General features: G+C 60.5%; 94 protein-coding genes and 23 pseudogenes (1 of these 117 only partly in view). 50 read left to right on the top strand and 67 right to left on the bottom strand.

The annotated features are described in order from the left end of the window. Window positions 1–503, top strand: a pseudogene (locus Atro_RS21925) (LysR substrate-binding domain-containing protein); the annotation flags it as partial. Here Atro_RS21925 and Atro_RS21930 read toward each other — a convergent pair. Together Atro_RS21930 and Atro_RS21935 are read right to left on the bottom strand one after the other, a co-directional pair. Then, entirely contained in the window at window positions 401–781 is a 381-nt protein-coding gene (locus Atro_RS21930; protein ID WP_497928011.1) for a DUF2274 domain-containing protein, read from the bottom strand. The pseudogene Atro_RS21925 and the gene Atro_RS21930 sit on opposite strands and share 103 nt — an antisense overlap. Further along, window positions 764–1073 (bottom strand): annotated as a pseudogene (locus Atro_RS21935) (TraB/TrbI/VirB10 family type IV secretion system protein); the annotation flags it as partial. The pseudogene Atro_RS21935 and the gene Atro_RS21930, both read right to left, overlap by 18 nt. Window positions 1074–1734: 661 nt before the next feature. On the opposite strand from Atro_RS21935, the gene Atro_RS21940 reads away from it, so the two are divergent. Beyond that, window positions 1735–1974, top strand: coding sequence for a hypothetical protein (locus tag Atro_RS21940; RefSeq protein ID WP_497927877.1), 240 nt, complete (start codon window positions 1735–1737; stop codon window positions 1972–1974). A gap of 9 nt (window positions 1975–1983) precedes the next feature. On the opposite strand, the gene Atro_RS21945 is transcribed toward Atro_RS21940, so the two are convergent. From Atro_RS21945 to Atro_RS21965, 5 genes are all read right to left on the bottom strand, one after another. Next, a protein-coding gene (locus tag Atro_RS21945) for an IS5 family transposase (protein WP_497928009.1) occupies window positions 1984–2746 on the bottom strand; the annotation gives its coding sequence in 2 pieces (ribosomal slippage) (window positions 1984–2452 and window positions 2451–2746; 765 coding nt in all). Further along, complete coding sequence (locus Atro_RS21950; RefSeq protein ID WP_497928010.1) at window positions 2740–3570, bottom strand: Fic family protein; 831 nt, start codon at window positions 3568–3570, stop codon at window positions 2740–2742. The genes Atro_RS21945 and Atro_RS21950 overlap by 7 nt, the downstream gene beginning before the upstream one ends. Continuing rightward, entirely contained in the window at window positions 3465–3935 is a 471-nt protein-coding gene (locus tag Atro_RS21955; RefSeq protein WP_497927878.1) for a hypothetical protein, read from the bottom strand. Before Atro_RS21955 ends, Atro_RS21950 begins: the two co-directional genes overlap by 106 nt. A gap of 224 nt (window positions 3936–4159) precedes the next feature. Beyond that, window positions 4160–4648: a hypothetical protein gene (locus Atro_RS21960; protein ID WP_497927879.1), complete on the bottom strand. Its 489-nt coding sequence runs from the start codon at window positions 4646–4648 to the stop codon at window positions 4160–4162. A 205-nt stretch (window positions 4649–4853) separates the two neighbouring features. Next, window positions 4854–5756: a LysR family transcriptional regulator gene (locus tag Atro_RS21965; RefSeq protein ID WP_089170125.1), complete on the bottom strand. Its 903-nt coding sequence runs from the start codon at window positions 5754–5756 to the stop codon at window positions 4854–4856. A gap of 376 nt (window positions 5757–6132) precedes the next feature. On the opposite strand from Atro_RS21965, the gene Atro_RS21970 reads away from it, so the two are divergent. From Atro_RS21970 to Atro_RS22000, 7 genes and pseudogenes are all read left to right on the top strand, one after another. Then, on the top strand, window positions 6133–7473 hold the full coding sequence (locus Atro_RS21970; protein WP_497927880.1) for a dicarboxylate/amino acid:cation symporter: 1341 nt from the start codon (window positions 6133–6135) through the stop codon (window positions 7471–7473). 97 nt (window positions 7474–7570) lie between these two features. Continuing rightward, entirely contained in the window at window positions 7571–8398 is an 828-nt protein-coding gene (locus Atro_RS21975) for an HTD2 family dehydratase (protein ID WP_089170124.1), read from the top strand. A gap of 127 nt (window positions 8399–8525) precedes the next feature. Next, window positions 8526–9728, top strand: a complete 1203-nt coding sequence (locus Atro_RS21980) for a CaiB/BaiF CoA transferase family protein (RefSeq protein ID WP_497927881.1) — start codon at window positions 8526–8528, stop codon at window positions 9726–9728. Window positions 9729–9742: 14 nt separating this feature from the next. Then, entirely contained in the window at window positions 9743–10567 is an 825-nt protein-coding gene (locus tag Atro_RS21985; protein WP_497927891.1) for an HpcH/HpaI aldolase/citrate lyase family protein, read from the top strand. Window positions 10568–10853: 286 nt separating this feature from the next. Next, on the top strand, window positions 10854–11231 hold the full coding sequence (locus tag Atro_RS21990; RefSeq protein WP_497927882.1) for a VOC family protein: 378 nt from the start codon (window positions 10854–10856) through the stop codon (window positions 11229–11231). Window positions 11232–11580: 349 nt separating this feature from the next. After that, window positions 11581–12030 (top strand): Xre family toxin-antitoxin system antitoxin, encoded by a 450-nt coding sequence (locus tag Atro_RS21995; RefSeq protein WP_089169991.1) that lies wholly within the window; start codon window positions 11581–11583, stop codon window positions 12028–12030. After that, a pseudogene (locus tag Atro_RS22000) lies at window positions 12027–12440 on the top strand (RES family NAD+ phosphorylase); the annotation flags it as partial. The gene Atro_RS21995 and the pseudogene Atro_RS22000, both read left to right, overlap by 4 nt. Window positions 12441–12775: 335 nt before the next feature. Here Atro_RS22000 and Atro_RS22005 read toward each other — a convergent pair. Together Atro_RS22005 and Atro_RS22010 are read right to left on the bottom strand one after the other, a co-directional pair. Continuing rightward, window positions 12776–12862, bottom strand: a pseudogene (locus tag Atro_RS22005) (transposase); the annotation flags it as partial. Between the two features lie 57 nt (window positions 12863–12919). Beyond that, a complete protein-coding gene (locus Atro_RS22010) occupies window positions 12920–13852 on the bottom strand; it encodes a transporter (RefSeq protein WP_497927885.1) in 933 nt (310 codons plus the stop codon). A 244-nt stretch (window positions 13853–14096) separates the two neighbouring features. On the opposite strand from Atro_RS22010, the gene Atro_RS22015 reads away from it, so the two are divergent. Further along, window positions 14097–16004, top strand: coding sequence for a sigma-54-dependent Fis family transcriptional regulator (locus Atro_RS22015; RefSeq protein ID WP_497927886.1), 1908 nt, complete (start codon window positions 14097–14099; stop codon window positions 16002–16004). A gap of 195 nt (window positions 16005–16199) precedes the next feature. On the opposite strand, the gene yiaY is transcribed toward Atro_RS22015, so the two are convergent. Beyond that, complete coding sequence (gene yiaY, locus Atro_RS22020; protein ID WP_497927887.1) at window positions 16200–17348, bottom strand: L-threonine dehydrogenase; 1149 nt, start codon at window positions 17346–17348, stop codon at window positions 16200–16202. A gap of 221 nt (window positions 17349–17569) precedes the next feature. Next, complete coding sequence (gene exaC / locus Atro_RS22025; protein WP_497927448.1) at window positions 17570–19090, bottom strand: acetaldehyde dehydrogenase ExaC; 1521 nt, start codon at window positions 19088–19090, stop codon at window positions 17570–17572. Window positions 19091–19438: 348 nt separating this feature from the next. Here exaC and Atro_RS22030 point away from each other — a divergent pair, with 348 nt between their 5' ends. The 3 genes from Atro_RS22030 to Atro_RS22040 all read left to right on the top strand — a co-directional run bounded on the left by Atro_RS22030 (window position 19439) and on the right by Atro_RS22040 (window position 20493). Next, a complete protein-coding gene (locus tag Atro_RS22030) occupies window positions 19439–19690 on the top strand; it encodes a type II toxin-antitoxin system Phd/YefM family antitoxin (protein ID WP_497927888.1) in 252 nt (83 codons plus the stop codon). After that, a complete protein-coding gene (locus Atro_RS22035; protein WP_497927889.1) occupies window positions 19690–20115 on the top strand; it encodes a type II toxin-antitoxin system VapC family toxin in 426 nt (141 codons plus the stop codon). Before Atro_RS22030 ends, Atro_RS22035 begins: the two co-directional genes overlap by 1 nt. 207 nt (window positions 20116–20322) lie before the next feature. Then, window positions 20323–20493, top strand: coding sequence for a hypothetical protein (locus Atro_RS22040; RefSeq protein ID WP_497927890.1), 171 nt, complete (start codon window positions 20323–20325; stop codon window positions 20491–20493). 226 nt (window positions 20494–20719) lie between these two features. On the opposite strand, the gene Atro_RS22045 is transcribed toward Atro_RS22040, so the two are convergent. Continuing rightward, window positions 20720–21781: an RNA-guided endonuclease InsQ/TnpB family protein gene (locus tag Atro_RS22045; RefSeq protein WP_497927892.1), complete on the bottom strand. Its 1062-nt coding sequence runs from the start codon at window positions 21779–21781 to the stop codon at window positions 20720–20722. Window positions 21782–21802: 21 nt separating this feature from the next. Here Atro_RS22045 and tnpA (Atro_RS22050) point away from each other — a divergent pair, with 21 nt between their 5' ends. After that, the gene (gene tnpA / locus Atro_RS22050; RefSeq protein WP_497927893.1) at window positions 21803–22219 is read left to right on the top strand and encodes an IS200/IS605 family transposase; all 417 of its coding nucleotides are present in this window, start codon (window positions 21803–21805) and stop codon (window positions 22217–22219) included. Between the two features lie 224 nt (window positions 22220–22443). On the opposite strand, the gene Atro_RS22055 is transcribed toward tnpA (Atro_RS22050), so the two are convergent. Beyond that, window positions 22444–23343, bottom strand: a complete 900-nt coding sequence (locus Atro_RS22055) for a LysR substrate-binding domain-containing protein (protein ID WP_497927894.1) — start codon at window positions 23341–23343, stop codon at window positions 22444–22446. 108 nt (window positions 23344–23451) lie between these two features. Here Atro_RS22055 and Atro_RS22060 point away from each other — a divergent pair, with 108 nt between their 5' ends. Further along, window positions 23452–24198: an SDR family oxidoreductase gene (locus tag Atro_RS22060; protein ID WP_497927895.1), complete on the top strand. Its 747-nt coding sequence runs from the start codon at window positions 23452–23454 to the stop codon at window positions 24196–24198. Window positions 24199–24314: 116 nt separating this feature from the next. Here Atro_RS22060 and Atro_RS22065 read toward each other — a convergent pair whose 3' ends face one another. Next, window positions 24315–25526 carry an RNA-guided endonuclease InsQ/TnpB family protein gene (locus Atro_RS22065; protein WP_497927896.1) on the bottom strand — a complete coding sequence of 404 codons (1212 nt, stop codon included), beginning with the start codon at window positions 25524–25526 and terminating at the stop codon, window positions 24315–24317. 23 nt (window positions 25527–25549) lie between these two features. Here Atro_RS22065 and tnpA (Atro_RS22070) point away from each other — a divergent pair, with 23 nt between their 5' ends. After that, complete coding sequence (gene tnpA / locus Atro_RS22070) at window positions 25550–25966, top strand: IS200/IS605 family transposase (protein WP_497927897.1); 417 nt, start codon at window positions 25550–25552, stop codon at window positions 25964–25966. Between the two features lie 107 nt (window positions 25967–26073). On the opposite strand, the gene Atro_RS22075 is transcribed toward tnpA (Atro_RS22070), so the two are convergent. Then, on the bottom strand, window positions 26074–26304 hold the full coding sequence (locus tag Atro_RS22075; protein ID WP_497927898.1) for a hypothetical protein: 231 nt from the start codon (window positions 26302–26304) through the stop codon (window positions 26074–26076). Window positions 26305–26623: 319 nt separating this feature from the next. On the opposite strand from Atro_RS22075, the gene Atro_RS22080 reads away from it, so the two are divergent. The 3 genes from Atro_RS22080 to Atro_RS22090 all read left to right on the top strand — a co-directional run bounded on the left by Atro_RS22080 (window position 26624) and on the right by Atro_RS22090 (window position 28200). After that, on the top strand, window positions 26624–27142 hold the full coding sequence (locus tag Atro_RS22080) for a DUF2867 domain-containing protein (RefSeq protein ID WP_497927899.1): 519 nt from the start codon (window positions 26624–26626) through the stop codon (window positions 27140–27142). 18 nt (window positions 27143–27160) lie between these two features. After that, on the top strand, window positions 27161–27784 hold the full coding sequence (locus Atro_RS22085; protein WP_497927900.1) for a hypothetical protein: 624 nt from the start codon (window positions 27161–27163) through the stop codon (window positions 27782–27784). Between the two features lie 143 nt (window positions 27785–27927). Then, complete coding sequence (locus Atro_RS22090) at window positions 27928–28200, top strand: HU family DNA-binding protein (RefSeq protein WP_497927901.1); 273 nt, start codon at window positions 27928–27930, stop codon at window positions 28198–28200. Between the two features lie 333 nt (window positions 28201–28533). On the opposite strand, the gene Atro_RS22095 is transcribed toward Atro_RS22090, so the two are convergent. Further along, entirely contained in the window at window positions 28534–29748 is a 1215-nt protein-coding gene (locus Atro_RS22095) for a YbfB/YjiJ family MFS transporter (RefSeq protein WP_497927902.1), read from the bottom strand. Between the two features lie 138 nt (window positions 29749–29886). On the opposite strand from Atro_RS22095, the gene Atro_RS22100 reads away from it, so the two are divergent. Further along, window positions 29887–30759 (top strand): LysR family transcriptional regulator, encoded by an 873-nt coding sequence (locus Atro_RS22100; RefSeq protein WP_497927903.1) that lies wholly within the window; start codon window positions 29887–29889, stop codon window positions 30757–30759. A gap of 413 nt (window positions 30760–31172) precedes the next feature. Next, entirely contained in the window at window positions 31173–31445 is a 273-nt protein-coding gene (locus tag Atro_RS22105; RefSeq protein WP_090625515.1) for an HU family DNA-binding protein, read from the top strand. A gap of 147 nt (window positions 31446–31592) precedes the next feature. Here Atro_RS22105 and Atro_RS22110 read toward each other — a convergent pair whose 3' ends face one another. The 3 genes from Atro_RS22110 to Atro_RS22120 form a co-directional block, all read right to left on the bottom strand. After that, a complete protein-coding gene (locus Atro_RS22110; RefSeq protein WP_497927904.1) occupies window positions 31593–33449 on the bottom strand; it encodes a vWA domain-containing protein in 1857 nt (618 codons plus the stop codon). 187 nt (window positions 33450–33636) lie between these two features. After that, the gene (locus tag Atro_RS22115) at window positions 33637–34173 is read right to left on the bottom strand and encodes an RNA polymerase sigma factor (RefSeq protein WP_497927905.1); all 537 of its coding nucleotides are present in this window, start codon (window positions 34171–34173) and stop codon (window positions 33637–33639) included. 718 nt (window positions 34174–34891) lie between these two features. Next, window positions 34892–35620: a DNA-binding protein gene (locus Atro_RS22120; RefSeq protein ID WP_497927906.1), complete on the bottom strand. Its 729-nt coding sequence runs from the start codon at window positions 35618–35620 to the stop codon at window positions 34892–34894. A 358-nt stretch (window positions 35621–35978) separates the two neighbouring features. Between Atro_RS22120 and Atro_RS22125 the strand changes: the two genes are divergently transcribed. Beyond that, window positions 35979–36551: a GNAT family N-acetyltransferase gene (locus Atro_RS22125; RefSeq protein ID WP_497928012.1), complete on the top strand. Its 573-nt coding sequence runs from the start codon at window positions 35979–35981 to the stop codon at window positions 36549–36551. On the opposite strand, the pseudogene pdxR reads toward Atro_RS22125, so the two are convergent. Continuing rightward, window positions 36544–38030 (bottom strand): annotated as a pseudogene (gene pdxR, locus Atro_RS22130) (MocR-like pyridoxine biosynthesis transcription factor PdxR). The gene Atro_RS22125 and the pseudogene pdxR sit on opposite strands and share 8 nt — an antisense overlap. A gap of 86 nt (window positions 38031–38116) precedes the next feature. On the opposite strand from pdxR, the gene Atro_RS22135 reads away from it, so the two are divergent. Beyond that, window positions 38117–38749 carry an FMN-binding negative transcriptional regulator gene (locus Atro_RS22135; protein WP_497927907.1) on the top strand — a complete coding sequence of 211 codons (633 nt, stop codon included), beginning with the start codon at window positions 38117–38119 and terminating at the stop codon, window positions 38747–38749. 22 nt (window positions 38750–38771) lie between these two features. Then, window positions 38772–39449, top strand: a complete 678-nt coding sequence (locus tag Atro_RS22140) for a GNAT family N-acetyltransferase (protein WP_497928013.1) — start codon at window positions 38772–38774, stop codon at window positions 39447–39449. Window positions 39450–39503: 54 nt separating this feature from the next. On the opposite strand, the gene Atro_RS22145 is transcribed toward Atro_RS22140, so the two are convergent. The 10 genes and pseudogenes from Atro_RS22145 to Atro_RS22190 all read right to left on the bottom strand — a co-directional run bounded on the left by Atro_RS22145 (window position 39504) and on the right by Atro_RS22190 (window position 49909). After that, window positions 39504–39857, bottom strand: coding sequence for a hypothetical protein (locus Atro_RS22145; protein ID WP_497927908.1), 354 nt, complete (start codon window positions 39855–39857; stop codon window positions 39504–39506). Between the two features lie 157 nt (window positions 39858–40014). After that, window positions 40015–41238 carry a tyrosine-type recombinase/integrase gene (locus tag Atro_RS22150; protein WP_497927909.1) on the bottom strand — a complete coding sequence of 408 codons (1224 nt, stop codon included), beginning with the start codon at window positions 41236–41238 and terminating at the stop codon, window positions 40015–40017. Window positions 41239–41516: 278 nt separating this feature from the next. Continuing rightward, a complete protein-coding gene (locus tag Atro_RS22155; RefSeq protein WP_497927910.1) occupies window positions 41517–41999 on the bottom strand; it encodes a helix-turn-helix domain-containing protein in 483 nt (160 codons plus the stop codon). A 67-nt stretch (window positions 42000–42066) separates the two neighbouring features. After that, on the bottom strand, window positions 42067–42849 hold the full coding sequence (locus Atro_RS22160) for a metallophosphoesterase (RefSeq protein ID WP_497927911.1): 783 nt from the start codon (window positions 42847–42849) through the stop codon (window positions 42067–42069). Window positions 42850–43087: 238 nt separating this feature from the next. Further along, a complete protein-coding gene (locus Atro_RS22165) occupies window positions 43088–44371 on the bottom strand; it encodes a hypothetical protein (protein WP_497928019.1) in 1284 nt (427 codons plus the stop codon). Window positions 44372–44395: 24 nt separating this feature from the next. Next, window positions 44396–45261, bottom strand: a pseudogene (locus Atro_RS22170) (KAP family P-loop NTPase fold protein); the annotation flags it as partial. 292 nt (window positions 45262–45553) lie between these two features. Beyond that, window positions 45554–47557, bottom strand: coding sequence for a hypothetical protein (locus Atro_RS22175; RefSeq protein WP_497927912.1), 2004 nt, complete (start codon window positions 47555–47557; stop codon window positions 45554–45556). 862 nt (window positions 47558–48419) lie between these two features. Further along, window positions 48420–48674, bottom strand: a complete 255-nt coding sequence (locus Atro_RS22180; protein ID WP_198868165.1) for a hypothetical protein — start codon at window positions 48672–48674, stop codon at window positions 48420–48422. 168 nt (window positions 48675–48842) lie between these two features. Continuing rightward, window positions 48843–49427 carry a hypothetical protein gene (locus Atro_RS22185; protein WP_497927913.1) on the bottom strand — a complete coding sequence of 195 codons (585 nt, stop codon included), beginning with the start codon at window positions 49425–49427 and terminating at the stop codon, window positions 48843–48845. A gap of 5 nt (window positions 49428–49432) precedes the next feature. Continuing rightward, window positions 49433–49909, bottom strand: coding sequence for a hypothetical protein (locus Atro_RS22190; RefSeq protein ID WP_497927914.1), 477 nt, complete (start codon window positions 49907–49909; stop codon window positions 49433–49435). A gap of 340 nt (window positions 49910–50249) precedes the next feature. Here Atro_RS22190 and Atro_RS22195 point away from each other — a divergent pair. Together Atro_RS22195 and Atro_RS22200 are read left to right on the top strand one after the other, a co-directional pair. Continuing rightward, window positions 50250–51385 (top strand): IS630 family transposase gene (locus tag Atro_RS22195; RefSeq protein ID WP_497927915.1). Its coding sequence is split into 2 segments (ribosomal slippage): window positions 50250–50679 and window positions 50679–51385, totalling 1137 coding nucleotides; the frame shifts between segments, so codons are not numbered across the junction. A 307-nt stretch (window positions 51386–51692) separates the two neighbouring features. Then, window positions 51693–52430, top strand: coding sequence for a hypothetical protein (locus tag Atro_RS22200; protein WP_497927916.1), 738 nt, complete (start codon window positions 51693–51695; stop codon window positions 52428–52430). A gap of 165 nt (window positions 52431–52595) precedes the next feature. On the opposite strand, the gene Atro_RS22205 is transcribed toward Atro_RS22200, so the two are convergent. Further along, window positions 52596–53627 carry a hypothetical protein gene (locus tag Atro_RS22205; protein WP_497927917.1) on the bottom strand — a complete coding sequence of 344 codons (1032 nt, stop codon included), beginning with the start codon at window positions 53625–53627 and terminating at the stop codon, window positions 52596–52598. A 106-nt stretch (window positions 53628–53733) separates the two neighbouring features. Continuing rightward, the gene (locus Atro_RS22210; protein WP_497927918.1) at window positions 53734–54549 is read right to left on the bottom strand and encodes an IS5 family transposase; all 816 of its coding nucleotides are present in this window, start codon (window positions 54547–54549) and stop codon (window positions 53734–53736) included. A 326-nt stretch (window positions 54550–54875) separates the two neighbouring features. On the opposite strand from Atro_RS22210, the gene Atro_RS22215 reads away from it, so the two are divergent. Both Atro_RS22215 and Atro_RS22220 read left to right on the top strand, forming a co-directional pair. Further along, entirely contained in the window at window positions 54876–55046 is a 171-nt protein-coding gene (locus tag Atro_RS22215; protein ID WP_497927919.1) for a hypothetical protein, read from the top strand. A gap of 42 nt (window positions 55047–55088) precedes the next feature. After that, window positions 55089–55487 carry a type II toxin-antitoxin system YafO family toxin gene (locus tag Atro_RS22220; protein WP_497927920.1) on the top strand — a complete coding sequence of 133 codons (399 nt, stop codon included), beginning with the start codon at window positions 55089–55091 and terminating at the stop codon, window positions 55485–55487. A 305-nt stretch (window positions 55488–55792) separates the two neighbouring features. Here the strand turns inward: Atro_RS22220 and Atro_RS22225 are convergent, their stop codons facing one another. From Atro_RS22225 to Atro_RS22240, 4 genes and pseudogenes are all read right to left on the bottom strand, one after another. Then, window positions 55793–56191, bottom strand: coding sequence for a type II toxin-antitoxin system VapC family toxin (locus Atro_RS22225; RefSeq protein WP_091014386.1), 399 nt, complete (start codon window positions 56189–56191; stop codon window positions 55793–55795). A 14-nt stretch (window positions 56192–56205) separates the two neighbouring features. Continuing rightward, complete coding sequence (gene vapB / locus Atro_RS22230; RefSeq protein WP_040107521.1) at window positions 56206–56436, bottom strand: type II toxin-antitoxin system VapB family antitoxin; 231 nt, start codon at window positions 56434–56436, stop codon at window positions 56206–56208. Between the two features lie 177 nt (window positions 56437–56613). Next, window positions 56614–57696 (bottom strand): DNA methyltransferase family protein, encoded by a 1083-nt coding sequence (locus Atro_RS22235; RefSeq protein ID WP_497927921.1) that lies wholly within the window; start codon window positions 57694–57696, stop codon window positions 56614–56616. Window positions 57697–57724: 28 nt separating this feature from the next. After that, window positions 57725–58411 (bottom strand): annotated as a pseudogene (locus Atro_RS22240) (DUF4942 domain-containing protein); the annotation flags it as partial. A 74-nt stretch (window positions 58412–58485) separates the two neighbouring features. Here Atro_RS22240 and Atro_RS22245 point away from each other — a divergent pair. Beyond that, window positions 58486–59087 (top strand): annotated as a pseudogene (locus tag Atro_RS22245) (O-methyltransferase). Between the two features lie 56 nt (window positions 59088–59143). Here the strand turns inward: Atro_RS22245 and Atro_RS22250 are convergent. Further along, window positions 59144–59566: a hypothetical protein gene (locus Atro_RS22250; RefSeq protein ID WP_497927922.1), complete on the bottom strand. Its 423-nt coding sequence runs from the start codon at window positions 59564–59566 to the stop codon at window positions 59144–59146. A gap of 26 nt (window positions 59567–59592) precedes the next feature. Between Atro_RS22250 and Atro_RS22255 the strand changes: the two genes are divergently transcribed. Continuing rightward, the gene (locus Atro_RS22255; protein ID WP_497927923.1) at window positions 59593–60162 is read left to right on the top strand and encodes a hypothetical protein; all 570 of its coding nucleotides are present in this window, start codon (window positions 59593–59595) and stop codon (window positions 60160–60162) included. Window positions 60163–60237: 75 nt separating this feature from the next. Here Atro_RS22255 and Atro_RS22260 read toward each other — a convergent pair whose 3' ends face one another. The 5 genes from Atro_RS22260 to Atro_RS22280 form a co-directional block, all read right to left on the bottom strand. Further along, window positions 60238–61002 carry a PRTRC system ThiF family protein gene (locus Atro_RS22260; RefSeq protein ID WP_497927924.1) on the bottom strand — a complete coding sequence of 255 codons (765 nt, stop codon included), beginning with the start codon at window positions 61000–61002 and terminating at the stop codon, window positions 60238–60240. Further along, on the bottom strand, window positions 60999–61712 hold the full coding sequence (locus tag Atro_RS22265) for a hypothetical protein (RefSeq protein WP_497927925.1): 714 nt from the start codon (window positions 61710–61712) through the stop codon (window positions 60999–61001). Before Atro_RS22265 ends, Atro_RS22260 begins: the two co-directional genes overlap by 4 nt. Window positions 61713–61874: 162 nt before the next feature. Further along, window positions 61875–63137 (bottom strand): hypothetical protein, encoded by a 1263-nt coding sequence (locus Atro_RS22270; RefSeq protein WP_497927926.1) that lies wholly within the window; start codon window positions 63135–63137, stop codon window positions 61875–61877. A 105-nt stretch (window positions 63138–63242) separates the two neighbouring features. Next, a complete protein-coding gene (locus tag Atro_RS22275) occupies window positions 63243–63953 on the bottom strand; it encodes a hypothetical protein (RefSeq protein ID WP_497927927.1) in 711 nt (236 codons plus the stop codon). Continuing rightward, window positions 63950–65737, bottom strand: a complete 1788-nt coding sequence (locus tag Atro_RS22280; RefSeq protein WP_497927928.1) for a PRTRC system ParB family protein — start codon at window positions 65735–65737, stop codon at window positions 63950–63952. The genes Atro_RS22275 and Atro_RS22280 overlap by 4 nt, the downstream gene beginning before the upstream one ends. 428 nt (window positions 65738–66165) lie before the next feature. Between Atro_RS22280 and Atro_RS22285 the strand changes: the two are divergent. Then, a pseudogene (locus tag Atro_RS22285) lies at window positions 66166–67129 on the top strand (S49 family peptidase). A gap of 289 nt (window positions 67130–67418) precedes the next feature. Next, a complete protein-coding gene (locus Atro_RS22290; RefSeq protein ID WP_497927929.1) occupies window positions 67419–67553 on the top strand; it encodes a hypothetical protein in 135 nt (44 codons plus the stop codon). 112 nt (window positions 67554–67665) lie between these two features. Here Atro_RS22290 and Atro_RS22295 read toward each other — a convergent pair whose 3' ends face one another. Together Atro_RS22295 and Atro_RS22300 are read right to left on the bottom strand one after the other, a co-directional pair. Beyond that, entirely contained in the window at window positions 67666–68331 is a 666-nt protein-coding gene (locus tag Atro_RS22295) for an RES family NAD+ phosphorylase (protein WP_497927930.1), read from the bottom strand. Beyond that, window positions 68324–68998, bottom strand: coding sequence for a hypothetical protein (locus Atro_RS22300; protein WP_497927931.1), 675 nt, complete (start codon window positions 68996–68998; stop codon window positions 68324–68326). Before Atro_RS22300 ends, Atro_RS22295 begins: the two co-directional genes overlap by 8 nt. Window positions 68999–69515: 517 nt before the next feature. Between Atro_RS22300 and Atro_RS22305 the strand changes: the two genes are divergently transcribed. Then, window positions 69516–70829: an IS4 family transposase gene (locus Atro_RS22305; protein WP_497928014.1), complete on the top strand. Its 1314-nt coding sequence runs from the start codon at window positions 69516–69518 to the stop codon at window positions 70827–70829. Window positions 70830–70851: 22 nt separating this feature from the next. Here the strand turns inward: Atro_RS22305 and Atro_RS22310 are convergent. Both Atro_RS22310 and Atro_RS22315 read right to left on the bottom strand, forming a co-directional pair. Continuing rightward, window positions 70852–71291 (bottom strand): annotated as a pseudogene (locus Atro_RS22310) (transposase); the annotation flags it as partial. 227 nt (window positions 71292–71518) lie between these two features. Then, complete coding sequence (locus tag Atro_RS22315) at window positions 71519–72703, bottom strand: YncE family protein (RefSeq protein WP_497927932.1); 1185 nt, start codon at window positions 72701–72703, stop codon at window positions 71519–71521. A gap of 76 nt (window positions 72704–72779) precedes the next feature. On the opposite strand from Atro_RS22315, the gene Atro_RS22320 reads away from it, so the two are divergent. After that, window positions 72780–72905 (top strand): hypothetical protein, encoded by a 126-nt coding sequence (locus Atro_RS22320; protein WP_497927933.1) that lies wholly within the window; start codon window positions 72780–72782, stop codon window positions 72903–72905. 44 nt (window positions 72906–72949) lie between these two features. On the opposite strand, the gene Atro_RS22325 is transcribed toward Atro_RS22320, so the two are convergent. From Atro_RS22325 to Atro_RS22380, 12 genes and pseudogenes are all read right to left on the bottom strand, one after another. Beyond that, window positions 72950–73177, bottom strand: coding sequence for a hypothetical protein (locus Atro_RS22325; RefSeq protein ID WP_497927934.1), 228 nt, complete (start codon window positions 73175–73177; stop codon window positions 72950–72952). 31 nt (window positions 73178–73208) lie between these two features. After that, window positions 73209–74141, bottom strand: coding sequence for a substrate-binding domain-containing protein (locus Atro_RS22330; protein ID WP_497927935.1), 933 nt, complete (start codon window positions 74139–74141; stop codon window positions 73209–73211). A gap of 1243 nt (window positions 74142–75384) precedes the next feature. Then, window positions 75385–78480 (bottom strand): type I restriction endonuclease subunit R, encoded by a 3096-nt coding sequence (locus Atro_RS22335; RefSeq protein ID WP_497927936.1) that lies wholly within the window; start codon window positions 78478–78480, stop codon window positions 75385–75387. After that, window positions 78467–79797, bottom strand: a pseudogene (locus Atro_RS22340) (restriction endonuclease subunit S). Before Atro_RS22340 ends, Atro_RS22335 begins: the two are co-directional and overlap by 14 nt. Window positions 79798–79965: 168 nt before the next feature. After that, window positions 79966–80520, bottom strand: a pseudogene (locus tag Atro_RS22345) (NADAR family anti-phage protein); the annotation flags it as partial. After that, entirely contained in the window at window positions 80520–81026 is a 507-nt protein-coding gene (locus Atro_RS22350; protein ID WP_497928015.1) for a phosphoribosyltransferase-like protein, read from the bottom strand. The gene Atro_RS22350 and the pseudogene Atro_RS22345, both read right to left, overlap by 1 nt. 29 nt (window positions 81027–81055) lie before the next feature. Beyond that, window positions 81056–81562, bottom strand: a pseudogene (locus Atro_RS22355) (phosphoribosyltransferase-like protein); the annotation flags it as partial. Beyond that, the gene (locus tag Atro_RS22360) at window positions 81559–83940 is read right to left on the bottom strand and encodes a type I restriction-modification system subunit M (protein WP_497927937.1); all 2382 of its coding nucleotides are present in this window, start codon (window positions 83938–83940) and stop codon (window positions 81559–81561) included. The gene Atro_RS22360 and the pseudogene Atro_RS22355, both read right to left, overlap by 4 nt. A gap of 34 nt (window positions 83941–83974) precedes the next feature. Next, on the bottom strand, window positions 83975–85741 hold the full coding sequence (locus Atro_RS22365; protein WP_497927938.1) for an N-6 DNA methylase: 1767 nt from the start codon (window positions 85739–85741) through the stop codon (window positions 83975–83977). Between the two features lie 30 nt (window positions 85742–85771). After that, complete coding sequence (locus Atro_RS22370; RefSeq protein ID WP_497927939.1) at window positions 85772–86026, bottom strand: DUF4258 domain-containing protein; 255 nt, start codon at window positions 86024–86026, stop codon at window positions 85772–85774. A gap of 148 nt (window positions 86027–86174) precedes the next feature. Further along, window positions 86175–86525: a histone-like nucleoid-structuring protein, MvaT/MvaU family gene (locus Atro_RS22375; protein WP_497928016.1), complete on the bottom strand. Its 351-nt coding sequence runs from the start codon at window positions 86523–86525 to the stop codon at window positions 86175–86177. Then, window positions 86511–86963: pseudogene (locus tag Atro_RS22380) on the bottom strand (IS4 family transposase); the annotation flags it as partial. The gene Atro_RS22375 and the pseudogene Atro_RS22380, both read right to left, overlap by 15 nt. A gap of 260 nt (window positions 86964–87223) precedes the next feature. Between Atro_RS22380 and Atro_RS22385 the strand changes: the two are divergent. Next, window positions 87224–88228 (top strand): hypothetical protein, encoded by a 1005-nt coding sequence (locus Atro_RS22385; protein ID WP_497927940.1) that lies wholly within the window; start codon window positions 87224–87226, stop codon window positions 88226–88228. 142 nt (window positions 88229–88370) lie between these two features. Here Atro_RS22385 and Atro_RS22390 read toward each other — a convergent pair whose 3' ends face one another. Beyond that, window positions 88371–88712 carry a hypothetical protein gene (locus Atro_RS22390; RefSeq protein ID WP_497927941.1) on the bottom strand — a complete coding sequence of 114 codons (342 nt, stop codon included), beginning with the start codon at window positions 88710–88712 and terminating at the stop codon, window positions 88371–88373. 437 nt (window positions 88713–89149) lie between these two features. Here Atro_RS22390 and Atro_RS22395 point away from each other — a divergent pair. Both Atro_RS22395 and Atro_RS22400 read left to right on the top strand, forming a co-directional pair. After that, a pseudogene (locus Atro_RS22395) lies at window positions 89150–90126 on the top strand (tyrosine-type recombinase/integrase). A 96-nt stretch (window positions 90127–90222) separates the two neighbouring features. Further along, window positions 90223–91771, top strand: a pseudogene (locus Atro_RS22400) (ATP-binding protein). 35 nt (window positions 91772–91806) lie between these two features. On the opposite strand, the pseudogene Atro_RS22405 reads toward Atro_RS22400, so the two are convergent. Next, window positions 91807–94173 (bottom strand): annotated as a pseudogene (locus tag Atro_RS22405) (TOTE conflict system archaeo-eukaryotic primase domain-containing protein). Further along, window positions 94166–94711, bottom strand: coding sequence for a hypothetical protein (locus Atro_RS22410; protein WP_497927942.1), 546 nt, complete (start codon window positions 94709–94711; stop codon window positions 94166–94168). Before Atro_RS22410 ends, Atro_RS22405 begins: the two are co-directional and overlap by 8 nt. Window positions 94712–94858: 147 nt before the next feature. On the opposite strand from Atro_RS22410, the pseudogene Atro_RS22415 reads away from it, so the two are divergent. Continuing rightward, window positions 94859–95132 (top strand): annotated as a pseudogene (locus Atro_RS22415) (tyrosine-type recombinase/integrase); the annotation flags it as partial. An 8-nt stretch (window positions 95133–95140) separates the two neighbouring features. On the opposite strand, the gene Atro_RS22420 reads toward Atro_RS22415, so the two are convergent. Continuing rightward, a complete protein-coding gene (locus Atro_RS22420; protein ID WP_497927943.1) occupies window positions 95141–95560 on the bottom strand; it encodes a DUF2442 domain-containing protein in 420 nt (139 codons plus the stop codon). Between the two features lie 374 nt (window positions 95561–95934). Here Atro_RS22420 and Atro_RS22425 point away from each other — a divergent pair. The 6 genes and pseudogenes from Atro_RS22425 to Atro_RS22450 form a co-directional block, all read left to right on the top strand. Next, window positions 95935–96186 (top strand): annotated as a pseudogene (locus tag Atro_RS22425) (tyrosine-type recombinase/integrase); the annotation flags it as partial. Between the two features lie 318 nt (window positions 96187–96504). Further along, entirely contained in the window at window positions 96505–97779 is a 1275-nt protein-coding gene (locus Atro_RS22430; protein WP_497928017.1) for an ATP-binding protein, read from the top strand. A 13-nt stretch (window positions 97780–97792) separates the two neighbouring features. Then, window positions 97793–97991, top strand: a pseudogene (locus Atro_RS22435) (tyrosine-type recombinase/integrase); the annotation flags it as partial. Window positions 97992–98362: 371 nt separating this feature from the next. Continuing rightward, on the top strand, window positions 98363–98791 hold the full coding sequence (locus Atro_RS22440) for a DoxX family protein (protein WP_497927944.1): 429 nt from the start codon (window positions 98363–98365) through the stop codon (window positions 98789–98791). Window positions 98792–98839: 48 nt separating this feature from the next. Beyond that, window positions 98840–99568 carry a pirin family protein gene (locus Atro_RS22445; RefSeq protein ID WP_497927945.1) on the top strand — a complete coding sequence of 243 codons (729 nt, stop codon included), beginning with the start codon at window positions 98840–98842 and terminating at the stop codon, window positions 99566–99568. A gap of 90 nt (window positions 99569–99658) precedes the next feature. After that, window positions 99659–100615 (top strand): quinone oxidoreductase family protein, encoded by a 957-nt coding sequence (locus Atro_RS22450; protein WP_497927946.1) that lies wholly within the window; start codon window positions 99659–99661, stop codon window positions 100613–100615. A gap of 690 nt (window positions 100616–101305) precedes the next feature. Here Atro_RS22450 and Atro_RS22455 read toward each other — a convergent pair. The 5 genes and pseudogenes from Atro_RS22455 to Atro_RS22475 form a co-directional block, all read right to left on the bottom strand. Continuing rightward, on the bottom strand, window positions 101306–102121 hold the full coding sequence (locus Atro_RS22455; RefSeq protein WP_497927947.1) for an IS5 family transposase: 816 nt from the start codon (window positions 102119–102121) through the stop codon (window positions 101306–101308). 73 nt (window positions 102122–102194) lie between these two features. Continuing rightward, window positions 102195–103741 (bottom strand): annotated as a pseudogene (locus Atro_RS22460) (ATP-binding protein). After that, a pseudogene (locus tag Atro_RS22465) lies at window positions 103698–104367 on the bottom strand (RNA-guided endonuclease InsQ/TnpB family protein); the annotation flags it as partial. The pseudogenes Atro_RS22465 and Atro_RS22460, both read right to left, overlap by 44 nt. A 70-nt stretch (window positions 104368–104437) precedes the next feature. Continuing rightward, entirely contained in the window at window positions 104438–105460 is a 1023-nt protein-coding gene (locus tag Atro_RS22470) for a zinc-dependent alcohol dehydrogenase family protein (protein ID WP_497927948.1), read from the bottom strand. 221 nt (window positions 105461–105681) lie between these two features. Then, window positions 105682–106824: an RNA-guided endonuclease InsQ/TnpB family protein gene (locus tag Atro_RS22475; protein WP_497927949.1), complete on the bottom strand. Its 1143-nt coding sequence runs from the start codon at window positions 106822–106824 to the stop codon at window positions 105682–105684. A gap of 131 nt (window positions 106825–106955) precedes the next feature. On the opposite strand from Atro_RS22475, the gene Atro_RS22480 reads away from it, so the two are divergent. From Atro_RS22480 to Atro_RS22505, 6 genes and pseudogenes are all read left to right on the top strand, one after another. Beyond that, the gene (locus tag Atro_RS22480) at window positions 106956–107900 is read left to right on the top strand and encodes a LysR family transcriptional regulator (protein ID WP_497927950.1); all 945 of its coding nucleotides are present in this window, start codon (window positions 106956–106958) and stop codon (window positions 107898–107900) included. Between the two features lie 87 nt (window positions 107901–107987). Continuing rightward, on the top strand, window positions 107988–109226 hold the full coding sequence (locus Atro_RS22485; protein ID WP_497927951.1) for an efflux RND transporter periplasmic adaptor subunit: 1239 nt from the start codon (window positions 107988–107990) through the stop codon (window positions 109224–109226). Continuing rightward, window positions 109223–112396 carry an efflux RND transporter permease subunit gene (locus tag Atro_RS22490; RefSeq protein WP_497927952.1) on the top strand — a complete coding sequence of 1058 codons (3174 nt, stop codon included), beginning with the start codon at window positions 109223–109225 and terminating at the stop codon, window positions 112394–112396. The genes Atro_RS22485 and Atro_RS22490 overlap by 4 nt, the downstream gene beginning before the upstream one ends. 394 nt (window positions 112397–112790) lie before the next feature. Then, window positions 112791–113207: a helix-turn-helix domain-containing protein gene (locus Atro_RS22495; RefSeq protein ID WP_497927953.1), complete on the top strand. Its 417-nt coding sequence runs from the start codon at window positions 112791–112793 to the stop codon at window positions 113205–113207. A 123-nt stretch (window positions 113208–113330) separates the two neighbouring features. Beyond that, on the top strand, window positions 113331–113789 hold the full coding sequence (locus Atro_RS22500; RefSeq protein ID WP_497927954.1) for a transposase: 459 nt from the start codon (window positions 113331–113333) through the stop codon (window positions 113787–113789). Between the two features lie 236 nt (window positions 113790–114025). After that, window positions 114026–114510, top strand: a pseudogene (locus Atro_RS22505) (IS630 family transposase) (it continues 612 nt past the right edge of the window).

Below are 114510 nucleotides of genomic sequence, written 5' to 3' on the forward strand. Positions count from 1 at the left end.
TTGAAGGTTGGCATCACCGCCGACCTGCTGCGCCAGCAGGAGCGTGGCCGCCTGGATCTGGTGTTCGGCAAGCAATGCAGCCGGGTCGAAGCAGCGGCACGCTGCTGTGGGAAGAACCGCTGGTCTGGGGCGTTCGCAGCCGATCAGCCGCTGCCGGCGGAGAGCCGCTGCCGCTAGCGGTCTTCCCCGAGCCGTGCGTTCTATCGGAATCGGCGGTCACGGCGCTGAGCCAGACGGATCGCACCTGGCGCATCGTCTTCGAGAGCAGCAGCATGGCCGGCTGCCTGTCGGCGGCGCGAGCGGGTTTCGCCACCACGGTCATCGCCGACAGCCAGCGCGGCGAAGGCTTGCGCGTGCTGAGCCGCGAAGATGGCCTGCCCGAACTGCCGGCGGCGCGCTTCTACGCTTTCGCCGGCAAGGACAGTCCGGCCAGCGCGGCACTGATCGAGGCGGCCCGGCGCGCCGGCCAGAGCCGATTCACTCCGCGCGGGCTGCGGGACTGATCAGCGCTGAGGCTGCTTTCGCGGATCGCCCAGAAGCCGTAGCTCCCACGACGAAAACCCCGATCCCCAGCGATGAACGCCTCCAGCATGTGCGGGATCAGCGCCACGGCATCGACCGCCTCGCCATACGCCTGCGCGTGCAGCGCGGCGTAGCGGTCGAGGTCGGCTTTCAGGCTGGCCGGGCAGGCGAAGGTCAGCTTGACGTTTTCGGTCTTGGCAGCGGCCCCAGCCGCAGTTTCTTGGTTGTACTCATCGTGAAGTCCCCGGTTGAAGAACAGCGGCTGGTACGGCCGCAGCACCAAGTCGCGGTTGACGATGATCCTCACCGGCAGGCCGGGCCGTTCGGTCAAGGTGGGCTGGATGTTGAGGTTGCGCCGAGTGACCTCCTGGCCGACCTGGTTCACTGTGTCTTGCAAGCTGTCGCGTCCGGCGATGATGACGCGATCGCCATCTTGTCGATTCTCCGGCGCGGCCAGCTCGGCGCCGATACCCAGCAGCGGTCAGCGCCGCACCGGCAAAGATGCGATCCCAATGCCAGTCCACATCGTCTTCCAGCCCGGCACACCCCGAAGAATCCCCTGCGACAAGGTATCCCTTTCAAGCGCAAGCCAGGCCTCGGTCGCTACAACGTCACCCGTGCAGAGTGGAAGGCGGCCTATCGCGCTGCACGGATCGCCATCGCCAAAGGAGCAGAACCGGACCCCACAACCGATGGGGTGCTCTGGAGAGCGCAGCTGGTTGTTGCCTTCGAGCGCAACGGACATGGTGATCGCCTGGAGCTGCCGGCCAGCGTCAAGCTGGCAGCGAAGCGGCTGATCGATGAGATTGTTGGCGCAGCGTGACCCGTTCGATCAGTCTGGCTTCCGAGAGTTGAACGTGAGGAGATCCGCATGGCTCGTCCGCTTTCCATCATCCTGTGTGACGCCTTCGACCGCTCGGCGAGGGACGTTTTCGAGGCTCCGCAGGCGCATGGGCATTATGGTCTTCCAGCCCCAACCACATGGGATAACTGGGTGTACTGGTGGCGTGGTTTCGCCGCAGGTCTAGCCGGCGACGCCGACTCCATGCCCCTGCTCGCCCGACTGGTGGCCCGGTTGCGCCGAATCGGGGGCTCGAAGCCAGGAGCGGCTTCGAACTTGGCGCCCGGGACCGGCTCACGGATAATGGCCCTCCTCAAGGCAGCCGCAACGGATATTCCCGCTTGGATACACAGCAGCGTCTCGAAGCCGAAATGCGCGAAGCCCTGGGGCTTGCACCCGCTAAACCCGCGCCCGCCAAACCCAAACAGCGTCCCTCCTACATCCAGGTAGAGCTGAGCGTTCGCAAGCCCAGCGGCGGCCCCACCTTTCGCTTCGAGCACAAATCACGCTCGCTCAGCACGCTGGAGGCCCAGCTCGAAGCCGAAAAGATCGTGCGCAAGAAGGGCTGGGAAGTCTGGGCCGTGCTGGATGTGCGCCAGGTTTCCGAATAAGAGCCGCTATCAAAACCTCGCTAATTGTCTGATGCAAATTACGCAACACCCCAGACATAACAAGGCCAGATGAATATCCAGCCGCCGTTCGAAGCGCGTTCGTAGCTTGCCCATGGCCGCCAGCCAGGCGTGGGTCCGCTCGACGACCCAGCGGTGCCGACCGAGCCGTTCCTTGCTCTCGATACCTTTGCGTGCAATGCGGGACTGGATGCCCCGTTGGCGCAGGTGCTCGCGACAGCGTCGGCAGTCGTAAGCCTTATCAGCATGCAGCTTGGTCGGCCAGCGTAGCGGCCGGCCGCGCTTGCCCCGGATGGCAGGCAGGGCATCGACCAGTGACTCGAACACGATGGAGTCATGGCGGTTGGCTCCGGTGACACACAGCGCCAGCGGAGTACCGCTCCTGTCAGGGATCAGGTGGCGTTTGCTGCCGAGTTTGCCTCGATCTGTCGGGTTGGGGCCTGTTTCCGAACCCCCGGGGGCTGGCGACGCAGGCACCATCAATACTGGCTCGGCTCAGGTCGAGCTTGTCCGCCTGTCGCAGCTCGTTCAGCAGCCATTGATGCAACTGCTGCCAGACGCCAGCCTCCTGCCAGTCCCGCAACCTGCGCCAGCAGGTCATGCCACTGCCACAGCCCATCTCCTGGGGCAGGTCTTCCCAGGGAATGCCCGTGCTCAGTACGAACACGATGCCGTTGAGAGCGCGCCGATCATCTAAGCCTGAAGCCCGGGCACCCCGAGAATCCCAAGTCGAGGGGCAGAGGGCATCTACAATGCCGGCCCAAGCCTCTGGTGCAAGTCAGGGAAAAGCTGCTGCGCGAACCATACCGGCAGAGCGGGGAAAATCTCCCTCGCTTTGGGCGTAGGGCTGTCGACCAGCCCCAGTTCGACGAGTTTCCTGAGCTGATCGGTCGCCGTCCGCTCGCCAAGGCCGGTGAAAACCTTGAAGTCGGCTCGGCCGACCTTGCCCTGGGTGAGCAGGACATGCAGCGCACGGGCGACCTCCGGCTTGACTCCCGCCGAGCTGATCCGGGGTTCCCAGGCGAAAATCTTCTCCAGGCGTTCGCGCATCTGGCCGACCCGCATCGCGGCCTCTATGTAGCGCATCTGGTCGAGGCAAGTGTCCAACATGAAACCCACGAACTCGAACAGGCCGGCTTGGGTGAGCTGGCCTCGCCCATCCAGATCGCCCCGGCGCGGCTGATCGGCATTGGCGAGACGGGCGTAATACTGCTCCTGCCGGCGGGCCAGGCCGCGGGAGAGCGACCATAGCGGCGAGGAGAGATTCAGCTTGTGCAACTGGAGATGCGTCAGGAGGCGCACCACGCGCCCGTTGCCGTCGGCGAAGGGGTGAACCCATGCCAGCCGGTGGTGATACGCCATGGCCGCCAGGAGGCGTGTGCGAGCGTCCGCCGGGCTGCCATAGACCTGCTGCATCCGGTTGAGCATCGGCGTGACCGCCGCCCAGGCCGGAGCTGCATGCTGGCCGACCATCACATCCCGCTCGGTGGCATCGCGCAGTTGGCCGGGGACGAGGCGGTCACCATCGGCAAGGCGTAGCTGTTCCTCGGTGGCCGACTCGAACAGCCGGCGGTGTATTCGAGCTGCGAAACTGGGGAGAAAAACTCTCTCCACGGTACTGTGCTGTGCCGTGAGATGGCGCGTTCGAATGCCTCCTGTGCTCCGATGTGTGCCACCGCCAGCTCCGTCAGCTCTTTGCGACTGCGCTTTGGCGCGTGAGGCGCCAGGCTGACCGGCTCGGTGAATTGGCCCTCGATCAGGTTGCTGTAGAAGCTGCTGGTCACCCGCAGCAGGCCACCCACGCAGGTAGTGGTCTCGGGAGGAAGCATCCCTGCCAGCTTGCCCGCCTGGTAAGGAAGCTGCTCGGCCATGCTCAGGATCTCGGACGGAAAATCGGACGGCAGCAGCGGCTCAAGCCAATGCGTCCCGGTCACCAGCTGCATGATATGGCACCTCGTTTGCGGATATTTTTGCAGAAATTAAAAAGCTCTAAAAGACTTATAATTTAAGCATTTATCTACAAATAATGGGTCGGAAGATTACTGCTGTATGCGGAAATTATTGCGGATATTTCTACGGAATTTAGGCCCTCTCGTTGAGGGAGATACCTTCCTGGCAGGACAGGCGGCTCCGGGCCGTCGCAGCAGGTAGAGCGTGGGAGGTCTGCTCATCGCCCGCGCCTTTTGCGCCGGCCATGCCAAGGCCTGAATAGATCGGCATCCGGGCCTGGTGCAAACTCTGGCTCCGGGCGCACCGGCAGTACCGGCGTAATGGCTGACTCGATGTCCTGGTAGGAGAAGAACTCGTAGGCGAGGCCCACCAGCCCGTCCGCGTCGGCGGCCAGCGGGGCTCCGTCCTCGTCGAGAATGGGTACGTCGGAGAAAATGCCGCCGCCGTTCATGTGCGGGGCCTCGCGGCATATCCAGCCGTGCTCGGCCTGTGATTGCCCTTCGGCCTCCCAGCGAATCCGCAGCGAAAATCTCCCTTCGGGAAGTTCGAGCACGGCATCGAGCGTGCCGTGGGCGAAGTCGCGGAAAGGATGGCCCTCGGCGCGAGAGCGCAGGACATGGGCGGTGAAGTGCGGCTGGCGCAGGCAGGCAGCTTCAAGTCTTTCGCTGGCTATGGCCTGGGTGAGTTGGTCGAGGGTGATGGTCATGGGCGCCTCCGCCTTCGTGTTTGCGGCCCAGACTACGCCCGGGGCGCAGCAACCTAAGCGGGCCACTGCGGGGCGCACGATAGGGATTTCGCCGGTACTGCAGGGTTAGGGTTAATACTGGCGCTGAGTGCTCCATGATCCCAGGGACGAACTCGAGCATGTTGGCAGGGGTAAAGCTACCCAGGCATTTTCGCTGGCGGCACCGTTACGGAGCCGCCAACGGCTTCTCCAGGATCACGTTCACGAGGGTGCGGATGAAACTCGGCAGTGCCTCTAGATCACGCACGAGAATGCTGCGCTCGCGCAGCACCCAGGGTTCATCCAACTCGACCACCGCCAGTTGCATAGTGCGCTGGTGGCGCAGCGCCGCGGACTCCGGGAGGATGCCGATGCCCACTCCTGCCTCGATCATCCGGCACATGGCCTCGAAGCCATAGACCTGAATACGTAGGCTGAAGCTGTTGCCAAGTAGTTCGACCTTCTCGCGCAGGAAGTACTGTAGGGTGGCGCCTTCATGCAGGCCGATGTGCGGGTACTCCAAGGTGTCGGCCAGCTTGACACTGCCGCGCCGGGACAGCGGATGGTCGCGTGGAGTGGCCAACACCAGGCGGTCGGTGCTGAAGCGCAGCACCTGCAGACCTTGGGTCTGCACTGGGCCAGCGATGATCCCAAGGTCGGTCGAGCCGTCCAGTACTCCGCGCACGATGTCGCGGGCTAGACGTCGCTCCTGCAGATCGACCGTCACCCCAGGCCGTTCGACGAGGTAGCCGGCGAGGATTTCCGGGAGAAATTCAGTGACTGCCGTGGTATTGGCGAAGATGCGCACATGTCCAGCAGCCTCGCTGCCGTAGTCGGTGAACTCGCTCTTCATGTACTCCACCTGGCGCAGAATCCTTCGCGCATGTTGCAACAGCAGATTGCCGGCAGGCGTCAACTCGACGCCCCGACTGTCGCGGTAGAGCAGGCGGCTGCCGAGCTCCTCTTCCAGATGTTTGATCCGCGTGCTGGCCGCCGCCGGGGAGATGAACGCCTTACGCGCGCCCTGGGTCAGGCTGGGCGACTCAGCTATATGCGCGAACAGACGTAGGTCGGCCAGATCGAAATGCATGGCGGTGTTCTCTCTGTATGGCGTTAAGCAAATCCGAACGCCTCCTTCCAGAAATCCAGATTCACAGATCGCCCCCCGCTTGGCAATCATGCAATCAACAACAACAAAGCACGGAAAATTGCCGATGAAACACCTCGATTCTTCCTCGCCGACAGCCTGTACCTCAGACATCCGTACGCTCTTGACCGGCGTTCGTGAACTAGTCGCACCGCCGCGTCCTTAGCGCCGCAGAAGGGACGTCGCTCCCCGACGAGCCGCGGGCTCACTGAGCTCGATCTTCTTCCCTCACACAACAGGATTCCCGTGCGCCGCCGTCAGGCTGCGTGCCGTGGAGGCTTTTTTCCGCCGCAAGCGCGGCACCACCTGGGTAATAACAATGACAATCAAGAAGTTAGGGCGCACCCTTTACATTCAGGTAGTAATCGCCATCGTGCTGGGTGTTGCGATTGGCTACTTCTGGCCACAAACCGGTATCGAACTCAAGCCGCTGGGCGATGCTTTCATCAAGCTGATCAAGATGATCATCGGCCCGATCATCTTCTGTACCCTGGTTTCCGGCATCACCAGCATGCAGGACGTCAAGCGGGTCGGCCGGGTCGGCGGCAAGGCCCTGCTGTACTTCGAGCTGGTTTCCACTGTGGCATTGTTTATCGGCCTGTTGGCGGCACACCTGCTGCGTCCCGGCGAGGGCTTCAACGTCGACGTGCATAGCCTGGATGCCAGCGCTATCTCTGGCTATGTCAACCAGGCAGCGCATGGTGAAGGGTTCGTTGGCTTCCTGATGCACACGATACCCAGTACCTTCTTCGATGCTTTCGCCAAGGGCGAGGTCCTGCCGATCCTGATGGTCTCGGTGTTGTTCGGTATCGCCCTGCTGCTGATCGGCGAACCTGCCCGACCACTGATCGAGCTGATCAATCAGGCGTCCGAAGTATTTTTCCGCATCGTCGGCATGATCAGCCGGGTGGCACCGCTCGGTGCGCTGGGAGCCATCGCCTTCACCGTCGGCAAGTACGGCCTGGGTTCGCTGGTGCCTCTGCTCAAGTTGATCGGCACCTTCTACTTCACCGCCTTCCTCTTCGTCGCCTGTGTGCTCGGCAGCATTGCCCGGCAGGCCGGGTTCAGCATCTTCCGTCTATTGGGTTACCTCAAGGCCGAATTGCTGATCGTACTGGGCACCAGCTCCTCGGAGTCGGCACTGCCGCAACTGATGAAAAAACTGGAAGACGTCGGTTGTTCGAAAGGCGTGGTCGGCATCGTGGTACCCACCGGCTACACCTTCAACCTGGACGGCACCAACATCTACATGACCCTGGCGGTGCTGTTCCTGGCCCAGGCCTGCAACATTCCGCTGACCCTGGAACAGCAACTGACCCTGCTGGTGGTGACGATGCTCACCTCCAAGGGAGCGGCTGCGGTGGTCGGGGCCGGCTTCGTCGCTTTGGCCGCGAGCCTGGCCACGGTGCCGACGGTGCCCGTCGAAGCCATGGTGCTGATCCTGGGCGTAGACCGCTTCATGGCCGAATGCCGAGGACTGACCAACTTCATCGGCAATGCGGTGGCGGGAGTGGTGGTGGCCGCCTGGGAAGGCGAGCTGGACCGCTCACGGATGGGGCCGATCGCCCTGAGGCGCGACCGCCACTCACCGGCACCGACCAATGAGACCGAGCTTACCCGGAACACCGGACAGAACGGGTCAGAGGCCACTCGGCGTTAAGTCAATCAGAACGCATCCATACAGAACCTCGGATTCCAGATCTGCCATCGCTGGCGATCGTGCATACAAAAAGCGACATCTCTACGGAGTACTACCCATGAGTCAGATCGACCTTTCTACCTGGATCGGCCGCAGTGAAGAGATCCATGACCAGTTGAGCCTCAATCTGGTCAAACGCATCGCCGCAACCCTCGGCACACAGACGCCAGCCAGTGGCGAGCCGCTACCGCCCTTGTGGCAGTGGGCGTTCTTCCAAGAGCCGCTGCCCGAAGTTGGCCTCGGTACGGACGGCCATCCGGCACGCGGCGGCTTCTTGCCGCCAGCGGACAACCGCAACCGTATGTGGGCCGGCGGCCGCTTCGAGTTCTTTGCGCCGCTGCGGGTTGGCAGCGAGGCCACCTGCGTGTCGACCATCGCCCAGGTCGAGGAGAAGGTCGGCAAGACTGGCGCCCTGTTGTTCGTCACCGTGCGTCATGACTACCTGCAGGACGGCCGCCTAGCCGTGCGTGAGGAGCAGGACATCGTTTATCGCGAGCCCAGCCCGCCGAAGACCCGCAACGACGAGGCGGTGCCGCCGGGTGACTGGCGCGAGGCGGTCGAGCCGACCTCCACCTTGCTGTTCCGCTATTCGGCAGTGACCTTCAACGGCCATCGCATTCACTACGACTGGCCCTACGTGACCGGCACCGAGGGCTATGCCGGTCTGGTGGTGCACGGTCCGCTGATCGCCACCCTGGTGCTGGGCGCCTTCTGCCGTGCCAATCCTGCCGCGCGCCTACGGCGCTTCGCCTATCGCGGCCTGCGCCCGCTGATCGCGCCGGACGCCTTCGAGATCGGCGGGCGTATCGTCGCGCCGGGGCACGCCGAGCTCTGGGCCGGCAACGCCAACGGTATCGCCCAGAAGGGCGAGGTCTACTTCGACTGAGGGCCGGCTCCTGCGGGAGCCCTGCGATGTCGCGGCGCTCGACATGGGCGCCGCTCTCCACCAACCCGATCCTGTCCTGTGCGGCCGAGCACCCGCTCGCTGCCGCTCGCCTCTTGAGGAATCCGCTATGACAACCGCACCATCGTCCCGCCCGCTCGACGGCATCACTGTGGTCAGTCTCGAACACGCCATCGCCGCGCCCTTCTGCACCCGCCAGCTAGCCGACCTCGGCGCACGGGTGATCAAGATCGAACGCCCCGGCACCGGCGACTTTGCCCGTGGCTACGACGAGCGGGTCAAGGGCCTGGCCTCGCACTTCGTGTGGACCAACCGCTCCAAGGAAAGCCTGAGCCTCGACCTCAAGCAGAACGAGGCCGGGGAGATCCTCGACGCCCTGCTGGGCAAGGCCGACGTGCTGGTGCAGAACCTCGCGCCGGGCGCCGCGGCACGTCTGGGGCTGTCCTTCGAGGCGTTGCACGAACACTTTCCGCGGCTGATCGTTTGCGACATCTCCGGCTACGGCGAGGGCGGCCCCTACCAGGACAAGAAGGCCTACGACCTGCTGATCCAGAGCGAGGGCGGCTTCCTGTCGATCACCGGTGGGGCCGGTGACGACGAGATGGCCAAGGCCGGCTGCTCGATCGCCGACATCGCCGCTGGCATGTATGCCTATAGCAACATCCTCTCCGCCCTGCTACTGCGCGAAAGAACAGGCGAGGGCAGCCACATCGACCTGTCGATGCTGGAAAGCCTGGTGGAGTGGATGGGCTATCCGTTGTACTACGCCTTCGACGGTGCCACGCCGCCGCCGCGTGCCGGGGCGGCGCACGCCACCATCTACCCCTACGGCCCATTTCCGGTGGGTGACGGTGGCACCGTGATGCTCGGCCTGCAGAACGAGCGCGAGTGGCGGCTGTTCTGCGACAAGGTGCTCAGGCGCCCGGAGCTGGCGGACGACGAACGCTTCGACGGTAACTCTAAGCGTTCGGCTCAGCGCGAGATGCTGCGCGCGATCATCCTCGACTGTTTCGCCGCGCTGAGCACCGAAGAGGTCATCGCCCGGCTGGAGGCCGCACCCATCGCCAACGCCCGGGTCAACGACATGCAGGGTGTCTGGGAGCATCCGCAGCTCCAGGCGCGCCAGCGCTGGAGCGAGGTCGGCAGCCCGAGCGGCGTGCTGCCCGCCCTGCTGCCGCCTGGGCGCAACAGCGCCTTCACCCCGCGCATGGCGCCGATCCCGGCGCTGGGCGAGCACAGCGAGGCGCTGCTCAGCGAACTAGGCTACGCCCCGGCCGAGGTCGCCCGCCTGCGCGACGCCAGCGTGATCTGAGGGGAGATGCGCATATGAACCAAGCGATCATTCGCAGTGCCCTATTCGTTCCCGCCAGCCGTCCCGAGCGCATTCCCAAAGCGCTGGTCAGCGGTGCCGATGCGGTTATCGTCGACCTTGAAGATGCCGTCGAGGAGACGCTCAAAGAACAGGCACGGGCCAACCTGGCTGCCTTCCTCGCCGCCCATCCCGAGGCACGGCTACTGGTACGGGTAAACGCTGCCGGGCATCCCGGCCACGCGGCCGACCTCGAACTCTGTGCTCGCCAGCCGGGGGTCTGTGGCGTACTGCTACCGAAGGCAGAAAGCGCTGAGCAAGTGGTGCGAGCTGCAGTCACTGGCAAGCCGATCTGGCCAATCATAGAGAGCGTGCGCGGCTTGCTCGCGCTGCCGGAAATCGCAGCCGTCAAGGGGATCGAGCGGTTGTCTTTCGGTGCCCTCGACCTCGGTCTGGACATCGGCTTGGCCAATGGTAGCGCTGCTGCCGGTCGCCTGCTCGACCAGGCGCGCTACGCTATTCTGCTGGCCAGCCGTGATGCCGGGCTGGCTCCCCCCTTGGACAGTGTGTTTCCGTCTATCCAAGATCTTGACGGACTTCGACAAGCCGCTCGCGACGCCCGCGATATGGGCTTCGGCGGTCTGCTATGCATCCATCCCGTACAAGTGCAGGTAGTACACGCGACTCTGATGCCAAGTGCCAGCGAGTTGGACTGGGCGCAGCGCGTGTTGAGCGTCGGTAACGGCAGCGGGGTATTCGTGGTAGACGGAGAGATGGTCGATGCGCCGGTACTCGGCCGCGCCCGTCGCTTGCTAGAGCAAGCAGGTCAGATATCCGCCTGAAAAACGCGCTGCCGCTGCGGCGGCAGCGCGTGACACAGTGTTTCACAAAGCAATAACCAGAGAGGGAGTCCCCTATTCATGAAGATTGGGCCCTCATTTATGCACTACATCTCACTAATCGTCGCCAGTCCGATTCAAGCCGCTGAAGCGGTTAAGTATCCAGAACATAAGGAACGCCAAGTCATAGCGGTTCCGCGATCGCGGCACCTTCATCTTGCACGTGGAAGACGAGCATCGTCACCGCTGACTATTCCCCCGGCCTGCGCCATCTCCTAGGAGCCCTCTGATGATCAACCGTCTCGACCACTTGGTACTGACTTCCTCAGATCCGGATGCCACCACGCACTTCTATACCCGGGTGCTCGGCATGCGCCTGGAAACCTTCGGCAACGACCGCATCGCGTTCCGCTTTGGCAACCAGAAGATCAACCTGCACGTGCGTGGCCACGAATTCGAACCCAAGGCCCACCTGCCGGTACCGGGAGCCCTAGACCTGTGCTTCATCGCTGAGATGAAGCTGGCGGAGGTGATCGCCCATCTGCAGAGGCAGAACTGGCCGATTGTGGAAGGGCCAGTTCAGCGCACCGGCACTACTGGGCCGATTCGTTCGGTGTACATTCGTGACCCCGACTTCAACCTCATTGAAATATCCGAATACCTGTGAGACGGAGAAGTGTCCATCGCGAGCGTCGTCTTCCTTGACAGCGACGAGGGAGCGGGGCGGCCTCTACTATCGGGACACCCCGCACGAACGGCACACGGCGATCAGCTCGTTCGCCCTGGTCGGCGATGGCGCGGATGGGGACGAGGAGGACTGTGGCTGGCAAGTGGTATCGGCGCGGGGGCAGGCTGAACCGATAGGCGAGCGCCAGCCCGATCAACCCTGAGAGACGCCTGCTGGCGCCTATTTTCAGCGGGGAAAATCGCCTCAGATGGTATGGCAGATGGAGCTGTTGTCCTGATCGGTAAATGCCGGATACAATCCGGTAAACGCCGAATAGGAGGCTGCCCCCATGCTTGCTGAAGTCCTGCGTGACCATGGCTACACCGCATATCGGGCGCGTCTTCAAAGCCTGCTGGACATCCCGGAGTCGGCAACCGACTTCGAGATCCACACCCGGATCACCAAGGGCTTTCCTGCGACCCGCCTGGTGCAGCTGACCGAGGCCGGGGTGGTCACGCCGCTGGAGCGCGATCAGATCATCCCCCTGCGAACCCTCAAGAGCCGCATCGAGCGGGATCAGCCGTTGACCGTGGAGGAAAGCGACCGGTTTTTTCGCGCTGCCCACATCACGGCAATGGCCGAGGCCGTCTTCGGTGACCGCGAGAAGGCCAAACGCTGGCTCTCCAAGCCCAAGGAGCGGTTTTCCGGCCTGACGCCCATGCAGATGCTCACCACCCAGCAGGGCACCAGCCAGGTGGAGGAAATGCTGCTGCAAATCGTCGAAGGCCTGGCCCTGTGATTCTGTGGCGGATCAGCGCCTACGCCGACCTCAGCGGAATCGGCGGCCTGCGTGCCAGTGGCCGCTGGCACCACCTTGGCAGGCCGGTCGTTTACGCGGCGGACAGTCCGGCCGGTGCGATGCTGGAGGGGCTGGTCCACCTGGAAATCGACCCCGAGGACTTCCCCACAACGCTCCAGTTGATCCGCATCCAGCTTCCGGACCCGGTTTCGCGGGCCGAGCTTCCGCCGCTGCCGGAGCACTGGAAGTCCGATCCGGAAGTCACGCGCGCCATCGGGGATCACCTCCTGGATGGGCGAAGCGCTCTACTGCTCCCAGTGCCGAGCGCCATCATTCCCTGCACGACCAACTACCTGTTCAACCCGGTGCATCCAGAGGCCAGCGGGGCGAGCATTCACGTAGAAAAATTCCCCTCGATTCCCGTCTCCTTTGACCGAGGCCCTATGAGCAACCATCTGCAAGTCCTGCGCGAGCACCTACGCTGGCTCGAAGATCAGCCTGCCGACTACAGCAACGGCATCCTCGGAAAGGCCGCCCTGGTGACGATGGTCACCGAGGCACTGGAGCCCGTCGAAGCGTTGGAGCGCGCCGCCGAGCTTGTGACCCGGTATACCTTGTCCAGCGAGGCTTGGGTCAGCCCAGTACCGGCCCGGGCGCTGGAGGTCTTGATCCGATGCGCGGCAAACCTCGCCCTTCAGGGGGGGGAAGGATAGCGCGGACGGCGTAGCCGTCCTCGGGTTTGCCCTCAATGAGGCGTCTGTTGCTGCTCGATGTACTGGCGGACGACTTCGATGGGCGCACCGCCGCAGCTGCCGGCGAAATAGCTCGGGGTTCAGCGCATGCTAAAACTTACCCAAAGCCATCATGGAGAGAATAATAATCCAGTGGCTCAAAATAGCTGTAGAAGCCTTAGGCTTATACGTCCATCTTCCTTAAAGCCATTATCAACTAAAATATCTGAACCAAGATTTATCATCAGCTGCGTGCTTGGCGAAACGAAGAAAGAGGTTCCAACAGTATACCTAAGGGTATCAGGTTCGTCGTTCATGCTCACGCCATCGATTTTACTCTCGCCTCCCCAGAGTTTCGATAGACTAGCACGAACATCAAATGTACCGGTAAGGTGGTAGCGTAGAAAAATCTGACCCTGGTATAGGGCATCCTGCCTTTTTGTAACACCACCGCTTCCATAGTCATCGTTCTTGCCGAAGAGAGTTACATCGCCAACTAAGTCGAGGCTCACTTTGTCGCTCAGGGCGGTAGCATAGCCAGCCTGCAAAGCAAATTTCCAGCGATTCTCACCAAGGTTGATCGCTCGGTCTCTTTCATAACTACCGGTAGGTACATAGAGGAAAGGGGTTATACCGAAATAGCGTTGTCTAACTGGATCATTTAATGGCCAGACAGTGGCAGCCAGGATTAAGTCACCAATACCACTATCACTACCAAGGCTTTTCGTTTCACCATTAGCCCGCATACTGCCGAATGGCAATAGAAATTGAGGATCGACAATATACTTGCCAAGTTGCATATAGTGCACAACGCGCAGGATGCCTATGTCGGAGTCTAGCCCGGCAGCACTGGACTGCTTATGCCCATCGACATAAAGCTTATTGCGCTCTGCATGCTGATAGTACAGCAAACCTATAGTACTACCATCAGGGAGCGGCGCATAATCACCGGCCTCAACATCCACAGCCGCGACGCCGCAAGAAAATGCAGCCGACAAGCAAAATAATGAAACATGCAAGGTGTATATAATATATGGCTGACGCAAAAGCGAGGAATCGCTATTGCCGGCCAGCTTAACAAACCAGCTCATCAATATTACCTTATTGTTTTTGTTTGCGGTCTACACTGTAACTCTTGAAAATCAAGAAAAATCATCTTATACAAAGCACACTACATGCCAAAAAATAAAAATATAATAAATTCATTAGGTTGCAGAAAGTTATGTCGTTACCACAGATCACAAAAGCAGTATTTCTGCATCCTTGTCTCAATTTGATACAATCACTTGACCCGGACCCAGTACAAACTTGATACACACCTATTAGACGCATGCCATGAACAAATCCAATAACACAGCAGCGACCGCTTTTGCCCTACCCGCCGACCTAGCACAGTACAACTCATTAGTTGCCCGATCTTGGAATCGTTCGCGTGACTATGGGCTGTCTCCGGCCGATAGGCTTTTATTCGATGCCCCATTGGTAGCTAGTGGTGACGAGATACTCGAGTGCAACCGTCTACTGCTTGAATACGCAACTCCAGAAATGCAACAACTGCACTCCGCCCTAGCCATGCAGGATTGGATGCTTGCCTGTATAGACCCGCAAGGAGTGGTGCTAAGTACCTTCAGTGATCGCAATCAAACCACACGAGAACTCAACCAAATATTTCGCATCGGTGTTCAGATGTCAGAGCAAAATGTTGGCAGCACCGCTCCCAGCTGCGCTTTAGTAGAACAAGTACCAGTTGTCTTCTCTGGCACTGAGCATTACTTAGAAGAGGCTCGGCAGTTCTCGTGCTTAGCCACGCCGATCTTCGGCCTCGACGGCAGACTCACCGGAGTTCTGAACCTCAGCAGTAAACAAAGCGTACCTTCGCTCTATATATTTGAATCTTTAATACTTACTACCCGCACCATCGAGAACCGTCTATTCACGCAACTTGATGACGTGTTATTGGTACACTTGCATCACCGCCCGGAAATTCTCGCTACACCGTTGGAGGGACTGTTAGCCTTCGATCTGTCCGGCAAGCTGCGCAACGCCAACCGTATCGCCAGAGAGGTGTTGCAGCTTGGTAGCAACCTAGCTGGACTGGATTTCGCTGATCTGTTCGAGCTACCGTTCGCTCATGTTGTTCGTTATCGTCATCATGACCTCGGTAAGCCGCTGCATCTGCGCAGCCACCTTGGCAGTAAACTGTACTCCTACATAACCATTAGTTCGACTAAGTATCCGAAGTCGAAGCCAAGGCCTGCGACGGCGCAACTCACCAAGCCGCCACTACCATCGACACCTTCCCCCTGCCTACAGGATCCAGCTGTACAAGCAGCTCTCAGCCGTGGGCACAAGGCCTTTGCGCATGACATACCAGTGTTGATCAATGGCGAAACAGGTGTCGGCAAGGAAGTTTTCGCCCGGCTGCTGCATGATGGCAGCAATCGGATGGGCGAGCCCTTCGTGGCAATCAACTGCTCGTCCATACCGGCCAGCCTGATCGAATCTGAACTGTTCGGCTATGTCGAAGGTGCTTTTACCGGCAGTCGCAAAGGTGGTGCTACAGGAAAAATCGAGCAAGCACATAAAGGCACCCTCTTTCTTGACGAGATTGGTGACATGCCTCTTGAACTGCAGGGCCGCCTACTGCGCGTTCTGCAGGAGCGCAGCTTGACTCGTCTAGGCAGCAACCAGGTAATTCAAGTGGACTTCGCATTGATCTGCGCCACCCACCGTGACCTCAAGCAGCTCTGCACCATCCAGAAGTTCCGCGAAGACCTCTACTACCGTATCAATGGATTGCGCGTGACCCTGCCGGCTCTACGCCAGCGTCAGGACTTGGCAATACTGATTGAGCATCTGCTACGAGTAGAAACTACGGCACGCCAACCACTCAGATTGAGCATGGCGGCGCAGCAGGCGCTACTGGCCTATCACTGGCCAGGTAATATTCGCCAGCTCTATCAAGTGCTGCGTTTGGCGGCGGCGTTGGCAGAGGACGAATGGGAAATCGACCTGAAGCATCTGCCAGAGGAAATATGGGAAGGTCACGAAAGCAAGATCGAACGCTTGGCCAAGATCGATACACCACAGCTGCATGCAGGAAGGACTCTGCAAGCCTCCGGACTATGCGCGATCAGATCGGCCTTAGAGGCAACCGGCGGTAATATTTCGGCTGCCGCGCGCAGTCTTGGCATCGCACGGGCAACTCTGTATCGAAAACTGAAGAAGCTGGAACAAAGCTAATAGCCCCTTATCAGAATAGAAGGCACGAAAGGCCCGCTTGGGCGGGCCTGCCAGGGCAAGGAGCGGTGTGCAAAGAAAAGCGAAAAAGTTGCTCCCCGCCACCAGAGGGGTAGGCCATGGCGGGGAGCACAGTGACGGTGACGCTGGGAGCCCGGGCCGGCCAGCGGGGCAGCCGGCCCGGGCGATCCGCAGGCCTTAGAAGGCGTTGCGGAAGATTTCTTCGATCTGCTGCTGGTCGGCCGGGCGCGGGTTGGTCAGGCCGCAGGCGTCCTTCAGGGCGTTGGCGGCGAGGACCGGGATATCGTCGGCCTTGGCGCCCAGCTCCTTCAGACCGCCCGGGATGCCGATGTCCTTGGACAGGGTGCGGACCGCGGTCAGGGCCGCCTGGGCGCCCTGCTCGGCGCTCAGGCCCTGGACGTCGACGCCCATGGCCTTGGCCACGTCGCGCAGACGCTCCGGGCAGACACTGGCGTTGAAGCTTTCCACGTGCGGCAGCAGGACCGCGTTGCAGACGCCGTGCGGCAGGTCGTAGAAGCCACCCAGCTGGTGTGCCATGGCGTGTACGTAGCCCAGCGAGGCGTTGTTGAAGGCCATGCCGGCGAGGAACTGGGCGTAGGCCATGTTCTCGCGGGCGGTCATGTCGCCGCCGTTGGCCACGGCGTTGCGCAGGTTGGCGGCGATCAGCTCGACGGCCTTCAGGGCGCAGGCGTCGGTGATCGGGGTGGCGGCGGTGGAGACATAGGCCTCGACCGCGTGGGTCAGGGCGTCCATGCCGGTGGCGGCGGTCAGGCCCTTGGGCATGGCGGCCATCAGCGAGGGGTCGTTGACCGACAGCAGCGGGGTGACGTTGCGGTCGGCGATGACCATTTTCACGTGGCGGGCTTCGTCGGTGATGACACAGAAGCGGGTCATCTCGCTGGCGGTGCCGGCGGTGGTGTTGATGGCGACCAGCGGCAGCTGCGGGCGGACCGAGCGGTCGATGCCCTCGTATTCGCTGATGTGCCCGCCGTTGGCGGCGCACAGGGCGATGCCCTTGGCGCAGTCGTGCGGCGAGCCGCCGCCCAGGGAGATGACGAAGTCGCAGCCGCTGCTCTTGAGCAGGGTCAGGCCGTTTTCGACGTTGCTGACGGTGGGGTTCGGCTTGGCACCGTCATACAGAACGGAAGCGATATCCTGCTGGGCCAGCAACTGGGAAACCCTGTCGGCCACGCCGGCTTTCGCCAGGCCGGCGTCGGTGACGATCAGCGCCTTGCGGAAGCCATGGTTCTTGATCGCGCCCATGGCCTCGTCGAGGCTGCCGATGCCCATCATGTTCACTGCAGGGATGAAGAAGGTGCTGCTCATGAGGATTTCCTCTCTATTGTTGTCTTGTTTTTAAAGCGACCTTGCACACCAGGCGGCCGCGCCGGACCTTCCCGATGCCCGCGCGGGTCGCGCACGCGGGCACCGATGGGAAGGTACGTCCGTCGGCCAGGCTTTACCGTGATTCGGGCGAGGGTTCGCCCTGACCGTCTCGATTCAGTCCCGTCCCCGGCCCGTGGAGGGCTGGGGACGGGGGCAGTGCATCAGAAGAAGCCCAGCGGGTTGATGTCGTAGCTGACCAGCAGGTTCTTGGTCTGCTGGTAGTGGTCGAGCATCATCTTGTGGGTTTCGCGGCCGACACCGGACTTCTTGTAGCCACCGAAGGCGGCGTGCGCCGGGTACAGGTGGTAGCAGTTGGTCCATACGCGGCCGGCCTGGATGCCGCGGCCCATGCGGTAGGCGCGGTTGATGTCGCGGGTCCAGACGCCGGCGCCCAGGCCGAACTCGGTGTCGTTGGCGATGGCCAGGGCCTCGGCTTCGGTCTTGAAGGTGGTGACGCCGACCACCGGGCCGAAGATCTCTTCCTGGAACACGCGCATCTTGTTGTGGCCCTTGAGCAGGGTCGGCTGGATGTAGTAGCCGCTGGCCAGGCTGCCCTCGAGCTTCTCGGCGGCGCCGCCGGTCAGTACCTCGGCGCCCTCGCTGCGGGCGATCTCCAGGTAGGAGAGGATCTTCTCGAACTGCTGGCCGGAGGCCTGGGCGCCGACCATGGTCTCGGTGTCCAGCGGGTGGCCGCGCTTGATCTGGCCGACCTTCTTCATCACGACCTTCATGAAGTCGTCGTAGATGGATTCCTGGATCAGCGCGCGCGACGGGCAGGTGCACACCTCGCCCTGGTTGAAGAAGGCCAGCACCAGGCCTTCGGCGGCCTTCTCGATGAAGGCCGGCTCGGCCTGCATGATGTCCTCGAAGAAGATGTTCGGCGACTTGCCGCCCAGCTCGACGGTGCTCGGGATGATGTTGTCGGCGGCGCACTTGAGGATGTGCGCGCCCACCGGGGTGGAGCCGGTGAAGGCGATCTTGGCGATGCGCTTGCTGGTCGCCAGCGCCTCGCCGGCCTCGCGGCCGAAGCCGTGGACGACGTTCAGCACGCCGGGCGGCAGCAGGTCGCCGATCAGCTCGAGCAGCACGGTGATCGACAGCGGCGTCTGCTCGGCGGGCTTGAGCACGATGCAGTTGCCGGTGGCCAGGGCCGGGGCCAGTTTCCAGGCGGCCATCAGCAGCGGGAAGTTCCACGGGATGATCTGGCCGACCACGCCCAGCGGCTCGTGGAAGTGATAGGCGACGGTGTTCTCGTTGATCTCGCCGACGCTGCCTTCCTGGGCGCGGATGCAGCCGGCGTAGTAGCGGAAGTGGTCGGCGGACAGCGGCACGTCGGCGTTCAGGGTCTCGCGGACCGGCTTGCCGTTGTCCCAGGTTTCGGTGACGGCCAGCACTTCCAGGTTCTGCTCGATGCGGTCGGCGATCTTCAGCAGGATGGCGGCGCGTTCCTGCACCGAGGTGCGGCCCCAGGCGGCGGTAGCGGCGTGGGCGGCATCCAGTGCCTTCTCGATGTCCTCGGCGGTGGAGCGGGGGAATTCGGCGAATTCCTCGCCGGTGACCGGCGAGCTGTTGGTGAAGTACTGACCTTTCACCGGGGGCACGAACTGGCCGCCGATATAGTTGCCGTAGCGAACCTTGTAGGAAACGATGGCGCCTTCACTGCCAGGATGGGCATACCGCATGGAGGATTCTCCTGATTCTTGTGGTTCTTGGATTTTCTGGGGAGTGCGCAAGAGCACGTCTGCGAATGGATAGTGCAGAAGGTGTGCCAATGTGCCGCAACCCCACTGGCTGTGCGGGTTCGCCGCAGTTTGTCGGGGCCGGAGCGGGGTGCTCTGTGACAGGCTTAAAACAGGGGCGAGACACCTAGGGCGAGACACTTGTGTCTCAAAAGCTTGCAGTGATACTCGAAGCCGGACGTTGATCCCCAGAAAGTCCGCCTCGCCTCCAAGGTCTCGCTATTGGTGTGGGCTTGCTGGTCGCCAATAATGTAGTAACATGCCTACATTGGCGTATTGGAGGATCAGACTATGCCGACGACTCTTTCTAGCCGGGAGTTCAACCACGATACCAGCCGGGCAAAGAAGGCCGCGCTGAGCGGGCCTGTGTTCATCACAGATCGAGGGAAACCGGCTCACGTTCTGCTGTGTATCGAAGAATACCAGCGACTGACCGGCAGCCAACCCAGCATCCTCGACATCCTGGCAATGCCGGTGGAAGAGGAAGTGGAGTTTGAAGTCCCTCGTGCCACTATCAAGACGAGGCCGGTGGATTTTTCTTGATGTTCTTGCTCGATACCAATGTTGTCTCCGAGCTGCGCAAGGCCAAGCAGGGCAAGGCCGATACCGGTGTTGTTGCTTGGGCGCAAAGCGTTCAGGTCGGAGAGTTGTACCTGTCGGCCATCTCCGTGATGGAGTTGGAAACCGGAGTATTGCTGCGTGAACGCAAAGATGCAGCTCAAGGGGCGCTTCTGCGATCGTGGCTCGATCAGCACGTTCTTCCTGGCTTTGCCGGACGCATTCTGGCAGTGGATACCGCCGTGGCTCTCCGGTGCGCGAGGCTGCATGTGCCTGATCACAAGAGCGAGCGCGATGCGCTTATTGCTGCGACGGCGCTCGTTCATGGCATGACAATCGTGACCCGGAACGTGGCGGATTTTGAGTCGACCGGCGTTTTAATTCTCAACCCTTGGAACCAGCAGTCATGAATCCTGCTCGAGCGGCTACGCTGGCTCGAAACACAGCCCGACGACTACCACATCGGCCCCCTCGACAAAGCGGCCCTGCTAACGATGACTACCGAAGCCCTGGAGTCTGTAAAAACGTTCGAGCGCGCCGCCGAGCTTGTGACTCGGTATACCTTGTCCGGTGAGGCGTGGGTTAGCCCGATACCGGCCCGGGCGCTGGAGGTCTTGATGCAACTCATCGACCTGGGAGTACGGGCCGAGGTTGGCTCGGAGGCAGCAGGCTTGGCCCTCGATGCCGAAGATCTGGCGCTGCGATCCTTTGAGGATGCGCTGGAGTTGGGCGAGGAGCGCTTGGCGGAAGCCTGGGAGGCGGATGGCGCCCCTGACGAGAATGAGTGAGGCGGGTGCCGGCCAATTGGCCTTTAGAAACGCAGGAGAGGATTTCTTTCTCATCCCAAGCTGGCAGCGAGGCGGCCGGTGCAGCGTGACCGGCCTGATCACGGTTAAGCATCGAAGCATTTATGTGTTCTGACAGAGCCAGACCCAGCCGATATTTTCTGCCTCGATTCGCCAGGGCGCAGTATCTTCAGCCTCCTTTGCGATACGTTTTGACATCCTCCCCGCGCTAAAGGACGGGGATTCCCACTGCTGGACGGCCATGCCCGACCGCGAGAATGTTCCTGGCCGCGTTCACATCGCGGTCGTGAGTGACACCACACTCACTGCAAGTCCACTCCCTTACTCCAAGTCCTACGATACCTTTCGGCCTCAAATCGGGCAGACAGCCACAATTCGAACAGGCTTGGGAGGTGTAGCGCTCGTCGACCACCCTGAAGACGATGCCTGCGTGAGCGCACTTGTATTCCAGCATCGTTTTCAATTGGCCCCAGCCGGCATCGAGCACCGACTTGGCCATCTTGGTCTTCGCGAGTTTCGTGGGCGATACATCCCCCACGTGGATTTCGCCGTACCGGTTTACCAGTTGCCGGCTGAACTTGTGCAAGGCGTCCTTGCGGCGGTTGGCGATCTTGGCATGAATCGCTCGGGTGCGCTGCTTGTTGCGGCTGTGCTGGGCAATCGCCAGCTTGGGCTCCAGGTCGCGGTAGAACCGGCCGTTCTCCAGCTTCAAGCCGTCGCTACAGGTCGCCACGTCCTTGAGGCCGAGGTCGATACCGACTGCTCCCTGCCCCGGTGAAAGTTCGGTTTCAACTTCCACGGCGACGTTGAAGTACCAGCGGCCGCGTGCATCCTCGCTGAAACTGCCCGAGCGAAAGCTGTACTGGCTCAGGCCGTAGCTGTCCCAGACCTTGAAGTAGTGACCGCTGTGACAGACTTGCCCGCTCTTCCATTGAGCGGCGCCTGACTTGAAGGGAATCCAGCCCAGCGAGCGACGGACACCGCCCGATTTGCGCCAGTTGAGCCGGGCCTTGCGGAACTGCAGGCGGCGCGTGGCGTACTCCCGCGACACCTCTTGCAGCGTCTGAGAATGGAGCCCCAGCTCTTTGCTGGAGCCTTTGGTGTAGCGGTCCATGTCGTAGGCAGACAGAAACAGACCGCGCTCCCGAATGGCTCGGGAGCTGAGTTCGTTCAGATAGTTCCAGACGAAGTTCACGCTGCGGGCCATCTGCCGAAGCAGCGGCGCGTGCTTGTCTCGAACGCGAACTTTGAAGGTCTTGGTCTGCTTCATGCGCTCTACTATACTTGGTCTATGAAAGAGAATACAGCAATCCGTACAGGTAGACACTGCATCTTCGAGCTTCATGCTCATTTGGTCTTCGTGACCAAATACAGAGGGCGCTTATTTTCGTCCGCACACCTCGAAACACTGGAAACCCTGTTCTGCAAGGTATGCCATGACTTCGAGGCCGAGCTTCAGGAGTTCAATGGGGAGGCCGACCATGTTCATCTGCTGGTGACATACCCGCCGAAAATGGCTCTCTCGAAGCTGGTGAACAGCTTGAAGGGCGCGTCCAGCCGCCGAATGAAACAGCTACACCCTGAGCTGGTCGCGCCGGCATACCGGAGCAATGCCTTGTGGAGCCCCAGCTATTTCGCCGGCAGCGTGGGCGGCGCATCTCTTTCGGTGGTCAAGCAATACATCGAGCAGCAGACAAGGCCGCTATAGGGAGGCTTTGCCTCCCGTGCTATTCATCCCCGCACTAAAAGTACGGGGCTTTCCGCGCATTTCGGTAAACGCCGTGACATGGCCGCAGCCAGATTTCGCCGGCCGGCGAGCAAGCAGAAGGAGCATCAGGAAGCCCGCCGCTGGGTTTCCCCCTACGAGCTGGTGATGGTCGACGAATTCCAGGATGTTTCTCGGGCCCGCGCGCGGCTGACGCGGGCGTTGGTTCAGTTATCTTCTGCAGCAAATGTGTTGCTTGCCCATTCGATAAACGCACGCAACCGAGGGGACGGCAGCCGGGTACGCGCATACACAATATTGACCGGGCTGGGCAATGGCGGAAAGAGTTCTAGCAATGGGATAAGCTTGCCAGCAGCAAAGTAGCCGTCTAGCCGGTAGCGCGGAGCCTGGATGATGCCGAAGCCGGCAAACGCAGCACCGACATAGGAATCCGCACCGCTGACCCGCACGCGCGTGGGCAAGGTGACGTGGCGAACGCGCCCTTCGTGCTGGAACTCCAGCGGCAGCAACGCACCGATGGCGGTGGATTTGAAGCCGACCATCACGTGGCCGTCCCCCTGGAGGGCGTCGATGTCCGTCGGTGTGCCGTGCCGTTTGCAGTAGTCCGGCGAGGCCGCCGTGGCCTCGGCCAGCAGCGTCAGGCGACGTGCGATTAGGTCGCTGTCGCGCAACTTGCCTACGCGGACGGCGCAGTCCACGCCTTCGCGCACCAGGTCGACATAGCGATCGCCTTCGCTGACGTCCAGCTCGATGTCCGGATAGGCGTCCAGGAACGCGGGAAGCCGAGGAAACAGCAGGAGGCGCGCCAGCGTGCCGTGCACCTCGATACGCAACGGCCCGCGTGGGCGCGTATCGCGGAAGGCGCCTTCGGCATCCTCCATATCGGCAATCAGACGCAGGCAGCGGCCGTAGAAGACCTCGCCTTCCAGCGTGGGTGTGACTTGGCGCGTGGTCCGCTGCAGCAGCCGCACGCCCAGGCGTGATTCCAGCGCCTTGATGGCATCAGTGACCGTCGCCCGTGGCAGCGCCAAGTCGTCCGCAGCCTGGGTGAAGCTGCGGCGCTCCACGATCCTGGCGAAGACCCGCATGGCGTCGAAGCGGTCCATTGTCCGGATTTCCGAATGGTGTTCGCGGATTCTGCCAGATTATCCGAGTGTCACAAATGGATAAGGTCTCTCCGCCGCCAATCCGGCGGTCCACTCGAGACCTCCCTCATGAACACGCAAACGCATTCCCGTCCGGTCGCCATCGTCACTGGCGGCTCGCGCGGCATCGGCGCCGCCATCTCCGAACGCCTGACCGTCGATGGCTACGCAGTGGTCATCAACTACGCCGGCCGGCGCGACGACGCCGTGGCCTTGGCGAGCCGCCTCGTTGCCCAAGGCGGCGAGGCCATCGCCCTACAGGCCGACGTCAGCGATCCGGTCGCGATGCAGCGGCTGTTCGACGCCACCGAGGCCCGCTACGGCGGTGTCGACGTGCTAGTCAACAATGCCGGTGTTATGGACTTGGCGCCGGTCGCCCAGGTCGACGATGCCGCCTTCGACCGACTGGTCGCCATCAACCTCAAGGGCAGCTTCAACGGCATGCGTGAGGCAGCGCATCGCCTGCGTAGCGGCGGCCGCATCATCAACTTCTCCTCCAGCGTGATCGGCTTGCGCCTGGAAACCTACGGCGCGTACTCGGCCACCAAGGCGGCGGTGGAAGCGCTCACCACTGTGCTGTCCCGCGAGTTGCGTGGGCGCTCGATCACTGTCAACGCCGTGGCGCCGGGCCCCACCGCCACCGACCTGTTTCTAGAGGGCAAGTCGCCCGAACTCATCGAACGGATGGCCAAAATGAACCCGCTCGAACGTCTGGGCACGCCGACCGACATCGCCGCGGTCGTGTCCTTCCTTGCCGGCCCGCAGGGCGGCTGGATCAATGGCCAAGTCATCCGCGCCAACGGCGGCATGGTCTGAAACTCGCCGTACGGTCGAAGGCATCAGCCAGGGAGCCATGCGAAATTGACATCCTCCCCTCCCTCTCGCTGACGCTCGTCGCCCAAGGGCGGAAAGGAAGGGGACTCCTACCGTGTTCAGCCCGGCAGGGCTGACTCACCTCGGCGGGTTCCTGCTGCTGGCGGCCTGACCGCACCGCTCACTTCACAGGCTAACCGGGCGTGTCCCGCCCTTAGCACATTGATGGCGCCGACCACATCGGCGTTTTCCTCGAAGCTGCACTCGACGCAGGCGAACCGCTCCTGCGTGCGGCGGTTGTCCGCCGACACATGCCCGCAGGCTGGACAGGTGCGACTGGTGTTCCGTGGCGGCACTGCCACCAGATGGCCACCGTTCCACGCCAGCTTGTAGTCCAGCTGGCGGCGGAACTCGAACCAGCCCTGGTCCAGAATCGCTCGGTTGAGCCCTGACTTGGCCCGCACCTGTTTGCCCGGTGTCTCGGCGGTGCCTGCTGCCGATCTGGACAGGTTGCGTACCTGCAAGCCCTCGACGAACACGAGCGCGTGGTTTTGGCTGATCGCGGTCGAGGTCTTGTGCAGGTAGTCGCGGCGGGCGTTGCCGATGCGGGCGTGAATCCGCTGGACACGGGCTTTCGCCTGCTTCCAGTTGCTGCTGAATTGGGTCTTGCGGCTCATGGCCTGCTGCGCCTTGCGCAGCGCGGCCTCATGGCGCTTGAAGCTGTTGAGCGGCGCGTAGAACGTGCCATCGCTCAAGGCGGCGAAGCGGGCGATGCCCAGGTCGATACCGACGGCGCCACCCTGCGACACGGGGATTTCCACCTCGCGGCGGGTCTGTACGCTGACAAACCACCTGCCGCCACTCAGGCTGACCGTGACGTTGCGCAACTCGCCCAGCGCTTGCCGGCTGTTGCGGTAGCGCAGCCAGCCCAGCTTGGGCAGGAAGATCCGGCCGTTGGCCTGATCCAGCTTGATCTGCTTGGGGTCGGGATAGCGGAAGCTGTCGCGCTGGCCCTTGCGCTTGAAGCGCGGAAAGTCGGCGCGCTGCTCGAAGAAGTTTTTGTAGGCTTTTTCGAGGTCTTTGAGGGCGTGTTGCAGGGGGTGGACGGGCGCTTCTTTCAGCCAGCTCGTTTTCGCGCTGTTGCGCCAGGCGGTGAGCTGTTTGGCCATTGCCACATAGCCGATGTACTGGCCACCGGCCTCCCGATTGGCCTGCTGCAACGCCAGCGCCTGGTTGAAGACGAACCGGCACGAGCCCGCGAAGCGGCGCATCTGGCGCTGCTGTTCGCCGGTCGGCATCAGTTCGTATTTGAAGGCCTGGAGTCGCTGCATGGCCGGAACTATACTTTTGGTCTATGAGCCTAAAAAGCGATATTAGACGCGGTAGACACTGCGTCTTCCTGATGCATGTCCACTTGGTCTTCGTGACAAAATATCGGCGCGAAGTCTTCAGCAAAGACATTCTCGATGACCTGCATGGCATCTTCGCCAGCGTTTGCGCCGACTTCGAGGCGGAACTGGTGGGGTTTGATGGCGAGGATGACCATGTGCATCTGCTGGTGAACTATCCGCCGAAGGTGGCCATCTCCAGCCTTGTGAACAGCCTGAAAGGCGTCTCCAGTCGCATGATCCACAGAAAAAACTACCCCAGCATCCGCAAGAAGCTGTGGGGTGGTGCGCTCTGGTCACCGAGCTATTTCGCCGGCAGCTGCGGCGGTGCGCCCATCGAAGTCGTCCGCCAGTACATCGAGCAGCAGCAGACGCCTCATTGAAGGCAAACCCGAGGACGGCTACGCCGTCCGCGCTATCCTTCCCCGCCCTGAAGGGCGAGGTTTGCCGCGCATCGGATCAATACTTCAATACATCTATATGTAAGCACTTAAGTGCTTAACTCTGAAACAGGTATCCCTTCGCGACCGAGGATAGCGACAATCTCGTTCAACTGGTCCGCACCCCACTCTGGCGACTGGCCCAGCACCGCGGCGATGTCTTCGAGTGCAGCTTTGTAGTGTTCGCGCCTTGTGGCCACCTGAGCGGCAGGCTGGGCGGGCGCTGCCTGCTCGCCTAAGTCGTCGACTAGCTTCTCAAGCTCGATCAATGCATCAGCCACCAGGCTCTGCACAGGGCGGTGGTTTCGTGGGTCATTGGCTCTTCTCCTTCGGCTTGCTCGCCGGTTGTTAAACATGGCGTTTGGTGCTGCCCAGCATTCGGTTTGGCCGTGTGTGCAGGTCAAAGCCAAGCTATCGCTGGATGAAGGAATCCCAAGCGGTGACGAGTGTTGGCGATGGTGCGGCTAGTCGATGATGTCGTGAACTCTAACGTATTGAAGTACCGAAGCAAGGAAGTGCTTGCTTTGATGCGTTGAAGCATCTCCAATCTGGTGCATCCTAATCCTGCGCTCAGGATTGCGTTGCTTCAGGAGGTATCGCTTGGCCGTCGCGTCACCTACTCGGACTCTGCGCCCGCTACCCGAACTTGACTACTATGACAGCAGGTCAATGCTGCTCCCTATTCCAATCACCCCACTCGAGGCTTGGAATCTTATGACGGCCGAACCGAGACCGCTCATGCGTCTGGCTTTCCGGGGGAGGGACGCGATCTCCTCGCTGTTTGGCGTAAAGCAGATCGGCGGGTTTTCCGGCAGGCGGCGGGAGACGGTATGTGTGGGTGATCGGCTGGATTTTTTCTTGGTGGAATACAGCGCCCCAGACATGCTGATCCTGACCGAACGGGACAGGCATCTCGATGTCATGATCTGTCTTTCTACATCGGATCGCCAAATCGCTGTCACGGCGTCGGTCGTCACCCATAACGCCTTCGGGCGCATCTACATGCTGCCAGTCGGGCTGGCACACAGATTAATCGTTGGGAACGATCTTAGGCGATTGAAACGAGAACTGGAGAAGATTGTGGCAGTCTCCACGAACGGGCGGATACCCGGCGCTTGAGCGGAAAGTTGGAGTCAAGTGCTGTTGTCCACAAGGCCTCCAAAGATCGACTTATTTCCACACGGCTGGTGCATCCGCCGTGCCGACGGCACGATTGCGACCATTCAGAAAATCCGAAACCTCGGATTGGACGCCTCCTTCAAGATCGCGCAGGAGCGAGCCGTCAGGATGGATTTGTCGGCGCCTCCGTGCCTGAATAGGAAAAAAGCGACTCTTGTTCGCTTGCCAAAGGCGCAGGTCACACTGCGCCACCGATTCCGTGGCGGAGACAAGCCGACAGCCGAGCAATGGCGAATCTTTCTCTCTTTCCAGCTTCCGATCTGCACGAAGGGAACTGGTGCCGCCCGCCGGCACCGCTGGATGAAAGTGCCGATCGGTAATCTGCACGAGCTGTCGCCGGCGCGGATTGCAACTGCCTGGCGCAGGGTCTACGCGGGATGGGCATGGGCAACAAGCCTGAAGGACGAACACACCACGGAAGAAATCTACCGGATGCCGTTACCGGAAAATCTGGAGGATTTTCTCCTTCTCATTTCTTTGCCACCGCCGCCGAGTATCCCTGAGCTCTGGGAGCGTGTTGGTTTCGATCCCGCTACCGGGCGGGACATGGCCGCTCGCCAGAAGGAACACTTCTCGGCATAAGAGAAGATTGGGTGCTGGCACCCATCCAGGGGCAACTCATCCCCTGATTGCATCGGTCGACTCGTTCCTCGCCTGCACGTCTGCAAGAAGGCGCGCTCTTGTCCGGTTATACTCGCGGGCCAATTTCCTAACTGGACTGACCAATGAACAAAGCTGACCTGATCGCCGCCGTTGCCGCCTCTGCGGACCTCCCGAAAACGACCGCCACCGCAGTGCTGGATGCCTTTACCGCGACTATCACCAGCACCCTGCAGCAGGGCGAGAATGTCGCCCTGGTTGGTTTCGGCACCTTCGAGGTGAAGGAGCGCGCCGCCCGCGAAGGTCGCAACCCGCAGACCGGGGCCGCGATCCAGATCGCTGCCGCCAAGCTGCCGGGCTTCAAGCCAGGCAAGGGCCTGAAAGACGCCCTGAACTGACTCCCTGCCGGCATAACCCTGCATTGAGTGCTGGCGCCCAACCGGGACATCCATCCCTGGATGGGAAGGGCGGGCTTGAACAGAAAGGGCCAGGCGGGCGAGAAAGGTCGGTTACCACTCTGGCTGCGACCTCATGATATTGAAGTGTTGAAGCGCTCACGCGTTGAAGTAATGAAGCATTGAAGCCAATGCGTATTGAAGCATTCATGTGGCCCGATAAACCGAGCCGATATTTTTCGGCTCGATTCGGTAGGGGCGAGCACCGGTGCACCATTGGCTCCGGACTGACTTGGAAACAAGGGCGAGGCCGGAAAACGGCGGCAGAACGCCCTCCTATGCCTCCGGTGCCACGTCGGCTCCAGTGGAGGGGCGGAATATTTCCTTGAACACCAGCAGCAGATCCAAGGCAAGGGCCAGGCCAATGGCGCCCATGGCGACGGAGAACAGCAGCGCGTAATGGCCGTGGCTGGCGGAGAACAGCGCCGAATAGGCGTAGCCGGCCAGGGCCTGGAAGCTCGCGAAGGACACGGTGGCACGGCTCCAGGTGGCGTTCTGCTGGTGGTGGTCGGCAACCAGCTGGTGTACGCGGGCTAGCGCCAGCGGCACTATGCCGGGCGGAAACGATCCGATCACCAGCGCCGCGACGGCCAGCAGGCGCAGGTCGGCGACCGTCACCAGTACCGCGAGAGCAGCGGCCTGGGCCAGCAGCACCAGGCGGATCGCCGAGCGCGCGCCCCAGCGGTCGGCCAGGAAACCGTACACCACCGGCCCGACGATGGCGCCCACCCCGTACAGCGTCCAGATCAGCGCGCCGCTGTGGCTGCCGGCGCCGAGGCCACGGCTGACGTAGTCGACCAGGAACATCATCGGCGCCACCAGCCCGGCGGCCATCAGCGCGTATTGGGCGAACAGCACGTAGATGCCCGTCGAGCCGCGTACGGCGGATGCGCTCGAGCTGGCCGGCGCATGCGGGTTCTCCCGAGGCCAGCCGAACCAGCTGGTGGCGGTCAGCAGCAGCGCTACCCCGCCCAGGCCCAGCCAGGCCTGCAACAGGCCGAAGGAGAGCAGGAACGGCACCAGGCTGCCCGAGCCGGCGATGCCCAGGCCGACGCCGAGGAAGATCGCGCCGCTGGCCAGGCCGCGACGGTTCGGCGCGACATGCGGCAGGATGGTGCTTGCCGCAAGCACCATGATCACCCCGCCGGCGATGCCGGACAGCAGGCGCCAACCGAAGAACCAGGCCATGGACAGCGGTATGGCGCAGGCGAGGAACGACAGGGCCACCAGCACCATCATGGCGCGCAGCACGCCGGTGCTCGACCAGCGGGCGGCGAGCGGCCGTCCTCCCAATGCTCCGATGAGGTAGCCGGCGAGATTGGCCGCCCCCAGGTAGGCCACCACCGATGGCGAGAACCAGTGCGCTTCGATCAGCGCGGACATCAGGGGGGTATAGGCGAAGCGGGCAAGGCCGATGCCGACCAGGCTGGCGCACAGGCCGGCCCAGATCGGCAGCCATGGGAGGTGCGGTTGGCCGTGAGGCTGGAGCATTCGGCATTCATGATGACCCCTTGCGTCTGTCGAGAAGCGCAGTCAGTGGCGATAGGGGAGCATAAGGGCGCTGATTGCTGAAATAATGCAGCGATTTCAATTGCCATACATGCAAATTTGCATCACCGAGGACTCCTCATGAACTGGGACGATGCACGGATCTTTCTCGCCCTGTGTCGCGAGCAGACCCTGCGGGGCGCGGCCCGGGTGCTGGGTGTCGACCAGGCCACCGTCGGGCGCCGCCTGGCCTCTCTGGAGCACGCCCTGGGTGCCACCCTGTTCCTGCGCACCTCCCGCGGCTACAGCCTGACGGCCGCTGGCGAAGTGGCGATGGCCGCAGCGCTGAACATGGAGTCCTCGGCCGCCGAGCTGCAGCGGCAGATCCTCGGCATGGACGACCGCATGAGCGGCGTGGTGCGGGTCACCACCACCGACTCGTTCGCCATCGATGTCGTCATCCCGGCGATCGCCCGCCTGCACCAGGCGCAGCCCGGCATCGAGGTGCAACTGCAGGCTTCGACCCAGTTGCTCAATCTGAGCAAGCGCGAGGCGGACATCGCGGTGCGCACCCTCAAGCCGGAGAACCCCGATCTGATCGTGCGCCGCGTCGCGCGCTGGAGCAGCGCCATCTTCGCCTCGGCGGCCTACGTGCAGGCCCACGGTGTACCCGAGCCCGGCACGGCGTTCGCCGGGCATGACCTGGTGCTCTATCAACCGTATCTGGACAGCGGCAAGGAGGTGACGCTGGGGTCCGAACCGATCACCCATGGCCGCATCGCCATGACCTGCACTTCCGGCCTGCTGGTGCGCCGCGCACTGATCAACGGTCTGGGCATCGGCGAGGTCCCGCTACCGTTCGGCGAGGCCGACGGTCTGGTGCGTCTGTGGCCCACACGCGCATGCCCGCCCTATGACATCTGGCTGGTGACCCACAAGGACGTGCGCCACACCGCCCGGGTCCGAGTGGTCATCGACGCCATCGCCGAGGCATTCGCTGCAGTATCCGGCTGAGCCTTCGTCACCCGGCTGCCAGCTATACCGGATCGAGGCAGAAAATATCGGCTGGGTTTATCGGGATGCCCTGAACCAGTGGGGGAACTTCGAGCTGCGCGGCCGTGCCGTTGTCTTCGGCCAGGTTCCCCGTCAGGACAAATACGGCGCCATTGATTTCGCCCTGGATTTACTTGGGCACAAAGGCGCTGCTCCGCTCGATCTGGTCGGGTTCGCCACGAGAACACGAGAGCAGCGACTCGCCTATGCGACCCAGCACTGGATCGCGGCTGCGAGGCTGCATTGAGCGCTGGCCGGCCGATCCAGGGGCGGCTCATCCCCTTGGATGGGAGGGCTGCTCGTTTGCACGTCTGCAAGAAGGCGCGCTCCTGTCCGGTTATACTCGCGGGCCGAATTCCAACCTGGATTGAATAATGAACAAAGCTGATCTGATCGCCGCCGTTGCTGCCTCTGCGGATCTGCCAAAAACGACTGCCACCGCGGTAGTGGACGCCTTCACCGCTGCTATCACCAGCACCTTGCAACAGGGCGAGAATGTCGCTCTGGTTGGTTTCGGCACCTTCGAGGTGAAGGAGCGCGCCGCCCGCGAAGGCCGCAACCCGCAGACCGGTGCCGCGATCCAGATCGCTGCCGCCAAGCTGCCGGGCTTCAAGCCGGGCAAGGGCCTGAAAGACGCCCTGAACTGACTCCCTGCCGGCATAACCCTGCATGAGCACTGGCGCCCATCCGGGGTCAACCATCCCTGGATGGGAAGAACAGGCCTGAACAGAGAAGGGCCGGCCTGGCGAGAAAGGTGGGTTACCACGCTTTTCGAATGAGCGGCGGCATTTTCCTCACTTCATAGCAGCCGCCACCTCAGCCTTCCTCACCAACTGCACGAACTCGCTGCGATAGCCATAGAGGTCTTCGCCCTTGTTGCTGTTGGCCAGTTTGATAGCATCCTGGTAGCTCCAGTTGCCGCTGTACTGGCCGCCCTTCAGCAGTTCGGCGAAGCCGGCCACCGCCGTGGCGAAGGCGGTTTCGCGGGCCATTCTCGCCGACAGTTCACCGCCATCGACTGGGATCGGGGTGGTGATCAGGCGCGAGCTGCTTTCTTCCGGCAGTTTGTAGCGGATCTTCAGGAAGCCGTATTCACGGGCGTGGCCCTCGGCGGCCGGCTGCTGCGGCTGGTAGCGCGAAGGTTCGAACAGGCCGCTGACGGCACCGGCCGGGGTGATTTCGTAGATGGCGGTGACGCGGTGGCCGGCGCCGATATCGCCGGCGTCCACCTTATCGTTGTTGAAGTCTTCCTGCTTGAGGGCGCGGGTTTCGTAGCCGAGCAGGCGGTATTCGCTGACGGTCTGTGGGTTGAACTCCAGTTGCAGCTTCACATCCTTGGCGATGGGAAACAGGGTGGAGCTGGCTTCGTCCACCAGTAGCTTCTGCGCTTCGCCCAGAGTGTCGATGTAGGCAGCCACGCCGTTGCCGTTCTGCGCCAGCGCCTGCATCAGTTGGTCGTGGTAGTTGCCCTGGCCGAAGCCGAGCACCGACAAGTAGATGCCTTCGTCACGCTGGCGCTCGATGAAGCCCTGCAGCTCCGCGTTGCTGGTGATGCCGACGTTGAAGTCACCGTCGGTGGCGAGGATCACCCGGTTCACCGCGTCCTTTTTGAAGCTGGAGCGGGCCAGTTGGTAGGCCAGCTGGATGCCTTCGCCACCGGCGGTGGAGCCGCCGGCACTGAGGCGGTCGAGGGCGGCGAGGATCTTCTGCTTCTCGCTGGCCGGGGTGGGCTCCAGCACGGTACCGGCCGCGCCGGCGTAGACGACGATTGAGACGGTATCGCTTGGCTGTAGCTGGCTGAGTAGCAGTCCCATGGACTGCTTGATCAGCGGCAGCTTGTCCGGGCTGTTCATCGAGCCAGAGACATCCAGCAGGAACACCAGGTTGCTGGCCGGGTGCTGCGCGCGCGGCAGTTCATAACCACGGATGCCGATGTGCAGCAGCTTGTTGCCCGGCTTCCACGGCGAGTTGGTCACCGTCACCGTGGCTTTGAATGGGGTTTCCCGGCTGTCCGGCAATGGGTAGTCGTAGTCGAAGTAGTTGAGCATCTCCTCGAGCCGCACGGCGTCCTTCTGCGGCAGCACGCCTTGGTTGAGCTGGCGGCGCACGAAGCTGTAGGAGGCGGTGTCCACATCCACCGAGAAGGTGGAGACCGGCTCGGTGGCGACGCTCTTCACCGGGCTGGAATCGACCGCCTCGAAGCGGTCGTGGCCGACTTCCTGATACTGGGCAGGCGGCGACACTTCCGCCAGCACTGGCGCCGAGGACGGCGGTGCGGCAGCCACCATCTTGCGGCTGGCCTGCGGCGCAGATGGTCTAGGCTGGGCGGTTGTCGGAGTCGGTGCGCTGGCTACGCTGCCCATTTCCTGGCTGACGGAGTCGGCCATGGCCTGGCCCTTCGCCGGCCCGGCCACGGCTTCGCGTTCGGCTGCGGCATTCTCTGCCTGACGCTTTGCCAACTGCGCCTGCTGATTGTGCCGGGCTTCCTCGGGCGGTGCCGGCTTCGGTGCGGGCCCTTCACTGGCGACTGGCAGCACCGAACGCGGCTCGAACGGCGGGTTGCCGATTTTCATCACCACGGATACCGCCAGTACCACCACGGCGGCGCTGGCTGCGCCACCCATCAGCCACTGTCGTTTCGACATGTTCATCCTGCTTCTCCCGTTTCCGTCCAGCGGGTTGCTGGACGGGGTGGGACGCAGCGGTGTGACATTTCCTTGGGGCACTTGTGCATTTTTTCCAGCGAAGGCCGCCAGCGCAGCCTGACGGGCTCTGGCACGGGCCTCTTCGCCGGGTTCAATTCTGTCCACCCCTTCGAACAGAGATTTCAGATCGTCATCAGTCATGACCATTCTCCTGCATGGCAGCAGAGGCCAGCCTCTTGCGAATTTCATGGAGACGCCAAGAGATGGTGGACTCCTTCACGCCGAGCAGTTCGGCCGCTTCGCGGTGGCTCAGGCCTTCGCCGGCCACCAGTACCAGGGTGTCGCGGTAGCCGCTGCCCATGGCATCCACCTCGTCGAGTACCTGACGCAGATAGACCCGGGATTCATCTGCTGAGTCTGCCACCGCTTCGCCGCAGTCCTCGTCCAGCGTGTCTGCGCGGTGGCGCGACTGCTGGCGATGCCAGTCGCGGGCGCAGTTGAGCACCAGCGCATACAGCCAGCTGCTGAAGGCCGACTCGAAGCGATAGCTGGCGATCGAGTGTGCCAGCTTGATGCAGGCCTGCTGGGCCACATCCTCGGCGTCCTGACGCTGGCCGGTGTATTTCATGGCGAAGCGGAAAATGCTGGCGTAGCAACTGTCCACCACCTTGGCAAAGGCTGCAGCGTCACCCGCGCGTGCTTTCTCCAGTGTCTGTCTGTCCGGCGACATCGCCGCTTCCTGCTGATTGATCTGTAGGTTGGACGCTGGCCGCGCTGAATTCCTTGGCCGGGAATCGGCGGTTATCGCTCAGCACCATTGGATCTGGGGACAGCAGACTAGCAATTATCGGCCGGGGCGGGATGGCACTGTGTCATGGCTTTGGAGGCGGTTGGGGGATCATGGAGGAGCTTTTCTTATCGGCTTGTTGGTCGGCCAGGCTCATCGGGCAGTCCTTCTGACTGCCGCGGATTATTGCCGCCGGCATTCCTTGGCCGGGAATCGGCGGTTATCGCTCAGCACCATTGGATCTGGGGACAGCAGACTAGCAATTATCGGCCGGGGCGGGATGGCACTGTGTCATGGCTTTGGAGGCGGTTGGGGGATCATGGAGGAGCTTTTCTTATCGGCTTGTTGGTCGGCCAGGCTCATCGGGCAGTCCTTCTGACTGCCGCGGATTATTGCCGCCGGCAAGAGCCGGCTTGCAAGGAATCGCTGGCGCCTCACGCGGTCTGCTCGAAGCAGCGCTTGTGGTACCCGTTGCCGGCGACCAGCAGGCGCTCGCACGCGGCCGAGGCCGGGGATATTGTCGCCCTCGACGTAATGGCGGACGGGCAGAGTGCTTCCAAACGCGGCATGCCCACCCAGAAGATCCTGGGCCCGGGTGGAGGCTTTGGCCATTGCCCAGCGTCCGGCTCCCCTGGAGCCGCCTGCCGATCCATTTTCCTTCTCACGTACTCGTCGCTCCACCTTTGCCGGAAGGTTTGGAGGGTTTGGCGGGCTTCAATGCCGCCAGCAGGGCGTCGTTCTGCGCTCTGAGGGTGTCCAGTTCGCCACGCATCCGGGCCGCCTCCTCGCCCCTGGCATGAGCCTTCGCCAGCTCGTCCCGCAGCTGCTTCAGCTCGGCGGTGTGCTGCTCACTGGCCATTCGGGCCGCCTGTTCGGCGGTGTTCAGACGCTCCCGGAGCTGGGCCAGCTCGACAGCCTGGCTCTGGTGTTGCGCAAGCCCCTCCGTCAGCTGCGCCTGGGTCGCCGCCAGCTCGCCCTTTACGCCGTCCAACTGATACTCCAGGTCCTCGACGGTCTGCGCCGCGTCGGCCAGCTCCCGCTCGGCCTGTTCGCGCTGCTCGCCGGCGGCCCGGACCACCTCGCCCACGCGCCGTTCGGCCGCCTTCACCGCCTTGTCGTTCAGCTCGACCGCCAGGGCTGCCAGGCGCTCGGTCAGCGCCCGGGTGACGGCCGCCAGTTCCTCGGCCACCTCCACCGGCAGTTCGGCCACCGGCTCGGCCTTGGCGGCTGACGAGCGGGTCAGGTGGTCATCCCAGACCTGTTTCAGCCGGGTGGGGTTGCCGCCGCCGACTCGTTGCCGCAGGGCGAAGCCCGTGACGTTGCGGCCGGCGGCCTGCAGGGCTTCGCCGGCCTGGACGATCTCTTCGAGGGTGTATTCGGCGGGGCGCATGGGGGTCGATTTCCAATCGGCTGAGGATGAACTCAGCATAGCGAATAACAAAACAAATAAATAAACAAATTAAAGACGGAAATCGGCCGGTCCTACGCCGGCACCTGGCCCTTGATTTGCCGGCGGCGCTCGGTGATCACGTCGCGGACAGCGACAGCTCGGCTTGGCCGGCGCCAAGGCTCACCCGGTGTGTTTGTACTACATGAGTTCGTTCTGCAGCCGGCGGCATCGCGCAGGCTATCTGGATTGCCTTATCTGAAGTGGAGATAGGAATACACGATGGATGCCTCTGGTTATGGGCTTTTTCGGCGGTTTTCGTGTTAGAAAAGCCTTCGTAATCCATGCGGATAGGAGGGGGATAGAGTTGATGGAAACAGCACGAATACTGATTAGGCCGTTGTCATTGGATGACGTTTCTGCGCTGACGGAAATTCTTAGCGATCAGGAGGTTATGAAGCACTCCGTGCGCGGGGTTTGTGACGAGGCGGCCACTCGAAGGTTCGTAGAATGGTGCTTGGACTGCTACGAGTCACATGGCGTAGGTCCATGGGCTCTTATCGAAAAGGAATCGTCCACTCTCATCGGATTCTGCGGGGTAGGGCCGGAGCGCGTAGGAAATGCGGAGGAGATCAATCTCGGATATCGGCTTGCACGGCGGTACTGGGGGATCGGCATTGCCACGGAGGCAGCGTGCGCTACTCTCGCCTATGCGTTTGGAACTAAAGCGTTCCGGTCGGTGGTGGCAATTATCGAACCTGAGCACATTGCCTCACTGCGAGTCGCTGAGAAGGCCGGTTTTCATGATTTCCAGGAGATGGTGTTTCATGGAAAGCCTGTGCGCGTGTATCGCATGACCCAGGACGAGTGGAGTGAGCTGCAAGGCATGCCCCTCCAGCCGATGTCAGGGTACGACGCGGCCCTCCTCAACTGAGCACCTGCTGATTGGCTCCCCAAGCCTGGCGCAGCATCTGCAAAGCTTTGGCAATATCGGGCTCTGGCACGGAGGCAAAGCCCAGTACCAAGCCGGCCCGATCATCCAACGGCGTTTCGCTGTCGGCTAACCAATAATTGCTCAAGCCGTTCAACTCCACCCCTACCTGGTTCGCAGCGGTGATCAGTGCGCGCTCTCGTACCAAGCTATCGACCCGTACGCAGAGATGCAGGCCGGCATTCACAGCCGGCACTGGCGCACAGCCGGGGACGTCCTCAGGCCAGCCGGCCAACAGCGCATCGCGGCGACTGCGTGCGGCGCGGCGCATGGTACGAATATGTCGCTGGAAATGCCCGGCGGCGATGAATTCGGCCATCACTGCCTGGGTGCCGATTTCCGAATGACGCATATCCAGGGCACGGCGGCGGGCAAAGAGTGGTGCTAAGGCCGGAGGTAACACGAGATAGCCCAAGCGCAGCGCAGGAAAAGCAATCTTGCAGAAGGTGCCAACGTAGAGCACTCGGCCTTGGCGGTCGAGAGCAGCCAATGGGGCTAAGGGGGTGCCGCTGTAGCGGTACTCCCCGTCGTAGTCATCCTCGACTATCCAGCTGTCGTGACGCTCTGCCCAGTCCAGCAGTTCCAGGCGCCGTGCCAGGGACAGGGTGACTCCCGTGGGGTATTGGTGTGAAGGAGTGACATAGGCTAGGCGACAGCTACCGACCTGCGCCAAAGCCGCAGTATCCAATCCCTCGGCATCCACTGCGATGCCTTTCAGCTGTGCGCCAGCCATAGCGAAAGCATGCCCGGCCGCGCGGTAACCGGATTCTCGATAGCCACCTGATCGCCTGGTTCTACAAGCAATTGGGCACATAGGCTGATGGCCTGCTGGGCCCCGCAAGTCACGACTATCTGTGCCGGGTCGCAGTGCAGGCCACGGCTGTTGCGCAGGTAGGCGGCGATCAGCTCCCGCAGTTGCGGATCCCCGGCTGGGTCTCCGTAGCCCAAGCGCGCTGGTGAGGGCTTGCGCCAGAAGCGTGCCGACAGCCGCGCCCAAATCTCGAAAGGAAACAGGTCGAGGGCTGGAATCCCTACGCGGAAGGCCTTGGGCGCCCCCTCCGCAGGCGCGGGAAGATGGTGCACCTGCAGGCGTTTCAGGGCCTTGCTCGGTGTGGGACTGGGAGCCTGGATAGGAGCCGTGCGAATCACGCTGACCAGTTCAACGACATAGGTGCCGTCACCGATACGGCCTTCTACATAGCCCTCAGCATACAGCTGGTCGAAGGCGCGGGTTACCGTGTTGCGTGAAATACCCAGCAGATGCGAAAGATCGCGGCTTGCCGGTAGCCGGGTGCCGCTCGGCAGACGGCCATCGAGAATGCGCTCGCGCAGGGCCTGGTACAGCTGACGTGCCAGACCGCCGCTAGGATCAAGCTGGATACCGGAGAGATCGACTGGCAACGGCGGGAAGGCGGCATAGATTGGACCTATCAAAGTCACAGTAAATGGATCTTACAACAGGCCAATATCCTGTCTAGCATGGCTCCATGCTTGCCAGGAGAACCAGCATGTACCTGCCCGCCGCCTTCCGCCAGGATGACCTCACTGAGTTGCATCGACAGATCACTAACAGCCGACTCGCCACGCTGGTCAGCCATGGCCCGGGTGGCCTGCAGGCCAGCCACTTACCGCTGCTGCTGGTCGCCGACGAAGGCAAGTACGGCACGCTCTACGGCCACTTTGCCAAGGCCAATCCGCACTGGTGCGACTTGGCTACAGGCAGCGAGGCGCTGGTGATCTTCAATGGCCCGGACGCCTACATCAGCCCGTCGTGGTATCCGAGCAAGGCCGAGCACGGCAAGGCGGTGCCGACCTGGAACTACATCGCTGTGCACGCGCAGGGCCAGCCTGAAGTGTTCGACGATCCTGAGCGGCTGCGGCGGCTAGTCGGCCGTCTCAGCGATCACCACGAAGCTGGCCGCCCGCATCCCTGGACAATCGATGACGCCCCGCGCGACTACCTGGACCACAGGCTCCGCGCCATCGTCGGTTTCGCCCTGCCGATCCAGCGCCTGGAGGGTAAGTGGAAACTCAGCCAGAACCGCCCTGATGTCGACCGCCGGGGAGTATGGAAAGAACTAGGCGCCAGCTCTGACGAGCATGCTCGTGAACTGGCTCGACACATGGCTATCGATCACTGAACAACACGACAATATCGCTATGATTCAAGAGCCCCAACTCGACTGGCAAGCCGCGCGCGCCCCTTCCCGTGCACCGTTGAGTGGCCTGTACGTGAGGCTAGAACCCTTGGATGTCGAACGCCATGGTGGAGACCTGTGGCAGGCTCTGCAGGGGCCGAACTCCGACCTATTGCTGTGGCGCTACCTGCCCTACGGTCCCTTTCCCGAGCGCGTGTCCTTCGGCGCCTGGCTATCGACCAGCCAAGCCAGTGTCGATCCGCTGTTCTTCAGCGTCATCGACCTTGCCAGCCAGCATGCCATGGGGCTACTCAGTTTCCTGCGCATCGCCCCCAAGGATGGCAGTATCGAGATCGGCCATGTCGCTTTCGGTCAGGCTATGCAACGTACTCCAGGCTCCACCGAGGCGATCTGGCTGTTGGCTCGCCTCGCCATGGAAGAGCTGGGTTATCGACGCCTGGAATGGAAGTGCAACGCACTCAATACCCGCTCCATGCGAGCAGCCAGGCGTTTAGGTTTCGTCTACGAAGGGCTGTTTCGCCAGCACATGGTGGTCAAGGGGCGCAACCGTGATACGGCCTGGTTTTCCATCCTCGACAAAGAATGGCCACGCTGCCGAAATGCTTTCGAGCGTTGGTTGGCCCCCGACAACTTCGATGCCAAGGGCCGACAGAAGCGGTGTCTGGAAGATCTGCGTGAATGAGAACAGCCTTGGATGGCCGGCCGACACTGTGCTAGCCCGGTGGCGGGGTGTCCGTCACCGGTCGGTCGTCAGGGGCACTTCCCCCAGTACGCACCAGGCGATTTCGTCGTGATCGCTGCTCAGGCGGCCGATGATTGCGCTTTCCCACTCGTCCGGATCGGGAGTGCGCAGGCCATCCTCGTTGGTGAGGCGCAGCACGCACCCATCCGGCAGGATCAGGTCCAGCGCCCTGCAGTCACCGCCGGTCCAGACCTCCTCGAAGCCGTAGACAGCAACAGGATCCACCTCGTAGCCGCCGCAGGGGGAGAGGTAGGGGTTGCGAATTTCGACACCCTGGTGAAAAAACGCCAGCAGGGTGGGATCGTAGGGGGCCTTATCGTTCAGGCCGGATTCGCTGATCAGGTACATGGTTTCGCTCCTCGTGAGTGGCAGCCACTTGCTGCAGGCCTTCAGGCTGGCATGGTCACGGGAGAACCCAAATCGGGCGCGGCGGCCCGGGCGCGATGGGCGGGTAGGCCGGTGGCGCTCGAGCAGTGGAGCCTGCTGCCGGCGGGAAAGATTGTCCTCACTCGCCGCCGGCGGGCTCCGATACCGACAGTGCCTTGAACACCACCTCGCGTTCGAAGGTGCCCAGGAAGGCCGACCACTCCTCCATCAGCGCCCGGCGCTTGTCCAGCAGGTCGCCACGGTTGTAGGCCGCCTCCACCTTGCTCTCCAGCGTGTGTGCCAGCGCCATCTCGCAGACCTCGCGCGGATGGTTGGTCTGCTCGGCGGCCCAGGTCCGGAAGGTCGAGCGAAAGCCATGGGGCACGCAATTCTCGGCCCCGGCGGCATCGAGCACGCGGCGCAGGGCGTTGCCCGGGAGGGGGCCGCTGCGTCGGGCATTGAGGAAAACAAACTCCCGGTGATTTCCCTCTACCTGATCCAGAACCTCGAGCATGGCCTCGGTGAGCGGTACCCGGTGAGCACGCTTGGCCTTCATCCGCTGCGCCGGGATGGTCCAGATCCGGGCCTCCCGATCGAACTCCTCCCAGCGGGCGCCGCACACTTCGCCGCTGCGGGTCGCCGTGAGGATCAGCAGTTCACAGGCACGGGCGGCCGGGTTCGCCATCCGGTCGAGTTTGTGCAGCAGCGCCGGTACCTGCTCGGCCGGCAGGGCGGGGAAGGGCAGGGTGCTGCGCTTGTGACGCGGCAGGAGCTTGTCGAGGTGTCCGCGCCAGCGCGCCGGGTTTTCCCCCGTGCGCAGCTGGCGGGCCTTGGCGGCATCGAGGATCAGCTCGATGCGGTTGCGCACCCGGGTGGCGGTGACCGGCACCGTCGACCAGAGCGGGATCAGGACCTCCAGCACCTGGTCGGTGTCGACCTGCTCCACCGGCAGCTCGCCGATCCGGGGATAGACATGGGTGTTCAGGCTGTTGCGCCACTGTACGGCATGCCGTGGGCTCCAGGACGGGGCGTGGGTGCGCAGGAACAGCTCGGCCTCGGTCTTGAAGGTCGTGCCCTTGCGCCGCTTCGCCCGCGCCTCGTGCTGCAACTGGTGACGCTTGCCGAGCGGGTCGATGCCTTGGGCCAATTCCAGGCGCGCTTTATCCGCGGCCAGTCGGGCATCGCGCAGCGAGACCGCCGGGAAGGAACCCAGGCCCATGTCGCGGCGGTCACTCTGGAAGCTGTAGCGGAACACCCAGCTTTTCGTCCCGCCGGCGGTGACTTTCAGGAACAGGCCCCGGCCATCCTGGTAGGTGCCGGGGGCGGTGGTTTCCTTGACGAGCTTCGGTGTCAGTTTGCTCATGATGATTCAACCGGGCTGGTGGGCGATGGCAATCGGTGGAGAACAGGTTTGCAGGGGGGAATTATTGGTGGCTGGCGCAGATCCAGCCGCACTGTACGCAGATATTTTCCTCGTACAAATCACCTATAGGCCGTATAAATTGGGGATTCTATCAGTCACCTGCAGGACAGTCCCACAGCTTCCCCCACGGTGGGATTCCCCCATCGGGGCCGGCCTGCTGCTGGCACGAGCCAGGCACCCAACCAGGAGAAGGAGCCGGTTCACGCCGGCCTCTTCGGTCAATGGGGCGAGCGCTTGCCGAGGGCTCGGCCGATGCGAAACGCCACCCAGGCCCAGTACTCGAGCACCGTGTCATCCTCGCCGATCGAGAACGCCCAGGTCGTTTTCTTGAACAGCGGGTGCTCGTTTTTTCCGGCCTGACAATACTTTTCTTCCAACTGTTCGGCACTCAGATTGGCCTCTTCCAAGTACGGGGTAATTAACTCGGCCTCGCTCGGAAGTTTCTTTTCACCGATGCGAAAGGCGAGCCAGGCCGGATTGACTTGGATAAAGCGGGCAATCTTTTCGATATCGGAGAGAATGGGCTGAGTCGATCCATTGGCATAGTCAGCGAGCACTGGCTCGGGAATACCCGTACCTATCGAAACATCCTGTCGGGTATAGCCAGAACCATAAAGACAGGCCTTCAGCCGATGGGCGAAACCTAGGCTGGCGCAATTATCGATAAGGATTGGATTCACTTTAAGGCCCTCGCTATCCATGGCGAGTCTTACTTTCAGGGGCTGAAGGAAAAACCCAAGTTATCTATTTGGACAGCCCCCGAAGTAACTATCGAATTTCAAAAAACCTTTTCTTTGTTGCGAACTTTCTCGGCAGAAAAGATCGCCTCCGATCCGCCGATCTCGACCAGGGTGAGCCGTCCGCCCTCGAAGCAGCCGCCCGTGTCCAGGTAACGCACATTGCCCAGGTCCAGCACCTCGTCGACGACGGCGTGCCCGACATAGACCCGCTCGATGCCGGCGATGGGGCGGGTATCGGCGTCGTCGTACCGCTTCCTGCGCCATAGGCCTCCTTGACGTGGTGGTCGCGATAGGAGTCGCCCAGCTCGCCTTCCAGCGCCTCCACGAAGCGTTTCCAACTCGAGCAGGTGCATTCGGCATGTACCACGCCGTAGCGCTCGCCGGAACGCCCGGCAACCTCAATAGCCACGGGCAGCTCGTTCAGAAAACCGCCCAGGAAGGGGCGAAGCTCCTCGCTTAACTTGTAGAACCACTCTCCGCCATGCTGGCGGTGGCCGGCCGGCTCCTCGAACAGGCCGGCCTCCACGCACCACTGGTCATGGTTGCCGCGAACGGCCTTGAACCAGGGCTTCAAAAGCCACCAGGCGACACGGTGGGACTCCGGCCCCCGGTCCACCAGATCGCCCACGGAAAATAGCCGGTCGGTTTGCTCGTTGAAGCCGGCCTTTTCCAGCAGGCGCTCCAGGAGAGAAAATTCCCCGTGGATGTTGCCCACGGCAAAGTCCCGGCCCTTCTGGTTGGGACCGTACTGGACGAACAGGCGGTTGGCGGAGGTGTGGACCGGTGTCAGGTGGCTGGATGCGTTGCTCATTGCGGGATCTCCGTTTGATGGATGGCTTCAGCCTCTCACCACTGCCGGAAATCCCAAGCGGCCTAAAAACCAAACGGCCGCAGCAGACCATCATTCCAGGCGGAAAAAATTTCCTTGGCTTGCACATGTAGGAAGACAATAAAGTTTTATCCTGAGTCGAGCGAGAGGACGTGCGCACTGACGAGGTGCCGCGTCCCCAACCGCCCTGCCGCAACAGGCAGAAACCGGCCAAAAGCGGTCAATCCTTATCGATATCAAAAGAGTCTGGGTTCTTGCCTAGGGATAGCAGTTCGCATTCGTGTACGAATTGCTTCGCGGCTGACTCGTATGGCTCGGCGACACCGCCTGCGTCCAGCAGCGCCTTTGCCCGCTCAGCCAACGCGACTACATCACCGTATGGTTCAAAGTTCTTTGGTGCCACGCGCAGCTGAAAGTGCCATCCGTAGTCTCCACCACCTTGCGTCCGCACCTCAGATGACTCAGCAGCAATCAATTTAAGGAATCCCTCGTCGCTTATTGCCGCCCTTTGCCACCAAGTGGCGACCCCGGGTGGATCACCCCATTGCATCCATCCATGCAACAGCGCAGCAAGCGAAGGATGATCTATGAAGCTCACTTCTGCCGAAAGTTGAGTTACACGACGCACCCAAGCAGACTTCAAAACCCTTATCTCATCCGCGCTTACGAGCGATTCCCCCCCTGCGTTCGCTGACTCTTCAACCTCCTCAGCCAAGGTGCGGAGTAAATATTGGCTACATCGAACAGCGTGCCCCTGACTGATAGCCTTTAAGAGGAGTTGACATCGCTGCGCAGCATCTATCTTTTTTAGCAAGTGATAAGCGATTCGGCATGCTCGAGACTCATTGCCAAAGTCAAAGTCGCTACGCAGTCGGTCTGATTTAAGATTTAATTTATCGCCGACATCAAGCAGTACCCCAATAATAGAGTTGGCGCTGGTAACGTTGATGTCGTCCTCCACGTGATCCATTATACGTTCTAAAAGAGCGCGAACTTTCGAGATCCCATTCCCATTTTTAATCGCCGCCGCCGACTGCAGCGCAGCGGAAAAGGCTGCTGAGTCATGAACTCCCAAAAGCAACGTATCCATGTCGGAGCGACTGATCGCTTCCGATGGAAGCGATAACCTGAAGTACGCAGGAAAAATGTCAGGAGAACAAACTCTTAAGCTCCTCCGCCACATACCGGACATGTCTCCGCTGCAGTACGTGTTTGACCACACCGCTTCCAGGCGTGGAAAGAGCCTTTCAAGCATTTCTTTGGTCGATGCGCGCAAAGGGTCGGGAACGTCTTTCAGCCAGCCTTCGTGGAAGGCTGTTTCACGTGCCCTCTCTTCAGTTTCGAGATGACCGATGTGCCCTACAAATTTCTCAGGCGACATACGGATCGAGTCGTATACTCCAGGCAAAAAAACGCGAAGCGATTCAATGGCGATGAAATCGACAGGGTTCACCTCACTGACAACAGCCGGATATGTGACGCTTAATGCATTAGTCAGTCGCACGACGTCTCGTGGAACTACGAAAAGAGGGGCAAGTCCGGAGTAGAAGATGTTGGTCCAATGCATGCTGTCGAAACGGCCGTCAGGTGTTTGCGACATAACAGCGTCAAGTTTTGTGAACAGCGCTTGACGTAGGGAAGTACGGTCAACTCGCGGCAACTCGAATGGAACCTGGATGATCTTTTCTAGGTAGCGCTCACCAGGCAAGCCAGTTTGTTCACTTATCGCCCTAGCAGCTACTTCACGATCAAAAGCGAGCAGGTAAGTTACAAAGGGAAGTTGGCCAGCGCCTTGATGACCGTGAAGAGCTGGCGAACCTCTTCAGGGGCTAAGCGGTCAATGTCATCGATAATGATTAAAATTCGTTTCTTTTGCTCAAGCAATAGCTTCGACAAGATATCCTTTAGCGCTGGGACATCCTTGGGCTTGCGGCCTGCCATGCTAGAGCCGCCTCGCAGGAAACCGCCAAGCCAGCCCTGACCAGTGACTGCGCCAACCACGTCACCCACTCCGCCCAGTGCTTCTGAGAACTCAGAAAGCTTGTCACCGAAGGCGCGAAACTTTTCATACTTCTGAGGAAGCACTGCTTGGAGCTGGCCCAAGAATGCTTTGGCAAGATGTTCCTGACCGGAAAACCACCAGGGATTGAACTGCACTATGATTGGACGGTCCTGCTCTGGGCATGTCTCAAGCTCATGCTGTACATAAGCTAGCACTGTGGATTTTCCTGCCCCCCAAGGACCGTATAAGGCCAACACAATGCCATCGCTGTGTTGATAGCCCTTGATAGCATTGGCTAGCGTTCGAGCGAATGGTGCATGACCGAACAGGTCCTGAGAGGGTTCGATGGATGGCTGATCAGCTAAAAGCACTGAAGAATACTCCGTCATCATTCAGATGAATCTCTACCCTTGGGATTAGGATGTAGCAGGCTCAGTATGGAACAGTATTAACCCATCCGTTCCAAACACTATGTTTACCACACTTGTCCGAAGGGTTGCATTGAAGCTGTAGCTAGCAGCTAATGTCCTCTTTGGGTCGGACTGAGCCGGACATCACCGGCACAGAGCGACCCAAAGCGGTCATTGCTCTGTTAACCGTCACTCGCTATTGTTTTGAATGCCATTCTTCTGGGCACAGGTTATCGGGTGTTCTAAAAGTAGCTGGGTTATATACGCTATCTGCTCATGAAAAAGTCACAGGGCGATTCAGATAACTAGGTGGCCTCTCGAATATAGACAAGTCTATCTTTTTGGGCCTGGCATACGCATCATCGCGCATCCAGCTTTCAATATAGTCAGGAATTAGCTGTGGCAATGGTACCCCTTCTTTGCTCATATTCTTGAGAAGGACTTTGCAAAGTCGCTTGACTTTTTCAGAGCTGTCATTATCCTGAATTTCAGTAAGAAATTGTTTGTGTATAATATGTACGTATTTTCTTTTGTGCTGGGTGATGGTTAAGTCGCAGAATTCGGCTGACATGAAGTCGAGATCGAATGGGTTCGCGTAATAAGCTTCGGGGTCGTCCATGACTAATCTCTGCCGGTACATCACTAACATCCTATGATAGTCGCGAATAATGCGTTCCAGTGTTTTGTCTGAAGGTTTAGTTTTACCTTCTGCCGCTATTAGCGACGGCAGTCGTAATGCAAAGAAATCAAAGTCAGCTCCGGTAAAGTAGCTAAGCGAATCATTGATGTGCTCTGCCGAAAGCTGGCTAAAAATCAGTCGTTTCGCTATGTTGTCCCGATCATTCAAATTGAGCGAGAGAAGATAGTTCTCACCAAGATTGAGTGAGACGAAATCTACGAGCATTGAGCTGTTCAATGTCACTACAACTCCATCAGTTCCGATGACAAACATGCTTTTCTCATCGTGCCTCTTGACATAAGTATTGAGATTAAACTCATGATAAGTTGCCGATCTGGATGGGGATGCAGAAAGTGCTTCTAAAAATATAGCTATTGAATTCTGGTTGTGGTGAGCGCTTGCTCCGTAAATGAAAAGCTTGTGCAATCGCTTTAATTCGAATAAGTGGATGCCGCCTGTATGAACTACCGATGACTTCAAAAAGCGTTGCATGCATTTGAGGAAGTGATCAGTTCTTTTGCAAAGGTCATATTGCAAGAGGACATAAAAGCATTCATACGCATTCTGTGATATTTGACAAGCGTTGAAATCTAATGGCGATCCTGATTTTGCGATCCTGGAATGATAAAGTGCTTGCTGTTGAAAGGACGATTCCTTTGTTATGACATGGTCGTTTAAGTAAGCTATTATCTTTGAGAGATCGGAGCGACTCAGGGATAATGCTACTTGATCCAAAGATGCGAGCCTTTTTTCGCGCCACTCGTCATGAGGTTGACCTTTCTTTGGTATGGTTCTCGTAATCGTAAATTCAGGTGTAAGCCGTTTCAGCTTCTCGTAGTTAGGTTGGCCGTTATGCCATATCTTGCTTAATTTGTAATGCTCGCCAGAGCTGCGCTCAACCGACTCTGCCATCATTAGCGAGATGGTGTCAGCATGGGAAAATGGTTTTCCGTTGTTACCGGTCCACGGTTGAGTCCAAGAAGGAAATGCAGACCTTATTTCATTGCCTCGCAACTGAATTTGAATCCTCATCGCAGTCATTGGATGGTCAATGTTTGCATAACCCACGATGTGATAGTCTTGATCAGGCGAAGTCGGCTCCAGTGAATTCTCTTTGTCAATATTTCGAAGTGCTTGATCTATGGCATCAAGAATCTCGGGCTGTCCAAAGTTTTTGGGGAACAAAGTCTTCCACAAATAACCAGATTTATAGTAAGTCTCAGGTAGTAGGGTTATGTCGGCTGCCTTGCTTGAAAATAGTTGCCTGGGCAGTTTGACTGTAAGTACTTTGTTTTGAAGTTCTCGAATATAGAACCAGTCTTCATTCGCTTCTGGATCATAAGCATCCAGAGATGTAATTCTTGGGTGTTGTTTTAATAGTTTAATGAGTGCGGAGTAGGTGTGCAATCCGCCAGATATCACATTGGTTACAGCGGGTTTTCCACCACCAGCTGGTCGGTCAATCCTAGGGGTGAAGTCGCCCTCAACAATATGTCGAAATGCTCTCGGGTGAAGTGTATAAGCCCCATTTGCTCCGAGATTTATTGGGTTTTCCATAAGCTGTCCATTAGCATTCGAAAAGTAATGTAATGCTTTCACTTGAATTTTATCTGAAAACTTGCCTGGCGGCTAATTTGATCTTTCATATTTCCGGTGGATAAGCGGAAAAAAGGGGCAGATTTATTTCTCCTGAACTAAACATCCGCTTCTGGCCGCTTGTTGCCTGACGTGACCGGCAGGTTTGGGTCGCTTCCGGTCACAAGTGGCGAATTCGATCCAGTAGCCAAGCATTGGGATGATTCTTTATTTTCACTGCGAGGCTACTTTCAGCAGGATTAGGCCTGTTCAAGATGAAACTTTAGCTGAACTGGAAAGCAAAAAGCCGCCAGAAATAGCGGCTTTCAGTGGTGGATTAAGATGAAACTTTATTGTCATCCCACAGTAGTGCCGTCCGCTTGAACATTGTTAAATGACAGAGGCGACTGATACACGATTGCCAATTTCGATCCAGTAATCTCCATCATGATTTATAAGATTGCCGCCTTCATGCAGGAAGTCCTCAGAGAAACTTCGAATCTTCCTGGGAGAACCATGCGGTGTCGCTGGAACACAGATTATCAAATAGGAATTGGCCCACCCCGGATCATTTGCACATGTCGCAGTCGCTCGGCGTAACCAGGGTTTTTTGCGCTGGGTTTATCACCGTACTTCTCTAGGTGTGTGAGTTGTATATAACTATGCCCGTTTAGTTCCATCGTGCGATCATCCCATACGCGAAGGAATACCTTCCCATCGGAAAATCGGACTGCTCCCCAAGACCACCGAACATTTTTCAATGGTGCCTTCAGCGCGGCAAAGAACTTTGATATCACCATAGCACAAGTCTCTATGTGTCATCTAACGTTGGAATTGTGGGACGCGCGACTTTTCGCGCGTCCCACACGAATGACTTGTTATATGTTTATGCTTTTTCAATTTGATAGAGTAATTCTACTAAGTCTGTTGCATTGACATTGTCCCACCGCAGGTAACTATCTAGTGAGCTGGTGCCTGAATCAGCACCCAAAACACTTTGACAGATTGATTGATGATCGCCAGACGCCGCAACCCAAACAACGCCACTTTGCTGACAAAAATATGTTGATCCTTTCAATCCATCCTTTTGGATTCGTTTTTTCCAAGTATCCACATTTTGCGTTGTTATTGTTAATGGCATAATTTTCTCCAAAAATATAACGATTAAGCTAACAGGCGAGCAAAAGCCTGGCTTTTGCGAATCCAGTGAGCAAAGCGAACGATTGTGAGGTTTAAAGGTATCCAGAGGATTAATTACAATTCAAGGCGATATTGTTATGTTTTAAAATATTATCTACATAGCGTGTAGTTATAGGTCATTGCATATTTCTATTTTATCTCCATCGTTTAGAGTTTTTGAGCGAATAGTGAATTTAAAAAGATGTTTTTCACCAGTTCTGAAGCTTTCGAGCGCCTGAACAAACTCATCTTTATCAATAAAATCCTGGCCAAATCTTGGTCCAAAGAAAGTCTCATGAGCCTCTGCTCCTCCTGCAGGCACAACAAATGGGGTAGCCGTCCGCTCTTGGGAAATTTGAACCCCTTTGCTACCGATAGGTTGGGCTGTCGAGACAAATTTATCCCAAATGTAAGTATATTTCTTGTTTGCAAGATCAAACGATATACTTTCTTCAGTGACTACGGCGTTATTCCCTTGCTGACCACTATTGACATAAACAACTGTTGATGTCAATGCCAGATAGAGCTTGTTTGGATCATCAGGAACTGCATACATATAGACAACTACTTGCCTAGGCTTTGCAAGCGTTACCTCTGGGCCTCGAACCAAATTAAATAATTGATATAGAATGCCAGCCATGGATAGCAATAATGCCGTAATGGCAACAATGTCAGTTTTCCTTTCAATCTCCAAGCAGAGAAACTTTATTGACATTTTTATTAATCCTGTAGCTTTATTGACTTATCTTGCTCACTGAAGCGGAATACGTAGCGCTTGCTGAGGTGACATCCCTGTTCTGATGAAAAATATCCTTTAATGTCATGGTAAATAAGCTTCTCTCCATCACCAGGGTCACTGTCGAACTTCAGTGAAATCACTGGACTACGATTTCGGTCTTCATCTTTTTTGGGGATGAGTTCAAAACTATGAGCATAGTGTTCACCTGGCTTTAGGTTATAATAAGCCCAATTATTTTTTTCGGCCTTGATATCATACGAAACATCAAAAGGCGCCTCATTTATCAGGCATATGTTAGCCTTTTCTCCCTCATAATGTGATGGGATGCTTTCTACAGCATTCTTCTCCACGCCTCTAAAGTAATCAGGAATATCAATATCGTAATATTTTTCGGCTTTAGCGTTATCGAATACACTAACCAAAAGACCCTGCATACATATTAAGGCAAACGTTGCCATTATAAGTCTCATTAGCATGCCCATAAAACGAACCTTATCGACACTAAGAGGAGGAGGCTCAATAAATTTAGCCTACCCTTCTAAAGTACAAGAGGTGAACGAGCTATTTAGACGGGATGCCGGTCGCGTACGGGGGCCGGCGTTGTAGGACTCACCGCAAAGCTCCTGCTAGTGGCCTGTTTGGTTAATTCGTTTATCTATTTGATATATTAGGAAGCCTGCCGGCCGGCGCGACAGCATGGCCTCGCCGCATGCAAACCTACATTATAAATAAACGAACTACTCGGACAGTCCACTAGTGTTATGACACAGCTAAATCTGCGTCATGCATAATGTCGGCATGGAACATTACAGAATCATCCTCAGTCCTCAAGAAAGAGCGCGGTTGCAAGAGCTGACAAGCAAAGGCAGGACCGCGGCAAGCCAAGTCATCAACGCCCTGATCCTGCTGGCCTGCGACCGCTCGCAAGACCAGGGGCCGCACAAGACCAGTGCACAGATCGCCCAGATGCTGGGCGTGAGCCAACGCAAGATCGACAACCTCAAGCGGCGTTGCGTGCAGGAGGGTCTGGAGTCGGTGCTGGTGAGAAAGAAACCCCGGCGCGAATACGCCCGCAAGATCGACGGCGAACTCGAGGCACGCCTGATCGCCCTGAGCTGCGGACCTGCTCCCGAAGGCCATGCGCGCTGGACGCTCAAGCTGCTGGCCGAGCGTGCGGTGGAGTTGGAATATGTGGACTCGCTGTCGTCGGAGACGGTGCGGCGTGCCCTAAAAAAAACGAACTCAAGCCCTGGCTCAAGGTAGGCTGGGTCATCCCGCCGAAGGCCAGCGGGGAATTCGTGGCGGCCATGGAGCAGGTGCTGGATGTCTACAGCCGCCCCCATGACCCAGCCCATCCTGTGGTCTGCATGGACGAAACGCCGCGGCAACTGATCCGCCAGGTGCGCGAGCCCCTCGAGGCGGTACCGGGGCATCCCGGGCGCGAGGACTACGAGTACGAGCGCGCTGGCACCTGCAACGTCTTCGTGGCCTGTGAGCCGCTGGCCGGCCGGCGCATCGCCAAGGTCACCGAGTACAAGAAAAGGCAGGACTGGGCGCTGTTCCTGCAGGACATCGCCCAAGCCTGGTCCGGGGCCGAGCGCATCACGCTGGTGATGGACAACCTCAACACCCACAGTGCCGCCTCGCTGTACGAGACCTTTATGCCCGAGCAGGCCAAGGCCCTGAGAGATCGCTTCGAGTTCGTCTACACCCCCAAGCATGGCAGTTGGCTGAACATGGCCGAAATCGAGATCAACGTACTCGTCGGCCAGTGCCTGGACAGGCGCATCGACTCCCTCGAGCGGATGCGCAAGGAGGTCGCCGCATGGCTGCAACGCCGCAACCAGCTCGATGCCAAGATCAACTGGCAGTTCACCACCCAGGATGCGAGGGTCAAGCTACGCAGCCTATATCCGCAGATTGAAGTGTGTTGAGACACTAGGGCCTGTTGACGTTTTGGCGTGAGCCGCGTTGCCGCATGAGCTCGGTCAGGCCACAGCGGGTTAGAGCGAGTGGCCGCTTATGGGTCGCTCTGTGCCGGTGGCGTCCGGCTCAGTCAGCCCCGTAGCAGCCGGTCAGGGCGCCTACGAAACAAGGGGCGATTCAGGTGGCTTCAATGGAGCACGAGCTTGATGATGGCTCGCTGCTCGAAGGCCGGTTCGCCTGAGCCTACCCGTAGTCACAACGCAACCTGCTACTCTCCCGGCCGCACCTCCAATGAGCAGGCCGGGAGCCTTTGAGATGAGTTTCATCCCTAGCTGTGATAATGAAGAAGATGCAATCAAATCTCTCGCGAAAATCTACGCTGTACCAGATAAAGAAATTGAAAGAATCCTTACGCACCCTGATGTAGTCGAAATAGCGAAAAGTGATACGGAGCTTTTATCGCCCTACTTCCCTTTTGTCATTAGCATGCTATTGAAGTCACATCCCCGATACGAGCTAACGCATGCCGCTTACTATCATTCGACGAGCTACGACGGCTGTCCCTCGTGGTTTGACGAGGGATTGCTTGGCTCGTCAGCCGGTATCGGGTGCTTTATCGAAAAGATCTCGGGGTTGATTCCAGAAGAGAAAAGAGAGGCCGTAGTCCAGGAAAGCCGCAGGATAGTAGCTTTTCGAAGTGAGCTTGAAGGCTCAACGGCAAAGGGCACGGGGCCCTACGCTTGGAACACCTTAGCTGCGGCAAGTTCGAGTGAGAACGGCATTCGTTATCAGGTGCCAGAGGCCATTCAAGATCTCTGGGGACGTAGCCTTGTGGGGCGTGGCGACTTAATCGACCTCAGCGGGATCATTCGAGAAAAGCTGAAGCCAGTCGTAGTGAAGTTCAAAGGCGCAACAACAGACCTCAACACCTATTGCTCTGTACTTTGGGGCTACCTCCTTTCTGAGAATGGAGAAACCCATCTTACGCATACCTTTGTAGGGGACGGAGTAGGTATACCGAGAGAGAGCATCCTCGCCATCATAGACGTGTAGGGTTGCAGAGAGATGGACGACACGTTTTGGCCGCTTATTACCAGACATGACCGGCAGGTTTGGGTCGCTCTGTGCCGGTGGTGTCCGGCTCAGTCCGGCCAGAAGCGGTCATTTTGACGTGCCTGGAAAAGTGGGAGCGAGTTATCGAAACCAGCCACTACCGCATTATCTAATATGAGGCTCATACTCATCGTTGTAGTGTGCGTATTCGGCGCACCTGTCGCAGAGTGTTCCGTTTTCTGCTTCGTATCCTTCTAGCAAATGGTCGCAACCCGAGCATCTTGGTACACGGTACTGATATGCGCATAGGTGGCAGGAGCCATCTTGCAGATCGAACATGATATGTCCACAGGCATCGCACTCGACAATGACTGGTTCCTCGTCGAATGGATTTTCTTTCGCAAGTTTTAACTCCTCTTCAAGGAGCTTGATTAACGAGTCGGAGTTGTTACACGCGATACAGCGGTAGCGGAATTCGGAGTCATCGTATCGCCAACCTTCCTGTATGTCATCGCGGTGCGGCTCCAGCAGAGGAGAGCCACAATCTGCACACTGACACGTTTTGAAAAGATCAAGTGTAACGTCCAAAAGTCCCAAGGCCCGCCACTTGGCCCATGCCTCATCAAGGTTTCTTCTGAAGAACGCATGGTTTTGGAGCATTACTTCCCATGTCTCTCCCAGCAATGTTGCCGGATTTTCTTCGATCTCATTTGTAATGAAGTCCATCAACAGAGGGAATAGGTCAAGGAGAAATTTATTAATATCCTCAACGGGATGTTTCGGGTGGAGATGTTCTAAATCGTTACGGCACCTTTGGAGGCTTCTCACTATCGCCCAGTCAGTGCTTATTCCCAATCCATTGAAGTACTGTTCAATGGTGGCAGTATCTATTGTATTGTTGCGCTCAAACTCAGGTTTCCACTCGATAGCACCCTCGGTTGTTGTGTATGGTTTGAACTTGTGTGGCTTATATATGAGGCTTGCTGCATGCTCAGATGATCGTGCTAGCGTGGCGATTTTGTACTTAAAGAGCAGCAGGACTCCAGCGAACAAATTTCGAGCGGCAGAAATTGCACGTATTGGATTCCCGTTTGCCGACGTACTAAGTTGATAATCTTCTACTCCAAGTTGGATGGAGTGTACTGCATTCGTCAATACCTTATTGATATCGAGGGTTTGCGAAACTTTCCCTGCCATACATCCATCCTATGCCACGCAGTTATCGTAAGTCGCTAATCTACATCAAACTCAATAAGTACAACAGGTACTCCTAGAGCCTGTTATTAACCCGTTCGTTTCTTGATCAGCCGGGTGTTGCCAAGGCCTTGAGAGCAGTCGGCAACATCAGGCAAACAAAGGCTATGAAGTGAAAGCCCGCCAGCGTCGAGGCCAGGCGCTCGTAGCCCCGACTCAGTCTTCGAAAGCGGGCCATCCAGCCGAAGCTGCGCTCGACCACCCAGCGCCGGGGCAGCAGGATGAAGCCCTTCTTCGCTTCCGTGTGCTTGATCACTTCCAGCTGGATGCCATGCGCCTCTGCCTGTCGGGCCGCCGACTCGCCGCTGTAGCCCTGGTCGGCGAAGGCAACCTCCACCGCCTCACCGGTCACCCGCTGCACCTGCTCGGCGAGGGCGGCCACCTGGGCGCGGTCCTGTTCGTTGGCGGGCGTCACCCGCAGGGCGAGCAACTGCCCCAGCGTATCCACGGCCATATGCACCTTCGAGCCCTTGCGGCGTTTGGCCCCGTCATAGCCGGCCCGTGCGCCGCTTTCCGGCGTCGACTGCAGGGTGCGGCTGTCGAGGATCACGGCGCTGGGCTGAGCCTTGCGCTTGTCCGCCACCCGGATCAACTCGCGCACATCATGCAGCAGTTCCTCGAAGACGCCGGCCTCGATCCAGCGTCGGGTCTGCTGATACACCACCTGCCACGGCGGCAGATCATGCGGCATCTGCCGCCAGAGCAGGCCGCCGCGGACGATGTAGCGCAGGGCATTGAAGACCTCGCGCAGGCTGTGGACGCGATGGGCGGAGGATTCGGGCATCAGCGCCAGATAGGGCGCCACGAAGGCCCACTCCTCATCGCTGACATCGGTGGGGTAGGGTTTTCGGGTTGTCGTCTGCATAACTGCAAACGATAACCAAAGCAGTGGTTAATAACAGGCTCTAGGCGAGTCCTGACAGGCAGGGGAATCGCTACCTCCCAAGGGAGAAATGGCAGACGCTACGAATAATGATGCCGGGCCAAGATGGAATTCAGAGACTGGCGACGGACTCCCGCGAGCGTACGGGACGCGCGGCCCTGCGGGACGGCTGGGCATTTTCAGGCGCCGCCTCAGTACCAATGCCCAACGCCAAGCACCGACCTAGGTCCTTCGTCGTGAGCTCATTGATCAAAAATGAGTCAGAGCGTAGTATTGCTAGCACGAACCCCTATAAGGAGGGATTCACCATGATGCAATTTATTGGAACGCGTGTAACGTCGACCTCCGAGACTAAGCCCAAGCGCCGGGTTAAAAAGCAGGAGCGTAATCCTCTGGTGGTGGTGCAAGAGGCTGCGCGCGCAGGGGACGCCCAGTTCCAGTATTACGTCGAGACCGGGAAGCTCCCGGCCTCTAAGTGAGACGGTGTGCCGGTCGCGCGCGTCTTCGTGACGAATAACTTCATGCAATTGCCTAACTGGCATGACCTCTACGTCGATTTCTATAACCTCAAGGTGTGCGGTGATCATCCAGAATATTGGGGGCGCGATGCCTCTCTCTGGCAAAAGCCGCTGGGACACGTGCAGCTAACGGATAGTTCCATCGTCCTGGCACGGTGGAGCTCAATCAGCGACCCTTTCTACCGTACTGTCAAAGAATCGGAAGCCGACCACGATAGGTGGCTGCTCTACGCTCATGACGACGTCGAGAATCGCTTCCTCATGCTTTCAGTGTTCGGTCCAAACGCTCACAAACACCCGGAATTTCAGGGCTACGTGCGGACGTTGCAAAAGGACATCGTTAACCCATGGCTTTGCGGCCAGCTGCACGGCTTCGAGCCTCCAGAGGACTACGAGCCCTGACCCGTAACTGTCGGTCGTCACCCTTCGTTCCTGCTATTCCCCTCAGCACGCCGAGGTTATCGTGCCCGGTACCGGCCGCGCCTGCGGTCACCGCAAACGGATATGCCAGTGAGCAGCAAACCATACCCAGCCCTAGCCCTAGCCGCCGCCCTGATCTGCGGCACCAACATAACTCTGTGAGCGGCAGCAATTGGCCGATTCTGTTGAAAAAGTCGCGTCTGACGGTTTCGAGGCATCCTACGTCCGGAATGGGTCGTTCTAAGCCGGTCGAGGCGCGATTTCGCAATAGCTGAGCGGAGCGGCGTCTAAACCCAGTCCTCATGTACAAGGCCAGGTACACGGCCAAACTCACGAACATTGTTTGTCACTAGCGTGCAGCCGGAGGCTATCGCATGACCTGCGATAGCCGTGTCATTGTGGCCGATTGGCGTGCCCGCCTTGGTCAGCGCTTGCATGACTTCAACGGTCGCATCTACGGCGCGTTGATCCCACGGCAACACGGCATCTAGCCGCTTCACGAATTCATCGACCAGCGTTTTATGCCTGGCTGAGGCTTTCTTGCCGATCTGGCCATAACGCATTTCGGCGTAGGTGACGGCAGAAATAACGATTCGATTGCCTTGGCTAACCTCTGCCGCCAGCCGTTGTAAAACCGACTCCGGGAGTTCCCGCATGATGAACGAGCAAATGCAGGTATCGAGCATGTAGGTCGTCGCAGTCACAGATTGAACCTGCCTTCATCACCGACAACAGTCGGGCGCTCTTGTAGAAAGTCGGCATCGGCTTTCGGCACGCCAGCTAGGGACTGCCACGTTGGCCGTACCGGACGAAGCGTGATTACGTCACCTTCGCGCGTAATCTCCAGCTCCCCGACGCCTTCATAGGCCATGTCGTTCGGCAGTCGAATCGCCTGATTCTTGCCGTTCCTGAAAATAGAGACGGTACGCATACTCACCTCCTCAAACATATGTTGGACATATGCAATGTAGCAACAGATCAAAGCATATGCAAGACATATGCTTTGTGTGGGTGGAACGGGAGCCGCTGGTGGCTGCCTGGAACTCTCTGCCAGAGACCAACCGAGCCATACCCGCAAGCCCGGCGCAGTCACGGAAAACCGGGCGTCCTACAGGCCAAGGCCCATCTGCACGTCTTTCGGCTTGGCTTTCGTGGCCTTCAGCAGCAGGACGCTGATCGAGGTGCCGGCGAAGGCGTTGTCGATGGGCGCGGAGAACTCCAGATCGAAGCCCGGCAGCAGCTCTGCCGCCTGCTGGCGGGCGCTCAGCGGCAGGACCGCGCCGAGACGGCCGCCCGCCTCGACCAGGGCGCCGGCGTGGCGCAGGTGCGCCTGCCAGCGACCTTCGCTGTATGGGGGATTGCAGGCGATCACGTCGAATAGGGTGCCGGGATTCCAGGCGAGAAAATCTCCCTCGATCGCGGTATGGCCTTTCTCACGCAGGATCATGCTGTGCAGCGGGCTGACCTCGACGCACAGCGTGCGGTCCTTCGGCAGCAGGTCGGCGATGCCGCCCTGGCCGGCTTGCGGTTCGAGGCAGGTTTCGGTCGGCTGGATGTCGAGCCACTGCACCAGGCGTTCGGCGACCGGGGCCGGGGTGGGATAGAACTGGTGCGACTTGGCGTCCGGGAGCTGGCCGCTCACGGCCACTTCCTTGACGACTTGCTCCGGGTTGTAGTCGAACTGCCAGTAGCGCAGGTTCTTGTGCTTGCCGCCGTTGCACGCAACGCCGCCCAAGGCCTCCAGCACTCCGCTTACCTCGTCGAGCAGGTGCTTGGACAGCTCGGCCGAGCCGTAGCGCACGCAGAGCGTGTTGGGCACGAATTTGCGGTCGTACTCGCGGCGGAAGCTGGTGGACGGTTCAAGAGTGAAATACGGCTCCATGGCGGCGAGGACGCCGGCCGCCGCATTGGAAATCGGCCGGTCAAAGAGGGCCTTGTTCTTGAAGCCGCAGGCCTTCGAACGCTTGGGCCAGGTGCGGGCGCTCTCCGGGATGGCCATGGGGTGCAGGAAGGCGAGGATGCCGTTCAGACGCCAGGCCAGGTCGGGATGCACCTCCAGATGCGCGGTGCCCACCTTGTAGGCACGCACGCGCAGGCTGCCGCAATCGGCCTCGATCCATTCGCCCCGGTGGGCCTTGGCCAGGTTGAGCAGACGGGTCGTCGTGTCGCGCTTGGGCTCGTCTCGCCCCATGAAACTTCGCGATGACCAGCCGCAGGTCGTGGATGTAGCCCTCACGGTCATGATCGGTGGTCCCGAAATCCGTATAGATATGGCTCAGAATCATGCGCTTGGCGAAGCCTTCGGGCGTGTTGGTAACGTGCGAGCGCGAGAGGTTGCGAAAGATGCCGTCGACCCGCTCGGCGAGGAATTCCGCCCGCCGGGCCATCAGCCCCTGGATCGTGGCGCGCAGGTTGTCGAGGCTGAACTCGGGCATGTCCAGCTCGGGATTTTTGCCCCGCTGGTAGCCGCGCTGGCGCCAGGCGTTCAAGCACTCATGCCACTGGTTGCGGCGGGCCTGTGGCATGTGCTCCTGCAGGTCGGTCAGGCTGAGCGCCCGGCTCCAGAACGTCGCGGTAAGGTCGTTCAGGGCACCATCGAGGTTGAAAATCTCGTTGAAGGAGCTGGTGTGGCGCAGCATGGCGCTGTGGCCGTAGGGGTCGGAGCTGTTGCCGGAGAAGAAATAGCCCATCACGCCGGATACCTTCTCCTCGGTGACGATGCCGTGGACCTCGGTGATTCGGGCCTTCAGCCGTTGAAACTCGTTGACAAGCTGGGTGAGGGCGTCGAACTGTACCGGCGCGAAAAACTGGTCGACCACATCGCCGAGGATGGGCTGGGAGTTGTTGCGGTCTTGCTCGAAAAGTTGCATGGGACAAGCCTCCTGGGTATGTCCCCACGCTCGCATGGCTTCGATCAATCCCAAGCCGGCAAAGACAATCCCGGCACAGGCTTTATCCTTGAATAACACCGGAGAAAATAATGAATAACACCTTGGAAGCCTTAAAAACGAACTTGGAAAGATTCGGTGAAGAAAACGATCACGCCACCACTGAGCGTTCCAGGCGCATGTTGAATATCACCCGCGATACAGGGGAATTTTTATCGCTGCTGGTGAGAGCAACGGCGGCGCGCAGCATTCTGGAGATAGGTACTTCAAATGGCTATTCAACGCTCTGGCTTGCCCAGGCAGCCAAGGCAACAGGCGGCGTAGTGACAACGGTTGAATATGCCGAGTACAAATTTAAGCTGGCGCTGGAGAACTTTTCGGCCTCAGGTCTCTCAGGGGCCATCCAGCCTGTTCTTGACGATGCAGGGCGTTTCCTGCAATCGCTTCACGACGCTTCACAGGATTTTATTTTCCTCGACTCCGAGCGTATTGAATACATCGGTTGGTGGCCTGACCTGAAAAGAGTCCTCCGCCCGGTGGATTGATCGTGGTGGATAATGCGTTGTCCCACGAAGAAGAAATGGCTCCTTTCGTTGCCCTGGTACGCTCGGATGGTGACTTTGAAATCTCCCTCGTTCCCGTTGGGAAAGGGGAGTTTCTTGCCGTCAAAGCATCTTCGGTAGAAAGAGTTTGATTTCATACCGGCGGCCAGTCGTTGAGTGCCGCCGGTAACTGTGCCAAGGGAAACTTTCAGTCGATAACGAGCGGCTTGGCCTCGTCCCAATGATCGGGCGGGATGGCTTCGGTGGATATAGCCACCCGCATCCCCAGCGTCGGACTATTGCGCTTGAGCAAGAATGCGGCAGCGCCGGCACACATGGCCTCCGCATCCGAGGAAAAATTCCCCTTCTTGTTCAAGAGCGCATATTCCCTGAAGTGGCGAATTCTTTGACACTGCCGCGTCGAGAAATCGTGCGCCAACAGATCGGCAATCATTTTCTCCAACTCCTTGGGAGGAATTATATTCTGCCGAGTCTTGAGCAGTGGGCATTCGATACAAGGAACTTTCAGGCGGAAGTGCGAGGCCAGCAGATTATCCCCGGCCCTTTCATCCTCCGCCTGCGGTAGTTCGAGTGCAAACTGCTCGCTCGGGGCGTCTTTTTTCTCCGTCATTTCGGCCTCCTGGTTTGGCCCAAGGTATGTTCACCTCGATGCTGGCCCCCGTTTGGGAAAACCCAAATCCCAACTTTCTGCTGAGCGTTGGGCATCCAGCCAAGCGGCTTCCCAGCCAGGAGAGGTGTATTGCGCTGGGGATCGGCGCGACGGCGAGAGGGGAAGTCCGCGCCTTCTGGTTGGGAAGGAGGCATTTCTGCCACTACGCTGTTTTGAGCCAGCAGGGCGCTGAGAAAGGGGGAGATGCCTGCAAAATCGAGGCTTCTACGCCGATCCCTTATGGGAAAAGTGACAGCGCGACGAGGTGCCGGTCACGATCAGCGGCTGGGCATAGGCACTGGCGGTGGTATGCGCTGGACCAGCATGCCGCTCGCCAGCTAGTCCGTTTCCGACGCGACGAACTCACTATCGCCGTCGAAAAAGGTTTCGGGCAAGGCATGGGGAGCCTCGATCCGGGTGGCCAACCGCTCGGCGAAAGCCTCGGCCTCGGGTTGGCAGCGGAAGTGCAGCGGCCGGTCAGCTTCACCTGTCAGACGGTTTCGTTGTTTCTTACTACTTCTTTCATGTCGATATTCATGGATTTGATGGCCAATTAAGTGGAAAAAGATTTTATTATTACAACATTTCCCCTGTTCCGGCCTGCATCAAAGGTCCAATTGACCGCTCTGGCGCTAGGGCGGCGGGAAGCTGGCGGCCATCTGTTCGCCGGTTTCGAGGCTGATCGACAGGCAGTGTTTCGCCGTGCGCCCATGGCGCAGCAGCTCCCACACGATGCCCATGCCCGCCGTGGTGACGGCGCGATTGATCAGGCAGTCCTGCGTGCCCAGCGACTCGGCGGCCGAGCAGGACTTGCGTGGATCGTCCTTGAGGCTGGCCAGCTCCGAGTAAACGTCGATCACGCACGGATAGCGCTCCCGGTGGCGGGGGCTGAGCGCGCCGAACACCGCTTGACCATGCCGGTGCCCGTTGCCCAGGTCGAGCCACATGCAGGACGGCTTGAAATAGTCGTCGTAGTGGGCGAGCGCCCGTCTGGCCGAGGGCAGGTCCACCGCCGTGATGATGAGGTCGGCACGGGCGATGGCCTTTTCGGTTTCCGGGCCGGGGAAGCGATAGGGCAGGCCGGTCCACTCCAGCCCGAGCATGAGGTTGTAGCGGTTGGCCAGTGCCACCGCCTTGTACTGGCCCAGATCGCAGGGCCAGAAGCGCTGGCGGACCAGATTCGGTTCCCGCACCACGGCATCGTCGATGATCGTGACGTTCAGGCCCTTGGGGTGGCCGAGGCTGATAAGGGCATGATGAAAGCTGGCCAGACAGTCCACCACCTCGCTGCCGTTGCCCCCGGCGCCGATCACCACCAGATGCACCGCATCGCTCATCCAGCGCTCCGGCGCCTCGAACCAGACTTCCTGTGGGGCCAGCAGGGCCTGAGCGCTCATGGGCGGCCTCCTGCGCGGATCAGGTCGGCCAGCGTGTACTGCTCGCCGTTGCGGGCCTTGGCCGGCAGCAGGCGGCTGGCCGGAAAGGTGCGGGCCTGTTCCTCATGCAGCTTCGCCATGAACGCCTCGTAGGCCGCTTGGCTGCCGACGCCCTTCAACGGCGGGGTATCGCCCAAATGCGTGGCGCGGGCCTCGACGGCGAAGCCCTCGCAGGCGGCCCGGTCCTCGTCGCGCCCGCGAAACTCCTCCTGTCTCACATTGCCGCCGCACATGGTCCCGCTGGTGTTGATATTGCCCAGCGGCGCGATCCAGAGTTTCGTCTCGGGCGTGGGGCGGGCACGCCCCTTGGCGGCGAACACGCGCAGCGGCTGGCCCTCGAACTTGGCGTAGATCAGCAGGGGCAGCGGCACGCGGTAATCCGCCTCGCGGAAATGCACCTCGGCCTGTTGGGGTGGGGTGAACCAGACCATGTTGAAGCCGGAGCCGTCGCGGGCCAGCACCTGATCGGGGACGAAGGCGATGGACTCCTTGTTCCCGCTGAGGATTTCCACGATGGCCGTCTTGTCCTGCTGGTTGAACAGGCGACCGGCGCCCAGCATAAAACCGGCCTCCGGGGCGGGAACGATCTTGTGACTGGTCACTTCGACCGTGCCGCTTTTTTCGTTGCGATGCAGCAGCAGGGCGATGGACTCGGTATTAATGCCCAACATGGGTAATTCCTTCCAATGAAGTTTCGATCCGTTTGATGAGGCGGTAGGCTTCGTGAATGGCATCAACAATAGGAATGGCCATATCCAACAAAACGCCCGGTTCGGCCAAGATCGTGATATGGGGGCCGCCGATGTTTTGATATAAGTGGTTTATATCATCGTCTACCAAATCCCCAAGCGCGCCGAAGTTATCGCAGGGAAAGACGAACAGGCCGCCGAACAGTGCAATGCCTTCTTCGGGGAGGATTGTTCCTCGACAATCATTTCCTTCTGCGACTCGTATATATCTTCCAGTCGCTTTCCCGCTGCCCGGAACTTGGCGGCGGCGCTGAACGCCTCCGCGAGCACGGCATAGACGCCGGCATGTTCGGGGTAGGTCCGGGCCTGTCCCTGCATGAGTTCTATCTGGAACTGGCAGGTGGCCTCGAATTCTTGGAAATAGCCGTTGGCGGCAATATTGAATAGGCGCTGGTACTGTTCGACTTCGGAGAGTATATCGACCAGACGGTCGAAGGATTCCGAGCCGGGAATAATTTCCTGTGGATCGTCCTCACCGAGGATATAGGGCTCGAAGTCCCATTTTGTACGGTCGCATTTCGAGAGAATATTATAAATCTCGTCCCGGTCTTTTCCCTCGATCAAGGGTTTGAAGTGGCTCCACATATCGTCGAGGTAATACAGATAGCGGTTGCTCAGGTCGAACATGGTCTGCGGATCGTGGAATGCGGCAATGCACTCGGAAATGGCAAACAGCGCATGGATGACGGCGATTCGCAGGGCGTGCGAGGCGGGCGCCTCGTCCGTGGGGAGATTCAGGCACAGGTGTTCGGCGTCGTGGCAGTAGATCGACAACCCGTTGGTGTAGAGCGCTGCGCCGTAACCCGGCGGCAGGCGGTCGTCGATGGCTTGCAGGGTGTCCAGCGCCAGCGACTGGATGCCGCGCTCGCCCTCGTCGATCAGGCGCAGGGCTTGGTTGGGTTCCAGCAGGTCGGCCCGCAGGGCTTCCTCGACGATCAGCACCAGCGTATCGAGGTCCGGCAGGCTGTCAGGGCGCTCGTCGATCCGGCGCAGCCGGCGCTTGGCCGCCTTGGTGAAGGCCCGGCGCCGGACTTTCACCGAGGCGCCGAAGCGCAGGATCGCCTCGTCGATGGCCTGCTCCATCTGGACCCGCGTGCCGTGCCCGGCCAGTTGTTCCAGCGTGGCGTCGCTGACCAGCCCGGACAGCGCGCAGCCGAGCAGGAACTCGGCGCGGGCCGGCAGTTCGCTTTCCCTGAGCCGGTAGCGGCGCTCGATCACCGCATCCCGGTAGGCCCGCATCCCTGCCGTGGGGTTCGGCAGGGCGAACAGCGTCGTCAGCGGGGCAGCGGAGGTCGCTGGGAATCGGTAGGCAGCGGGTTGCCACTGGGCTTGGAGGCGAGTTCCCATAGTGCTTTGGCCTGTTCCGGGTCGAGTGCGTAGTGGGAGGTGTTCATCGGGTCGGTGAGGGGGCGGGCGTTGCCGCCCGCCCATGCCCGTAGCCGTGCGATGGCTTCATCCCTTGTCGCCATAGTTGGCCTCCTTGATCTGGTAGACATGCTTGTCGCCTTCGAGCACCGGCTCGATCACCTTGGCCCCCAGCATCCGGGGAACAGGCGGGCGTAGTGGCGCAGCACCTCTGCCGGGGTCATGTCGGGGCTGGGATCGTCGAGGTCGCGGCCCCCGAAGCGGAAAACGCGGCTGAGGGTGATGACGGTCGCGGTCATGGTTCGATCCTCCCTTAGAACGCATCGCCAATGGACAGGGGTTGCGGCGCGGGAGCCGGGGCGTCGTCAGGGCGCTCGGGGCGGCAGGCTCGGCCTGTTCATCGGCCTCGGCAGGCTTCGGCGGCGTGCTGGCTGCCTTGGCGGCGCTGCTCTTGGCCTGCGCCTTGAGCTGGCGCAGCGCGTCCAGGACCTCGTTGCCCTCGTCCAGCCGCTCGCGCATCTGGCCGAGCTTGCCGGCCAGCGCCGCCTCCACCGCCTCCGGGGTGCCGACCACCACCAGCGGACGGGCCATCAGGGCGTAGACCTTGGCCACCTCGGGCGTGGCATCGTTGGGCACCTGTCCCACGTCAGCGGTGAGAATCAGGCGGATGTTTCCGTCTCCGGCGCCCACGGCTTCGATGAACAGGCGTTTTCCCGGTTCGGCGCCGGCTACGGCGTTGGCGATGGCAGAGAAAAAGACATGGGGATTCCTCCTTGGATTGTGGGGTGGGGCGATCAAGCCGCTTCGGATGCTTCGGCTTGGGTGGATGGGGCAGCGTCGGCGCCTTTGGGAGCGGCGGGTTTGAGGAAGGCCGGCAGATGCCCCTGCCACGAAAAGCCCTCCAGCGGCGCCAGCAGGGTCTGCGCGAGTTCCTTCACCTTGCTGGCGCCGACCATCTTCTTGAATGCGCCCTTGCCGTGTGCCGCCTCGTAGGCGCGGTCGAAGCCGGCAGCGGCGCATTCGGCCAGCAGTTCGTCCTTGGTCAGCAGGTTCAGGTACTCGGCGTCCACGGCGAACACCTCGCGGGGGTCGAGGCGGTGGCGACCGATCACCTCGGCGGCCAGCATCGCCGCTTCGCTGTGGTCGAAGTCGTCCTGGGCGACGGTGCGGCACAGCGCCAAGGCGGAGAGTTGCGCCAGCAGCGCCAGCAGCTTGGCTTCGTCGAGCCGGGCCAGATCGGCAATCCATGCCACCCGCGCCTTGGCCGTGGCGGGCCGCTCGGGAACGCCTGCTGCCTTGAGGATTTTGTCGGTCAGTCCCGGCGCCACGTCCCTGCCAATGTCCTGCACCACGCTGGAGATGGCTTGGGCATAGCCGTAGGCGGCATGGGACACCATGAAGCGGTGTGCCAGTTGGACCTGGGCTTTGTGGGCCACCTTGCGCAGTGCCGTGCGCAGGGTGCGTGGCTTGCTCGGGCCTTTCGCCGGCTGGCCAGCCGGTGCCCCAGCAGTGGCCGTTCCCTGAGCGGGCGCCGGGGTCGCCTGTGCGGCAGCCTTAACCGCCGCTTGATACTTGCCGACCATTTCGCCGTGGCAGGTCGGGTTGAAGCAGTAGCGGCCTGTGACCCCGCCTTCCTCGCCGTTGCGGGTGCTGACGACCGCGCCGTAGCTGGCGCAGGAGCGGCAGGCCGCCGCCTGCTCATGGCCCACGCCCTTGGCCCCGTCCGTGACGATGGTCTGGTATCCCTCGGCGGGCAGCTCGTCGGAGCGATAGACCACGCCGTGCTCGGCCTTGGCGTCGGCCAGACACTGCTCCAGATGCGCGGCGACCTTCGCGTTCCAGCAGGTCAGGTTCTGGCACTGGCCATTGCCCACGCTGGTGTCGAACAGGTCGGCAAACGCCGATGAATTGTGAGCGCAGCCGGTGCAGCCGCCGGTGTCGAACCGCGCCTGATCGAGGCGGCGGGTCAGTTTGAGCAGCCGCTCTCGCGCCTCGGCAATGCTCATGCCCTGCTCGACGATCTTGGCGACCACCATGTTCTGATCGGCGTGGCCCAGCGGACAGAGCAGTTCGGCGTGGCCCAGCTTGATCTGGCCGGCCACCAGCGCCTGCGCGACGGCCTCGCTGGCATGGGTGAGCAGGATGCGCGCATTGAGTTTGGTGCGGCTCCAGCCGAGCAGGCGCATGACCTCCTCATGGTCGTTGGCGGTCTGGCGCAGCAGCTCGGCCGCCGCGTTGGCCTCCTCGATGGGGGTCATGTCGGCGCGCTGGATGTTCTCTACCGCTGCCGCGATGCGTGCCTGCTCGTCGCTCATGGCGCGCACCAGCGCCGGGATCAGGTCGATGGCGCAGTCGGTCGCCGCCTGCCAGCGGGTTTCCCCGGCGACGATTTCGAAGTCATGTTCGGGATCGCCCTGAATGGGGCGCACCAGAATCGGCTGGAGAATGCCCTGCGCCATGACGCTCTGCTTGAAGTGCGCGTAGCGCTCGGGGTTGCGCCCCTTGCGCGGGTTGTTGGGATTGCGGCGAATACGGGAAACCGGCAGGTGTTTAATATCGGTAGTATCATGAGTTGCAGACATAGTGGGTTCCGAGGCATTGGCTTAACGTGTAGAGGCAGCCTCTCATGCACTTGAAAGAACCCAAGCCCATATCGGCAACTTTATTGGCAACTTTTTAAGGCGCAGTCGAGACAGCATTAAATAGTTGTCACTGATGGGTTAGTTGGGTTTTCAGGCGAAAAGATAATTTCGAGTTGGCCGGAAAACATATTTTCTGAGCGTGGCCAGACCTTTTCGCCCGGGTGTCGAGCGCACCATCTTGCCCTGGTTGGGAATTTGGCCCAGCCCACAGGCGTCTCAGTCAAGCCAGGGGGATTTTCTCTCAGGGACAAGTCCGTTGGCCGGCAGGGCATGGGAGCTGGAGGCACGCGGCGCTCCTTTGGCGCGGAGCCGACTGGCTACACTTACGCACCGACTTCACCAACTTTTATGGTTGAACAGGACGTGGTATGGACGATAAAGAATTAGGGAGCATCCTCAAGGAGCTGATGAGCGAAAACTTGCAGGAGCGGAAAAGGACCCGTCGCTGGGAATTTTCTTCAAGTGCCTGGGTTTTACTTATCTGGCCGGCACATTGGCGGTTTTCACCTTGTATGACCCGAAAGACAAAGCCGACAAGTACGACAGTTATACCGGTCTGGTAACGGTGCGCGGCGAAATCAAGGACGATGAAAATACCGGGTATCTGACGATAAACGAGACCTTGCGCAAGGCCTTCGAGGACGAAAGAACCAAGGGCGTGATCGTGTCCATCAACAGCCCGGGGGAAGTCCGGTGCAGTCGCATCAGATCTACCGGGAAATGCAGCGCCTGCAGAAAAAGTATCCGGAGAAGCCGCTGTATGCCGTGGTCGGCGATCTGGCGGCCTCGGGCGGCTACTTCATTGCCGCCGGAGCCAAAGCCATCTACGCCGACGAGACGAGCCTGGTGGGGTCCATCGGTGTGACCTCTGCCGGTTTCGGGTTCGTGGGCGCAATGGAAAAGCTCGGCGTGGAGCGGCGCAACTACACGTCCGGCGAACACAAGAGCCTGCTCGATCCCTATAGCCCGCAGAAGCCCGACGAGGTGGAACTCTGGAACGCCCAACTGCAACGGACCCATGAGCAGTTCATCGAGGCGGTGAAGAACGGCCGGGGCGAGCGCCTGAAGGCGGACACCCCGAATCTGTTCAGCGGTTTCCTCTGGAACGCCACGGAGGCCAAGGCCATTGGCTTGATCGACGAGTTCGGCTCGATCGAGACGGTGGCACGCGACGTCATTCAGGCCGAGCACCTGAAGGAATTCAACGAGGAGCCCAATCCCTTGGCGCGTCTGGCCGATCGACTCGGGGCTTCGATCGGCGCCGGCCTTGCCAGTGGAGCCATGCAACGCGTGCAGGAGGCCTTCAATAGCCAAAAGGTGCTCGGCAATTAAGGTACCTGCCTAGGCATCTCGCTGAGATCCTTTCCGCCCTCTCGTCCTATCGCTGGATGCGTAGCTGTGCCGTGGCACGCGCGGGGAGAAAGTTGGAGAGGCGCGGCCAGGCCTATCGGGTGGTTGCGGTGCTGCAGCGGCGCCAGCACTGAGCACTGACAGCCTGTAATGAACTAACCAGGAAAGAAGATGATAACGCTCGATGACGTGGCTGCTCGGTCCAGCCGCTTCGCCATGCACCTGGCGCGCCTGCGCGACGGCCGGCAGCCGAATTGGGAGGTGCTGAAGGTTGTCCGGGGCTGATCGCACCACGGTGTTCTACGTGATGCAGCGCGAGAGCCTGGCGGTGCTGATCGTCTATCTCGACGCGCTGACAAACCACCAACTGATCGAGCTGGACGACGCGCAGCGCCTGCAAGGCTAGGTGGCCAAGCTGGGCGGATCTAGCGCCACCCTGCTGCACAGGGCCTGATGGGGGAAATACTGATGAGGCTCGAGCAATTAGCGGACATGCGCGATTTGCATCTTGGCAACGTTCAGGATTTCCCGGGAACGATGTTCACGCCGATCAAGTCTGCAAGGTCGAGCAACGCCAAGTAAGTGAGCTCGTCTTGAAGGAGAGACCGCCCCGCGCCAACCTCGTGAAGCGCACCTTCTGGTAGTCGGTCTCCGAATAACATAACGGCACAGGCTTGGTCGTCTTGCCTCGACACCCAGTAAAGCCCCTGCACGTTAGGGCATTGTGCATAGATCACGTCTGCCCATAGGCGGGTATAAGGGTACTGGTCCTTCTCCGTTTCAATCAGGTGCGCGCGCCTCACTCCCAGCTTACGAAGTGGCTTGTTGGTCAGGTCGACTAGGGTAAGGTCGCCTTCATTCGTAATCTTGGAGTGGAGTTGGGCTTCGAGCTTGCCCTTGGCGTAGTTCTTCAGGCCAGGTGCAAACGGAACGTCGTGGAAGACAGTCTCCATTGCTGCGCATTCGAAGGTCGTACCTGCATACAAGGTCGGAATCCGGTTGCCCTGAGCATCCTTGATGGGGCTGAAGCGGGCATTGCCGCGCAGCCCGGGGTTAAATTGCGTAGCCAAGAACTCGTCGGAATGGATTCGATGCATCACCGTGCCAGCGGGCACGGTGATGATTGTCACATGAAGCTCGGATGGGGGTATGGGAACGATCCTTCCTTTCCAGGCTTCATCCATGAGCCACGCTTTCCAACTCGTCCTTCGCGGCGGCGATCACGCGCTCAAGGTCAGTGGCCAGTAGATCCTGTGGTCGCTTGCCGCCCAGGAAGCTGTTTACCGAGGAAAACCAATAGGCCAGCCCCCAGCCGTCCTTCGTATCACCGAAGGTCTTCAGAACGACTGTCATCGCCTTCAATGGGCGATAACCATCATGCGGATCCAAGCCGTAGGCGGGGAAGTAGTCATTGCCGTTGTGCTGGATGGCGAAAATCTTCCCCTCGCGCTTCCAGCGGTTTGGCTGGGCGCTGGGATTGGTTCCGCTGTATCCGCACAGGTTCGCAATATCAGACGCAGACAACCAGTCACCGCTTTCGAGGATGGCCCGCCTGGCCCTAGCGACCATCTGCGCTTCCCTGAGGAGCGTAGCCCGAATAGGGGTCTTGGGCGTCAGGGTAGAGATGATGCTCTCGAATGTCTCCTTCTTGTTCCTGATCATTCGATCGGCCAGCAGGCGAGCAGCGGCGGTGAGCGACTTGCTGAACGCCTGCCACTCTTCGTCGGGCACGCGATCTACGGTAAACGCCAGAACGTGATCCGCTTTCTCGTCGAGAAGGCGAGCGGAGACCTCTGTTGGTTTACCCTCAAGGGTGTGCCGGATATCAACATGATCTGCGCTTGAGCTCATGGCCATCTCCGTGCGGTTTGTGATAAAGGTTATCTATTTAAAAGATAATCTATCTAACATTCCCTGAATGCAAGGGCATCCGACAACCGGGCGATTGTGAGGAACGGAAGGGGCAAGTCCACCGATCACGTCAACTGGGAAGCGGTAACCGGCATAGGAAATGGCGTCGGTGGCCGGTACGACGTGCTGCAGGGTGGCTTGTTTCATAGCTGGGATTGTCGCTACATCTTGGTCGACCTGCTATTAATCCGGCAATCCAATACCCCAAATCATGCCGCATAGGCGATTTTGGAGTGCCTGAAGTTGTCAGCGCCGACGTAAAAAAATGACCCCCCTGACGCCGAAGTAATTTTGACCCTGTGGGTGAAAATGGGCGGCTTTTGAGCCGCCAGGATGGCGCCTTAGAGCCAGCCCTTTCAAGGTGTTTGCGTAAACTCTTCCGATGATCAAGCGGGAGGGTAAGACGATGTGGGATGCAGTTCTGGCGCGCTTCGAGAGGCAGGCACCGGCCAGCGTCATGGCACGTCTGGCGCTGGAACAGGCAATGCCGGCCGCCTGGATCGACGAAGTGTTCGAGACTCACCGGCAACGCCAGTATCCACGCGAGCTGCTGTTTTCCACGGTGGTCGAGCTGATGTCGCTGGTTTCCCTGGGATTGCGCCCTTCGCTGCATGCCGCCGCGCGCCAGATGGACCACCTGCCCGTATCGCTGGCGGCGCTGTACGACAAGGTCAGGCGTACCGAGCCGCCCTTGCTGCGGGCCTTGGTCCAGGGCAGCGCCCAGCGCCTGGAGCCGGTCGTCTCGGCCTTGGGCACAGCGCCCTGCCTGCCCGGCTGGCAGGTGCGCATCGTCGACGGCAACCATCTGCCGGCCTCGGAGAAACGCCTGGCGTCGCTGCGTGGCCAGCGCGCCGCCGCCCTGCCGGGGCACTCGCTGGTGGTCTACGATCCCGACCTGGATCAGGTCGTCGACCTGCAGGCCTGCGAGGAGGTCTACGAAAGCGAGCGCACCGGTGTCTTGCCGCTGCTGGACGGTGTCGGCCCGGGACAGCTGTGGATCGCCGACCGGCATTTCTGCACGCGAGCGATTCTCCAGCGCTGCCAGGACGCCCAGGCGGGGTTCATCGTCCGCCAGCACGGCAAGCATCCCCCCATCGTTCGGGCAGGCACCTGGCAGGACGGTGGGAGGACGGCAACGGGGCGAACGCGCGAGCAGGCTATTGAGGTGGACGAAGGGCTGCCGCCGTGGCGGCGCATCGAGCTGCAGCTGGATACGCCGACCGAGTCGGGCGAGTCCGTGCTCTGGCTGTGGAGCAACCTGCCCGCGACGATCGACGCCCGGCAGATTGCCGACCTGTACCGTCGGCGCTGGCGTATCGAGGGAATGTTCCAGCGTCTGGAGTCGGTCCTGCAGAGTGAGATCCGCAGGCTGGGCCATCCCCGGGCGGCGCTGCTGGGGTTTGCCGTGGCGGTGCTGGCCCACAACCTCCTGGCGGTGCTCAAGCGCAGCGTCGAACAGGCCCATCGCGAACGACTTACCGAGGGCTGGGAGGCGTCTCCCTACCACCTGGCGGTGCAGGTCAGAAGCCGTTACGAGGGGATGCTCGTCGCGCTGCCGGTGGAGCACTGGCCCGCCGGGGGCGACGATTCGGCCAGCACACTGGCACAGCGCCTGCTGGAGTTGGCACGGCACATCAAGCCCGGCCAGGTGGCCACCAGCAAGCGCGGCCCCAAGGTGGACAAGCCCAAGGCCTGGGTTGATGCCGCGACGGCTCGCGCCCATGTCTCCACCGACCGCCTCATCAAGGCCTCGAAAAGTAAAAGACCTTGAAAGGGCTGGCCCTGACGTGCCCAAGCATCTTGTCGAGCAACAGGTACTCGCTTTGAGTATTTAACAGCCGCGCTCGAAACTCAGTGAGCACACTGAAATGAAAACCGGGATCCGACAACTCCAGTCCCAGTACGTACTTCCAGTCGATGCGTGATCGCACCGCATCGGCCGCCTGTCGATCGCTCAAGTGCTCCAGAAACTGGAATACTGTCACCAACGCTAGACGCCACGGAGCCACGGAGCCACGGAGCCACGGAGCCACGGAGCCACGGAGCCACGGAGCCACGGAGCCAGTCTCGGCTGCCCTCGGCGCGGGTACAAGGTCTGGAAGTCCTCGTCACGGTACAGCTCGGCAAACTCGTCGCGTAGCCGTGTGATCACCGTACCCCGGGGGAATGCCGCACGGGCCACACGCTCGGTCTCGACAGGAGTCGGATCTATGGGAGTTGGATGCAGGCTCACCTCTACTTCCTATCGATCGTCAGCCGCAGTACCGTCAGAGTGCTTCGCACAACAGCTCTTGGCAATTCGCCGACGGTATCTCAACAACGTGATGGTACCGGATGAAATAGCTAAGGCCTCGCCCCTTTATCGCTCGTTTCTTGCGATACAGGGCAATGCGGAGCCAACAATAAAGCTATTCTCGAACCAGCCCTCTTTGTCCAATTAGCGCCGACGATACGGTAGTATTAGCGAGGCATGGTTCTGATGGAGGCCGGGCCGGCCTCCAGCTGAATCAGGGTACCGGTATCCTGTAGCCTGTCGTTTTCTATTTTGTAGATGGCCAACTGCTTTTCTACATTGAGCTGAGCGATGACATACTGGCTGTCTTGAGTAAAGGCCACACCTTGCCCGGCGATGCCAGAAGGAACTTCAGAAACTTGTTTGGCCACCCCGTCTTTCAGGGAGAAAAGAATAAGCTTGCCTTTTTCCTTCCGTCCGGGATTGTCTTTGGTCAAGTTGGAACCGTCCATCGACAGAACGGTAATCCAGCGGCCGTCAGGTGAAATGGCGACACCTTCCGGCACTGATGGAACATTCAAATATTGTACGGTTTTGAAGGGTACGCTCGATACATCGATTAGACTGACCGTATCCGTATCCCCCAGTCTTTTCCCATCGCTGCCCGCTAAACCGGCCAGGCCCACGTTGCTGACCACCGCCCAGCGGCCATCGCTTGAAACGTCGATGGTATAGGGCGCAACCCCGCTGCTCAGGCGCACCAGGCTATCCTTTACCTCGTGGCCATTGATATCAACAACGGCAACGCCTTGCTGATCGCGCAGAGCAACTAGGGCATGTTTCCCATCATGGGTAAAACTGATGCCCGCAAGACGCCCGGAACTGAGCTTGATCGAATTTATCAGCACGGCTTGTTTACCATCGATGGTCAATACATACAGAGAACCATCGACCCCGGCAACCAAAACCAAGTCTCCCGTACGATTTACCGCAATCCCCTGTGGATGTGTAGGCAATGACAGTTTCGTAATGCCCAACGCATCTGACTCAAGATCGATGACCTGTACGAAGTTATCGGTGACCAGTCTGGTGTTATCGTGGTCATAACGTGTCGGAGCGCCGACAAAAGCTAGTTGGCCATTCGGAGTGATGGCAACCGCCTGTGGCGGCCCCTGGATACCGAACTCGACCGGAATGGTCTTAAGTGGTTTGAAGGGGAGGGTGCTAGCATCCAGTACCGTCAATGTGTCTGGGCTCGCATTTCGCGGCCAAGTATCCTTGCCATCTACCCGCAGGTATTTCCCATCATTGGCCGATACAATCAAGTCGGCAGCCTGGGTGGCGACAGGTGATAAACCAGCAACAGAACTCAATAATAATATAGTGCGTGCCAACTGGCTGAGCTTCAGCATGTCATATCCTTTTACAGTCTAGTTATTACCGGCTGTTCCTGCCAGAGCCAGTTGCCGATGTCGAAGGTCATGCCGAATGTCCAGATCCCGGGGCCTCGGCTGCGGCGAAGAGCGCCGGCAGTGCCTCGAGGTGCCCGCTCTGGGCGGTCTGGTCGTTCTCCACCAGCAACTGCACGAGCTGGCCGGCCAGCTGCAACGCTAGCTCGGACAGATCGTTGCCGGCGCGGTAATGGCCGAGGGAGACCTTCAGCCAGCATGCGCCGCACGCCGCAGGCGCCGGCGAGCGCCAGGGTCGGTGCGAGGGCATCGGCGAGCCGGCCCTGTTCGGTCCACAGCTCGAGCGGCGTGCTCGAGTCCCAACTCGCGGACCGCGCCTGCCAGGGCCAGCAGCGGCAGGAAGCTGGCCTGGCCGTGCTCGAGCACCAGGCTGGCGCCATAGCTGGAAAGACTCACGGAGACGGGGTAGAGGGGCATTATTGTTATTCCTCTGAAACCGGTTTCATTTTTAGCCGAACGCACCGACAAACTGCCGGCGGACGGTCAGCCGCGGGGGTGGGTGGAACCTCTGACGATCAGTTGAGCCTTGAAATCGACCTGGCGAGCCGGCGTCCAGCCTGCCCTGCAGGCGGTCGAGCAGACACTCGAGGGCGGCCGTGCCGATCCGTGCGGTCGGCTGGATGAGGGCGGTGATGCCGCTGCCCATCAGGGGATACCAGTCGAGGGCGATCAGGCCGATCTCCTCGAACAGCCGGCAGCCGAGTTCGCGCAGCTGCCGGGTGGCGGCCAGGGCCGCCACGCCGTTGGCGGCGAACAGCGCCTTGGGCCGGGGGCGGCGAGGAAGTCCCGCAGGGCAGCGCCGGAGGCGTCGCCGGTCTGCAGCGCCTGGCCCTTGAGCAGGGGCGCCGGGTGATCTCGGCCCTGAAGGTCTCGACGCGCTCCTGGCGCGAGCCGGCTCGCTGACCAGCAGCAGGTCGCGGCAGCCGCGCTGCTGCAGATGATCGAGGGCCTGGCGCACCGCGTCGCGGTTGTCCAGCCCGACCAGATCGACCTCCAGCGCCTCTACTTTGCGGTCGACCAGCACCATCGGTGGTTCGCTGTGCAGGGACTGCAGCTCGCCGGCGTGGTGGCCGAGGGTGCTCACGATCAGGCCCTCGACGTTGTAGGAGCGCAGGGCCGCCAGGTGGTGGATTTCCTGTTCGGTGCCGGGGTCGGTGTTGCACACCATCAGGCTGTAGCCGTGCTGGCGGCAGGCGATTTCCACGCCATGCATCACGGCTACGGAATAGGGGTTGAGGATATCGGCGACGAGCATGCCGATCAGGCGCGTGCGGCCGCGCTTCAAGCCGCGGGCCATCTGGTTCGGGCGGTAGTCGAGGCGCTCGATGGCCTGCTCGATGCGCAGGGCGGAGGCGTCGGCGGCTTTGGCCACTTCATTCACGGACCGAAAACCTCTTATTCTTGATGTTATGGGCTGGCGTTCTGCGCAATGAAACCGTTTTCAGTGAAACTCAAGAAATAAGTGGTGTCAAGGGAAGCTGTGTGTGCCAAGGGCAATTGCGCTAGATCCCTCTTGCTTTGGTCGAGGATTGCCGATAACGGACAAGACTTTTCCGAGCCCCATCATGCTGCCTAATCCCCAACTGCTTCCATACAGTGAGGAGTGGCTGAATTCACCGTTGACATCCTCCTCGTTCTCTTGCTTGGCTTGCAGCCAAGCTGGAAGGGCGGTGATTCCTACCTACTGTGTTCAGCCCGACAGGGCCGACTCACCTCGGTGGACTCCTGCTACTGGCAGCTTTAGCGCTTCGGCTTTTCAGCATTGGGGCGGCTGGGAAAACCTGATTACTGGCCTACCGTGGCAGTTCGCATTTCAGAATCTCTTGCTGACCCTCGCTTTCCGGCACCACTTTCAGTTTTTTGCGCTGCCCACAAACATAGTCTTAATTCGCATAATGTTTGTTATGTTAAATAGCGGCTTTGACGGCCTCCTCTTGCCCTTTTTGCATCACGGATCCCGTCGCTATCTCGAAGGTCCCCGCTGCTCCCGGAGCTATTGCATACCTCGGTTTCGATGGCATCTGAGTACTTTCGACACGTGAACGGCCGTTCTCGCTGGTTCGCCTTCTGGGTTCACACCTGACGCCTCTGGACGACCTTCCCGTAACGCTCACAACCGGGACCTTTGACCCTCGCCGCCTAGGCGGTTGGCCACCTGCTGCTGTTACGCCACTTACTGTGGCACACTGAAATCCGACCCCCACCGTGCATTCGGCTGCCGATCCAACGGACATGGCTTGGACGTGTCGCCGATTGTGGTCTTGACCGGCTTGCCGCGCACCACCTAGCGGCTGAGGATTCCTCTGTCGTTACCTTGGGCGGACGCTGGCCAGGGCCTGGCAACTATACAGGCACCGCGCAAACAGATCCCTCGGCTTTTCGGCTGTGGGAACCGGAACGGCTGCAGTACACCTGCGCGCCGGGAATGTCGCCGCCGATCCGGCGATTTCGTCCCTCACCGCGGATAAGGCCTGCTTATCCAGGGCAAGCCCGCCAGTCCCCGCAGCGGAGGTTGGCGGCCGGTTCGGTGTGTACTCCGCATGATATGGGGAGTATGTACTCGGCTCTATCCTGTAATCGGAAATTTATTGGCCGAGCGCCGCTTGAGGTATGATGCCCATTGCTTACGACACTGGTGGCCTAGGTGCACCAGGATTGTAGGTAGAGTCGAAAACCATATCCGTCAGCCAGCGCTTGAAGTTCGGGTTGTCGCTGAATTGCTTGAACAACTCGGTGTGGTCGGACAGCAGCTCCAGCACGACGCGGTTAAGGGCCTTGTCGTGCTCCAGCTTAGCGTTTTGCTTGTCAGAGTTCGCCCGCGCGTTCTGATAGGCCTTGTCCTGGGCCACCCGCGCTGGGATTTCTTCGGTGATGACCTTGCGGATCTTGTCCTCGTCTTTCCACTCGATGTTGCCGAACAGGTCGTTGAAGGTCTTGATAATGTTCGACAACTTGTCGATATCCGGCTCGCCCTTACCGCCACCACCGCCCGGAGGTACAGGCTCGACCGAGCCATCGGCATCGTCCATCGCCATCTTGAGCGCCGCCTGAGCTTCCACACGGTAGCTGTCCATGTCGATGGCCTCCAGCACACCTTTGGAGAGGTCTTCCTCCTTGGGAGCGGGCAACTTCGGAATGAGAAAGTTCAGGAAGATCGACAGCTTCTCCCACGCCGGGTGGCCGTAACTCAGGATCGCGGCAAGGAAGCTGTAGCTGCGCACGAATGCCTTGGCCTTGCCTTTGAATTTCACTTGGCCGTCTTCGTCAAGGTTCTCCTTGTATTCCTCTACGCACATGTCAAGGATCGGGTCGAGTTTGTCCCGGTCTGCGCCGCCAAGGTAGAGCGCCACTAAGTCCTCCACTTGCTGCCAGCTATACACTTGCTGCCCGTCGAGTTCGGCCTTCAGGTCGTGCAGCTTGTTGGCGTCGGTTTCGCCGGTTTGGATCGTGGCGCGGTAGTAGTCCTGGAACGCCGCCTTCACCGCCTCGGCGTTATCGGCGAAGTCGAGCACGAAGGTGTCGTGCTTTTGCGGATGCGCCCGGTTGAGACGTGATAGGGTCTGCACCGCCAGCACGCCAGCCAAGGGTTTATCCACGTACATCGTATGTAGCAAAGGCTCATCAAAACCCGTCGTGTACTTTCGATCCACAATCAAAAATCTATACGGATCTTGCTTTAGGTTGGCCGGGATATCCTTGCTCGGAAACCCGTTCAGGTCGGCCTCGGTCTTCTTCTCGCCGCCGACTTCAAAGTCACCCGAGTACGCCACGATGGCCTTATAAGGGCTTTTGATCTGAACGAGGTAGTCTGACACCTCGCGGAAGTAATCTATGGCCCGCGCGATTCCGTTGCACACTATCATCGCCCGTGCCTTGCCGCCGATCTTCTGCTTGCCGGCCACCTGCGCAACAAAGTGATCAACCATAATCTCAGCCTTGCGGCGAATGGCTTTGTCGTGCGACTCGACGTAGTGGCGGATCTTCTTCAGCGCCTTCACCTTGTCGAAATCCGGGTCGTCCGCCACCGTCTTGGCCACTTGGTAAAAGCTGTTGACCGTGGTGTAGTTCTCCACCACGTCGAGGATAAACTTCTCCTGGATTGCTTGCTTGGTGGTGTAGGTCAGCTCCTCCGGCGAGCGGAACTGCACCTTGTCCCCGACGACGATCCTCTCGCCGAACAACTCCAGCGTCTTGTTTTTCGGCGTGGCAGTGAAAGCGAAGTAGCTGGCGTTCGACAGCATCCGGCGCGACTGGATGCGCTTCTCGATCTCATTGTTCACCGCGTCCTGCGTGGAATCTTCCTCGAAGGCTTCCTCGCCGCTGGAATCTCCTGTCGCAGCTTGCCCTCCAGATTCATTGACGGCAGCTTTGCTGCCGAGGGCTGCGTGCATCTTGCCGGTGGTCTTGCTTCCCTGGCTGGAATGCGCCTCGTCGATCAGCAGCGCGAACTTCTTGCCGGAGAAATCGTCCAGTTCGTCGAGGATGAACGGGAACTTCTGCACCGTGGTGACGATGATTTTCTTGCCCCGGCGCAGGTACTCGCGCAGTTCCTGCGCGTTGTCGGAGTGGCCGAAGATCGACGCCACGTGGTCGTAGCCCTTGATGGTGCGAGCAATCTGTGTGTCCAGCGCGCGCCGGTCGGTGATCACAATGATTGAGTCGAACTGCGACGTCAGCGGGTCGGCGGCTGTGCGCAGCTCCACCAGCTGATGCGCCAGCCACGCAATCGTGTTGCTCTTGCCGCTGCCTGCCGAGTGCTGGATCAGGTAACGCTTGCCCACCCCGTCCTCGCGGGCGCGGCGCAGCAGGGCACGCACGGTACACAACTGATGGAAGCGGGGGAAGACCTGCTTTCGTTTTTTCCGCTTCTTGCCATTGGCGTCGGCTTCTTCTTCCTCCACCTCCTGCGTGAAGCTCTCGATGATGTTGGCCAGCGACTCCTTGGTTAGCACCTGCTTCCACAGGTAGTCGGTTTTCAGGCCATTCGGGTTGGGCGGGTTGCCCGCGCCGCTGTTCCAGCCCTGGTTGAACGGCAGAAACCACGACGCCTTGCCCTTCAACTCGGTGCAGAAAGCTGCCTCGGCGTCATCGACGGCGATGTGTGCCACGCAACGGCCCAACTGGAACAGTAACTCCTGCGGGCTGCGCGTGGTCTGGTACTGAACAATGGCGTCGGCCAGGGTCTGCTTAGTCAGTGAGTTCTTCAGCTCGAAGGTCAGCACTGGCAGGCCGTTGATGAAGATCAACAGGTCCAGCTCGTTGCCGGAATCGTTGCTATAGCGCACCTGCCGGGTGGCGCTGAAGATGTTCTTGCCAAAGGCCTCGGCCGCGTTGGCATTCCCCGGCGTGGGCAGCAGCTTGTAGAGGTCGACGTGAACCGGCCCGTGGCTCACGCCCTTGCGCAACACATCCACCACGCCGCGTTTGGTGATCTCGCCCTGCAGACGGTGCAGGAACTGGGTGCGCTTGATGCCTTCAGTTGCCAGTTCCAGCGTTTCCACAGCCTTTGGCTGCGTGGCCAGCAAAAATTCCAGCAACTGCACAACATCTAGCGCCACGTCGCGATTGTAGTCGCCTGGCTTGCCTTGCACGTAGCCGTTGTGGGTGGTGGCAAAGTTCGTGGGTTCCAGCTCGTGACTGTACTCGGGCTGCGGAATGCCGGTCAGGCCGCGTACGATGCGCGCCTCAAACCAGCGTTCGCTGGTGTCAGTCTTCGCCATTGCCTTCCTCCTCGTCATCCCCCAGTGCCGCTAGCACCTCATCGCTCACCACATCGTCCGGGCCGGGCTGCCATCCACGCACATCCACCTGCCCGGTAACGGCATTGGCGATCAGACAGTCGCGGTACTCGCGGATGAGCTTGATTTCATCTTCGGCACGTTGGATCGCCTCGTCCAGCGGCATCAACGCCACCCGTAAGTGCTCAACAATCTCAATTTGCTCAGCGATATCAGGCCATGCCCACCACAGCTTTGAAATCAAATTGGGGTCCACACGACTATGACTTCTGGTAGCTGAACGTGCGTTTGCCTGAAGATAACCACTCACACGCCACGACTGGAAAACGTACCTTGCGTACTCGGCGTCACATGCCCGCGCGATGAGTGGCACGAATTCAGAGGAGCAAACTATCGGCAACGAATGCGGCTTTGAAAGCAAGACATACCGCTTGTGAGGATTTAGCTTTGACACAAGCAACTCTCCCCATTGAGAAGTAGTTTGTCGCTGTCGATTGCCGAAGCATTTTCAACAACACCATTCCCCGTTTTGGAAATTGATGGTATCGAGTAGTGAAACACCTCTTTTTCGGCAAGAGTTGAGATTGGTATCTGCTGCCGAACGGTATCAAGTACATGGTTTGCACGGCATACGTTCCAATGCGCCGGGACATCACCTAGCCACTCGATGGCTGAGGGCTTGAGCCTGACCGATGCATCGAGGCCGCGTGTGACTGCTTGGTCAATGATGCACAGCTTCTGCTCAGTCAGCAGCGCAATGAGGTCACGCTTGGCTTTGATAAAGCGAGCGATATGGGCATCCTGAGCGCGCAGGTAGGCGACGATTTGATCTTGCTCAGGACGGGGGGGCTGGATCAGCGGAATGTCGAGAAACTGGTTCGGATATAAGCGCAAGCGGGAGGCACGAATACCAGTCGACCGTCCGATGTATTCGGCCACATAGGCGCGGGTGCGCAGCAGGTAGTCGAGGTACGCCGGGTTGAAGCTATCTGGGTTATGCGGACGATAGACACCATAGGCAGGGCTGACGATGCCCGCGTGTTTGCTTGCTCCTAGCGCCGCCATCCACGCCCACAAAGTGTTCACCACGATATCGCCAGGGCGGCACAGCTTGGAGCCGACGTAGCTCTCTGCCTTGAACATGGTCACGTTCTTCTGGCTGCGCGGCGTGACGCCTGTCAGATGCGACACTGACAGCAGCTCTTCCTTTCCTGTCTTGGAGCGCTCGTCCACCTCGCGGAAGAAGGTTTTAGCTCGCTGTTCGTTCCAGTGCTCAGGAACTGGCGGAAGCCAGCGCATCCTTGCGGGACGGTAGGCTTCATATGCTACTTCGCGTGATGGAGCCTTTGCCAGAGAAGATGAAGCCTCGACGCTGACAGCGGTATCCGCACCGAAGAGGGAGCCCTGCTCGTGATCAGCGACCACCTGCGGAGGTGCTGAGCCCGATGCCACTTCAATGGGTCGTCCCAAGAGCAGAAATTGCGAAATAGAAGGAGGAGCAACATCAAGTGCTGCCTCTCGCCCCTGCTGTTTCACCTGCTCACGCAGTTCCATCAGCAGCCTGCCCAAGACGTTCATGCCCACCAGAGTGCTCCCGTAACCAGTGGCTTTGGCTCCCCAAAAATCGTCCTTCCGCGACTCTTCGACGATTGACCGGTCTCCGGTTCTCAATAGCAACTCGCTGAAGGTGCTCCAGTTATTGGCGAGCTTCATGCGCAGGCACCAGCGCATGATACGCACGCGCACCTGGTCCCAATCGGGGCGCGAATCCTTGCGGTAGGGCTTGCTCCTCATCTTTGCCGTCATCGGACTGATCTGGCCGATAATCATCCGCTGCACGTCGGGAAGATGCGGGAACCGGCAGACTTGATACAGCGCCTCGGACGTCAGTATCCGCACGCCATTTACATGGATCGGGTACCCTCCAGCCATATTGGAGAGCCCACCAAATGGCTCGTCTGTCTTGAGGAAGACCACGCTTTCCATCCGGCGGTAGGTTCGAAGCTGATTGCTACCGCTCATCAGAGAGCGCCTCCGGTCAGATCGGCGAACATCTTCCTCACCGCCGTCTGGGTATTCGTGGTGCGCGGGAACAGCGGATACCACGGCGCATCCACCCAGAAAGCCAGCGGAGCGTTGTTGGGGCAGTTGCGATAGGTGACGATGAGCGAACCGAAGCCCAGTGTTTCCAGTGTCATGTGGCCCAGTGGTCGCTGCGTGGCGCCAAGGTTGGGACAAATCTGCCGGATGCGCACACCGGCCTTCAGGAACTCCTGCTCAAGAAGAATTTTTGCCCCGTCGCTGGAGAACAGGCCCGCTGCGCCGGGATTGCCAGCGGTTCTGAGCGTCGGCTGATACTGCATGGCAGCCACGTAGGCTTGCACCGCCGGATCGTTCGGGATCGCCGTTGGTCGTAGCACATCGCAGGTGTTGCTGTAGTACCGTCTATCCTCCAGTGCAACCGCCGACCACCAGTTTCCATCACTGATGTCGATACTCTTCCCAGACCTCCTAATGGTCTCTTGAATTCTTCCTTGGGCATAGTGCTGCCCCCCTTATGCATCGCAATACAGATCACATGTACAGTGGCCCGCGCGGGGGCAGTATTGTGGACCCATGCATCCAAATCGCGCCACACCCGATTGCCCGTGAAGATGCCGTCATCCAGATAGATGAAGACATCATTGCCCTGTCCGCAATCCTGAACGCCGAAGCCAAACTCATCCGTTAGTTGTTCGGAGAACAGGGCCAGCAACTCGGTCTGGCTATTGCCGCCGCGCTGGATGTCGAGAAAGTTGGCGTTGCGCCAGAACTGCTCTGGGTTGGAACCAGTGAGCTTTTGGGTGCGGATCGCAGTACGGATGAATTTGGCCACCTTCTCCTTCGAGAAGTAGATATTTTTCAGGACGTGGTTGATCTCTTGCAGGATGGGCAACTGCACAGCAGCGTCGAACTGCTGCACCCAGCGCTCAACGTGGTCGGTGATGGGCTGAGAGAGCGAGCTGCCCCGGTAGTCCTGAATCGTCTGAGCGATGGACGTTAGAAGGTTGTTCCGTTGGTTCATGCGGCAGTACCTCCCACGATTTTGCTCAGCAAGCCTTCGCTCTGCTGCTCGAGCTTAAGGATGTCGGCCCGGATTTGATCCAGCGTCCGCAGCGGTGTCGGCTGGTAGAAGTAGCGGGCAAACGAAATCTCGTAGCCGATCTGGGTCTTGTCCATCGCAATCCAGGCATCTGCTGCGTGCGGCAGCACCTCACGCGCAAAGAACGCGTCGATGCCGCCCGGCTCTTTTAGAGGTATCTGTTCGGTATCGCGCAGATCGGTGTCGGACTCGTATTCGATAACTTCTCGGTGTTTGTCTTCCCCTACCAGATAACGCCCATCGTTATTCGCTATAAAGGTATCAGTAGCTTTAATTTTCGTACGCTTGGCGATAACGGGCGGCGCGGTTTCGTCTCGCCAGCTCACGGCCTTGTAGATTGCCTTCTTCTCTGGAGCACCCAGCTTCTTGCTGTGCTCCTTCATCACGGCCTCAAAGCGGGTGCGGAATTCGTTGTGGTCATAGAACACGGCCTCACCGATTTCCTTTTGCGCCAGCAGGGCCAGATCGATCAACCCCTTGTCACGCAGCCAGGTTGCCGAGTCCAGCAACTTCTTGCGGCGCTTTGCCGGTACAGCCCTCTTGGCAACTTTGCTTTCGCCCTCATCGTCTTCACTGTCGTCGTCTTCTTCGCTCTCGTCTTCACCTTTCAACCACGCCTCGATATCGGGCTTGATCTTGGTGAAGTCGGTATAGAGCTTGTCGCCATGCATGGTGTAGATTTCGGCACGCAGGGCTTCATCGCCCGACGCAAAGCGCAGGGTTTCGATGCTGTCGGACCTCAGCTGGCTCTTGAGTCGCAGCGGACGCTCGACCGTTATCTTCCAGTAGCCAAAATCAGTGGTGTCGAACCACTTGCAATCCGGGGTGTCCTGCGGCTCGTCGAGGTACAAGTCCAGGATGCGCTGGATGTCTGCATCAGAGAGTTCGCAGTTTTTCTTGCCCAGGTTGCGGCGCAGCGGCTGGAACCACTTGCTGGCGTCGATCAACTGCACTCGGCCTTTACGGTGTTCGGCTTTCTTGTTGGCCAGAACCCAGATGTAGGTGGCAATGCCGGTGTTGTAGAAAATGTTGAGGGGCAGCGCGATGATGGCTTCGAGCCAATCGTTCTCCAGCACCCAGCGGCGGATGTTGCTCTCGCCCTGGCCCGCGTCCCCGGTGAACAGGGCTGACCCGTTATGGACAAGGGCGATGCGGCTGCCCAGCGGCGTGTTGTGCTTCATCTTCTGCAGCTTGTTCACCTGGAACATGAGCTGCCCGTCGCTGGAACGGGTGATGAGCTTGAACTCGGCATCGCCGCCATGATTGACGATGAAGCGCGGGTCGCTGAACTCCTTCTTGCCGCCCATCCGCTCCAGATCGGTCTTCCAACTCTTGCCATAGGGCGGGTTGGAGATCATGAAGTCGAACTCGCGGCTGCGGAACTGGTCGGCAGACAGGGTGGATTTATCCGCACCACCGACGATGTTCTCGGCCTCTGCGCCTTCACCTTTCAGGAGCAAGTCGGCCTTGCAGATGGCGTAGGTTTCGTCGCTGATTTCCTGGCCGAACAAGTGGATGGATACTTCCTTGCTGTGTTCCTCGGCCAGCTCCTGCAGGGCTTCTTCGGCCACAGTCAGCATCCCACCCGTGCCGCAGCTGCCGTCGTATAGCGAGTAGGTGCTGGATTCGATCCGCTCGGCCACAGGCAAGAACAGCAGCTTGGCCATGAGCTGCACCACGTCGCGCGGTGTGAAGTGTTCACCCGCCTCCTCGTTGTTCTCTTCGTTGAAGCGGCGGATCAGTTCCTCGAACACGGTGCCCATGCCGTGGTTGTCCAGGGCCGGGAGCTTGATGCGCCCGTCAGCATCTTTGACCGGCAGCGGCGAGAGGTTGACCTCGGGGTCGAGGAGGTCCTCGATCAGATAGCCCAAGACATGGGAGTCCACGAGCTTCTGAAGCTGGTTGCGGAAATTGAATTTGGTGAGGATTTCCTGCACGTTGGGTGAGAAGCCATCGAGGTAGGCGATGAAATCGTCGCGCAGGCGTTGCCCAGCAGCGCTGGCCTTGAGTTTAGCCAGCGTGAATTCGGAGACGTTGTAGAACGCCTGCCCAGCTGCCATGCGCAGCGCACCGTCCTGCTCGGCGACCTTGTGTGTGTCGAGGAACTTCTTGCGTTCCAGCACCGCCTGCTTGGTCGACTCGAGTACGGCGTCGAGACGACGCAGTACGGTGAACGGAAGAATGACGTCGCGGTACTTGCCGCGTACGTACACATCGCGCAGACGGTCATCAGCGATGTTCCAGATGAAGTCGGAAATCCACTTCAGTTGGCTTTGGTCTTGGAGCTTGGAGGATTTCATGGGGGGTATTGCCTTAAATATACGGCGTGATGATTTACAGGCGCCAGAAACTAGCAGCGATGGCGGCTTGCTTGTCACGGAGTTGCTTGATTTCGCTTTGGATCTGCGCTTCCTGCTCAAATGCCTGAACCATCCTGTCCATCTCTTCCCGTGAGGGAACAGGTATATGCAGTTCCTTGAGGGCCGAAAGCTGGATAGAAGGAATGGTGGCACCCACCACAATGTGCTTGAGCAGTGCCTGGCCCAGGTCGGAGCGAAGGTAAATCAAAAGGGCTTTCGGAGGATAAATCTCTGGGCGCTTGCTGCGCAGGATCGTTAGGGACTGCCCAGCGATCCAGCCGCCTTCTTTGCTGTCTGGAACGTCTTGGACGATACCGGCCTTGCCGATCGTCCCCTTGAAGGTCATCAGGATATCGTCGGGCCTGATGAAGTAGGTCGAAGCCTTGGCTGAGCCAAGATCGAACAGGGTCTCCTTACTGGCACTGCGAATGTAGCCATAGGCAGGAATGTCCTGGGCCTGGACTTCAAATACGCTAGAACCGCTGGCAGCGGTCGCATGCTGACGCGGACGGATGACCTCGAAGAACTCGCTGAGCTTGTGCATTTCGTAGCGCTTCAGGACTTGCTCCAGCTCGCGGGCTGCTTCGTCCAGTACATAACGGCCGACTTCTAGGGAGTAGTCGTTGTCCGCAATTGCCCTGCTCAGAACGGATACGGCATGCTCGGTGGTATCCCGGCCAGTGACTTCCGCCAGCAGTGCGTCAATGTTCTTCAGCTCGATGCGCTTCTTGGCAGCGCTTTCGGTGAACGCCTCGGTAGCGGCGTTGACAAAGTGGACACTCTTCGCGCCGCCGCGGGCATTCAGCACCAGAATGGACAGAGGGATATTGGTACCGACACAGAGACCGGCAGGCAGGGCGATTACCGCTTCCAGTTGGCCTGCTTCGACCAGCCGCTCGCGCAACTGACGCTCACTGCCGGAGGCGAACAGTACGGAGTTGGGCATCGCCACGACGATACGGCCGCGGGTCTGTGCCAGCAGGTGACGAATCTGCAGCACGCTGCCAACCGGGGTCTTCTCGACGAAGCGGTCGAACAAGTCATTTTCAAAGACTTCGCTGGAGTAACGCAGTCCCATCGGAGGGATGCAGACTGCCGTCTCGAAGCGGACCAGCATGCCTTGCTCCAGTGCAGCAGGAGCCCCCACTGGATCAGTGTCGTTGATGTCCCAGCCACTCACATTTGCTAGCCCGAGAATCTGGGCAGGGAGTGTAGGAGAACGCGTCTCGACTAGGGCTGTAGCGCCACTCCGTACAACTCTAGCTGCGAGCTGCCCGGAGTTGTCCCAAGGGACATATACCCTCTGCGCGGCTTTGATCCCAGCAAGTTCAATCAGCAGTTTGCACAGGCTTGGCGCAGACGCAAAACTGCCGTCGCGGCGGTCGAACGACCAGAAGGCGGCGTCATCTAGGATCAGCTTGTCGAGGAAGCCTTGAGTCTCGAAGACGCCGATTTTCTGCAGCAGCAGGGAAATGTTCCGGGCTCTGCGCAGGTTCTGCCAGACGCTCTCGTCCATGAACGGAAACTGGGCATAGGTCTGCACCTGACGCAGTACCTCATGTTGCTCGGCCAGATCGCGGTCGAGCAGGTGAGATATGCGCAGCTCCTCGGGGAGAGCACTCGACTCTTTCGACAGCTTCCACCAGCACAGCAGCTGCAGAACCAGGGAGGTGGATTGCGGCACGGTCAGGGCGAAACCCCGTGTGGCATCCAGCAGCTGAGAGAAGATTTTCTCGTTCATGTGATGTCTTGAAATAGCTCGATGCTTGGATCAGTGGCGACTGGTGAGGTTGTAGGTCGTGATGACCGTTTCACCATTGGCCACCACCACAACGCCACCCTTATCTTTGATCTTCATGAGCAGACGACGCTCTTCGTCCAGCTCGGCCAGGCGTTGCCTGGCCTCTCGCTCACCAAAGACGACCTTGTTCCGGCTCTGACTGCCGTGCGTGAGGACGTAGTCGACCATCTTGAGGGGAATGCCGCGCTGGGCCTGACGGGCCTTGCAGTGATGGGTGGCATGCATGGTGGGGTACTCCTTAGCTGTACCGAGAGCAAAGAGTATTATTTAATCCGACATGCTTCAACTAGGCAATTAATGCCTAAAATTTTTATTTTGATGCATTAATCGCATTGCACTCTGCTTTATCGTCAGACTTCCTGCTGAGCCAGCATCAACTCTGCCGCCATCCCTCCACCACCTCAGCCCCGAACTCCGCCTTCCAGACCTTGAGCTGGGCATGATTCGCCCCTTGGTCTCGATACGCTTGCCGGTGACCGGCTGGACGTAGACCTTCACCTGACGGGTACGGCGCTGCCGGTTCGGTCGGATCCAGCTCGACCGGCTGCGGATTGAGGATGGCGACTACCTTCGCCAGGTCCACACCGTAGTCCGCCATCAGCGCCTTCAGCTTGTCTTCGCACTCCACTTCACGCTGCAGGCTGGCGTCGGCCTGCAGCTGCTCCAGCAGAGCCATCTGTTTCTGCAGCTCGCGCTCGGCGCGACGAAATTCGGCCGGCAACATCGCCGCCAGTGCCTCGAGCAGACGTTGCTGGCAACGCGGGCAGCCCTCGCGCGGATGGACGACTTCGCAGACCGGCAGCGAGCGCCCGGCCAGCGGGATCGCGGCGCGCAGCAGGAACAGCGTGCCGGCGGCATCGATCGGCGACCAGTCCACCAGGATCAGGGGATGCTTGAGCGAGCCCAGCAGGGCGCGGAGCATGGCCCAGTAGAACAACCCCCGCTCGGCCTGCAACTGCCGGTTGCCAAGCAGACGGTCGACTCGCTTGATCGCATGCCTGGGCCAAGCCGAACCGGGCATCGAACGCCCCAGCGCGGTCAGGATCAGGCGGCGGCCTTGCAGCAGGGCGGCCACCGCGGCCATCAGGGCTTCGAGACGGCGGGCATGGATCGTGGGGAGTGCCTTGGCGAAGGCGTCGTGCAAGAATTGGATGGTCTGCATGGGGCTGGGGACGCTGTTTTTGTTTGACGACAACCAACGTGCCCGTCCATGCGGGCCTCTTCAAGCCTTATCTCTCTGATTTTCCGAGAAAATTTTGGGAATTACTCAGGCCCTATCCAGATCCTCTGAAGCTGGCTTCCTGAGCGTACGGATAGGGTATAACCCAGCCGGACGTCCCCAGGATTGATGCGGCCTCCAGCCAATCACCTGGCGCTTAGCGTTACGATTTTTTCCGAACTCTGCAGGCTCCCCTCATTTAAATGACTAGTAAGCACAAGCACCACGATAAACAACTCCAGAATTTTCTTAAGAAAATTGCTCAACAGACACAGAAAGTCGAGCGCGCGCTCGACGGCACGCTGCTTCGCGAACAGCAGGTAGCTGAAATCGACCAAGCAATCGATCTTGTTCGGTCCCAGCTACTACCATCCCGTGAACCAGAAAGTCTCACCCTGTACGAAACCGGTAGGACACGACGCAGCTTCGAAGCTGAGCATCGGAGACTATGGCACCACGCACTGCACCTTTACCTCAATGGCTACCTTAAAAGCTTATCACCGGCCCTCCAGGAGCCTATCAGACAGTCACTGGAGGCTGGCAGGACAGCGGAACTCCTAGAGGCGCTTGAACACTTTGTGTCATCGATAACCATTCCTATCCTAGAAAAGTACAAAGACGCTAGTGAGGATCTATACCTCTTTGTCCTCGGAATTATGCAGGATTGCGACGATGACATCGCTAATACGCTCATTGCAAAAACTGGGAAAACACCACCTGAAGATAATTGTGCATTCTACAGTATGTTTGGGTTGCTCGCCGAGGCAAAGAAGTCTGCCGAGAATGGTGATTTACCTAGAGCCTATTCGTTCCTCCTCGATACCAACCATTTGATCGGGATGCATGAGGCTGCCCGGTACACGATGCAGCGCATGGACACTGTCAGCGCTAAACGCCAAGCCAGCAAGAACTCCGCGAAAAGTCGCAAAAACAGACAAAATGGAATCCAAAAAGAAGCGCACGATTTATTCTTCTCACTGCGCCCAGAGGCTGAGGGAGGGCGACAACTATGGAAAAGCGCGCAAGAAGCGACAGATACGATCTGGAAGGTGTTTACCAAAGGTGGAAATGAAGCAGGAATTGGCTATAAGACCCTCCAACGTCTGTGCAGGGAGTGGCACAAGCAAGACTTGGAGGGCCCAGAGCCACGGCTAATTATGACAGTGAAAAGCATAGATGGCCGCAGTTTTACGATTCCTCTCAACTAGTGGACTGTCCGAGTAGTTCGTTTATTTATAATGTAGGTTTGCATGCGGCGAGGCCATGCTGTCGCGCCGGCCGGCAGGCTTCCTAATATATCAAATAGATAAACGAATTAACCAAACAGGCCACTAGTATTCGTCGTTATTTTCACTGTACAAACATATCGGATATGTCGAGCTCCCAGTTATCGACCTCCACGCTACCCACAAGCCTGTCGGGCTGATACTGAGATGTATCGAGGCTGGTCCGATAGCCAGCACGGGTTAAGTACCCAACCGCGCGACGGTCTACTTTGCCATCCAATGTGCGGGTGTACTCAAAACACACCTGATAAGCGTGACTGACAGCCAACTGGTGCTCCGGCGACAGCTCTGGAAACACGGTATCGGAATTGATGGGATCGCCTTCGTTGTCACCGTATGGCCGCGGTATTTTTTTGATACGCTCGAGCGCCTCGCGAACGTCTTGCAGGGTTGGTCGTTGGTACATAGGTAAGACTCCTGGTTGACCTAATGAGACGTCATCGTGAATGGTTGTTTAACGGCGAACAGCCCCCTTAGCTAGCAAACGTACTTTTTGGCTGATGGTAAAAAAAGTTGAGGTCTTGTCCCCTTGGCGACAGGCAAGCCTCGGCTCTCGTGCCCCCTCAAAATATGACGATAAAATCCGTTATCATGAATTTTTCAGCCCCAGGAGCCGCGCATGGACACCCGCCGGAGCGTGATCGAGGACCGGGACGGCGACGGCGCCCTCCGCCTCCCGGATGAGGCGCTGCAGGAACGGGGCGTGGAGGTCGGCGATTCGCGGTACCTGCCCGAGGAATACGTCGGCCCCCCGCTGCGGGGTCCTCTCCAGGACGCCGAAGCGTCCGGACCGGCTCGACGAGCGGGTCGAGCACTGGGATCGCGCCGAAAAGGACGACCGGCATGAATAAGCTGCCCCCCGAAACCGGCCTGTCGCCCGTCACGCCGGCCGAACGCCGCCTCAGCGCCGCCCAGTTCCAGGGCCTCGCCCAGGTGCCGGCCGCCGCCGAGTGGTTCGCCAACCTCGACAACCCGCGCACCCGCCGCGCCTACCGGGGCGACCTCGCGGACTTCTGCACCTTCGTCGGCATCAATGCGCCGGAGCAGTTTCGCGACGTCACCCGCGCCCATGTCCTCGCCTGGCGCAAGCACCTGGAGGCGCGCGGTCTGTCCGCGGCCACCCTGCGCCGCAAGCTCGCCGCCCTCACCAGCCTGTTCGACCACCTGCTCGAGTGCAACGCGGTGGCCGGCGGCAACCCGGTGCATGGCGTCAAGCGGCCCAGGATCGAAACGAATGAAGGCAAGACCCCGGCCCTCGGCGACCACCAGGCCCGGGCCCTGCTCGAAGCCCCCGATCCCGCCACCCTGAAGGGCCGCCGCGACCGGGCGCTGCTCGCCGTGCTGCTCTATCACGGCCTGCGCCGCGAGGAAGCCGCCCGCCTGGCGGTCCACGACCTCCAGGACCGCCGCGGCCTCAAGCACCTGCGCGTCCACGGCAAGGGCGGCAAGCTGCGCTACCTGCCGCTGCATCCGGTCGCCGCCGAGCGGATCCATCTTTACCTCGAGGCCTCGGGACACCACCTCGTGGCCCCCAGGCGCCGCTGTTCCTGCCGCTGCGCGGGAAAAGGACCGGTGCCGGGATCTCCGCCGAGGGTATCTATGCCCTGGTCGGTGCCTACGCCAGGGCCGCCGGCATCACGGTCGAGGGCCTCGGCGTCCACGGCCTGCGCGCCACCGCCGCCACCAACGCCCTCGAGCACGAGGCCGACATCGCCAAGGTCCAGGCCTGGCTGGGCCATGCCAACATCAGCACCACCCGGCTCTACGACCGCCGGCACCTGCGGGCGGAGGATTCGCCCACCTTCAAGGTGCGGTACTGAGTACGCCCGCGGAAGCGCTCTCCTGGCAGGGACGCAGACAACCTTCGTCGTCCTCCAGCGTCTACAATCGCCGCATCTGCCTTCAGGTTGCCTGTCATGTCCCGCAAGAAGCTGCCCATCGGTATCCAGACCTTTCGCGAGATTCGCGAGGAGGGCTACTACTACGTCGACAAGACCGGCATTGCCCAGCAGCTGCTCGATGAGGGCAAGTACTACTTCCTCTCCCGCCCACGGCGCTTCGGCAAGAGCCTGTTTCTCGACACTCTCGCCGAGCTGTTCGCCGGCAATGAACCGCTGTTTCGTGGCCTGGCCATCCATGAGCATTGGGACTGGAACCGGCGTTACCCGGTAATCCGTATCAGCTTTGGGGGGTGTTCTGCAGAGCCTTGCCGCGCTGGAGACCCGCATCGGCAACCTGCTGGAGGTCAACGCCCAACGCCTCGGGCTGGCTACCTTCAAGGCGACGGACATCCCCAGTCGCTTCGCCGAACTGATCCGCGAAACCGAGCAGGTGCACGGGCAGCGCGTGGTCGTACTGGTCGATGAATACGATAAACCGATTCTCGACAACCTCACCCGGCCCGAGACAGCCCGCGAGATGCGCGATGGCCTGCGCAACCTCTACTCGGTGATCAAGGACAGCGATGCGCACCTCCGCTTCGCCATGCTCACCGGCGTGTCCAAGTTCAGCAAGGTCAGCCTGTTCTCCGGGCTAAACAATCTCAACGACATCACCCTGGACGGGGGCTACTCAGCGATCTGTGGCTACACGGACGAGGACGTGGATACCGTATTCGCCCCCGAGCTGGCAGGGCTGGACCGCGACGAGATCCGCACCTGGTACAACGGCTACAATTGGGCCGGCACCTCGGTCTACAACCCCTTCGATCTTCTGCTGCTGTTCCAGAAACGCCAGTTCCACCCCTACTGGTTCGAGACCGGCACACCGACCTTCCTGATCGACCAGCTGCTGGCCAAGCGCGTCTTTTCTCCCGACCTGGGCCGGCTGGTGGCGATGGAAACGCTGCTCTCCAGCTTTGACGTCGACTGCATGCCGGTCGAGGCCCTGATGTTCCAGACCGGCTACCTGACGGTCGACAGCCTCCTATCCATGGGCGCGCGCACCGAGTACACCCTGAAGTACCCCAACCTCGAGGTACAGGCCAGCCTGAACGGCGCCCTGCTGGAGGGACTGACCGGAGACCCTTCACTTCCTGGGCGACAGACCGGACAGCTCTACCGCCTGCTGCTGGCCAACGACTTCACCGGCTTGCAGCAGCTGTTCACCGCCTTCTTCGCCAGCATTCCCCATGACTGGTATCGCAATAGCCCCATCGCCCAGTTCGAGGGCTACTGGGCCAGCGTGTTCTACAGCCACTTCGCTGCGCTGGGGCTCGACATTCGTCTGGAGGACACCACCAGCCACGGACGCATCGACATGACGGTGCTGTTCAACAGCAGCGTCTACCTCTTCGAGTTCAAGGTGGTAGAACTGGTAGCCAAGGGCAAGGCGCTGCAGCAGATCCAAGAGCGTGGTTATGCCGAGAAGTACCGCGCCCGCGGCGAGCCGATCTATCTGATCGGGGTGGAGTTCAGCCATCGGCAGCGCAGCGTGGTGGGTTTCGAGGTACAACAGGACAAGTAACCTTCTGTGCGGGACTCACTCCAGACGGCAAGTGGTCAACTGTCCCACTGGTCGGCTCCCATCCCCATGCGGTACCCCATCGCCCGGTACCCGCTCTGACGTTTCTCCCATATCCGCAGCAGTGCCGGATGCCCAGTATCGACGAAATCGATGATGCGCACATCGGTCTTGCAGGCGTGCTCTCGATGCAGACGACCGGCGTATTGCTGCAGCGTGCCTTTCCAGGAGACGGGCATCGCCAGCACCAGTGTGTCGAGGGCGGATGGTCAAAGCCTTCGCCGACCAGTTTGCCCGTGGCCAGCAGTACGCGCGGCGCGTCGGGCGGTAAGGCGTCCAGTGCCGTGATCAGCGCTGCACGCTGTTTCTTGGACATCCTGCCGTGCAGCATAAACAGCTCCGGTATTTGTTCTTCCAGTGCAATCCGAATAGCGTCGAGGTGTTCGGTACGCTCGGTCAGCACCAGCACTTTGCGACCCTGCTGAAACGCGTCACGGACTTCGGCGGCAATAGCTTCGGTCCTGACCTGGTCATCGGCCAGATGCCGGAACACATCCTGGATGCCCGCCTCGTGCGGCAAGTCGATCCGTGAGAAACGTGTTCGCGGCAGCACCTCTAAGTCATGGGGTGCACCTGCCGGCTTAGCCGCTGTGTACCGGATCGGCCCGCACTGCATGAAGATGATCGGTTGTTGACCATCGCGGCGAATCGGGGTGCCGTAAGGCCGAGCACGAACCTCGCCTTGGTTCGCTTCAGGATGGCATCGAATGACACGGCGCCAACGTGATGGCACTCGTCCACGATCACCTGCCCGCAGTGCTCAACCAGCGGATTGACCTCGCCCTGCCGGGATACCGACTGCATCACAGCGATATCGATCTTCCCGGTGGGTTTGGCCTTGCCACCACCGATGGTGCCGACCACGCCCTTGCCTACGCCGAGAAAGACTTGCAGGCGCTCTTGCCATTGTTTCAACAACTCGGTGCGGTGCACCAGCACCAGGGTGTTCACGCCCCGGCGAGCGATCAGCGCGGCGGCGGTAACGGTCTTGCCGAATGCTGTTGGCGCACACAGGACCCCGGTGTCGTGATGCAGCATGGCCGAAACGGCAGTTTCCTGGTCAAGGCGCAAGGTGCCAGCAAAGGCCACATTGATGATCTCGCCGCCAAATCGCTCGTCATGCAGATCGCAGGCGATGCTGTTGTCGCGCAGCAAGTCCATTGCCGCATCAAGACAGCCGCGAGGCAGAGCGATGTGTTGGGGAAGTTTTCAGCATTGCCAATGACACGCGGCTTGTCCCACACCGACATGCGCATGGCCTGGGCCTTGTAGAACTCGGGGTTTTGGAAGGCGGCCAGCCGGATCAGGCGATTGGCCAGCGCTTGGGGGAGTTGCGCCTTCTCGAAATAGATCAGGTTCGCCAACGTCACGGTGAGCGATGGCGGCATCGCACCGGATAGTTTCTTGGGCGATGCGCTCTCGCGCTTCCACGGCGTAGCCAGGTCCTCATCGTCGATGAAGGTGACATCCAAGGGATGGACGCCACCGGTGGCACGCAGGATGGTCGGCTCGATGTCGTGAGCAGGCATCGGCCGGATCGCCGCCAGGAAAGCCCACTGGTCAGGGTGCGGGCGCCGATCGGCATCAACGAACACACTGAAGCCGCTCTCCCTGGGCCACTTTTGCAGCGGCAGTGCGATCAAGTTGCCGAAGCCGCCTTTGGGCATCGTGTCCTGGTTGGGGAACAGTCGGTCGTAGGACTCCAGCTTCAGTTGCCGGGTGCGCGTGCAGGTGTGACTGATAATGGCCGTACCCAGTCGCCGGGAATCGCGGGCAGAAACGCGGCTGGCGAAGAATACCCATGCGTGCGCGCCTTGCCCGGAGCGGGAAATTTCCAGCGCAGCCGGCACGCCCAGCTCCTCGCAGGACTGCATGAAAGCACGCGCGTCATCTCTCCAGTCGGCCTCATCGAAATCGACCGCCAGAAAGTAGCAGGTGTCGTCCTCCAGCAGCGGATAGACGCCGACCGTGTGCGCACCGGCCAGATGGTCATAGATCACCGCGTCGGACAGCGGGATCAGCAGTCGCTTGCCGCAGTCACCACACTTGATACGGGGCTTCTCGCACACACCGGCACGCCACTCGTTGGCGCAGGCTGGCGCATAGCCCGACTTGCCCGAGGTTTTGCCTTCCCAGCGAACCGGATACACATCCGTGCGCCCGCGAAACAGTCGCCGGAACAGGGTCACCTTTTCAGTAGTGGACAGCCTGGACGGCTCCGGCGCTGCTACCCTTGGAGCAGGCTGGGACGGCGAAAGGCGCCACTCGATGCCGTGTGATTCAAGCAGCGCGATCAGGCGAGCGTTCTCGGCCTGCACGGCTGCGAGCGTCTCCTGTTCAGCCATCGACTCCGTGCTCGGTCAGCAATACGTCCATGTCATCGCCGACGCCATAACCAAAATCGTGGCTGATGCGCCTCACCTCATCCAGCCGCCTCCAAAGGGCTGGTCGCTGCCCATCGGGCAAAGTCGCGATGATCGTCAGCGCTTGCTCAAACATCAGCACCAGCGCATTGAAATAGCCCTCGTCCTGCAGGCCCACGTCGCTGCTGAAACCGGCCGCTTGCTCGCAATAGAACACCATCAGCTCCGCCAAGCCCTCTGATGGGCCGATGGCCTTCTTGTAGTCCGAAATGGCTTTCTTGGCCTTGGCCACCGAGGTGTCCTGGTTCTTGAATACATCAGGCCACAGCCAGCGGGTTATAGTCGTTTTGTAGGGCTTGAGCACATCGCCGCCGAGTGCGAAGCGCGCGTGCAAGAACGCCTGGTTGTCCTTGTTGGCGGCGTACAGGTCTTGTATAAGCCCGATCAGTCCGGCGCGGTCGAAGTCGGCCAGCTTGGCTTTAACGTCGCTCCAACTCGGGGCGGTTTTCTTGGTGGCCATGGATGTTATTCCCCCTCGTCGCGGGCTGGGCTCCCACCCTCAATCTGTTTGATCGCCCGGTCGAAGTCGCTCTCGCACAAGCGGTCCTGCACGATGCGGTACTTTTCGAACTCGCTCTCGGCATGATCTCGGCGGATACCTTGCTCGCATCTCGTGGACCCCAAAGCGACGCTGTTCCTGCCGCTGCGCGGGAAAAGGACCGGCGCCGGGATCTTTGCCGGCGCCTACGCCAGGGCCGCCGGCATCACCGTCGAAGGCCTCGGCGTTCACGGCCTGCGCGCCACCGCCGCCGCCGCCAATGCCCTCGAGCACGAGGCCGATATCGCCAAGCTCCAGCAGTGGCATGGGTGGTGCCAATATCAGCACCACCCGCCTCTACGACCGCCGCAATACCCGGCCGAATTCAAGGTGCGCTATTAAAGGATGGGGTCAGCTGCCGGCAATCGCTGACTTGCGCGGTCGTCCGCCAAGACGACCATTCTTTTGGGCCGCCACAGTCTTGGCGGCACTCTTTACACTCCCACCGTGCTTACCGAGCTTCGCCGCCATCCACTGCCGGCTTCCCAGGAAACCCTCCAGCAGAGCTGGCAGATAGAGGTCGGCATCCAGCTTCGGAAAGTGCAGGCCAAGGCCTGAAGGGCTGATTTCGATAAGATCCAGATCGGCAGGTTTCGCCCTTTCCAGTCCTTCGGCCGAATGGGGCGGAAACGCAACCTCGATGCCACTGCTCAGCCCGATAACCAGGCGATGAATGCGCTTGTCATAGCGCGCAAAGACGGCAGAAGGCTCCTGCCTCTTGCGTTTTTCGGCCCGTGCATTGGCTTGTTCAAACTCGTCATGGCTGACCATGGATAGCCCCCCACTCGTTGCAGGCGACAAGCAGCGCTTCCGCCAGCTTGGCTTGAATGCCCGCCAGGTCCTTCTGCGAAAAACCGTAGTTCTCGCGCAGTTCAGGCGGACCCTATGGGCAATGCAGGTTGAATACGGCCTCGCAACCATTGCCGATGACATGGAGGTGTGCCGGCCGGTGATCGTTCGGATAAATCACGGCACGCAGGCCGTTGAAGCGTAAGACTGTCGGCATGTTCGCAAGATAGCACAAAACCTAACCGCTTGGGTTTTTCCCGAAAACCGATCGAGGCAGCGTACCGCTTTCAGCTTGAGAGACTGCTCCAGAACACCGCCAGGGGAACCGCCACCCGTTGCTCGTCGAAGCGCACAGGACCGGCACCGGGATCTCCGCCGAGGGTATCCATGCCCTGGTCAGGGCCTATGCCAAGGCGGCCGGCATTAGGGTCGAGGGCCTCGGCGTCCACGGCCTGCGCGCCACCGCCGCCACCAACGCCCTCGAGCACGAGGCCGACATCGCCAAGGTCCAGCAGTGGCTGAGCCACGCCAACATCAGCACCACCCGGCTCTATGACCGCCGGCATCTGCGGGCGGAGGATTCGCCCACCTTCAAGGTCCGCTACTGAGCCCCTCGGCAACGGAAAGGCTCGCGTCCGACACCGGAGCGCGACGTGCACATGGCCTTGCCTGCCGACAGATCGGGGACTGGAAACACTGCCCCCAGGCATACGGACCGTTCAGTGCCGTATCTCGGCACCTACCGCCCCCCTGCAAGAAGACGGCGGCTCAAGCGGCCTTATCAGTCATCTGGACGCGCATGAACTACAAAAATAGACGACAGCAAACCATTAATTTGGACGGAGATGAATCATGCAATTGGACGGATAGCCAAGCCCCTCATTACACTTCGGCCTGTTGATCGATCACCTCCGACAGGTAGCCCCGTGACGACCGTACACCACCCGCGTTATCTGCAGCAGCAGGTGCTGGATGCCTTGGCCGATACCCCCGTAGTGTGCATCCTCGGGCCGCGCCAGGTCGGCAAGACCACGCTCGCACGTCGGCTGCAGCCGGATCGAACCTACATCTCCTTTGACGATGCCACCCTGCTCGCTGCCGCCCGCGACGATCCGATGGGTTTTGTGGCCGGCCTGCCGGCCGCCATGATTCTTGATGAAGTGCAGCGCGTTCCCGAGCTGCTGCCAGCGATCAAACTGTCCGTAGACCATGATCGCCGCCCAGGTCGCTTCATTCTGACCGGCTCGGCCAACCTGCTGCTGCTACCGGGCGTACAGGAGTCACTGGCCGGCCGGATGGAGGTGATCTACCTCAATCCACTTTCCGAGCAGGAAAAACACCACAGCACCTATTCGCTGCTGGAAGCCATGATTTCCGGGCCGCTCAAGCCGGCGATCACCGGCATTCAGCCACCGGTCGCCGGCGTCGCCGAAGCCGTGGTACGCGGCGGTTATCCCGAGCCCAACACCCGCACCGAGCCGCGCGCCCAGCAGTGGTATCGCCAGTACCTGAACGCCATCATTCAGCGTGATGTCCGGGATATCGCCAACCTCCGCGACTCCGACGAGTTGCTACGCCTGCTCAAGCTGATCGCTCTGCGCACCGGTAACCTGGTCAACATCAGTAACCTGATGCAGGACGTCGGCCTGCAGCGCGACACCATAGGCCGCTACCTGTCGGTACTGGAGCGCCTTTTCCTGATCCGAACGCTGCCCGCCTGGCACCGCAACGCCGCCAAGCGCCTGATCAAGGCGCCCAAGATCCACATCGTCGACTCGGGACTGGGATGCGCCCTCACGGGGCTCAAAACAGCCGACTGGCATCAACCGACCAAGCCTTTTGGCGGCATGCTGGAAAGCTTCGTCGTACAACAGCTGATCTGCCAGTCGGGCTGGGTCGACAACGAACTCCGCTTCTCTCATTACCGGGATAAAGACCAGATCGAAGTGGATCTGGTCATCGAGCAGGATGACCGCCTCTGGGGCGTGGAGGTCAAGAAGGCCGCCTCCCTCCAGGCCCGGGACGGCCGGGGACTGGCGCGACTTGCCGAGCAGGCCGGCGACAGCTGGCAGGGCGGAATGCTGCTCTACACCGGCACCAACACGCTGCCGCTGGCCGAAATACCCAATGCCTTTGCCGTTCCCATGGATCGGCTGTGGCAGAGGGATTCCGTTCCATCAGACCGCCAACGTTCCCCATAGACAGTTCGCGCGGGTCGGGGCCTACGCCCGGGCAGCCGGCATCGCGGTCGAAGGCCTCGGCGTCCGCCGCCTGCGGGCTACTGCCGCCACTAACGCCCTGAAACACGAGGCCGACATCGCCAAGGTCCAGTGCCAACATCAACACCACCCGGTTCTATGACCGCCACCACCTGCAGGCGGAGGATTCGCCCATCTTCAAGGCCCGCTACTGAGCAGAGCCGCGTACTGGCCCTGGTCGGGAGCCACCTCGACCGGACGTCAGACGTGAGACCCGCACGACAAGGGCCCCAGGCCGTTTGTCTTCCTCGGAGCTCTTCGGCTCAGGTTTCCACCCGACAGGCTCGCCCTCGATGGGCGATTGTTTCGGAATGCCGAGACGATCCCAGTCCCGCGCCTCGGCTGCGGCGGTGAAGCTTCTGCCGTCCATCCCGGCGCCGAACTGGCGCAGGTTACCGATGGGGCTAATTGTCTCTTCTGAGTGGACGATATTGCGCTTTTCAGCCTCTTAATCGAATCGTGAGGAGACACTAGTCTGTGCTCATGGTGCTGAACAAGGCGCCCCTACCTACCCGGAGACACGGACATGACCCTTTCGACCTCGACCGCCACCCACACCGCCAGCGCCTTCGCCGGCCGCGCCCTGCTGAGCTCGCTGTTCATCGTCAGCGGCCTGGGCAAGGCCGCCGCCCCGGCCGCCACCCTCGGCTACATCGGCAGCACCGGTATGCCCTTCCCCACCCTGGCCCTGGCGGCCGCGCTGCTGATCGAGCTGGGCTTCGCCGCGGCGCTGCTAGTCGGCTACCGCACCCGCTTCGTCGCCACCGTGATGGCCGGCTTCACCCTGGCGACGGCCCTGGCCTTCCATAACCAGCTGGGCGACCAGAACCAGCTCATCCACTTCCTGAAGAACCTGGCGATCGCCGGGGGCCTGCTGCAGGTGGCGGTCTTCGGCGCCGGCGCCCTGAGCCTGGATGCCTACCGCATCCGCCGCACCCGCACCGCCCACGCCTGACACTTCCCGCCCGGCTCCGGCCGGGCCGTCCCGACCGAGGAATCCGCCATGTACACCCACGAACTGCGCCGCTCCAGCGAGCGCGGCCAGGCCGACCACGGCTGGCTGCAATCCCGCCACAGCTTTTCCTTCGCCGCCTACCACGACCCCGAGCAGGTCGGCTTCTCCGACCTGCGGGTGATCAACGACGACCGCGTCGCCGCCGGCCAGGGCTTCGGCCGCCATCCGCACCGGGACATGGAGATCCTCTCCTACGTGCTCGACGGCGCCCTCGAGCACCAGGACAGCCTGGGCAACGGCTCAGTGATCCGCCCGGGCGACATCCAGCTGATGAGCGCCGGCACCGGCATCGCCCACAGCGAGTACAACGCCTCGCCCCGCGAGCCGGTGCACTTCCTGCAGATCTGGATCGTCCCGGCCGTCAAGGGCGTGACGCCGGGCTATCAACAGCAGCGCTTCGCCGCCGAGGACAAGCGCGGCCGGCTGCAGCTGATCCTCTCGCCGGACGGCGAGCAGGGCTCGCTGCGTCTCCACCAGGACGCCCGGGTCTACGCCGGGCTGTTCGACGGCGCGGAGCGGGCTGCTCTGGAACTCGGCGGGCAGCGCCACGCCTACGTGCACCTGGCGCGCGGTACGCTGAGCGTCAACGGCCAGCGTCTGGAGGCGGGCGACGGCCTGCGCATTCGCCATGCCGAGCGCCTGGAATTCGCCGACGGCGAACGGGCCGAGGTGCTGGTCTTCGATCTGCGCCCCAACGAACGCCCGCGCATGCCCTGAACAAGTACCCACGGTGGCCCCTGCGGGGCAGCGCCGGGTATGCCCCGGAACGGCCACCCATCGCTCACTGGCGCTCTTGAAGGAGTTCTCATGAAAGCACTGCAATTTTCCCGAACCGGCGATCTGTCTGCGCTGCGTTATCTCGACCTGCCGACGCCGCTCCCTGCCGCCGGCGAGGTGCTGGTGGAGGTCAGAGCCAGCGGACTGAATCCGAGCGACGTGAAGAACGTGCTCGGACGTTTCCCCTACACTACCCTGCCGCGGATTCCCGGCCGGGACTTTGCCGGCGTCGTGGTGCAAGGCCCGCCGTCCCTGCTGGACAAAGCGGTGTGGGGGACCGGCAAGGAGCTGGGCTTCTATAACGACGGTACCCATGCTGCCTACGTGAAGCTGCCCGCCGACGGCGTGGCGCTCAAGCCTGCGTCCCTGAGCTTCAGCCAGGCCGCCAGCCTCGGTGTGCCCTATACCACCGCCTGGGATGCCCTGGAGCGTAGCGGCGTGGGCCGTGGCACGCGGCTATTGGTGATCGGCGCCGGCGCGGTGGGCCGTGCGGCCCTGGCCCTGGCCAGGGTACGGGGCGCGCACGTGCTGGGCGCAGCACGCCGCGAGGAACAGCGACGGGCTCTGCAGACCCAGGGGTTTGAGGCGCTGCTGCTGACCAGTCCGGAAGCCCTGCCCAGCCAGGTCGAACAGGTGTTCGAGGGCGGCGCGCAGGTGATCTTCGATACCACCGGCTTTTGGCTCGCCGCCGCGGTTCCGGCGCTGGCGACCTTCGGACGTATCGCGATTATCGCGGCGCCGGTCGACGGCCAGGTGCAGTTGCCCGCGCTGGACCTGTATCGCCGCGGCGGCTCGGTGGTGGGCATCAACTCGCTGCTCTACGGCTGCGCCGAATGCGCACGGATGCTGGAGCGCTTTGGCCGGCATTTCGACGACGGCACCCTGCCCGCTCCGGAGGGGTTGATCGAGTCCCCCCTCGCCGAGGGTCCGGCGCGTTACGCCGACCTCCACGAAGGGCGCAGCGAGAAGGTGATCCTGATTCCTTGAGCCAGAACCGGTTGGCGTTCGTCGCCGGACCTGCGAGGCGCTTCGCGGGCCCGGCGCAGGCGTTTGCCGACCGGAGCGTAAAGGCCTTGGTCGATGCTGAACGCTGATCGGTTCAATGCCCAGCGCCCGTGCATGCAGGAAGACGGGGCCGATCCCATGGATGTCCTCACCGCTCACACCAGCCACCTTGAACTGTGTCCCTTCCGGCTGACATGCGCCTCACATCAGCAACGCTCGGGAGGCGACCTGAACGATAAAAAGCCCCCGGCCGACAGGCAGCGGCAGCGGGGCACACAACGGCAGCAGCAACTGGCGTCCTGCCAGTTACAGCGGCGGGGACCCTAACACCCTTTCGCCGCTTCGTTTATCGCACACCGACCGAGCGGTCGCGCCAGGGGGATGGGCGAATGTGTCCGGCTGGATTACACCTCAACCGGACGTCAGGCGTGACCAGCCAGCAGCGTCAGGTTAGGGCTCATTTTGATGTTTCCTGACGCAACTGCATCTGGAGCTATGGTCTCAACCTGACGGTTCGAGGCTAAGCGTACGATTTTTTCCGTTTTCTGCGACGACCCCAGATTCAGCGTCTTGCTCAGTAGACTTGGCTCGGACCAGATGTACCGCAAGCCTTAACCGGACCTGCTGTTTTCTGCTCGACTAGAGCCTGTTATTAACCCGTTCGTTTCTTGATCAGCCGGGTGCTGCCAAGGCCTTGAGAGCAGTCGGCAACATCAGGCAAACAAAGGCTATGAAGTGAAAGCCCGCCAGCGTCGAGGCCAGGCGCTCGTAATCCCGACTCAGTCTTCGAAAGCGGGCCATCCAGCCGAAGCTGCGCTCGACCACCCAGCGCCGAGGCAGCAGGATGAAGCCCTTCTTCGCTTCCGTGTGCTTGATCACTTCCAGCTGGATGCCATGCGCCTCTGCCTGTCGGGCCGCCGACTCGCCGCTGTAGCCCTGGTCGGCGAAGGCAACCTCCACCGCCTCACCGGTCACCCGCTGCACCTGCTCGGCGAGGGCGGCCACCTGGGCGCGGTCCTGTTCGTTGGCGGGCGTCACCCGCAGGGCGAGCAACTGCCCCAGCGTATCCACGGCCATATGCACCTTCGAGCCCTTGCGGCGTTTGGCCCCGTCATAGCCGGCCCGTGCGCCGCTTTCCGGCGTCGACTGCAGGGTGCGGCTGTCGAGGATCACGGCGCTGGGCTGAGCCTTGCGCTTGTCCGCCAGCCGGATCAACTCGCGCACATCATGCAGCAGTTCCTCGAAGACGCCGGCCTCGATCCAGCGTCGGGTCTGCTGATACACCACCTGCCACGGCGGCAGATCATGCGGCATCTGCCGCCAGAGCAGGCCGCCGCGGACGATGTAGCGCAGGGCATTGAAGACCTCGCGCAGGCTGTGGACGCGATGGGCGGAGGATTCGGGCATCAGCGCCAGATAGGGCGCCACGAAGGCCCACTCCTCATCGCTGACATCGGTGGGGTAGGGTTTTCGGGTTGTCGTCTGCATAACTGCAAACGATAACCAAAGCAGTGGTTAATAACAGGCTCTAGCCATGGGTCTGTCTACGCGCGTGAAGTGGTCAGTAGCCCCGCTCTACCTCGAACCCCACCACACTGCGACTCTCGCGGCTGAACTCCACGCCGATCAGGGGGATCGGTTCGCCGCGCGCACGATACTTTTCGGCATAACCGCGCTCGCGGATCTGCTGCAGTGCCTTGCCTTCGGGCACCAGCTCCACCACCTTGAACTCGAACAAGTAGACTTGGCCGTTGAACAGCACTGCCATGTCGATGCGCCCGTGGCTGGTTGCATCTTCCAGGCGCACATCCAGCCCTAGCGCAGCGAAATGGCTGTAGAACACGCTGGCGTAGTAGCCCTCGTACTGGGCAATGGGATTATTGCGGTACCAGTCGTGAGGGATGCCAGCGAAGAAGGCGGTGAACAGCGCCTGCAATCCGCTGAAGTCATTGGCCAGCAGCAGACGGTAGAGCGACATGCGCTGACGAGTGACCGGCTGCCCCTGCGGTGTCCAGGCGTTCAGCAGGCTGGCGTGCAAACTCTGGAACACCTCGCGATTTGGATAGCGCAGGCGGTAGAACCAGTTGCCATCGAGGTTATCTCTTCGTCGATGGTCAGATACCCCGCCTGAAACATCAGCGCCTCGGTGGCGATGTTGTCCACTTCGAAGGTCGACAACAGCTCGGCATCGGTTTCCAGCTGCCCCAGCTCCGGCAGCCAGGCCTGGCGCCGGGTAAGCAGATCGATTAGGAAGGTTGGCGTGCCCGTCTCGAACCAGTACGGACGAAACTCGCGCTTCTGGAATAGCAATAGCAGATCGAACGGGTTGTACACGGACGTGCCCGCCCAGTTATAACCGTTGTACCACTGGCGAATCTCGTTACGATCCAGCCCAGGCAGCTCCGGTGCGAACACCGTATCGACGTCCTCGTCGGTATAGCCGCAGATCGCCGAGTAGCGCCCGTCCAGAGTGATGTCGTTGAGGTTGTTGAGCCCGGAGAACAAACTGACCTTGCTGAACTTCGACACTCCAGTGAGCATGGCGAAGCGGATGTGGGCATCATGTCCCTTGATCACCGAGTAGAGATTGCGCAGCCCGTTGCGTACTTCGCGGGCCATGTCAGGTCGAGTTAGGCTGTCAAGAATCGGCTTGTCGTACTCGTCGATCAGTACTACCACCCGCTCACCATGCCTCTCTGCCGCCAGCCGAATCAATTCGCCAAAGCGTCCGGCGATGCTGGTGTGCTCACCACGGACATCCAGTACCCGCTCGTTGTCGGCCAGGATTTCACCAATGCGCTCATCCAAGGCTTGGCGATCATCCAGCACTCCATCAGCAAAGCTGATGCGAATCACCGGATAACGCCGGCTCCAGTCCCACTGACCATGCGCCGCCAACCCGCGAAACAGCGTCTCATTGCCGGCGAACAGCTCGGCCAGGGTGTCGATGAATAGGCTCTTGCCAAAACGTCGCGGTCGCGACAGGAAGTAGTACTTGCCTTCCTCGATCAACTGCAGCGCAAATGCGGTCTTGTCGACGTAGTAGCAGCCATCCTCGCGGATCTCACGAAAGGTCTGAATACCGATGGGCAGCTTCTTGCGAGACATGGTGGGAAACTTTGAGGAGGATGCGGCGATTGTAGCCTATGGAAGCGGGCGAAACTCCGTTCGCTTCACAGGCGAACTGGGTATATCCCGCCCTTAGCACATTGATCGCGCCGACCAGATCGGCGTTGTCCTCGAAACCACATTCCACACACGCAGACCTGGCTTGCGTCTGCCGGCTGTCCGCGACACATGCTTGCAGGCTGGACAAATCCGGCTCGTGTTCTGCGGCGGCACGACGATGAGCCAGCCGCCGTTCCATGTCAGCTTGTAGTCCAACTGGCGGCGGAACTCGAACCAGCCCTGGTCGAGAATGGCCTTGTTCAGGCCGGATTTGGCCCTGACCTGCTTTCCCGGCTGCTCGGCGCTGCCCTTGGCTGACCAGGACATATTCCCCACCTGTAAGTCCTCGATGCGCACCATCGCGTGGTTTGGCTGATCGTGGTCGAGGTCTTGTGCAGGTAGTCGCGGCGGGCGTTGCCAATTCGAGAATGAATGCACTGGACGCGGGCTTTCGCCTTCTTCCAGTTATGGCTGAACCTGGTCTTGCCGCTCACCGCCTGTTGCGCCTTGCGCAAGGTTGTCTCGTACCGCTTGAAGCTGTTGAGCGGGGCATGGAACGTGCCATTCCACTGGGTCAACCTGCCAACAACATGACAGTACTCCCTTGATCGTTGCAGAACTTGCCGGTATGCCCAATCACCCAACTGGCAACTCGAGCACCACACGCCCACGATCAGGACCGCTTTCCAGATAGCGATTTGCTGCAACGAACTCCTCGAAGGCGAAAACCCGGTCGATGGGCGGCCACAGCAATCCCTGTGTAGTCAGCTCGTCGATCTGCTGCAATGCTGTCCGGACGGCCTCACGGTCAGGCTCTATGCCCAGCTCCGGATGGCCGGTGAAATCCAGGATGCAGTGGCGGAAGAACTGCAGGTGCTTCTGGAAGGCTGCGCAGGCCGGGAAGCTCGCATCGTTGCCACCATTGAGCCCATAGAGAATCAGTTTGCCGCGCAGCGCGGCCAGATCACCGAGCAGCTTCATCTGCGGCCCGCCACACTGATCCAGCACCACCTCGACACCCGTACCACACGTATGGCGCTGCACTTCCATCACCAGATCCTGCTCCTCGGTGACGATGACCTTATCGGCCCCCATCCGGCGGATGAACTCCCGGCTCGCTGACTGACTGGTGGCGGCGATCACCTCGGCACCAAGGGCCTTGGCCAGTTGCACTGCCTGTGGCGCCAGGCAGTGTCCGGCCTCGGTGACCAGCAGCCTTTGGCCGGGGCGCAGCCGGGCCAGGCCGACCAAGGCGAAGTAGGCATAGAGGTAAGGTGTGTAGTGCACCGCTGCCTCTCGTGCCGAGAGTACCTCGGGATAGACCGTCAGGCTGGTGCGGGGCATCAGTACCAAGTCGCCACAGGCCGGATAACGGTTCGGCGAGTGTGCCGGGAAACTGGCGACCGGCATGCCCAGCGCAAGATCGACAACGCCCTCGCCCATTGCCGCCACGCGCCCGGCCAGTTCATAACCCAGGCCGGCCGGCAGTCGCGCCCGTTCCGGAGCGAGGTTCTGCCGCCACAGCACGTCCTGCCAGCCAAGGCCCAACGCCTCCACCTGCACCAGCACTTCGCCCGGTCCCGGCCGTGGGGTCGGCAACTCCTCCAGACGCAGCACGTCGGCATCGCCGAACGCGTGGAAACGGATCATGCGGGACATCGCCTACCTCATCTCGAAGTCATCACTCCCGACTCTAGCCGGGCTGGCCAGGCAACTCCACCTACCCCGCCTTGATAGTCGACATGCACGCCGCTGATTCACAGCCTTCCCGTGCCGGCGGGCCCCACCCTTGACGTGTAGCGGTCCGGCCTGCACCTTTGCCCCAGCCAACGGACAAAACGATTGACTGCTCCCCCTCCTGAAGGAAGGGGATTCCCAATTCACCGAGAACCGGACAGCGGTACTTGACCAATGCCACTTACATTCTCTCCAAGGGCTAACACCGCCAGCCCAGCGGCTTTAATGTTGATCGCGGCATTCACGTCGCGGTCGTGTTCGGCTCCACACCCCGGGCAGATCCAGGAGCGAACCTGCAGAGGCAGTCGCTCAAGGATATGCCCGCAACACGAGCAACGCTTTGAGCTGGGATACCAGCGGTCGATGCCGACCACCTGCCTTCCAGCCCAGCCACCCTTGTATTCCAGCTGGCGAGCGAACTCGCCCCAACCGGCATCGGCGATGGCTTTGCTCAGCTTCGGGTTGCGGATCAGGTTCTTCACGGCGAGGGATTCGACGCAGACCACTTGGTTCTCGTTGATCAGTCTGCGGGACAGCTTGTGCAAGCGGTCCATGCGGCAATCGGAGATTCTGGCGTGAATACGGGCCACCTTCAGCCGGGCCTTGGCGCGGTTCTTCGAGCCGAGCTTCTTCCTGCTCAGCCGACGCTGCGCCAGGGCCAACCGGGTGGCGTATCTGGCCGTATGGCGGGGATTGCCGATGCGTTCGCCCTCGCTGGTGACGAACAGGTCTTTCAGGCCCAGGTCGATGCCGATCATCTGCGGCGTGACGGGCAAGGCCTCAGGTTCGAACTTGCACAGGCAGGACACGAAGTACCGGCCTGCAGAGTCTTTGGAAACGGTGACGGTGGACGGCTCGCCAGGCAGCGGCCGGCTCCAGCGGATATCCAGCGGCGTCCTGGACTTGGCCAGGTACAGCTTGCCGTCCCGGTAGCTGAACGCCGACCGGGTGAACTCGGCGGACTGGCGATGCTTCTTGCTTTTGAATGCCGGGTACTTCGTGCGGCCCGCAAAGAAGTTCCTGAACGCAGTCTGCTGATGGCGAAGGCATTGCTGCAGCGGGACGCACGACACCTCGTTCAGCCATGGCAACTCGCCGGAGCGCTTGAGCCTGGTGAGTTCCGCATTGGCTTCCAGATACCCGACCTTCTCCTGCCGCTGGAAGAATGCATCGGTTCGCCAGCGCAGGACATGGTTATAGACAAAGCGCGTACAGCCGAACGTCTGAGCCAGCAATTGCGCCTGCTCGGGTGTCGGGTAGAAACGGTATTTGTACGCACGGTGCATGCATCACATGTTGCCATCCGCAATGTGAAGATGGCCACACCGAAACGGAGGAAGCGGGAACAGGGGCGCTCTGCGAGCGCCGTGCTATCCCTCCCCGGACTAGAAGTCCGGGGTTTCCCGTGCAAAATCAGATGAACCGTAATGATCTGCGTCGCCTCGATCTGAACCTGTTGATCGTCTTCGAGACGCTGATGCACGAGCGCAGTGTGACCCGCACGGCGGAGAAGCTTTTTCTCGGCCAACCGGCGATCAGTGCAGCCCTGGCCCGCCTGCGCAACTTGTTCGACGATCCGCTCTTCGTCCGTACCGGCCGCAACATGGAGCCGACCACCCGGGCCGTGGAAATCTTCGCCCTGCTCTCCCCTGCTCTCGACTCGATCTCCACTGCCGTCAGCCGGGCGGCCGACTTCGCTCCGGCGACCAGTACGACCGTGTTCCGCATCGGCCTCTCCGATGATGTGGAGTTCGCCTTGCTGCCACCGCTATTGCGCCGCCTGCGCGCCGAGGCACCTAGCATCACTCTGGTGGTGCGCCGTGCCAACTACCTGCTGATGCCGCAGTTACTGGCTTCGGGCGAGATCTCGGTGGGTGTCGGCTACACGGAGGCGCTGCCGGCCAATGCCAAACGTCGAGTGCTGCGCCGGAGCATGCCGCGCTTGCTGCGGGCCGATGCCATCCCCGGTGCGCTGAGCCTGGATGACTACTGCGCGCGGCCCCATGCGCTGGTGTCCTTCGCCGGCGACCTTTGCGGTTTCATCGACGACGAGTTGGCCAAACTGGGCCGTACGCGCCGCGTGGTGCTGGCCGTTCCCCAGTTCAACGGTCTGGGCACTCTGCTCGCCGGCACCGACATCGTCGCCAGTGTGCCTGACTACACCGCCGCAGCCCTGACCGCTGTCGGCGGTCTGCGTGCCGAGGCGCTGCCCCTGGCGACGCCCGCCTTCGAGTTGCACATGGTCTGGCGGGGCGCTCAGGATAACGACCCGGCCGAGCGCTGGCTGCGCTCGCGCATCCAGATGTTCTGCGGCGATCCGGACAGCCTGGCCCAGACAGACCCGCCCTATCACTCCGACTGATAATCAACTTCGCGACATTCGATTCGTCGCCGCCGGACACGCGTCCCAGACTCCGCACACTCATACATACGACCGGCGGAATCATACATGGAACCGTTCCCATCCCGGCCTTGGCATCTCGCTCTGGCCATCATCACTCTCTTGGCCTTGAACGCTTGCCGTAAAGCCCCGGAAACTGCTCTGTCGGCGCCACCTGTCAAGGTCAGCGTCGCGGAGGTCATCGAACAGCCGATCAACGAATGGGACGAGCTCTCGGGGCGCCTCGAGGCGCCGGAGTCGGTGGCGGTTCGCCCGCGGGTATCCGGTTACATTGACCGGGTAGCCTTCACCGAAGGTGGTTTGGTGAAGAAAGGCGAACTGCTGTTCCAGATTGACCCGCGTCCCTTCGAAGCTGAGGTCAAGCGTCTGGAAGCCGAACTGCAGCAGGCCCGTACCACCCTTGCCCGCGCTGCTAAGGAGGCCCAGCGCGGCGAGCGCCTTCGTGCCAGCAAGGCCATCTCCACCGAGCTGGCCGATGCTCGAGCCAGCGCCGCCCAAGAGGCTCGCGCGGCGCTCGCCGCGATCCAGGCACAGTTGGACAACGCTCGTCTGGACCTCGGCTTCACCCGGGTCGTCGCGCCTATCGACGGCCGCGTCGGTCGCGCCGAGATCACCGTCGGCAACCTGGTCAACGCCGGGCAGGCCCTGCTGACCACGGTGGTATCCACTGACCGTATCTACGCTTATTTCGATGCCGATGAGCGCATCTTTCTCAAATACGCCGAGCGAGCTCGGCGCAACGGCGACGATGCTCGCGCCGCCGCACCGGTGTACCTTGGCCTGACCGGCGAGAGTGGTCACCCGTACCTGGGCCGGTTGGACTTTCTCGACAACCAGGTCAATCCGCGCACTGGTACTATCCGCGGCCGTGCGGTGTTCGAGAATGCCGATGGCCGCTTCACGCCCGGTCTGTATGCACGCATCCGACTGGTCGGCAGCGACACCTACGCCGCCGCCCTGATCCAGGACACTGCGATCGGCACCGATCTGGGCAAGAAATTCGTCTTGGTCCTCGGCGAGGACAACACCCTGAGCTACCGTGCTGTCGAGCTGGGGCCGAAGCTGGAAGGCCTGCGTATCGTCCGCCATGGCCTGGCCAAAGGCGAGCGGATCGTGGTCAACGGCCTGCAGCGCGCCCTGCCCGGCGTCACCGTGGAAGCGCAGGACGTACCCATGGCCGATGCCGATACCTTGGCAGCCCTGGACCGCCAGCGCCAGGCGGTAGAGGGCGATGCCGCATCCCGTGTGGCAAGTCGAACGATTGCAGTCAAGGACGGACGCCCATGAACTTCTCGCAATTCTTCATCCACCGGCCGATCTTCGCCGCCGTGCTCTCGCTGCTGACCCTGATCGGCGGCGCCATTGCACTGTTCCAGTTACCGATCAGCGAATACCCGGAAGTGGTGCCGCCCACTGTGGTGGTGCGCGCCAACTTCCCGGGCGCCAACCCCAAGGTGATCGGCGAAACGGTCGCCTCGCCGCTGGAGCAGGCCATCGTCGGCGTCGAGGGAATGCTCTACATGTCGTCCCAGGCAACCTCCGACGGCAAGCTGACCCTGACCATCACTTTCGCTCTAGGCACCGATCTGGACAACGCTCAAGTGCAGGTGCAGAACCGCGTGACCCGCACCATGCCGACCCTACCCACCGAGGTGCAGCGCCTCGGCGTGACCGTCGACAAGGCCTCGCCGGACCTGACCATGGTGGTTCACCTGACTTCGCCGGACGAACGCTACGACATGCTCTACCTGTCCAACTACGCCGCGCTCAACGTCAAGGACGAGCTGGCGCGCCTTGATGGTGTGGGCGACGTGCAACTGTTCGGCCTCGGCAACTACTCCCTACGCGTCTGGCTCGACCCGCACCGGGTGGCCTCGCGCGGCCTCACCGCCATGGATGTGGTCAACGCCATCCGCGAGCAGAACCGCCAGGTCGCCGCCGGCTCCCTCGGCGCACCGCCTGCACCGGGCGATACCGGCTTCCAACTGTCGATCAACACCCAGGGCCGCTTGGTCAGTGAGGAGGAGTTCGAAAACATCATTGTCAGTACGGGTGAAGATGGTGAGATTACCCGCCTGAAGGACATCGCCCGCATCGAGCTGGGCTCCAGCCAGTACGCCCTGCGCTCGCAACTGAACAACCGGCCGGCCGTGGCCATGCCGGTCTTCCAGCGACCCGGCTCCAATGCCATCGAAATTTCCGATGCGGTGCGTGCGCGCATGGCCGAGCTGAAGCAGAGCTTTCCGCAGGGCGTCGACTACTCCATCGTCTACGACCCGACCGTGTTCGTACGCGGCTCCATCGAGGCGGTAGTGCATACTCTGTTCGAGGCGATCGTCCTGGTGGTGCTGGTGGTGATCCTGTTCCTACAGACTTGGCGCGCCTCGATCATTCCTCTGGCGGCGGTGCCGGTGTCGCTGATCGGCACCTTCGCAGTGATGCACCTGTTCGGCTTCTCGCTCAACGCCCTGTCGCTGTTCGGCCTGGTGCTGGCCATCGGCATCGTGGTGGACGATGCGATCGTGGTGGTGGAGAACGTCGAGCGCAACATTGCCCTCGGCAAGCCTCCTCTGGAGGCGACCCGCCAGGCCATGCAGGAGGTGACCGGCCCCATCATCGCCACTGCTTTGGTGCTTTGTGCGGTGTTCGTGCCGACGGCATTCATCTCTGGCCTGACCGGGCAGTTCTACCAGCAGTTCGCCCTGACCATCGCCATTTCTACAGTAATCTCGGCATTCAACTCGCTGACCCTGTCGCCAGCCCTGGCCGCCGTGCTGCTCAAGGACCACCACGCGCCCAAGGATCGCTTCTCCCACGTGCTCGACAAACTGCTCGGCGGCTGGCTGTTCGGCCCCTTCAACCGCCTGTTCGAGCGTGCTAGTCACGGCTATGTCGGTACCGTGCGCCACGTGCTGCGAGGCAGTGCCATCGCCCTGCTGGTCTACGGCGGACTGATGGGCCTGACTTGGCTGGGTTTTTCCAGTACCCCGACAGGCTTCGTACCGCCGCAGGATAAGCAGTACCTGGTTGCCTTCGCCCAGTTACCGGACGCCGCCACCCTCGACCGTACAGATGCGGTGATCCAGCGTATGTCGGAGATCGCCGGCCGGCATCCGGGGGTGGCCGACACCGTGGCCTTCCCCGGCCTATCGATCAATGGCTTCACCAACAGTCCGAACAGCGGCATCGTCTTCACTCCCCTCAAATCCTTTGAGGAACGCAAGGATCCGTCGCTGTCGGCGGATGCCATCGCTGACGAGCTGAATCGCCAGTTCGCCGAAATCCAGGACGCCTACATCGCTATCTTCCCGCCGCCGCCGGTGCAGGGCCTCGGCACCATTGGCGGCTTCCGTGTGCAGATCCAGGACCGTGGCGGCCTCGGCTACGAGGAGCTGTATCGGCAGGTACAGAACGTGATCGCCAAGAGCCGCACGGTGCCAGAGCTGGCCGGCCTGTTCACCAGCTACCAGGTGAACGTGCCGCAGGTCGACGCCGACATTGACCGGGAAAAGGCCAAGACCCATGGCGTGGCCATCAGCGATATTTTCGACACCTTGCAGGTGTATCTGGGTTCGCTGTACGCCAACGACTTCAACCGCTTTGGCCGCACCTATCAAGTCAATGTCCAGGCCGAGCAGCAGTTTCGCCTGGAGCCGGCACAGATCGGCCAGCTCAAGGTGCGCAATAACCGTGGCGAGATGGTGCCGCTGTCGACCTTCGTCAGAATCGAAGGCAGCGCCGGTCCCGATAGAGTGATGCACTACAACGGCTTCCTCACCGCCGAGATCAACGGCGCCGCCGCCCCCGGCTATAGCTCCGGCCAAGCCGAGGCTGCGATGGAGCGGCTGCTGCGCGAGGAATTGCCGGGCGGCATGACGTTCGAGTGGACCGAGTTGACCTACCAGCAGATCCTTGCCGGCAATACCGCCATCTTCGTCTTCCCGCTCTGCGTGCTGCTGGCGTTCCTGGTACTGGCCGCCCAGTACGAGAGCTGGGGCCTGCCGCTGGCGGTGATCCTGATCGTGCCCATGACCCTCCTGTCGGCCATTGTCGGAGTCAAGATCGCGGGCGGAGACAACAACGTCTTTACCCAGATCGGCCTGATCGTGCTGGTAGGGCTGGCCTGCAAGAACGCCATCCTCATCGTCGAATTTGCCAAGGACCAGCAGGCGGAGGGCCGGGACCGTATCGCTGCCGTACTGGAGGCTTGCCGCCTGCGTCTGCGGCCAATCCTGATGACCTCCATCGCCTTCATCATGGGCGTAGTGCCGCTGGTGCTGTCCTCCGGGGCCGGTGCCGAGATGCGCCATGCCATGGGGGTGGCAGTGTTCTCCGGGATGATCGGAGTGACGCTCTTCGGCCTGCTGTTGACCCCGGTATTCTTTGTGTTAGTACGGGCTTTTGTCGAACGACGCGAGACTCGGGGGAGCCGGCAGACACTTGTAGCGCGGGAGTGAAACTATAGCGCGCCGTCAGTCTGGAGTCCGATTCTCAATCACAATCCAAGAAAGTCCCCGCCCAATCGGGCGGGGAGGAAGGCGGGGGTGTGCATGGCATGCCTGAGGGGCGTAAAGGTTGATGAAAACCGTTAAGTTAAGCCTGTGTCCGCGAGTGCTGGACAAGATCACTGTCGGCCCGCGCAGAGTTCCTGCTCGGCTGTGCGCTGTCCGGTCTGGTGAGCGCCGCCGCGCTAGTGCAGTTTCATAGATGTAGTTGTGTAAAATGCGGCGTCGGGCGATGCTATGGCCCATGAAAGCACCTTTATTCATTCGCCCTTTGAGTGCCTAGGAACGGCAGGCCCTGCAAGCGGGTCTGCGCGCTCGTGAGGCCTTCACGCTGCGACGCTGCCAGATGCTGCTGGCCAGCGCCGACGGCAAGACCGCCACGGAAATTGCCGCCCTGTTCGGCTGCGCCACGCAAACCGTACGCAACACCCTGCGGGTCTTTGCCGCCGAGGGGTTGTCTTGCCTGACGGAGAAGTCGCATCGGCCCAAACGTGTCCATCCCTTGCTTGCGGGCACGCAGGCTGAGCGCTTGCGCACCTTGTTGCACCGCAGCCCTCGCAGTTTCGGCAAACCCACCCGCTTGTGGACCTTGAGCCTGGCTGCCGAAGTGGCCTTCGAGCAGGGGCTGACCGAACGGCAACTGAGCCATGAGTCGATCCGCCAGGCGCTGATGCGCCTGGGCGTGGGCTGGAAGCGGGCCAAGACCTGGATCACCAGTCCGGATCCCCACTATGCGCTCAAAAAAAGCGACGCGACTGGCTGATCGAACTGGCCACAACGCACCCGGACTGGGTGCTGGGTTTTCAGGACGAGGTCTGGTGGAGTCGTTTTGCGCGTCCGTCCCTGAAGGCCTGGAGGCGCTGGTCCGGCCCTGCGCCTGCAGCAGTTGCCGGCGGATCCGCAGGATGCCGAACCCAAGGCGCTGAGCTGCTATGGCCTGCTGCGCGCCGACACGGGGCAGATGCTGCTGCGCTTCGTCAAGGGCCGCCCGGTCAGCCAGGTGACCGAGGACTTCCTGGCGTGGGTCTGCGGGCTCCTAGCGAGCGAGGGGAAGAAGGCGCTGATGATGATCTGGGACAATGCCAGCTGGCATGTCAGCCACCGGGTGCGGGCCTGGATCGGGGCGCACAACCGCCGGGCCAGGGCCGAGGGAGGCGTACGGATCGTAACCTGCCGCCTGCCGAGCAAGAGCCCCTGGCTGAACCGGATCGAGCCCAGTTGGGTGCATGGCAAGCGGGCGATCCATGAACCCGAACGCCCATTGACGATCGCCGAGGTGATGGAGCGAGTCTGCACCTATTACGGTTGTGAACAGCTCCCACCGCTTGAACAGGATGTTGGTTGAAACGGCACTAGGGAGGGATGTCGATGCTGGAATATCACGGACATATCGCATCACTGGATGCGGCTAAGGCCGCCGTTCATGCTATGGGCGAGCCCGAGCTTTTAACGCTCTGGCCAAGACGACGGACGCCCTAGACCAACACCCCGCCATCGCCCAACTAGTGTGGTGAATCACAACTACTCAGGATAAGTCTTGTCTACCAGCGGAGCTGGCAGAGTTTTTTCGGAGGGCATGCGATGAAAACAGGCCGCCCAGCCGTTCGGATCGAACTGACCGAACAAGAGCATGCCGAACTCACCCGCCGCCGAGCCAGGCACAAGGGGCCTGCCGATATGCAGCTGCGCGCCGAGATCATTCTGTCCTGCGCTCGAGGCGAGTCCGGCTCTTCCATTGCTCGACGGCTTGGCATTACGGCGCAAACCGTTTCGAGGTGGCGCCTTCGCTTCGCCCGTTTGGGCCTGCAAGGCCTCAATGACGAGCCGCGCTCAGGCCGCCCACGCAGCATCAGTGATGAAAAGGTCCAGGAAGTGGTCGACCGGGTGCGGCAGACCAGGCCGACGATGCCAGTCATTGGAGCTCGCGCCGGATGAGCAAGGCCACCCATATTTCACCGGCGAGCGTACAGCGTATCTGGCGAGCCTTCGGGCTCAAGCCCCACCTGGAGCACACCTTCAAGCTGTCCACCGATCCTGCCTTTGTCGACAAAGTGCAGGATATCGTC

Source organism: Azotobacter tropicalis (genome assembly GCF_059739045.1).

Coding starts and splice junctions, on each gene's coding strand:
- Atro_RS21940 (WP_497927877.1), top strand. CDS start 1,735: ATGCGCGAAGCCCTGGGGCTTGCACCCGCTAAACCCGCGCCCGCCAAA.
- Atro_RS21955 (WP_497927878.1), bottom strand. CDS start 3,935: ATGCAGCTGGTGACCGGGACGCATTGGCTTGAGCCGCTGCTGCCGTCC.
- Atro_RS21960 (WP_497927879.1), bottom strand. CDS start 4,648: ATGACCATCACCCTCGACCAACTCACCCAGGCCATAGCCAGCGAAAGA.
- Atro_RS21965 (WP_089170125.1), bottom strand. CDS start 5,756: ATGCATTTCGATCTGGCCGACCTACGTCTGTTCGCGCATATAGCTGAG.
- Atro_RS21970 (WP_497927880.1), top strand. CDS start 6,133: ATGACAATCAAGAAGTTAGGGCGCACCCTTTACATTCAGGTAGTAATC.
- Atro_RS21975 (WP_089170124.1), top strand. CDS start 7,571: ATGAGTCAGATCGACCTTTCTACCTGGATCGGCCGCAGTGAAGAGATC.
- Atro_RS21980 (WP_497927881.1), top strand. CDS start 8,526: ATGACAACCGCACCATCGTCCCGCCCGCTCGACGGCATCACTGTGGTC.
- Atro_RS21985 (WP_497927891.1), top strand. CDS start 9,743: ATGAACCAAGCGATCATTCGCAGTGCCCTATTCGTTCCCGCCAGCCGT.
- Atro_RS21990 (WP_497927882.1), top strand. CDS start 10,854: ATGATCAACCGTCTCGACCACTTGGTACTGACTTCCTCAGATCCGGAT.
- Atro_RS21995 (WP_089169991.1), top strand. CDS start 11,581: ATGCTTGCTGAAGTCCTGCGTGACCATGGCTACACCGCATATCGGGCG.
- Atro_RS22010 (WP_497927885.1), bottom strand. CDS start 13,852: ATGAGCTGGTTTGTTAAGCTGGCCGGCAATAGCGATTCCTCGCTTTTG.
- Atro_RS22015 (WP_497927886.1), top strand. CDS start 14,097: ATGAACAAATCCAATAACACAGCAGCGACCGCTTTTGCCCTACCCGCC.
- yiaY (WP_497927887.1), bottom strand. CDS start 17,348: ATGAGCAGCACCTTCTTCATCCCTGCAGTGAACATGATGGGCATCGGC.
- exaC (WP_497927448.1), bottom strand. CDS start 19,090: ATGCGGTATGCCCATCCTGGCAGTGAAGGCGCCATCGTTTCCTACAAG.
- Atro_RS22030 (WP_497927888.1), top strand. CDS start 19,439: ATGCCGACGACTCTTTCTAGCCGGGAGTTCAACCACGATACCAGCCGG.
- Atro_RS22035 (WP_497927889.1), top strand. CDS start 19,690: ATGTTCTTGCTCGATACCAATGTTGTCTCCGAGCTGCGCAAGGCCAAG.
- Atro_RS22040 (WP_497927890.1), top strand. CDS start 20,323: ATGCAACTCATCGACCTGGGAGTACGGGCCGAGGTTGGCTCGGAGGCA.
- Atro_RS22045 (WP_497927892.1), bottom strand. CDS start 21,781: ATGAAGCAGACCAAGACCTTCAAAGTTCGCGTTCGAGACAAGCACGCG.
- tnpA (WP_497927893.1), top strand. CDS start 21,803: ATGAAAGAGAATACAGCAATCCGTACAGGTAGACACTGCATCTTCGAG.
- Atro_RS22055 (WP_497927894.1), bottom strand. CDS start 23,343: ATGGACCGCTTCGACGCCATGCGGGTCTTCGCCAGGATCGTGGAGCGC.
- Atro_RS22060 (WP_497927895.1), top strand. CDS start 23,452: ATGAACACGCAAACGCATTCCCGTCCGGTCGCCATCGTCACTGGCGGC.
- Atro_RS22065 (WP_497927896.1), bottom strand. CDS start 25,526: ATGCAGCGACTCCAGGCCTTCAAATACGAACTGATGCCGACCGGCGAA.
- tnpA (WP_497927897.1), top strand. CDS start 25,550: ATGAGCCTAAAAAGCGATATTAGACGCGGTAGACACTGCGTCTTCCTG.
- Atro_RS22090 (WP_497927901.1), top strand. CDS start 27,928: ATGAACAAAGCTGACCTGATCGCCGCCGTTGCCGCCTCTGCGGACCTC.
- Atro_RS22095 (WP_497927902.1), bottom strand. CDS start 29,748: ATGCTCCAGCCTCACGGCCAACCGCACCTCCCATGGCTGCCGATCTGG.
- Atro_RS22100 (WP_497927903.1), top strand. CDS start 29,887: ATGAACTGGGACGATGCACGGATCTTTCTCGCCCTGTGTCGCGAGCAG.
- Atro_RS22105 (WP_090625515.1), top strand. CDS start 31,173: ATGAACAAAGCTGATCTGATCGCCGCCGTTGCTGCCTCTGCGGATCTG.
- Atro_RS22110 (WP_497927904.1), bottom strand. CDS start 33,449: ATGAACATGTCGAAACGACAGTGGCTGATGGGTGGCGCAGCCAGCGCC.
- Atro_RS22115 (WP_497927905.1), bottom strand. CDS start 34,173: ATGTCGCCGGACAGACAGACACTGGAGAAAGCACGCGCGGGTGACGCT.
- Atro_RS22120 (WP_497927906.1), bottom strand. CDS start 35,620: ATGCGCCCCGCCGAATACACCCTCGAAGAGATCGTCCAGGCCGGCGAA.
- Atro_RS22135 (WP_497927907.1), top strand. CDS start 38,117: ATGTACCTGCCCGCCGCCTTCCGCCAGGATGACCTCACTGAGTTGCAT.
- Atro_RS22145 (WP_497927908.1), bottom strand. CDS start 39,857: ATGTACCTGATCAGCGAATCCGGCCTGAACGATAAGGCCCCCTACGAT.
- Atro_RS22150 (WP_497927909.1), bottom strand. CDS start 41,238: ATGAGCAAACTGACACCGAAGCTCGTCAAGGAAACCACCGCCCCCGGC.
- Atro_RS22155 (WP_497927910.1), bottom strand. CDS start 41,999: ATGGATAGCGAGGGCCTTAAAGTGAATCCAATCCTTATCGATAATTGC.
- Atro_RS22160 (WP_497927911.1), bottom strand. CDS start 42,849: ATGAGCAACGCATCCAGCCACCTGACACCGGTCCACACCTCCGCCAAC.
- Atro_RS22180 (WP_198868165.1), bottom strand. CDS start 48,674: ATGCCATTAACAATAACAACGCAAAATGTGGATACTTGGAAAAAACGA.
- Atro_RS22185 (WP_497927913.1), bottom strand. CDS start 49,427: ATGTCAATAAAGTTTCTCTGCTTGGAGATTGAAAGGAAAACTGACATT.
- Atro_RS22190 (WP_497927914.1), bottom strand. CDS start 49,909: ATGGCAACGTTTGCCTTAATATGTATGCAGGGTCTTTTGGTTAGTGTA.
- Atro_RS22200 (WP_497927916.1), top strand. CDS start 51,693: ATGAGTTTCATCCCTAGCTGTGATAATGAAGAAGATGCAATCAAATCT.
- Atro_RS22205 (WP_497927917.1), bottom strand. CDS start 53,627: ATGGCAGGGAAAGTTTCGCAAACCCTCGATATCAATAAGGTATTGACG.
- Atro_RS22210 (WP_497927918.1), bottom strand. CDS start 54,549: ATGCAGACGACAACCCGAAAACCCTACCCCACCGATGTCAGCGATGAG.
- Atro_RS22215 (WP_497927919.1), top strand. CDS start 54,876: ATGATGCAATTTATTGGAACGCGTGTAACGTCGACCTCCGAGACTAAG.
- Atro_RS22220 (WP_497927920.1), top strand. CDS start 55,089: ATGCAATTGCCTAACTGGCATGACCTCTACGTCGATTTCTATAACCTC.
- Atro_RS22225 (WP_091014386.1), bottom strand. CDS start 56,191: ATGCTCGATACCTGCATTTGCTCGTTCATCATGCGGGAACTCCCGGAG.
- vapB (WP_040107521.1), bottom strand. CDS start 56,436: ATGCGTACCGTCTCTATTTTCAGGAACGGCAAGAATCAGGCGATTCGA.
- Atro_RS22235 (WP_497927921.1), bottom strand. CDS start 57,696: ATGGGGCGAGACGAGCCCAAGCGCGACACGACGACCCGTCTGCTCAAC.
- Atro_RS22250 (WP_497927922.1), bottom strand. CDS start 59,566: ATGACGGAGAAAAAAGACGCCCCGAGCGAGCAGTTTGCACTCGAACTA.
- Atro_RS22255 (WP_497927923.1), top strand. CDS start 59,593: ATGTTCACCTCGATGCTGGCCCCCGTTTGGGAAAACCCAAATCCCAAC.
- Atro_RS22260 (WP_497927924.1), bottom strand. CDS start 61,002: ATGAGCGCTCAGGCCCTGCTGGCCCCACAGGAAGTCTGGTTCGAGGCG.
- Atro_RS22265 (WP_497927925.1), bottom strand. CDS start 61,712: ATGTTGGGCATTAATACCGAGTCCATCGCCCTGCTGCTGCATCGCAAC.
- Atro_RS22270 (WP_497927926.1), bottom strand. CDS start 63,137: ATGGGAACTCGCCTCCAAGCCCAGTGGCAACCCGCTGCCTACCGATTC.
- Atro_RS22280 (WP_497927928.1), bottom strand. CDS start 65,737: ATGTCTGCAACTCATGATACTACCGATATTAAACACCTGCCGGTTTCC.
- Atro_RS22295 (WP_497927930.1), bottom strand. CDS start 68,331: ATGGATGAAGCCTGGAAAGGAAGGATCGTTCCCATACCCCCATCCGAG.
- Atro_RS22300 (WP_497927931.1), bottom strand. CDS start 68,998: ATGAGCTCAAGCGCAGATCATGTTGATATCCGGCACACCCTTGAGGGT.
- Atro_RS22305 (WP_497928014.1), top strand. CDS start 69,516: ATGGCACGTCTGGCGCTGGAACAGGCAATGCCGGCCGCCTGGATCGAC.
- Atro_RS22315 (WP_497927932.1), bottom strand. CDS start 72,703: ATGCTGAAGCTCAGCCAGTTGGCACGCACTATATTATTATTGAGTTCT.
- Atro_RS22320 (WP_497927933.1), top strand. CDS start 72,780: ATGTCCAGATCCCGGGGCCTCGGCTGCGGCGAAGAGCGCCGGCAGTGC.
- Atro_RS22325 (WP_497927934.1), bottom strand. CDS start 73,177: ATGCCCCTCTACCCCGTCTCCGTGAGTCTTTCCAGCTATGGCGCCAGC.
- Atro_RS22335 (WP_497927936.1), bottom strand. CDS start 78,480: ATGGCGAAGACTGACACCAGCGAACGCTGGTTTGAGGCGCGCATCGTA.
- Atro_RS22360 (WP_497927937.1), bottom strand. CDS start 83,940: ATGAAATCCTCCAAGCTCCAAGACCAAAGCCAACTGAAGTGGATTTCC.
- Atro_RS22365 (WP_497927938.1), bottom strand. CDS start 85,741: ATGAACGAGAAAATCTTCTCTCAGCTGCTGGATGCCACACGGGGTTTC.
- Atro_RS22370 (WP_497927939.1), bottom strand. CDS start 86,026: ATGCATGCCACCCATCACTGCAAGGCCCGTCAGGCCCAGCGCGGCATT.
- Atro_RS22375 (WP_497928016.1), bottom strand. CDS start 86,525: ATGTTGCCGGCCGAATTTCGTCGCGCCGAGCGCGAGCTGCAGAAACAG.
- Atro_RS22385 (WP_497927940.1), top strand. CDS start 87,224: ATGACTAGTAAGCACAAGCACCACGATAAACAACTCCAGAATTTTCTT.
- Atro_RS22390 (WP_497927941.1), bottom strand. CDS start 88,712: ATGTACCAACGACCAACCCTGCAAGACGTTCGCGAGGCGCTCGAGCGT.
- Atro_RS22410 (WP_497927942.1), bottom strand. CDS start 94,711: ATGGCCACCAAGAAAACCGCCCCGAGTTGGAGCGACGTTAAAGCCAAG.
- Atro_RS22420 (WP_497927943.1), bottom strand. CDS start 95,560: ATGGTCAGCCATGACGAGTTTGAACAAGCCAATGCACGGGCCGAAAAA.
- Atro_RS22440 (WP_497927944.1), top strand. CDS start 98,363: ATGACCCTTTCGACCTCGACCGCCACCCACACCGCCAGCGCCTTCGCC.
- Atro_RS22445 (WP_497927945.1), top strand. CDS start 98,840: ATGTACACCCACGAACTGCGCCGCTCCAGCGAGCGCGGCCAGGCCGAC.
- Atro_RS22450 (WP_497927946.1), top strand. CDS start 99,659: ATGAAAGCACTGCAATTTTCCCGAACCGGCGATCTGTCTGCGCTGCGT.
- Atro_RS22455 (WP_497927947.1), bottom strand. CDS start 102,121: ATGCAGACGACAACCCGAAAACCCTACCCCACCGATGTCAGCGATGAG.
- Atro_RS22470 (WP_497927948.1), bottom strand. CDS start 105,460: ATGTCCCGCATGATCCGTTTCCACGCGTTCGGCGATGCCGACGTGCTG.
- Atro_RS22475 (WP_497927949.1), bottom strand. CDS start 106,824: ATGCACCGTGCGTACAAATACCGTTTCTACCCGACACCCGAGCAGGCG.
- Atro_RS22480 (WP_497927950.1), top strand. CDS start 106,956: ATGAACCGTAATGATCTGCGTCGCCTCGATCTGAACCTGTTGATCGTC.
- Atro_RS22485 (WP_497927951.1), top strand. CDS start 107,988: ATGGAACCGTTCCCATCCCGGCCTTGGCATCTCGCTCTGGCCATCATC.
- Atro_RS22490 (WP_497927952.1), top strand. CDS start 109,223: ATGAACTTCTCGCAATTCTTCATCCACCGGCCGATCTTCGCCGCCGTG.
- Atro_RS22495 (WP_497927953.1), top strand. CDS start 112,791: ATGCTGCTGGCCAGCGCCGACGGCAAGACCGCCACGGAAATTGCCGCC.